Here is an 80,935-nt window from a genome sequence, read left to right as displayed (position 1 = left end):
ACTCCCCCCCCTGGTGGATGCCGCCACCCTGCGCGCCGCCGGCCGCCAGCCGCCAGCCCCCTTCCGTCTTGCCCTGGCCCCGGCCTCCGGCCCGCAGGCGAGCGAACTGTGGATGCAGCGTCTGCTGCGGGTGCTGCCGGGCAAGCGGATCGTCGGAGAAGCCCGCATCGCCGGCGGTGAACTGGACGGCCGCCGGGTGCTGGCCAAGGTTTTCGTGGATGCCGGCAGCGCCCGCCATTCGCAGCGAGAGCACGAGGGCATCGCCGCCCTCGCCGCCGCCGGCATTCCCACGCCGCCGGCCCTGGGCGCGCTTGCCCTGCCGGGCGGCGGCCACGCCCTGTTCATCGAATTCCTCGACGGCGCCGACACCCTGCTGGACGCCTGGCGCGCCCTGGCCGACGGCACGCCCGGCGCAGCGAAAGCGCTGGCCCTGCTGACGCCCGCCTTCGCCCTGCTCGGCCGGGTGCACGCCGCCGGCCTCAGCCACGACGACCTGCACTTCGGCAACTTCCTGCGCCATGAAGGCCAGCTCCACCTGATAGACGGCGATGCAGTGCGCCGCCACGCCAGCCCATTGGAGGAGAGCACCGCCGCGCGCGACCTCGCCATGCTGATCGCCCAGCTGCCGCGCACCTGGGATGAAGACCTGGCGCCGCTGCTGGCCGCCTACCGCGCCAGCAACGCCGCCGCGCCCGGCGAGCAGGCGCTTGCCAGCGCGCTGGTCGCCGAGCGCGCCTGGCGCCTGCGCGACTACCTCTCCAAGGCGGGCCGCGATTGCTCGCTGTTCAAGGTGGAGAAGCGCTTCCGCCGCTTCACCGCGGTGTGGCGCGCCGCCGCCGAGCAACTGGAACCCCTGCTCGCCGATCCGGACCGGCGCATGGAAGGCGGCCGCCTGCTCAAGCGCGGCAACACCTGCACCGTGGCCCAGGTGAACATCGACGGCCGGCCGGTGGTGGTGAAGCGCTACAACCTGAAGAGCCTGCGTCACGCCCTCTCCCGGCTGTGGCGGCCCAGCCGCGGCTGGCACTCCTGGCGCGAAGGCCACCGCCTGCGCCTGTTCGGCATTCCGACGCCGGCGCCGCTGGCGCTGGTCGAGGAACGGCATGGCCCCTTGCGCGGCCGCGCCTGGCTGGTCAACGAGTTCTGCGCCGGGGTGGACCTGCTGAGCCACCTGCGGCCCACCTCCGCCCCGCCGGCCGCCGAGGCCACCGCGCTGCGCACCCTGTTCGCCACCCTGCACCGGGAGCGCATCAGCCACGGCGACCTCAAGGCCACCAACCTGCTGTGGGACGGCCGCGACATCCAGCTCATCGATCTGGACGCCATGCGCCAGCACCGCAAGCCAGCGACCTATGCCCGCGCCTGGCGCCGCGACCGCCAGCGCCTGCTGCGCAACTGGCCGGCGGACAGCGAGTTGTACCGCTGGCTGGACACGAATCTGCCACCGGCGGCCTGAGCCGGCCCGCTGCCGGCGGCGGGCGAGTTCAAATCGGGAAATCCAGGTTCGAGGGTGAAACCTGGCGGACAGGATGCCCGCCGTTTCTGCCGCGCCCGGAAGCGCCAGCCTCGGCTCGCCGCTGACAACCTCCTGGCCTGTGAGCGACGTTGGCGCAGGCCGCAGCTCAGCCCGCCGCCGCGCCCTCTTCGTGGAACTGCATCGCGTGCAGTCGGGCGTAGGCGCCGCCAGCGGCCAGCAGCTCGGCGTGGGAGCCGCGCTCGACGATGCGGCCCTGGTCCATCACCAGGATGAGATCCGCCTTCTCGATGGTGGACAGGCGGTGGGCGATCACCAGCGTGGTCCGGCCGCTCATGGCGCGGTCCAGCGCCGCCTGGATGTGGCGCTCGGACTCGGTGTCCAGCGCCGAGGTGGCTTCGTCCAGGATCAGGATGGGCGCGTCCTTCAGCAGCGCGCGGGCGATCGCCAGGCGCTGGCGCTGGCCGCCGGAAAGCATCACGCCGTTCTCGCCGATCAAGGTGTCGAAGCCCTCCGGCAAACGGTCGATGAACTCCTTGGCATACGCCGCCTCCGCCGCCGCCACGATGGCCTCGCGCGGCGTGCCGGCCAGGTCGCCGTAGGCGATGTTGTTGGCCACCGTGTCGTTGAACAGATTCACCTGCTGGCTCACCAGCGCGATGTGGCGGCGCAGGTTGCGCAGGGTGTAGTCCTGCACCGGCACGCCATCGATCAGGATGTCGCCCTGGTCGTGCTGATAGAAGCGCGGCACCAGGCTGGCCAGCGTGGACTTGCCGCTGCCCGAGCGCCCCACCAGCGCCACCATCTGCCCCGGCTCCACCTCGAAGCTCACCTCGTCCAGCACCACCCGCTCGGTGCCGGGGTAGCGGAAGCTCAGCTTGCGCACCGTCAGCCGGCCGGCAACGCGCTCGCGTGTCACCGTGCCCTTGTCCTCCTCTGGCGCTTCGTCCAGCTGCTCGAAAATGCTCTCCGCGCCGGCCACGCCCTTCTGCACGGTGGAGCTGACCTCGGAGAGCTGGCGTATGGGCTTGGGCAGCAGGCCGGCCGCGGTGATGTAGGCCACCAGGTCGCCCACGGTGGAGTCGCCGCGCAGCCACAGCACGAGGAACAGCAGCACCGCCATCGCGGTGTAGGTCACCAGCTGCAGCATGGGCGTGTAGGTGGCGCCGGTCTTCACCATCTTCAGCTGCTTGCGGGTGTTGTCCTCGCTCGCGGCCTTGAAGCGCTCCGACTCGTACTGCTCGCCACCGAAGCTGCGCACCACCCGGTAGCCCTGGATGGTCTCGGAGGCGATGTGGGTCACGTCGCCCATCGCCACCTGGATCTTCTTGCTCTGCTTGCGGAACTTGCGGCTGGCGCTGTTCACCATCACCGCGATCAGCGGCAGGATGGCGACCATCACCAGCGTCAGCCTCCAGTTCATCCACAGCAGGTAGCCGAACAGGAAGACCACGGTGAGGCCTTCGCGTATCACCACCTTGATCGCATCCGTAGCCGCGCCGGTGACCATGGTGACGTTGAAGGTGATGCGGGAGATCAGGTGGCCGGAGTTGTGGTTGTCGAAGTAGCGGTTGGGCAGCAGCAGCAGGTTGTCGAACAAGGCCAGCCGCAGGTCATGCACCAGGCCGAGCGAGACCTTGGCGAGGAAGTAGTTGCCGAGGTAGGAGCCCACGCCCTGCCAGGCGGCGATGAGCACGATCAGCAGGGGCACCGCCTGCATCAGCGGCAGCCCTTCGAGCATGGGCAGGCCGGGAAGCACCGCCTCCGGATTGTTCAGCCCGTCGACGAAGTACTTGAGGATGCCCGCCAGCATGGGCTGGGACGAGGCGAAGACGATGAAGCCGGCAATGCTGATTGCAAACTGGCCGGCGTACGGACGCACGTAACCCAGCAGACGGAGATAGATCCTGAGGGTGGACGCGACGAACGCATCTGCGGAAGGCATGGAAGAAAGCCCGAACTGCGAAACGGCGGATGCTACCACGCCCCCGTTGGCGCCACCGCGGCGCCGCCGGGATAGAATCCCGCCCCATGAGAACACAGGCTGCACTGCATAGCCTCGGATACGAGGATTACCTGAAGCTGCGCGAAGGCGCCCTCGTCATCGAAGCCGACCGCTACGGCGACAAGGTGCTGCTCCTGCCGGACGGGAGCTACATCAAGCTGTTCCGGCGCAAGCGCCTGCTGAGCTCGGCAGCCTTCTATCCCTACGTCCGCCGCTTTGCCGACAACGTCCAGGCCTTGCATGCACGGGGCATTCCCTGCCCCGACATCATCGCCCTCTACCGCATTCCCCACATCGAGCGCGACGCGGTGCACTACCGCCCCTTGGTTGGGGAGACACTGCGGCGCCTGCTGAAGCAGACCCCGCCGCCTGAGGCGGAGGCCTGCCGGCTGCGGGAGCAGATCGGCAGCTTCGTCGCCCGCCTGCACCGGCTGGGTGTCTATTTCCGCTCGCTCCATCTGGGCAATATCGTGCTCACACCCAGTGGCGAGCTGGGCCTCATCGATGTCGCCGACATGACGACCCGCCAGCGCGCGCTGGGATATCTGCTGCGCAAGCGCAATCTCAAGCATCTGCTGCGTTACCCGGAAGAGACCGCCTGGCTGTGCGCCGATGGCAAGTTTCTCACCAGCTACAACCACGCCTCGGGCTTCAAACTCTCCGCCTGAATCACCTCGATGACCCAATCCCTGCTCTACATCGTCTATGGCGCGGACACTTACCACCGCGAAGCCCTGTTCAGCATCGCCAGCGCCTGTGCCCAGCTCGCCCGCGACAGCGGCGCGGGCGAGCGCATCGACATCCAGGTCTGGACCGACCGCCCCGAGCCCTACCAAGGACTGCCTGTCGCCGTACAGGCACTGTCGCCCGAGCAGCTGCAAGCCTGGCGCGGCCCGCATGGCTATCACTTCCGCGCCAAGCACGCCGTGCTGCGGGAGGCCCTGCGCGCGGCCGAACGGGCGATCCTGATCGACACCGATACCTTCTTCCACACCTCTCCCAGCGTCCTGTTCTCCTACCTCCAGCCGGGCGCGCTGCTCTGTAACCGCATCGGCCCTGCCTACGGCGAGCGGCGGGAGGAGACGCTGTACGTCGCCCTGGCCTCCCGGCTTCAACAACGGGGCCAGGCAGACGACGGCATGCCCATGCTCAACTCCGGCGTAATAGGCCTGTGCCGGGAGGACGCCTGTCTCCTGGACCACTCGCTGGCCTTGATGGACGAGCTCTTTCCACACGCCCAGGGGGCTTACACGCTCGAAGAGTTCGTCCTTGCCGTCGCCTGCAGGACCGCGGGCCTGACCTTGAAGGACTGTGCGGACGACATCCACCATTACTGGAGCCGGAAAGCGCTTTTCCGCGCCAAGATCGACGCCTGGCTGCAGAAGCACCGGGACCGCCTGCTGAGCCCCGATGCGCTGGCGGACACCTTCCGGATCAGCAGCGAACTCCCGCGGCCACCGTCGCCAACCCGCCTGCGCATGAAGCTGATCACCTGTCTGCTGCCCCGCGCCCAGCGGCAGTTCGCCCGGGAACTGCTGTACGGCTGCTATCCCTATCCCAACGAGTTCGACCGCGCCTGCGGTCCGGTGTGGTGGGAGAAGGCGGCGATCAATCTGCGGGAGCGGGACGCGAAAGCCGCCCCGGCCGCCTGGCTGCGGAATCCTCTGCTGCGCATGCTGCTAGGCAGCAATGCCGCCAGGATCACCGCGCACCTGAAGGCGCAGGGCCTGCTGGACGCGCCCCACTAGCAAATTGAAGCAAATGCCGGCTTGTTCCTAGCGGCGCAATGGCAAACACTCGATCCACCCACGCTCAAAACAATATCCATGGATGCCAGGCTTCCCTCCCGCGGCAAGGGAATCGCTCCGCCGCCTCACCCCTTCGGCGCCCGCTGGGCGGGATGGCTGCAGGAGTACGTGCTGCCCACCGGCCTGCTGGTACTGCTGACCGGCATGCTCTGGGCGGCGGAGCGGCCGGAGTACCACACGCTGTTCTACAGCCTGGTCGCCTTTCCGGCCTTCCTGCTTCTTTTCCACCAACGCGACGCTCTGACGGCCTTGCTGCGCTCGCCGATCTTCCTCGGCTTCCTCGCCTTCTCCGCTTACGTGATGCTCAGCATCGCCTGGTCGGACACGGACAAGTCGGTGGGCTCCATGCTGAAGCGCCCGCTCTACATTGCGCTGCTGTTCTTGGCGGCCACACAACTCGCCTTGAGCAATCCGCTCCGCCTGTCGAACGTCGTCCGGCTGGCCACGGCGGTAGCCAGCATCGGCGGGCTGCTAGCGCTGTTCTTGTTCTTTAATAGTGATGAGAGTCGCCTCGACGGCTACCGAGCACTATCCAACCCAATCCTCACCGCCCATGTATTCGGTTTCTTTCTCGCAATCACGATAAGCACCCTCATTATCGAGGGCGTCGGAAGACGGCCTTGGCGAGTCTTCGCCCTACTGGTATTCATCGCGGCGATCCTGGCGACGGGCTCCCGCGGCGGCTTAGCGGCGGGCTCCGCCGCCGTGGTAACAGCAAGCGCCCTCTGGCCCAATCGTCGAGGCGCCGTCGCGTGTGCCATCCTGGTGGTCGGAACCCTTGCTATCGTCCTTGTGGCACCCGAGGTGATAACTCAACGAGGCCTTTCGCTGCGCCCGCAGATCTGGGAGCAAGCCCTGAGCGAAATCCGGCAACGCCCCTGGCTAGGTTACGGCTATGACTCATATATCATGCTAACAGTGCCTGGAGTCACAGAGCGCTTTCCGGATACCCACAACATGCTGCTGGCCGTGCTGCGCCAGGAGGGCATCATCGGACTCGCCCTGTGGCTGGGCATGCACTTCGCCGCAGCCTGGAGCGCCTGGCGCTACCGGCGGCACCCGGCGGTGGTGGTCTGTGCGGTGGCCCTTGCGTCGGGCTTTACCGCCAGCCTGACGGAGGGGATTTCCTACCTTTCCCGCCCCAAGGAGCACTGGTTCCTCATCTGGATTCCCTTGTCCTTGCTTGCTGCGGCCTGCATCGAAGCCCGGCGGAACGAGCAGGCGGAAGGAGCGGAACCAGTTCGGCGAGGGTAAGGCCAGGCGTCAGGCGCCGCCGCGGCCCCTGGCCGTGGAAAGGCACGCCCGGGGGGACCGGCTCAGGGGGCCCGCGAGAACAGGTAGCGCACTACGCCGCGCACCGTCTTGAGCGTCCAGCCACGCAGCGGCAATTGCCCCAGCAGTTCGCGCGCAAGCGCCTTGTCCCTGCCGGCGGCCTTGAGGAACAGCGAGTTCAGCAGGCGGCTGCGTACCGCGTCGTAGGCCGGGTGGGCGGCATACTCGCCGTAGGTGCGCAACAAGCTGTCACTCATGAAACGCAGGTTCTTGTAGGTGTTGGTGGCGTGCTTGCGATATTGCGCCATCAGCACCGGAATACGGTCGATGTAATAGCCGGCGGCGGTCAGCTTGAGCCAGATATAGACATCCTCGAGTCGAATATCGGGGTTGAAGCCGCCGACCTTCTCCAGCGCCTCCTTGCGGAACATGAGGGTAGCAGTCGGCGGGATGGGCTTGCGCTGGAGAAAAACGTCGTCGAAATCAATGTGCTGGGGGCCGAGATCGCGCTGCTTCTGCTCTGCATCCGGGTAGGGGCTGCCATCGGCATGGATGAACTCGATGTTGCCTCCGCACAGCCCTACCTCCGGCTTGTCGGCCATGTAGGCGACCTGCACGGCGATGCGCGTGGGCAGCATGATGTCATCCGAACCGAAAGGCGCGACGTATATGCCCTGGGCACGCGCGATTGCGTCGTTCAGCGTGCGAGTGAGCCCTTGATTGCGCTGCTCACGGAAATCGAAGCCGTGCTTCGCCTGCAGGCCCCGGATGCGCGAGACGCTGTCGTCGGTGGAGCCATCGTCCACCACCAGCAGTTCGATCGGCGAGTAGGTCTGGTTAAGCACGCTCTCGATCGCGGCTTCGATGTAGGGTCCGTGGTTATACGAGGCGATGATCACCGTTACCAGCGGACCGGCCTTGTCCTGAACATTCATGTCACCACCCCAGCCTCAGTCTCAGGGCCTCCAGCCAGCCTGGCGGCTGGGCCGGACGCAATGCGGGTTGCAGCGCCTGGGCAACGCGCTCACCGATACGTTCGAAGCTGTAGTCCCGCTCCACCAGGGCCTGCCCAGCCGCAGCAATCCGCGAGGCCAGCGCCGGATCGTTTCGCAAGCGGGCGAGTTTCTCCCGGAGTTCCGCCACCGAGCGGTAAAGGACGAGGTTCTCCATGTCTGCGAAGCCCAGGGCGGCATTCTCCTCGTTCCCCTGATCGTAGGCGCACAGCACGCAACCGCAGGCCATGGCCTCGAAATTCTTGATCATGTATTCGCCCATGCCCACGTCCGCGCTGACGAAAAAACGGATGCGGTTCAGCATGGCCAGGTAATCGTCGCCCGAATTTGTCCTCACCGCCTGCAGCGGCTCGCAGCGGCCGATCTCCTCGAGCATGGCTTTGCGCTCCTTGTAGATCCCGCTCTTGGTGCTGCCGACGAAACCCAGCTCGATGTCGCGCTCGCCACCGAGGTTGCCTAACAACTCCTGGTCGTAGCCCTTGGGCACGAATACCGCATCCACCCCTTCCGCCTGCAGTTTCCGGCTCACCCCGAAGCCGGAGCAGATCACCCGGGCGGCCGGCAGCCGACGGTAATGACGGCTGAACTTGCCGCGGTACTTGCAGGGGAAGTAGTTCTGCCAGGCGTCATGCTCCAGGATCACCAGGTTCGGCACGCTCCGGATGAACGCGGCCTGTCGCATCTCCTTCTTGAAGCGGAGAAAGAACAGGATGCGCTGGTAGCGCGACGTCTCCACCTTTTCGGCGAAATACCGGCGCAGGTCGGCCTGCTCGTCGTCGTCGAGCCAGCGCAATTCGCAGTCACAGTGGGCGGCCACACTGTCGTACAGGCGGTCCAGAATGACGCGCTGCTCCTTTTGCAGCAGGAAGAGAACTCTCATCTTTGCTCAGATCGGGTCAAGCGGAGCGAAGCCACTGGTACTCACCTGCCAGGCGGGCAGGCTCGCCACTTGGGGATAAGCCGCGATGTCGGCCGCCGGAATGCGTTTCCATTCGTCCCCCTTCCACATCAGGAAATGGACGTAAGGGAAACGGCGTTCGCCATCGCGGTCATTGGTCAGCAGGCCCTCGCGCCAGAACCAGCGCTGCGGGTAATTGCGCGAGCCATCCACCCACGGCAACTTGGCGTTCGGCGTGCTGTAAGACTCAATGAACTCTGCGCGGCGGAACCACGGGTTCCACTGCGCGGCGATGCGGGCCAGCAGGCGCGGCCAGTTCTTGCGTCGGATGAATATCCGGCTGAAAGCGCCTTCGTCGAACCCCAGATGCTCAGGCGCACTCAGGCGCACCTGCCAATCGGGCACGCGGAAGAACAACTCGCGCATTTCCGGGGAATTGCGCACCAGGCAGCAATGGCCGGAAATGCGCCGTTCATGAGTGGAAAATAGGTCCTTGCGCGCCAGCCGCCCAGCGGTGAAGTACGCACGCAGATCCCCCAGGATCAGGTCGAGATCACCGAAGGCCCAGAAATCGTAGCCGGCCAGTTCCTCCCGATGGATGTAGCCGAGCGCGGGCTTGAGATCACACAGCTTGTAGGGGCTGGATGGCGCGAAGGGAATACCGAGGGCACCAGCCACCCGGGCGCAATAATCTGCGTAGCTGACGGAGACGACGCGCACATTGGGCGGCAGTGCATCCAGTTCGCCGCAGTCGGAGAACAGCAGCCAGTCCACCGTGGAGTTCGCCCGGCAGCTGGCCAGGAAGAACGGCATCCAGAACGGCCAGCGGCCAAAGTACGGGATGACGAAGCAAATCGACGGGTCGCGGGTACTCATGCGTGATTCGTATGGCCGAGCACCGCTCGCACCATCGGGAGAGCAAAGAAGCGGCTGCGGGCTGCCTCATCCGAAAAGGCAGTGCGCACCCGCGCCAGGGCGGCCTGTGTTGCAGCCCGGCGCTGTTCCGGCTGCCATGCAGCCTGCTGGAGCAATAGCGCGGCAAGGGCTGCATCGTCTCCCAGCGGAAACAGGGCACCGCACTCCCCGACGACTTCCGGCGCCCCGCCACAATGGGTGGCGATCACCGGCACCTCCGCCGCCATCGCCTCCAGCAGGACCATGCCGAAGGGCTCATGGTCGGAGCTCAGGGCGAACAGGTCGAACGCGGGGAAAGCTCTCCAGGCTTCCGGGACCTGGCCGAGGAAGCGGACCTGCTCTGCGATCCCCAGCTCGGCAGCCTGCGCCTTGAGCTTCTGTTCCAGCCGCCCCTTGCCGAGGATGGCCAGCAGCGCGCCGGCCGGGAGCGCACTCCGGGCGCGGGCGAAGGCGCGCAGCAGGGTCGCCTGGTCCTTGTCGGGGTGCAGGCGGCCTACGTTGCCGATCACGAGGGCCTCCTGCGGCAGGCCGAGGCGCGCTCGCGCCGCTGCGCGAGGCAGCAGCCCACCGCGCACCGCATCGACATCAATGCGGTTGTGCAGAGTCTCGATGCGGTCCGCCGGCCAGGCGGGCACGCCGCGGCGGATGTCATCGCGGATGGCGTCCGAGACGCCCAGCAGTCCCAGCCGTTTGTGGAACCAGCGGGCAAACAGCTTGTGCGTCAGGCGCTCGTAGTCGCCGAAGGCGTGATGCACACCTATGATCGGCAGCGAAGTGCCCCAACAGGCGATGTGGATGGGCTTGAAGCGATGGGCGAGGATCAGCCGCACGTCGCGCGCGGCGACGATCTCGCGCAGCCGGCGCATCGCGTCGAGCTTGAGGCCGCGCACGTCGCGGCCGTCGTAGTCCAGGAAGATCACCTCGTCCGAGGCGGACTGCGCCGCCACCGCCTCATCCGGCGGATCCGTCAGGTAGACGGTGGTGACCTTGTACGGCGTGTCGCGGAACAGCACCGCGTACTGCCGCGCCACATCGGCGAAAGGACCGTAGTGGCAGTGGCAGAACTGCAGGATGCGGGGACCAGCCAGATCGCTCACGCCAGGCCCAGTGCAACGTCGGCGCCGTCCTTGACCACCAGGATGTCTTCCATGATCAGGTACTGCAGGTCGGAGCCGAAGAACATGTTCAGCGCGTCCGTCGGCGAACAGATCATCGGCTCGCCGCGGCGGTTGAGCGAGGTGTTCAGCGCCACGCCGTTGCCGGTCAGCTTCTCGAGCTCGACCATCAGATCGTAGTAGCGGGGATTGAACTCGCGCCGCAGCACCTGGGCACGGGCGGTGCCGTCCTCGTGCACCACTTCCGGCACGCGGTTCTTCCACTCTTCGGCGACTTCGAAGGTGAAGGTCATGAAGGGCGAGGGATGTTCGGTCTGCAGCATCTGCGGCCCCACCGTATCCAGCATGCTGGGGCAGAAGGGCCGCCAGCGCTCGCGGAACTTGATCTGTTCGTTGATGCGGTCCGCCACGCCCGGCGCGCTCGGGCAGCCGAGGATCGAACGCCCGCCCAGCGCACGCGGGCCGAACTCCATCCGCCCCTGGAACCAGGCGACCGGCTGGCCGGCGGCGAGGATGCGGGCGATGCGCTCAGGCACCGCCTCTATCCTCTGCCACACCGGCCGCGCCGCATGCTTGGCGCAAGCGGCGATCACTTCCTCGTTGGTGTAGCTGGGGCCGAGATACACATGCTCCATCTTCTCGACCGGCACCCCGCGCCCATGGGACACATAGGAAGCCGCGCCGACCGCCGTCCCGGAGTCGCCGGAGGCTGGCTGCACGAACAGCTCCTTCACTTCCGGCCGGGCGATGATCTTCTGGTTGAGCTTGACGTTGAGCGCCCCGCCGCCGGCGAAGGCCAGCTTGCCGGTCTCGCGCAGGATGTCGCCGAGGTAGTAATCCATCATCTGCAGCGCGAGATCCTCGAACAGCTTCTGGATGCTGGCCGCGTAATGGATGTAGGGATCGTCGGCGATGTCGCCCTCGCGCTTGGGGCCCAGCCAGTCGATGAGCTTGGGTGAGAAATAGTAGCCCTTGCCGTTCTCCTTGTAGCGGCGGAAGCCGATCACGTTGGCGTAGTCGGTGTTGATCACCAACTCGCCGTTCTCGAACTTGGCCAGGCGGGAAAAATCGTATTTCTCCGCATCGCCGTAGGGCGCCATGCCCATCACCTTGTATTCGCCGTCGAGCATGTCGAAGCCGAGAAACTCGGTCAGCGCACCATACAGGCCACCGAGCGAATCCGGATCGTAGAACTCCTTGATCTTGTGGATCTTGCCGTTCTCGCCCCAGCCGAAAAAGGTGGTGGCGTACTCGCCCTTGCCGTCGATGCCCATGATCGCCGTCTTCTGCTTGAAAGCGGAGCAGTGGTAGGCACTGGAAGCGTGAGCAAGGTGGTGCTCGACCGGCACCAGTTCTACCTTCTTCAGATCGAAACCCAACTGCTGCAGGCACCACTGGATGCGTCTGCGATAGCGGTAGAAGCGGCGATTGCCCATCAGGATCGCATCCAGCCCCCGGTCCGGCGCGTACCAATAGCGCTTCGCGTAATGCCAGCGGGCCTTGTCGGCCAGACTGATCGGCGCAAAGGGGATCGCCACGATGTCGACGTCCTTGGGCTTGATTCCCGCGAAATCCAGGCAGAAGCGCGCCGACTCGTAGGGCATCCGGTTCTTCGCGTGCTTGTCGCGCACAAAGCGCTCCTCCTCCGCCGCGGCGACCAGCTTGCCGTCGATGTAGAGCGCTGCGGAAGGATCGTGGGTCAGGGCGCCGGAAAGGCCGAGAACGGTTAGGGACAAAGGCAAACCTCGTCAGGGGACAGCAGCCGTATAAGGCCGATAAATCAACAGGTGAAGCGGCGGATTATACCCCGCCCAGCGAAGCGTCTCCGTCAGCGGCGGGTGCTACAATCGCGCCGCTCTAGCAAATCGCCCCCCTTTCAAATGCCCCTCTCTCCGCGACGTACCACCCACCCTCAATTGGATGTGGACGCTGTACTTTGCATCAGCCTTCGCCACCGGGAAGACAGACGGGCGATGATCCTGGATGAGTTCCGCAAAAGCGGGCTGGAGATTGAATTCGTGCTGGTGGACAAGGACGAGGAAGACGCCCAGCGGGGCTGCTTCCACTCCCACCAGCGCTGCGCCCGCATCGTGGTCGAACGCAACTACAAAAACGCTCTGGTGCTGGAAGATGACGCCACGCTGGAGGCGTTTCCGCCCAAGACGATTTCCCGCCTCAACCGCTTCCTCCGCACGCGGCATCCCGAGTTACTGCACCTCGGCGTAATCCTCGGCAAGCTGTGGCTGACGTGGACACCGGGTATCGCACGCTGCCGCGCCGCTGGCGCCCATGCCTACATCATTTCCCGCGCTGCCAGCGAAAAGCTGCTGCATTACCGCTTCGAAGGCATAGGCATCGATACGCTATACCGACGCCAGTTCAAGCAGTACTGCGCCTTCCCCATGCTCTCCAGCCAGCAGCCCCGGCACATCGCAGGAAGCGACATCGAATCCGCGCGGGAGAAGGTCACGCTGGAGGAGAAAGGCGTCTCGCGCGAAGGTCCCGGCATGAACTGGCACGCCAACCGACGCAAACAGTACAGGCTGGCGGTAGCCAATCTGTGGAAGACAGCGCTCCGCCTGCAGCAGTAAGCGCGAAATGTCTCGGCCGGCAAAAAAGGCCTCGACCTCTGCCGATGGATCGCCTTTTCCCTAGGGCTTTCCATAGCGCCCTGCGCTCAGTACCGGGTGGCCAGAAAATGCCGAGCGGTGGCCTCCAGTTCCTCGTCAACAGTGCGTGGCGGCTTCCAACCGAGGATTCTGCGCGCCGCAGACGCGTCTACCTGCAAGGAATCCAGCAAGCGCCCCGCCACTTCCGCCTTTCCGATCGCTCGGAAGCAGCCCGCCAGAACAACCGGGGGCACGGGGAGAAGGCGCGCAGGACGCCCCAGAGCCCGCCCCAAACGCAGCAGCAACTCGGTAGTGGAGATATCTTCCCCATCCGCAGCGAGAAAGGTCCGCCCTTCTGCCGCAGGATGCGTGGCGCAAAGGCATAACAGGTCCGCCAGGTTCGTCAGCCCGACGAATGAGCGCCTGTTCTCAATACAGCCCAGTGGCAGCGGAACCCCTCGCGCCACCCAGTTCATCATGCGTTCGAAATTCGCCTTGACACCCGGGCCATAGACCAAGGGCGGCCTTACGACAGTCACGCTCATGCCGCTGCCGGCAGCCAGCGCCCGCACGCCCACCTCCGCCTCATGCTTGGAAATACTGTACGGCTCTTCCGGTGCCGCCGGGTCATCCTCGATGAATGGCCGCCCCGGCATGGATCTCTCACCATTAACCTTGATGGAACTGACGAGTACGAATTGCTTAACCCCTGCCTCCACCGCTTGCTGAGCCAAGCGCAGGGTTCCCTCCACGTTGACGGCACGAAACTCAGCGAGGGGGTCTGGACTGGCATCATTCATCACATGCACGCGGGCGGCAGCATGTATGACAGCATGCGCCCCACGGAGCGCCTCAGACCAATCCGCATCGGCAGTAAGGGCAGGTCCTCGCACAACACCGAGTTCGGGGCGATCACGGGTCGACAGTGCCAGGACCTCCCGCCCCCGCGCCCTCAATTGCGATGCAACCTCCCTCCCGATGAAACCACTTCCGCCGGTGAGAACAACACCACCAGGGATTTGCCAATGACCGTCGTTAATAAATCACCTCGGATGGCGTGTTTGCGAACCGCCCGGCTTCAAGCTCGAGACCCGGATCCCTTTTGGCCAACCGGCATCTCTCCCCACCCCCGAGCCACGACAGTCCAGCCCCTCAAACTCGGGTGACCTCAAGCACGAATCCGGTCACCGCGAGATCTAAAGCACCGGTAAAACATCGCGATACAACTGCGCGTATTCCCTGCCCAAAGCCTCGGCCGAAAAAAAGCGGAGATAACGCTCCCGGGCCGCCTCTCCCATGGATTTGGCCAAACCGGGATCCCTCAGTATCAGATTCATCGCTTCAGCCAATGCCCGTGGGCTCTCGGGCGGAACGACGACCCCGGTCTTGCCCCCCTCGTTGACAAATGAGGTGCCCGTACCGATATCGCAGGAAACAAGTGGCTTGCCATATATTGAAGCCTCTACGAGAACCATCCCGAAAGCTTCGGAACGCAAATGAGAGGGCAGGACAAGTGCGAGGCATCCATTGAGTAGGGCCACCTTCTCTTCATCCGTCACTTGCCCGACGAAACAAACGTTCTTTACTCCCCTCACTTCCGCCAGTTGGCGCAGTGCCTCCTCTTCAGGCCCTGAACCAGCAACGACGATCCGGGCATCAACCTCAGCCGCCGCCTCGATGAGGTAGTGCAAGCCCTTGTAATACCGCAATACCCCAATGAAAAGGAAGAACGGCCGACCATCATCAAGCCCCCGCCGGCGCATCAATGCGTCAGCAGAACCTGCGGGGTAATGGTTCTCCGATATTCCCAAAGGAATGACCCTTACCAGGGGCCTGATCATGGGATGAGTCAATACTTCACTGGTCCTGGCGTAAGACGGCGACGTTGCGACTATCGCTGACATGGACTTCAGCATGCGCATCATCAATGGCCGATACATCATGCCCAGCATCTTCTGGCGAACGACATCGGAGTGATAAGTCATCACTGCCGGCGTCGAGCAGCAACTCATCAAATGCAGGACGTCGCCGAATGGCCAAGGAAAATGAAAATGAACTACATCGGCACTTTCCGCCAAGACACGAAAGCGTATGAAGGCATCCCTTCCACCCAGATCGCAGGACGCCGGCGCAGCCCAAGACCGACAACGAACGATCAAGGCCTCTGGACTGCTTATCTCCCGAGGCGAAGGATGGGGGGAGAGCGCGAAAACGGTGCTCTCGCACCCCAAGGGTCTCACCGCCAGACAAATCTGGCGAATTGCCTCCTGCAGTCCCCCCTGCGGATCAGGGAAATATGTGCGATAGACATGAAGAACCGAGATCCGGCGTTTACTCATGAAAAAAGGACAACCTTCCACACTCGGCAGATAACTAACTACGAAGACAGGATCGGCTCAGGGAATACTCGGACTCAATTGCCCGGCAAAACCCGCAGAGTTCAATAACAGGCCCGACCATTCAACCGAACAAAGACTTGAACCATACGGAATAAGGCTGATATAGCCACCACTTCAGAGGGACCCGGCCGTAATACCTTGCCACGACTTCCATGGCTTCCGCGTAATGCTTCCGCCTGTTCCTTCTGGTCTTTGTCTCCCTATGCTCACGATTTACCGCCACATATGAGTCGACGAAGCCCAACGCACCAAAGCTCTTGTACAGACGCCACCAGAAATCGTAATCCATCGCCATATGCAGGCGGGCATCTACCCCGCCGATTGCCTCCCATGCCGAACGACGGATCAACGTAGCGGGCTGGGAGATGATGCAGCGCATTGCCAATCTTCTCTCGGAGAATCGTTCCACCCAGACGGGTGAGCGCTTTCCCGACTCCTCGACGACGTTCCATGCCCGGCCGTAAACCGCAGGGACATCCGGCCGGGACTGGATCTCCGCTAGCAACCGTTCAAGACCGCCGGGTACAAACCAATCATCACTATTCAGCCAGCAGACAAAAGGAGCTCTGCCCATCGCAATGGCTTCGTTGATGGCGGCCGCCTGCCCTTCATCCCGGCGGCTACGCCAGCCCTTGAGTCGCACCTCCCAATTCCGAATGACCTCGACCGAGCCGTCGGTCGACCCCCCATCCACGACAAACACCTCTACGGGAACGTTTTCCCGAAAGATCGAAGCCAGGGCCTCATCTAGAAAACGCCCCTGATTGTACGAAGGTACCGCAACGGTAATGAGTGGCTCGCACATCGTCTATCAAGCGCCAGAGTCGGCCAGGAAGTCGGCGTACGCCAGCCCCATTCCTTCACGTAACCCCGTTCTTGCCGACCACCCCAACGCTGTCAAACGCGAGACATCCAGAAGTTTGCGGGGAGTACCGTCCGGTTTGCTTGTGTCGAAGGTAATCTCCCCCTGAAATCCCACAACCTCCGCCACGACCACGGCCAGTTCGCGAATCGTCAGATCCTCTCCCATGCCGACATTAATCAGCGGCGGCATGAATACTCCCGTCTTCGACTCATCACTTCCGAGCAGGACGTCAAACCGATCATCCGGCAAGCCCATAAGATGAACACATGCGTCCGCCATGTCATCGCTATACAGGAATTCGCGCCTTGGAGTGCCCGAGCCCCAGACGGTGACCGAAGGTGATCCGGCAATCTTGGCCTCATGAAACTTGCGGATCAGCGCGGGAATGACGTGAGAATTCTGTGGGTGGTAATTGTCTCCCGGGCCATACAGATTCGTGGGCATCACAGCCACGAAGCGAGTGCCGTACTGACGGTTGTAACTCCAGCACATCTCGATGCCGGCAATCTTGGCCAAGGCATAAGGACGATTCGTCGGCTCCAGCGGAGCCGTCAGCAAATACTCTTCCCTCAAGGGCTGCGGCGCCAGCTTTGGATAAATGCAGGAAGAGCCCAGAAAAAGCAGACGCCTGACCTTCACTCTCCAGGCCGAATGAATGACATTCATCTGTATAGCGAGATTATCCCGAATGAACTGCCCCGGATAAGTATCGTTGGCCAAGATACCTCCAACCTTGGCGGCAGCCAGAATCACAAATTCCGGGCGCTCCTCCTGGAAAAAGGCCTCTACAGCGGCCTGATCCGTCAGGTCCAACTCCGCGTGCGTTCGCGTCAGCAGGTTGTGATAGCCCTTTTCCTGGAGATTCCGCATCAACGCCGTTCCGACCAGGCCCCGATGCCCTGCCAAATAGATTTTCGCGTCTGGCTTCATGAGATCACTTTTCAATTAAATATGAGCGAGCACCAAGCAATGGTTTATTCGTGATAATCCATTGCCTTGTAGCCATGACGCTTGACCAACTCATCCCGCTCGGCCGCCTTCAGATCTTCGCGCACCATCTCACTGACAAGTGATTCGAATGAAGTCCTTGGCGTCCAACCCAGTTTCTCTTTCGCTTTACTCGGATCACCGAGCAGAGTCTCGACCTCGGTCGGACGGAAATAGCGCGGATCCACCTGGACAATGCAACGCCCTTCCCTGTCATAGGCCTTCTCGTCAGCACCCAGCCCCTTCCAGCACACCGAAAGGCCTAGTTCCCGCGCTGCTGCATCAACGAAATCACGCACCGAATACTGCACACCGGTCGCAATTACAAAGTCCTCGGGCTTATCCTGCTGCAGCATTAGCCACTGCATTTCCACATAATCCCGGGCATGCCCCCAATCCCGCTTGGCATCGAGGTTGCCGAGATAAAGACAATCTTGCAGGCCCAATTTGATCCGCGCCAGTGCTCTCGTAATCTTGCGCGTCACAAAAGTCTCGCCCCGGATCGGCGATTCATGATTGAACAAGATGCCGTTGCACGCGTACATGCCGTAGGCTTCCCGATAATTGACGGTAATCCAGTATGCGTAGAGCTTGGCCACTGCATACGGGCTGCGAGGATAAAAAGGCGTAGTCTCGCGCTGGGGAGTTTCCTGTACCAATCCGTATAGCTCCGAGGTCGAGGCCTGATAGAAACGAGCGGTTTTCTCTAGGCCGAGAATCCGGATTGCCTCCAGAATGCGTAAAGCCCCCAATGCGTCAGAGTTGGCCGTGTACTCGGGCTCCTCGAAACTCACCGCCACGTGGCTCTGCGCCGCAAGATTGTAGATCTCGTCTGGTTGGACTTGCTGAATGATGCGAATCAGGCTCGATGAGTCGGTCAAATCGCCATGGTGCAGAATGAATCGCCGATCCTGCTCATGCGGATCCTGATAGAGGTGATCTATGCGGTCCGTGTTAAACAGGGAGGTGCGGCGTTTTATTCCATGCACCTCATACCCTTTGCCGAGAAGGAATTCGGCAAGATAAGCCCCATCCTGTCCGGTGACCCCAGTGATCAATGCCTTTCTCATTTCAGCTCAATCCTTTTCGATAAATTCTTTTCGAACTCAGCATCCGCAACCCGATGGGCCCACAGATAGCGCCCATGGCGCAACAATCGCCTCACCGGCCCAGCGGACAAGCCTCCGAACCGAAGGCGCAGAGCTGCCATTTCCCTTACACCGCGAGCCATAAAACTCGCCTGCGATTTCTGGTCTCCGTGCACTCTGAACACGCCGAGCAAGTCAGGGGTATGCCGAAACACAGCCCCTGCATCAAGGAAACGCAGGATCAACTCCCAATCCATCGCAAAATGCATCTGCTCATCGAACCGTGCTCCAGCCCGTTCCCAGACGCGGCGGCGCCAGAACATAGACTCCTGGGGCACATAATCTACGTAGCGCAGCAAGTCCCCGTCATGCCCGGGAAGTATCCAACGGCCAATCTCCCGCCCCTCGTCATCGACGATCAGCCGGTTGCCGTAAACCACATCCACTTCAGGGTGGTCCCGAAAATAGGCACCGACACGGTGGAGCATGCCGGGAAGGAGCAGATCATCTGAATTCAGATAGCCCATGACCTCACCAGAGGCCTTGGCGAATCCGCGGTTGAGCGCATCAGCTTGACCAGAATCGCGTTCGATACTTATCGTCACTCCGCGCCCGTCGTTGCCACGTATGACTTCGACGCTACCGTCGGTAGAACAGGCGTCTTGCACAAAATACTCCAGGTCCGGATAGCCCTGACCCAGCACGCTCTCCAAGGTCTTGCCCACAAACCGGACCTGATTGAAGGAAGGCGTAACCAGGGAAATGCGAGGCATCGGCCCACCTTCACCGGGAAGCGCGATCTCGGCAATCGACATAGGCTTCGGCGAATACTGGTGCAATCGCCCAAGGCGAATACCGAGGAACCGGCGGGCCGCGCCTCCAAGGCCCCAGGCCGACAATTGAGCCCTCACTGATGCAGTCCACCGGTCAGTTCGGAATATAGGGCGGCATAGCGCGCACTCATTACATCCAGACTGTATTCCGCCACTGCCTTCGCGCGGGCAGCATTGCGTAGTACCTCCGGCTGCGGATGTGACAATATCCAACGGATCCCGCGTGCCAGATCTTCCGGGTCGAAAGCCTTCGCCAACCAGCCGTCTACCTGATGCGTCACCATGTCCGGCAGCCCGTTTGCGTCAAACGCAACGCACGGAGTTCCACAGGCCATGGCCTCCGCAACTGTGTTTGGCAGATTGTCCTCTCGGGACGGGCACAGGAATACATCAGCAGCTGAGTACATCAGCGCCAAGCTGACGTCGTCACTCAAACTCCCCAATGAGCGAACGGCCAGATTAGGGTTCGTGGTGAGGGCAAGTTGGCCCTCACCGAAGGTCAGCAGCGTGCAAGGAAACTCGATCTTTGCCAGCGCGGCTGCAAGCAGGTCCCCACCTTTGCGACGATCGGTCAGCCACTGAGCCCCGAACAGCAGCACAGGATGCGCCGCATCTATGCCAAGGAAAGTTTTAGCGGCAGCCTTGTCCAATGGGCAAAACACATCAGTATCCAACCCGTTGGGAATGATCTCGATGCGCCGACCTGCAAACAAGCTGCTCCTGCGCGCGAGTTCAGCAAGCCAACGACTTGGCGCCACAACGGTAAGGTTAAGCTCCCCATATGCCTTTTGCTTGCGCAACCAGATCTCGCGCGAGAGATCATCGTCGCGCTCGCTGCCCAGCTGTGGACAGCGGCCACAACGCGACTGAAAGCCGCCGCAATCCCCGGTGTAATGACAGCCGCCGGTAAACGCCCAAGTATCGTGCAGTGTCCATACCACGGGGGCTCTTATTCGGCCCAGATCCTCGACGCGCAGCAGGCTCGACGCCAGCCAATGCAGGTGCACGAGGCGCGGGCGAAAACGGGACAACGGCACGCGCAGAGGGTTGATCCACTTGGCCGGCGTAAATGTTACCGGCAGGCGTTGTGGGTAACGCGCCATCGGGATGCGGTCGAGTGAAGCGAATCGCACGGCCAGCACCCCCTTCAACGACCAGTGATAACGCCCTACGACGTCAGCACGGAGATCATCCTTTACAAGGGTCAAATACCGAGCCCCCGGACGTCCGCGGCTGACCCCCAGGAAAGTTCGCCAAGCGGCGCGTGCAGCGCCCCCGCTTTTCTGCATCGTGTTGACGAGGAGGATGTCGACATCCTGCACAGGTCGAAATAGAAAACGCCGCACCCGAGCAGCAACGCGTGCCGCGATATGAAAGGAATGACGTACGAAACTACGCGATTTACGCAGAACAACTCGCGGCGTCAACGGCTCAGGCTCTGGAGGCGGAGGACAGAAGGCTTGATAGAACGCAGCGGCCAGTTCCGGCTCCACAGGATCAGCCCGACAGAAATCACTCGGGATGAAAGCCTCATCCAGACTATCGTGCTGCCGACGCGGATCAACACCACAATGTACCCCGCTGTTATCGAGGCCGATGTTACTCACCAGCGACTTCACCGGGTAAATGCAGCGCATGTCGTTGGCAAAATGCGCGTGGCAGAAGCGGATCGCCCAAGAGTCGATCCTTCCCTGATGCTGATGCATCAGCATCTGTGTCATGTCGGGACCACCCCGGTTGAAACGTGCCTGTTGCTCCCTATCAGCCATGAAGGCGTCGATATAGCCCATATCCCAATCGATACGTGCCCAGCGGTCCCGCCAAGTCGCCCAGCCCCAGGAGCAGCAGCGATACGAAGCATAGGTATCGTGACGATAACGCATGGGGATTGCCATCGTTCTCGCCGGAAACTGGTAGCCGCCGATGGAGAATGCCTTTGGATCATCGGCGTAGTAGTCCAGCGCGTCGTTCATGTACTGCAGGAAGTGCCGACTAGTGACCAGGTCATCCTCGAGAACGATGACCCTTCCGTGTGCATCGAGCAATTCGGTAACACCGGCAATCACCGACCTTGCCAGTCCCATGTTCCGCTCACGCTCGACCACGCGTACCGATGCGAAGCCCGTGACCCCTGCCAGCACCTCCCGCACCTCACGCACAGCCGAAGCGGCAGCGTCATCCTTTGGCGCATCGGAGAAGATAACGAGGTCGGACTGCGCAGCAAGCGTGTTACGCGCCAGCGCCTCCAGCGTTGCACGCGTATGACTCGGGCGGTTATATGCAAAAAGGACAATAGGTGCGGTCATTACTTTTACTGCAATTAATGATCTTGAGACGGATTCAAGAATATAAACAACCGGATTGACGTCCACCGATACGATTTCCAGCATCTCATACCGTCGAACTCAACCCGTACTCCCGAGAACAAACCTGCTGTCCCTCGGCCGGCCTTGGCAGCATTACCACCAACTCCTACAAGCAGGAATCACCCCGATATATAAGGGTTTCTCGGTAGATCAACGACATCCCAGCCCTCTGCAACGAAGCGCTGCGCCGTCCCCGCATCGAATCGATCCAGTAAGAATCCGGCCATGATGAGATTGGAGTCAGCCACTCCTCTACGGCACAATTCATCCTTACCGCGAATCACAGAAATTAATTCGCGAAACACTGCGGAGCGCACCTCGTCAGCCGGCTCGAACTCGCAACCTTTCACATAATGATCATTGAGCCCCTTCACCACGACCTGGGGCAGATTCAAGCCAAGCGCAATTTTCTCGACCTCGCGGCGGGAGATCGCGTACACGAAATTTCCACTACTCTCCCAGTCCGGCGGATTGTATTTAACCGTGGGCCGCCTATCGTCGCCAGTTCTCCTCCCAGCAACGCCGCTCTTCATCAACCTCAGACCGGCCATGATTCTTGCTCTGATCCCCAGCCGGGTCGCCTGCATTTCGGGAAATACAAAATCATATGTATCGTTAGGCTCAATAATGAAAACGCCCTTCCTCGCCACACGGAGCATCTCGTAAAGCGCAACATAGGGGCGTGGAAAGTGGTGCAGCGACTCCTTGCAGAAAACATAATCGAAGGATCGGTCCAGAAAGCTCAACTTCTCCGCGTTCTCTACTGCATAGGTGTCAATCAGGCCTTTTTCTTTTGCACGCCTCAGTAGTGCTTCGCTGATATCCGTCGCCAATACGGAGGTATATCCCTTCTTGCGCAGGCGGAAGGCATCAAGCCCCCAACGACCGTCGCCAACCGTTAGCCAAGTTGCCTCCAGACCGCTACCCGACAACAACTCCGCACATTCATACGCACGAGCATGCCTCCAGTAATCTGCCGTTGATTCGTCAAACCACGATTCAGAGATGCGAATGCGATCAGCATCGATAAGATCATTCTCGAAGTGCTTGGCATGGCGCGCGTAATGTTTCTCTACAAAGCTCTCGTCGCTCATGTCGACATCCCCCGACGCACCAAAGTCATATTGCTTCCCTCAACAGCGACACACCTCATTCCCGCATCGAGCAGCATTTGTACATGAGTACGAATACGTTCGCCGGCACCGTTATCCTGCGGACTGTGAGCCTCGTCGAACTCGATCAACAGCATTCGTGGGAGTAGGTCTGAAGCAGCAAGATCACGGATCACCGAGTATTCCGCGCCTTCGATATCCATCTTCAACAGATCCAGACAGTCATCACCCTGCTGGGCCATGACCGTGGCCAACCTGTGACACTGCGCGGTAAAAAAGTCCTCAGTCTTCTGCAGGTTGACGGTTGAGCAAGAAACATGCGTCGGATTCTTGGGCATGTAAAACTTCAACTCCACGTCCTTGTCCGCCAATCCAATAGGAAGGAAGGAAAAACGCTCCAGTTGTTCCGGCACGAGATCGTAGAAATCAGTCGCACTGTTGTTGACCGGGAAGCGACGTCCGGCATTCACCGCCTCGACAAGTTGGCCGAAATGTGCAATCGCACGCGGCGTCGGATCGACGATACGGACACGACATCCGAATTGTCGGACCAGCGCACAGTCAAAACTAATGTCCTCCCCTGCGCCGGCAAGGTAACAGATGCTGTTCCCGTCCAGACCGGCATCGGCGGGAATGATCCAGCCACCGTAAGCCGTCCCGAGTCGGAGCAGGGCCTCCGCCGCGAGCAGATCTTTATGATTGACATGCGCGAGCAAAGGCGAGCCGTCCGTCTGCATCACGGGGCGCGCAACGCGCCGCTGCAAGAACGCAGAGATTTTATTCAAGTAACTCTTCACGAATCCCTCATTTCAAGCAGTCATGTAGAAAGCCCTCGAGCCGCCCGGCAAGCTCGGTCAGGCTAAAATCGGAGCAGTAGCGGGAAAAGCATGCTTCAGGGACAGGCTTATCCATTACGCACGCAAGCCCAGCGAGCATTGCATGGGCGTCGTCTTCATCCACGCCAAGGCCGATACCGTAGCGGGTGACGCGCTCACCAAGCAGGTAGCGATCGCTCACCAGAACAGGCTTACGAAAATGGGCGGCCTTGCCCGGCATATTGCTACTGATGCTGAACCGACGATACACCGCAAAGACGACGTCGCAGGTACTGATGACTTCATTGAATACCCGCTCGTCCGGGAGATATTCGGCATGCAGCAGGAGGTTTTCCGGCGGCGCAGCCAGCGCCGCATCCAATGCCGCAACATCCTCGACCGTCAACGTCCCCCGGTGGATCTCGCCGACCTGGACGAAGAACCACCGGCCTGGATCGGCAAGCCGGATCAACTCGAACCAACGGGCCAGATTCTTCTGCCCACCGATCGACCCGCCGAGAAACACAATCTTGCGGCCCCTCGCCCTCCGGTGTATCTCCCGAACGAACACAGTGGAGTCCGTGGGTAAGGCCGTCTCGGTAATATCCGGTAGATATCCGAAGACTTTGTCCGGTAATTCATTCGAATAAGCCGCCCGCACTCGCTCATCAAGGATGCACATCCCCCGCCAGGACGGAAGCTGATACCAGGGCTCCTCAGGCATCGCAGGCGGCACGAAGCGGATGCCCGCCCAGCGCAGCGTATTGATCGCGGCAAATTCGTCCCATCGCGGCCGGCTGGTGCGATAGGTGTCCATGTACATGTTGAACACCAGTGCCGGCTTCGCCCTCGCTTTCCTAAGCGCCGCGTGAACTCGACGTGCCATGTCCACCGGGCACGCCATGTAGGATTCAGGATCCTCGACTGCCAGAGAATGGCTGGTCAAATACCGGCGCCGATAACGCGTATAGGCATAGTACGAGGCGCGAAACAGGAAGGGCACCACTGCCTGGCACATACGCCGTTTCCAGTACTCTCCGAACGACAGGCCTGAGGTCGTCTCGCTACCGGCACGGTGGTAGAAATATCGATCACCAAGGCGATCCCAACGCTGCCAGGCTCCGCGAAGATAGGTACGCATGCGCGGCTGGTGCGCATTCCAGTCAAGAAGCTGAAGCCCGGGGGAGTTTGCCAGCCCTTTCTGATCAAGGCGTTCCATCAATGCGCCCGTGTCCGGAGTCAGCGCCAGAACCTTCCAACCTTTCTCCAGCATCAAAGCGACGAACATCGCATTCCAGGAATCGAGATGCCCATGCCCCGATACCGGGTTGTAGATCAGCACAGCCTGTCGCTTGGTCAGCATGACAGGACAACCTTGCGATACCACATTTCAAGGAGAACTAGCTTGTAGGCGAAGAACAGACCCGGCCATCCTGCCTTCGACATGGTCGAAAGCGCGTATTCCACGCTGGCACCATTGACGATGCCCTCCCGAACCAGTTCGCCATCGCGCAATATATCGCCATAGGCGGCAATCACCCCCGCGAGCCACTCCTGCACCGGCGGCTGGAATCCGGCTTTTGGCCTGGCCAAGACCTCATCGGGCAGCACGCCCTTCAGCGCCGCACGCAACCAGGTTTTCTGTCCGAACTCGTGATCGGGCGTGTGCGCCCGCAGCGCCATGACCCGCTCGATCAGCGAGACGTCTAGAAAGGGCAGTCGCGCCTCCACGCCAACACCCATGCTCACGCGATCACCGAGAGCAACCGCGTTGGAGACCATCCAGGTGTCGAACAACATGCGGATGACCGCCGCCGGAATCGCGTCGTGGCTGCGCAACCCAATATCGGTCGGCCGGAAGGGATTATCCGGCGATAGGCTACGCATCGCTTCACCGTAGACGGTCTGCTTCAGACTGAAAGCCATCGGGAAATTGCTTTCCGCCATGTAAAAGCGCAGTTGCTCCTTCGGACTACGAGCATCGCCTAGGTCGCGCAGCAGGCTGGCCCAGCGGCGAAGAACGCCAGGTACGCGCGGATGTGTAGCGAATTGATGCAGACGATGCTGTGCATAGGGCAACCCGGCCCAACCCGCCAGCGTGCGCAAGGACGGCCGCTGGGCCAGCATCTGGTTGGTCGCCGCAGTCTGGGTTACCCAGTGATACCCCCAGAAAACCTCATCACCGCCAATGCCCGTAAGCAGTACCTTGATACCCTGTTCAGCCGCCGCCTTGGGCACCGAGTAGTGGCCGAAAGCGGCCGGATCGGCAATTGGCTCATCCATGACGCGTACCAGATCCGGAAAGAAGCCGACAAACCCCTCAACGGGTAGCTCTACCTCGTGAACGATCATGCCCAACGACTCGGCAAGCGCACGCGCCTGGTCGCGTTCATCATACGGGGGGCGTCCCGGGTAGCCGACACAAAACGCATGCATGGGCTCCGAGTAATGCCGCTGCGCCAGGGCGGCGATCGCCCCTGAGTCGATACCGCCCGACAACGCTACGGCCACCGGCACGTCGGCACGCAGCGTCATCTTGACCGCATCCTCCAGACCTTCCCGAATGCTTGCGAGGATACCCGGCGTATCCACGGGAAGCGACCCGCCGTACGACGTACTCTCGACATTCCAATAGCGCTGCGGCTCGGCATGCCAGTCCGCAGCGAACAATGTCAGCGTGTGCGCGGCAGGGAGTTTACGTACGCCCGCCAGCAAGGTAAACGGCTCAGGCACGTACTGATAGTGCAGGTACATGTCGACCACTGCAGGATCAAGTGTCGGTCGGCCACGAAGTAGCGGCACTAGCGCCTTTAGCTCGGATGCGAACGCCAGACGCTCTCCATCCCAGTGGTAGAACAAGGGCTTCTCGCCGCAGCGATCGCGGGCAAGGAAGAGCGCCTTTTTGACGTTGTCCCAGAGCGCAAATGCGAACATCCCTCTGAAGCGCGTGACACAATCGGCTCCCCACGCTTTGTAAGCAGCAAGAAGCACTTCAGTGTCCGAGTGCGTGACGAATCGCTCTCCTATCAGTTCAAGTTCGGTGCGCAACTCCGGATAGTTGTAGATTTCGCCATTGAAGGTTACGACGCAAGAACCGTCTGCACCTAACATGGGCTGCCGCCCGCCATCACTCAGGTCGATTATGGCCAAGCGCGTATGCCCGAACTGCACATGATCATTGCTGAAGGCGCCGCTACCATCCGGGCCGCGGTGCTCCAGATTGGCGAGATCGGTGGCGGTAAAAACAGGATACCGCCCGGGAGCACGATGAAAGACGCCGATAATGCCGCACATATCAAACGCCGTTCTCTTTAATACAGCCCCGCACGGTAATACGTGTTTCCAGATCGAAGCTTTCACATTGACCGGTAAGCGCGCAAATATGGAACATTGCGCGACCAGCAAAGTCAGGCAGAGACAGCTCAACCGTCACCTGCTCCGCCCAGGGAAAATCGATCTGGCAATAAAAGTCGCCCACAGTGGCATTGACAGACGTTCCGCTCACAGAAAACTTGTGTGGGCCGTGGAAATGAAAAGCCAGCCGCCCCGGGGCGAGCAATACACCTCTATCCCGGATATACCAAGTGGCATCGGCGCCGCCGTCAACAAGCGTTCTCACATAAGCAGACATATGATTACGCCATACATCCTGCCCCGGAATCTCCAGCAGCGCACTGCCGTCAGACGGAACCGTCGGCTCCTTCGCATCCGGCCCTGGCATAACTTGGTCAGCATAACGCCCGTCCGCCAACAGCGGTGTCAACGTATTGTGGGCGTAGCTACGACGCATCTCATGCACCAAAGATGCCTTCCAGTACTCAGCCATACCACGGTCAACAAAAAGTGGGGTTTCGTCGACTTCAAGCACGACGCCGCCGTGGTCAAGATGACCATGCGTAACGCCATATCGACTGGCCGTCGCCCAAAGCCGTGCAACATGCCCTGCCACTTCGCGCACGTGGCTCAATTTCCCGGTCTTGGGCAGCCAGGATGACGGTGCGGCCACCGAACTCGGCATTTTGACTTCATCAGGCCCATAAACCATCCCAACCATACCGCCGCTACCGCGCAATGTTCCCGTCACTTCATGAACCCAGCCATTTTCCAAACAGGGTTTCAGGATGCTGGCAAACGCAGAATCCGGAAACAGTGCAGCAAAGATAGGAATCGCGTCGCCGCTAAACCATTCAAGACGGCAATCTCCAGATGGAATACACTTGCCCGGCTCGCCTGCTGCCATCGCGGTGAGATAATTTTCGATATCTGGATATAACGACTGAACCTCGAGACGCCAATCCAGATGGCGAGCGCGACAATAGGCAATGATGGTCCACAGCGTCGCAGTGAGGGTCTGACAGAAATACCCCGGCCCTTCCGAAATACCGCCGTCCGACTGCACGTAAGATTGCAGCACCCTCCTCATCTGCATATAAGCGTCATCAGCAACCCCGGCCGCCCTCGGCCACCCCCGCTCCAGCGTCAAACCTCCCAGCACCAGCGCCCTGCAAAACACGGCCCCCTGATTCATCCGCTGCATGTAGTCGTGCTGGAACAAGTCTCGCTGAACATAAGACATACCGCGCGTCCAAAGCGCATGGCGAGCCAATGACTGAGCCTGCCCTGACAAAGCAAAACCCAACCAGTCGAGCAGGATAGCCACGCTCGTGGTCGTCATCTCCTCCATGAAAGCACGTTGGGTCCAAGTGCTGGATGGCACCCGTTGCTCCGACGAGTCTCCCCATTGAGGAGTATGGAGCATGCACATGAGATAGCGCAGCGCATGCTCGATGTAACGTTTTTCCTCTGTTACGAGACCGACAAAAGCCAATACCAAGGCATCCCAGTGGTATGCACGCACCGCCTCCGCCCGTACGCGGGTAAAACGCAAATCATGGTGTGGCAGATACTCGCCATAATCCTTCTCTGGAGTTAACTCCAGGCACTTCATCGCCTTTGATTCAAGAACAGCGAAATGCTCTCTCCATCCTGGCAAAAATCGTCGGCCGCGCACTTGAAACAACTCCTCCCGGCCGAAAAGCAAGCCATGCTGCGGCACCATTTCGCCTCGGTCGCGTTCCGTCAGCACCCAAGGCGACCAATCCATAGACGCTCCAGCACGAGAGCGGGTCAATTCCGCATGGGCTTTGCTGTTACGCAAGCCGAGCCATGTCAATACAAGGACACCCTCCGAAGCCTGCGGTGAAGAAATGCGCAGCGCCACACCTGCAAAAGACCTCTGACGAAGGCCTGCCGCAAGCAAAAGCGCACGCGGCGCCAAACCCTTGAGCAATAGCCCCGTAAGGCTGAGATCGATCTCCTGACGGATTCCGGTCCCTTGGAACGCCTTGCTCCAACCACCCAGAACCCGCCCTTTGCCATCCAGCAAGGCAAATGACACGCATGCAGTAGGAGATAAAGTAAACGCCGCGATCAGACGGTCATGAACCTCAGAGGCAAAAGGCGTCTGGCAGCGCACAGTCATTTCAGACTGCCGCGAATTGACGCCATTCCAGATCACCTTGGTAAAGCACCAATCGTTTTCCCGCTCCAGCGTAAAACCGCTCGGCGCCTCAAACTCCAAGGCCAGGCCAGGAGCATGCTCCGGATCAAAAAACGGCGCGAATACATATTCAGCCGCGCCCGCATCCAGCGGGAAAACATATCGACTCATGCTCTATCTCTTGGAAAGGTCCATTTGCGCAGGAAAGAAAACGACAGCGGACTCGTTGGAATAAAGAAAGCGGTCAGATGGGTGGCGAACTACGAAACTCGCAGCACCAAGCCAATAAAAAAGATGGACCCCTATGCCTCTTGAAACCACGCTGGTATTAATGGAATACATTCCGGGACGCAATGTTTGGCTTTTCAGGGTTACGCGCATCACGTACTCGCCGGGCTCAATACTCTCCCAGTCATAGCCCTGCTCATGGCTATCGATGGAGACAATGAACTTATAATGAACGGCATCAAAACTCGAACGAAAAATCGGATTCTCGATTTTCCTGTGCACAACGTATCGGTACTCCAACACGAAGGGCTCAGCGAAGGCGACATCTGTAACTTCGGCATCGCAAGCGGCCGACAATATGCGAATACTCAGGCATTGAACGTCACCACTTCCACCACGAGCATGCCCATACTCTGCCGGCAGACTCTCCTTTCCCTCGCTTTCCGAGGTTTGCGCAGCCTGCGGCTCATTTTCAATCGCGATACACGCATTTCGCGAGTTTTGATCTTCATAAGCCTTGCACACCTCCTCCACGTCCCCGACCAACAAAGGTTGCCCTTTACTCAGGAACAGCCCCTTATTGCATACCGCCCAGATGGCTCCGATCGCGTGCGACACCAGCAAGATGGTAGTGCCCTGTGCCTTCAGCGCCAGAATGCGTTCGAAACATTTCTTCTGGAACGCCAGATCGCCGACGGCCAATACCTCATCAACGAGCAAAACCTCCGGCGAGCCAATAACCGCGATGGCGAACCCTAGGCGCACCCCCATTCCGCTTGAATAATTTCGCACAGGCATGTCAATGAATTCGCCGAGTTCAGAGAATGCAACGATTTCATCGAATTTCCGCTTTATCTCTGCTGGCGTCATGCCAAGCAAAGTACCGCTGATGTATATATTCTCCCTTCCGCTCAGCATTGGCGAAAAACCCGCACCTGCTGCGATCAAGGCGCCCACTCTCCCCCGGAGCGTCACCCGTCCGCCATCCGGGCTATACGTCCCATTGAGGATTCTCAGCAGCGTCGTCTTGCCTGAGCCGTTGACCCCCATGATGCCTAGAGCATCACCCGGCTCGAGAGAGAAGGTCACATCCTGCAAAGCCCAGAACTCGCCAGCGCGCAAGCGGTGATCCATTTCCCGGCCCGTCATCCGGCGCATGCTGTCAATCAGACCGTACTTCAGCGCGCTCTTGAGCGAAAGCCCGAACTTCTTGCTAACCCCATCAACCTGGACATTCGACTTACTCATTACAGTCGCTCCGCCACGAGGTCTTCGAGTAGATAGAAAACCCGTAACCCGACGGTAACCAGGACAACCGCCCCAAGGGATACCCATAGATAGGTAACGACATTATCGGCACGCCCTAAGCAGATCAACGAGCGGGGCACGTCCACAAGATAGCTGACCGGGTTCCACGCAATAATCGATTTAACTACCGGATTTTGGATTGTGGAATCCAGATAGATAACAGGCGTCACGTACATGACGAGTGCAAGCGCCTGCGTAAAAAGCGGCGTCAAATCTCTCGCTATGGTACCCAGCACCGATAGAACCAAACCGAAAGCGGTTCCCAGCAGCACGATAGGCAGGACTAGAAGCGGATACGCCAGAAGCCACCATGTGGGGGCGACCCCGACGACTAACAGGACAACAGTCATCGTGATCATGCTGATCAAGATGCTGTAGCTAACGCCCGCCAGGGAACTGATCGCCAACGCCAACTTGGGAATACGCGTTCTCAAGATGAGGTCCGCCTGCCCCTGTAGCCCACTGCTTACGGCCCCCACAGCCCCCGGGAGACACCCCCAAACCGTACTGCCTATGAGCACGTAGACCACATAAGGAATTTCTCCCTCGCCAGGCCTCAATACCCCGACGAAGAAAAGGAACAGGAAGCTGACTATTCCTAATAGCGGCCCCAGCAGAGCCCACAAATAGCCGAGAATCTTCTGGCGAAACTGCGCAATAAAATCCCGCCAGAACAAGCGGACTATTACATGCCGGGAAGCGGCGATATCCTCGCTGGCCTGCCTCAACCCCCAGAGCAGCCCTCCCCTGCGCTCATTGGGCTGATAAATGGTGACCGGGATGCCATCTTCGTCTATGTAACGCATTGCTTTCCTGAAACAGGGAGGCTCGGACAGCATCGCAGACGATCAGACGGCGCACCTGCTGCACACTCCCATTAACTTGATCTAGATTTGAGCTACCAAGCCGTCCATAAACGACGCTCACCCTTGATGTGACGGCAGTTCAAACCAATCCTGTGAGGCCGGCGACGGCGAGGCTCACGCCCGCCCCGCCCGTGTCTGGCGCACCTCTGCAGTCCAGAATTAACACTCCGAGCAGAATAATTTCCTGCAGATGCAGGGACTCCGGAATCGAGGTTGCGGGGGCATTAATGCGCCTCGTCCCAATTACTACCCACTCCCACTTCCACCTGGAGAGGGACAGACAACGCAGCCACTTCGCCCATCAGTTTCGGCAGTTCTTCGCGAAGCACCTCCACCTCTTCTTCGGGCACCTCCAGCACCAATTCGTCGTGAACCTGCAGCACCAACCTTGACTTGAGCGTCGACCTTCCCAGCCAACCGCCAACACCAATCATCGCTCTCTTGATCAGGTCCGCCGCCGTACCCTGCATCGGTGCATTGATCGCGGCACGCTCGGCAGCCTGTCTGCGCCCTACTTGTTGGGCCCGAATATCCGGTAGATACAGGCGGCGACCAAACACCGTCTCGACATAGCCCTTGTCCTTTGCCTCGGCCTTCGTCCGCTCCATGTAGTCCGCCACGCCGGGATAGCGGGCAAAGTAGCGGTCTATCCAGGCCTGCGCGGCGCTGCGTTCGATGCCGAGGTTCTTTGCCAGGCCATGCGCACTCATGCCGTAGATGAGGCCGAAGTTGATCACTTTGGCGTAGCGGCGCTGTTCGCTGCTGACTTCGGCGGGTTCTACGCCAAAGACCTCGGCGGCGGTTGCCCGGTGAACATCCTCACCGCGGGCGAAGGCATCCAGCAGGCGGGCATCCTCGGAAAGGTGCGCCATGATGCGCAGTTCGACCTGCGAGTAGTCCGCGGAGACGATGACGTGATCGCGTGGCGCAATGAAGGCAGCACGGATGCGACGCCCCTCCGCGGTGCGGATGGGAATGTTCTGCAGGTTCGGGTCGGTGCTGGCGAGGCGGCCGGTCACCGCAGTAGCCTGCGAGAAGGTGGTATGCACCCGGCCGGTCCTGGGATTCACCATGCGCGGCAGCTTGTCGGTGTAGGTGCTCTTCAGCTTGGCGAGGCTGCGATGCTCCAACAGCAGCTTGGGCAGCGGATAGTCTTCGGCGAGCTGGGTAAGGACGTCTTCGTCGGTTGACGGCTGCCCGGTGGCGGTCTTCTTCACTACCGGCAGGCCGAGCTTGCCAAAGAGGATTTCGCCGAGTTGCTTGGGCGAGCCCAGGTTGAATGGCTGGCCGGCGAGCTCGTGCGCCTCGCGCTCGAGGTCCAGCAGGCGGCGGCCAAGTTCCTCGCTGTGCTGGGCCAGCAGGAAGGGATCGATCAATACGCCGGTGCGCTCCATGTCCAGCAGCACCGCCATGGTCGGCAGTTCGATCTCGCGATACAGCGGCGCCAGGCGGCCGGTCGCTTCAACCTGCGGCCAGAGCTTGTGGTGCAGCCGAAGCGTGATGTCCGCGTCCTCGGCGGCATACTCGGCGGCCTTGTCGATCGCCACTTCATCGAAGCAGATCTGTTTGGCGCCCTTGCCGCAGATGTCGGTGTAAGGAATGGTGGTCAGCCCCAGGTGGCGTTTGGCGAGCGAGTCCATGTCATGGGACTTGTCGCTTTCCAGTACATAGGACTGCAGCAGGGTGTCGTGCGCGATGCCGCCGAGCCGGATGCCGTGATTGAGCAGCACATGTGCGTCGTACTTGAGGTTCTGTCCCACCTTGAGATGGGCGTCCGACTCCAGCCAGGACTTAAGCGCCGCCAGCGTTGCGTCGAAGGGCAGTTGCGTGGGCTGTTCCGCCCCCCGGTGGGCCAGCGGCAGATAGGCGGCCTCGCCCTTGGCGACGGCGAAGGACATGCCGACCAGCCTGGCCTCCATCTGGTCCAGGCTGGTGGTTTCCGTGTCGAAGGCGGTAAGTTCGGCGGCATTCAGCTTGGCGAGCCAGGCGGAGAGGGTTTCCTGGTCGAGGATGGTCTGGTAGCCGCCCCGGTGACCAGCCGGGTCCGCGTCGTCGGCGACTTCGACCTCGGCCCGCGGCGGTTCGCCCGTGGTTCCTTCCGCCAGATCCTTCAGCCAGCCACGGAACTCGAAGCGCTCGTACAAGGCCTTGAGTGCAGCCTTGTCGTCCTCACGCGCCGGTAGGTCGGCGGCGTCGAAGGGCAGCTCGACATCGGTCACCACCGTTACCAGACGGCGCCCCAGCGGCAGGAAGTCCAGGTGCTTGCGCAGGTTCTCTCCAACCTTGCCGCCGACCTTGTCGGCATTGGCGACGAGATTGTCCAGCGTGCCATATTCGGTCAGCCACTTCACCGCAGTCTTGGGGCCGCACTTTTCGACGCCGGGCACGTTGTCCACCGTGTCTCCGACCAACGTCAGGTAATCGATGATGAGCTCCGGCGGCACGCCGAACTTGGCGGTCACGCCGGCCTCGTCCAGCACCTCTTCGCTCATCGTATTCACCCAGCGCACCCCGGGGCGCACCAACTGGGTCAGGTCCTTGTCGCCAGTGGAGATCACCACCTCCCAGCCCTGCTCCACCGCCTGCCGGGTGAGCGTACCGATGACGTCATCCGCTTCCACCCCTTCCACGCACAACAGCGGCCAGCCTTCGGCCTTCACCGCCTCGTGCAGGGGCTCGATCTGCACCCGCAGATCGTCCGGCATCGGAGGCCGGTGGGACTTGTACTCCGGGTACCAGTCGTCGCGGAAAGTCTTGCCCTTGGCGTCGAACACACAGGCCCGGTACTCCGCCTTGTAGTCCCCTTCCAGCCGACGTAGCATCGACAGCACCCCCCGGATTGCCCCCGTGGGTTCGCCCTTGGAGTTGCGCAGATCCGGCAGCGCATGGAAAGCGCGGTAGAGGTAACTGGAACCGTCAACGAGCAACAGGGTGGGCATCCGGGAGAATCCTTGCGGAGAAGCGTGGGGCTCCAGATGCAATGCATCCGGTTTATTTCAAGAAGAACAAACGAGTACAGCAGATGACCGCAAAAGAAAAATTGCCCGGCAGTCTCGCGGGCGCCGCTGCCCCGCGTTTCAGTGCACGCGAGTCCTGGCGGATCTTCGGGATTATGGCAGAGTTCGTGGAGGCCACAGAACGCCTGAATGCCATCCGGCCGGCCGTTTCCATTTTCGGCAGCGCGCGAATTCCGCCCGATCATCTCTATTACATGCAGGCGGAGAAGATCGCCCGCTTGCTGTCGGATGCCGGGTTTTCCGTGATTTCCGGCGGGGGGCCGGGGGTGATGGAGGCAGCCAACAAGGGCGCCTATTTCGGCAAGAGCCCCTCGGTCGGACTCAACATTCAGCTGCCGATGGAGCAGCAAGCGAATCCGTATCAGGATATTTCCCAGACCTTCCAGCACTTCTTCGCGCGCAAGTTCATGTTCGTGAAGTTCGCCTCGGCCTACGTCGTCATGCCCGGCGGCTTCGGCACGCTGGATGAACTGCTGGAGGCAATGACGCTGATACAGACCGGCAAGAGCCGGCGCATCCCCATCATCCTGGTGCATGGCGCGTTCTGGAACGGGCTGCTCGACTGGGTCCGCGACCGCCTCGTCACCGAGCGCATGATCAACCCGGCGGACCTCGACCTGGTGCAGGTCATCGACGAGCCGGAAGCGGTTGTCGAGGCCATCTTCAAGCACTACGAAACGCGCGGTTTCCTGCCGCTGCCCGAGGAACACGAATTGATGCTGAACCTTTGAGCCGGGCGGAAAGCCGCTGAACCCGCTCTGCTAGAATCGGCCGACATACAGGAGAACACCATGCGCCGCCTCTTCATCGCCGTGCTGGCTGCCGCAGCCTTCCCGGTCTGCGCTCAACAACCGCCCAACCTGGAACCCATCCCCGAACCGCCCCCGCCGCCGCCGGGCATGACCGACGGCGCCGACGAGCCCCAGGTCACCATCCTGAAGCAGGGCGAAGACACCGTCACCGAGTACCGCGTCCGCGGCAAGCTCTACATGGTCAAGGTCACGCCCCCTCACGGCGTGCCGTATTACCTGGTGGACAAGGAAGGCAACGGCCAGATGGTGCGCGACGACACCGCACCTACGCTGTCCGTGCCGATGTGGGTCATCAAGTCCTGGTAAGGCATTCCGCCGGCCTTCATCCCCGGGCCGGCGGATTCCGCCGCGCCGGCCCGCCTCATGTTCATCGTCAGCAGCTTCCCTCCGGTTTTCCGCGAAGATGCCCGCGTGCTCGTGCTCGGCAGCATGCCCGGCGTGGCCTCGCTGAGCGCCGGCCAGTATTACGCCCATCCGCGCAACGCCTTCTGGCCCATCATGGGTACGCTGCTGGGAGCCGGCCCGCAGCTTCCCTACGCTGACCGCCTGCACCGGCTGCAAGACGCCGGCGTCGCGCTATGGGACGTCATCGCCCACTGCGAGCGCCCCGGCAGCCTGGATAGCGCCATCACGCCCGCCAGCGTGATCGCCAACGACCTCCCCGGCCTGCTCGCCATCTGCAGCGGAATCCGCCACGTGTTCTTCAACGGCAGCGCGGCCGAGGCCGCGTTCCGCCGCCATGTGCAGCTGCCAGCAGGACTGGCTCCACTGCAGTTCATGCGCCTGCCTTCCACCAGCCCAGCCCATGCTGCGCGCAGCCTGACTGAAAAGATCGCCGCCTGGGGCGCCGTCGCCGCGGCGCTGGGGCGCCCCTTGCCTTAGCCCGCTCCCGGAACACGCCGATGTCCGTCTTCACCCCCCTTCCCGAATCGACCCTCGCTGCATGGCTGCGCGGCTATGCGATCGGCCGCCTGGTCGAGCTGAAGGGCATTGCCGCCGGCGTACAGAACAGCAACTTCTTCGTCACCACCACACTGGGCCGTTATGTGCTGACGCTGTTCGAAGCCATCCCGCGCGCCGAACTCCCCTACTACCTGCACCTGATGGCCCACCTCGCCCGCCACGGCCTGCCGGTACCGGCGCCCATCGCCGACAGGGACAACGAGTACCTGGGCACCCTGGAAGGCAAACCGGCGGTGCTGGTGATGCGCCTGGCAGGCCAATCCGTGATGGCGCCCGGCGAGCAGCACTGCGCCCGCGTGGGCGCCATGCTGGCCGGCCTGCACCTGGCGGGACAGTCCTATGGGCGTCGCCAGGACAACCCGCGCGGACCGGCGTGGCGCACTGCCACTGCCGCCGAGGTGCGCAGCTTCCTGCCCGCCGAGGAGCAAGCCCTACTGGATGCGGAGCTCGCCTTCCAGGCCCAAGTGGACAGCGCCGCGCTTCCGGCCGGCGCCATCCACGCCGACCTCTTCCGCGACAATGTGCTGTGGGACGGCGACCACATCGGCGGCGTCATCGACTTCTATTTCTCCGGCCACGACAGCCTGCTGTTCGACGTCGCCGTCACCGTTAACGACTGGTGCGCCACGCCCGGCGGCGAGCTCGATGCTGCCCGCTGCGCCGCCCTGCTCGCCGCCTACCATGCGGAGCGCCCCTTCACCGCCGCGGAGCGCCAGGCATGGCCAGCGATGCTGCGGGCGGCGGCGCTGCGCTTCTGGCTCTCCCGCGCCGCCGATCTCCATCTGCCGCGGCAGGGCGAAATGGTGCTGGTGAAGAATCCGGACGAGTACCGCGACATCCTGCGCCGTCGCATCGTCGCCCACCCCGCGCTACCCGAAGTTTGAACTCCCCCCTGCCATCGGCTAGCATCGGCCACCGTCGGCATACCCCGCCAGCGTGGCTGCATGCGCACGCAACCTCGGCCGACGATACCGAATCCTGCCGACATCCCCGATGAGCACCCCAGAACCTCCGCTCCACCCCCACCGCCACGTTCTGCCCGAGATATCGCCGGCCATGCCGGGCGACGCCCTGCGCTGGCTGACCACCGGCTGGAAGCTGTTCCTGCGCTCGCCCACGACCTGGCTGTTGCAGACCCTGGTGCTCATCCTCATCCTGCTGGCGCTGGGCGTGGTACCGGTGCTGGGCTGGGCGGCGGTGCCGGTCGCCTTTCCGCTGCTGGCGGCCGGCATGGTCGCCAGCGCCCGGCGGGTGGAAAGCGGTGAAGTGCTGCGGGTCGATCACCTGTTCGACGGCCTGCGCCGGCATGCCGGCAACCTGCTGCTGGTCGGCGCCTTCCACCTGCTGGGCGTGCTTTTCGCTGCGCTGATCGCTGCCGCCATTGGCGGCAGCGCCGTGCTCACCGGGGCCATCGTCGGTGCCTTCACCGGCGTGGGGCTGGCCACCGGCGGCGTGATGTTCGGCATGCTGGTATTCACCGTACTGTGGATCATGCTGATGATGGCGCTGTGGTTCGCCCCCGCTCTGGTCATGCTGCAGGACGTGGCTCCGCTCGATGCGATGAAGCTCTCTGCCCAGGCCTGTTTCGGCAGCCTGCTCACCTTCATCATCTTCGCCGTCATGCTCTATGTGCTGGTGTGGGTCGCGATGATCCCGGCCGGCCTGGGCATGTTCGTGCTCGTTCCCGTCATCGCCGGCGCCCAGCTCGCCGCCTGGCGCGACCTGTTCTCGCCACGCCCCGCCCTGCCCGCCGCTCAAACCGACTGAAGACCTTCCATGCAAGCGCAACAACTTCCCACCCACCGCGGCTGGTCCTGGCTGAAAGAAGGCTTCGCCTTGTGGCGGCGCAGCCCGGCGCTGCTCACCTTCCTCGCCTTTGGCTATCTGCTGGTGCTGGTACTGGTGAGCGTCGTGCCCTTCATCGGCCAGCCGGTGGCCTCGCTGATGATGCCCATTCTCTCCCTGGGCGTCCTGAACGGCTGTCGCGCGGTGGATAACGGCCGCAAGGTGGGACCGGACATCCTCTTCTCCGGCTTCAAGGGCAATGCGCAGGCCCTGCTCACCATCGGCGGCCTCTACCTCGGCGCCAGCCTGTTGGTGCTGATGCTCACCACGTTGATAGACGGCGGCATCCTGCTGAAGGTGATGACGGGCAACCGGGTAGAGGACAGCGCCTCCGCCGATCCACGCATCACCGGCGCCCTGCTGCTCGCCATCGCGCTGTCCACCCCGGTGATGATGGCTTACTGGTTCGCCCCCATCCTCGCCGGCTGGTGGAAACTGCCGCCGACCAAGGCGCTGTTCTTCAGCTTCTACGCCTGCCTGCGCAACTGGCGCCCCTTCCTCGCCTTCGGCATCGCGCTGATGGTGTTCGGGGCCTTGATCCCCGGCATCCTGCTGGGTGTGATCGGGCTGATCTCGCCCTCGCTGGCCGGCATGCTGTCCATCCCGCTGCCACTGATCATGATCCCCGTCGTGTTCGCCAGCTTCTACATCAACGCGCGGGACGTCTTCGGCCTGCCTCCCGATGTCCTCCCCCGCTGACACCGGACCGCTGGGACTGCTGGGCGGCACCTTCGACCCCATCCACCTCGGCCACCTGCGGCTGGCGGAAGAAGCGCGCGAAGCGCTGGGCCTGGAGAAGGTCCGGCTGATTCCCGCCGGCCAGCCGCCCCACCGCGGCAAGCCCGGCTCCACCGCCGAAGACAGGCTGGCGATGGCGCGCCTGGCCGCCGCCGGCAATCCCGCGCTGGAAGTGGACGACAGCGAAGTGCGCGAACCCCGTCCGAGCTATACCGTGCCCACGCTGGAACGGCTGCGGGCGGAACTCGGTCCCGACCGTCCCCTGGTGCTTATCCTCGGCGCCGACGCCTTTGCCGGCCTGCCAGGCTGGCATCGCTGGGAGGCACTGTTCGAACTCGCCCACATCGCCGTCGCCAACCGGCCGGGGCACTCGCCGCATGAGCGGCGCTGGCCCGCCGCCCTGTCCCCTGAACTGGACGAAGCCTGCCGCAACCGCATCACCCGTGCCCCGATGAAACTCGATATGCCGGCCGGCAAGGTGATCCCCTTCGACATGACGCCGCTGGCCATTTCCGCCTCTCTGGTGCGGGATTTGCTGCACGCCGGCGCCAGTGCCCGCTATTTGCTGCCCGATTCCGTTCTCGACTATATTGGGCTGCACCACCTCTACCGTTGAACCGCATGGATATCCCCCAACTGCAGCAAACCGTCGTGTCCGCCCTGGAAGACATCAAGGCACGCGACATCGAAGTCATCGACACCTCCAAGCTCACCGCGCTGTTCGACCGCATCGTCGTCGCCAGCGCCGATTCCGGGCGCCAGACCCGGGCGCTGTCGCGCAGCGTGCAGGACAAGGTCAAGGCCGCCGGCGGCGAAGTCGTGAGCGTCGAGGGCGAGGACAGCGGTGAATGGGTGCTGGTGGACCTGGGCGACATCGTCGTCCACATCATGCAGCCCGCCATCCGCAGCTACTACAACCTGGAAGAACTGTGGGCCAATGGCGCCCCCGGCCGCCGCAAGGCGGGAGAACCTACCCGCGCCCGCGGGGAGTAAGTTGAAACTACTGGTCGTGGCCGTCGGCAACCGCATGCCGGCATGGGTGGATGCCGGCTTCGAGGAGTTCGCCCGGCGCATGCCCCGCGAACTGCCCCTGCAACTCATCGAAGTGAAGGCGGAAGCCCGTACCACCGGCAAGACGGTGGAAGCCATGATGACCGCCGAAGCCAGCCGCATCGAGGCCGCGCTGCCAGCCCGCTGCCGGCGCGTCATCCTCGACGAGCGCGGCGGCGATCTCAGCACCCGCGAACTCGCCGGTCGCCTCGAAGGGTGGCAGAGCGGCGGCGAAGACGTCGCCTTCATCGTCGGCGGTCCGGACGGCCTCTCCCCTGAACTGAAACGCACCGCGGCGGAAACCCTGCGCCTCTCCAGCCTCACGCTGCCGCACGCCCTGGTCCGCCCGCTGCTGGCCGAAGCGCTCTACCGCGCCTGGACGGTGCTGCGCAACCACCCCTACCACCGCGAGTAGGCCATGATCCGCAGCATCCTCCGCATGGGTGATCCGCGCCTTTCCCGCATTGCCCGCCCCGTCACCACCTTCGGCACCGCCGAACTCCGCGAGCTACTCACCGACATGCTGGAAACCATGCACGCGGCCGGCGGCGTCGGCCTGGCGGCGCCGCAGATCGGCGTGGATCTGCGCCTGGTGATCTTCGGCTTCGAGCACAACGAGCGCTATCCGGACGCACCGGCGGTGCCGTTCACCATCCTGGCCAACCCGGTGCTGGAGCCCTTGTCGGAGGAACTGGTTGAAGGCTGGGAGGGTTGCCTGTCCGTGCCCGGCCTGCGCGGCTGGGTGCCCCGGCACCGCCGCCTGCGCTACCGCGGTTTCGACATCGAAGGCCAGGCCATCGCCCGCGAGGTGGAGGATTTCCATGCGCGGGTGGTTCAGCATGAGTGCGACCACCTCGACGGCATCCTTTACCCTGCCCGGATCAGGGATTTCAGCCGCTTCGGCTTCGCTGACGAACTCTCCGCCACGCCCCCCGACGACGAGGTCTGATCGCCGCGCCGGCGGGCGGATCGCGCCCAGCCATGCCGCGGAGTGATGCCCTGGGAAAGCGGCGCCGGCGCAGCTGCGGTTAGAATGCGTGACCATTCCCGCATTGCGCGCCGCCATGCCGTCCAGCCCGCCTCGCATCTATCTCGCCTCCACCAGCCCCCGACGCCGGGAACTGTTGCGCCAGATCGGCGTGCACTTCGAAGTCCTGACCTTTCGCGGCGGCGAGCGGGGCGACGACGCCGACGTCGATGAAACCCCGCTCCCCGACGAAGCCGTCGAGCACTACGTCGAACGCATCGCCCTGACCAAGGCGGAAGCCGGCTGGCGCCGTGTGCATTGGCGCAAACTGCCGCGCCGCCCGGTCCTCGCCGCCGACACCACGCTGGAACTGGACGGGGAGATCATCGGCAAGCCACGCGACATGGCGGAAGCCCGCGCCATCCTGGGCCGCCTCTCCGGCCGCAGCCACCGGGTGCTCACCGCCATCGCCATCAGCGACGGCACCCACATCCGCAGCAGCCTGTCGGTAAGCGATGTCCGCTTCCGCACCCTCAGCGCAGACGACATCCGCCACTACGTGCTCACCGGCGAGCCGATGGACAAGGCCGGCGCCTACGGCATCCAGGGCAAGGCGGCGATCTTCATCCAGGAGATACGCGGCAGCTATTCCTCCATCATGGGGCTGCCGCTGTTCGAAACCGCGCAACTGCTGGAGGAGGGTTTCGGCTACGCGCTCTAGCGCCGAGCCCCCGGCGCCGGGCATGGCGCCAGCCTTCCCTGCCGCCGGCTGCCGGCGATGAGCCATGCGCAATGGCTGACGTATTGCCTGTCATTGCGCATTTCCCATTACCAGCCACGCCATGAGCATCGAATTCCTGATCAATTTCACCCCGCAGGAGACGCGGGTCGCCATCATCGAACAGGGCGTCGTCCAGGAACTGCACGTCGAACGCACCGCCAACCGCGGCATCGTCGGCAACATCTACACTGGCCGGGTGGTGCGTGTGCTGCCCGGCATGCAGTCCGCCTTCATCGACGTCGGCCTGGAACGCACAGCCTTCCTTCATGTGGCCGACATCTGGAGCGACCGCCAGAACGGCGAGGCGGCACGGCCGATCGAGAAGATCCTCACCGAGGGCCAGACCCTGCTGGTGCAGGTGCTGAAGGACCCGATAGGCACCAAGGGCGCGCGGCTGTCCACCCAGATCAGCATCGCCGGCCGGCTACTGGTCTACCTGCCGCAGGAAAAGCACATCGGCATTTCCCAGCGCATCGAAGATGAAGCCGAGCGTGAAGCCCTGCGCGAGCGCCTGACCCGCCTGGTGCCGGAAGACGAGCCCGGCGGCTTCATCGTCCGCACCATGGCCGAATCCGCCTCCGACGAGGAACTCGCCGCCGACATCGGCTACCTGCGCAAGCTGTGGGGGGAAATCCGCAACCGGGCCACCGGCGCGGCGCCGCCCTGCCTCCTTCACGAGGATCTCGGGCTGGGCCACCGGGTGCTGCGCGACCTGGTGGACGAGGAGACCTCACGCATCGTCATCGACTCGCGGGAGAACTTCCAGAAGCTCAGTGCCTTCGCCGCGCTCTACAGCCCCAAGGTGCTTCCACTGCTGGAACACTACTCCGGCGAACGGCCGCTGTTCGACCTCTTCAACGTCGAGGACGAAATTCAGAAGGCACTTGCCCGCCGCGTGGAACTGAAGTCCGGCGGCTACCTGATCATCGACCAGACCGAGGCGATGACCACGGTGGATGTGAACACCGGCGGCTTCGTCGGCGCACGCAACTTCGACGACACCATATTCAAGACCAACCTGGAAGCCAGCCAGGCCATCGCCCGCCAGCTGCGGCTGCGCAACCTAGGCGGCATCATCATCATCGACTTCATCGACATGGAAACTCCCGAGCACCGGGACATGGTGCTGGAGGAGTTCCGCAAGGCGCTGGCACGCGACCACACCAAGATGAGCATCAACGGCTTCACCGCCCTCGGCCTGGTGGAGATGACACGCAAGCGCACCCGCGAGTCGCTGGCCCATCTGCTGTGCGAATCCTGCCCCACCTGCGGCGGCCGCGGCGAGGTCAAGACCGCGCGTACCGTGTGCTACGAGATCCTGCGCGAGCTGGTGCGGGAAGCACGGCAATTCAACGCCCGCGAGTTCCGGGTGCTGGCAGCCCCCAACGTGATCGACCTGTTTCTTGACGAAGAAAGCCAGTCGCTGGCGATGCTGTCCGACTTCATCGGCAAGAAGATCTCGCTGCATCCAGAGGCCAGTTATACCCAGGAGCAGTTCGACATCGTGCTGCTTTGACGCACCGGGGCTGACGCCGCGGACCGGCAAGCGGCGGCGTGCAGCGCCCTCCCCTCGGCTTCTTTCAGAAGGCCACGCGCCCGCCACCGCGGGCGCGTGGCTTTGGTACTCCCGGATCCGGACATGCCTCCAAGCCCACAGCCCGACGACACCCCACCCGCCCAGGACGGCCCACCGACCTTCACGCTGCCGCTGCGCCTCTCCAGCAGCCTGCTTGCCTGCCTGGTCGGCCTCGCTTCCGCGCTCGGCAGCCTGCACCGCCTCGACCCGGCTACCACGGCGCTGACCGTGGCGACGGTAGTGCTGGCCCATTTAGGGCTGGTCCACTTCGGCCCGAGCCGGCTCGATAGCGCCGGGAACAGCGGCCGGAACCAGCACATGGCAGCCGCCCTCGGGCACCGTCCGTTCGGCGTCTATGCGCCGCTTGCGCTGGCCTTGCTGCCGGCCTTCGGCTTGACCCTGCGCATCGGCTCCCTGCTGCCCGTGCTGGCCGCCGCCTGCGTCCTCGGCCTGGGCGCCTGGCGCGCGGCGTCCCCCAAGCTTCGCGGCGGCACGGAAGCGCTGGCAGCCGCCTGCTGGCTGCTGATCGCCTTCGCCACCGACTTCATGCAGCGCGGCACCTTCAGTCCGTTGGCGGCAGCCGCCGGCCTGTCCTACGCCCTGCTCGCGGCCAACCAGCAGCTGATCGCCGCCTTCGCCACCCATAGCCAGGACGTCGCCAGCCGTCGGCACACCTTAGTAACGATGCTGGGCACCGCCACCGCGAAGTGGGCCTACCTGCTGGTGGCGCTCTTCGCCTATGGCTGGCTGGTCGCTCTGGTTGCCCGCTACCAGCTGCCACAGCATGCGGCAGCCGCCGCGCTCACCCTGGTGTTCTCCTTCGCCGCCGGCCGCGAGCTGCTGGAACACGCGGACGAAGCGGCGTACCTCGGACCGGCGATACGGCGTACCATCCTGGCCGCCCATCTCCACGGCCTAATCCTGGCCGCCACCCTGGCCTTCGGCCGCTGGCCGGCCTGAACCCTCGAAGAGCGAACGATGATAGGACGCCTCACCGGCACCCTGCTGGAAAAGAACCCGCCCCAGATCCTCGTGGACGCCGGCGGCGTCGGCTACGAACTGGAAGTGCCGATGAGCACCTTCTACGGCTTGCCCGCCACCGGCAGCCGCGTCAGCCTCCACACCCATCTCGCCATCCGCGAGGACGGCCATTTCCTCTACGGCTTCGCCAGCGAGGAAGAACGCGGCGCTTTCCGCCAGTTGCTCAAGGTGTCCGGCATCGGCGCGCGCACCGCGCTGGCGGTGCTGTCCGGCCTGTCGGTGAATGACCTCGCCCAGGCGGTGGCGCTGCAGGAAGCCGGCCGGCTGGTGAAAATTCCCGGCATCGGCAAGAAGACCGCCGAGCGCTTGCTGCTGGAACTGCGCGACAAGCTCGGCAAGGCCCTGCCGCAAGTGGCTGGCGCCCGGTTGGCCGCCACTGCCGGCGGTGCCCTGGACGCAAAGAGCGACGTCCTCAACGCCCTGCTCGCCCTCGGCTACAACGAGAAGGAAGCGCTGGGCGCGATGAAGGGGCTGGCCGAGGATGTGGGCGTCTCCGACGGCATCCGCCAGGCGCTCAAGGTGCTGTCGAAAGCCTGAACAAATTGACAGTAATTCATACCGGGCAACACCGGAGCGGCTAAACTCCCGCCATGATCGAAACAGACAAGCTCCATGCCGCGGCCCCCGAGCGCCTGATCTCGCCCCAGCCCGCCGACCGCCAGGAAGACGCGGTTGAACGCGCGCTGCGCCCCAAGCGCCTGGCCGAATACGTCGGCCAGCAGAAGGTACGCGAGCAGTTGGAGATCTTCATCCAGGCCGCCAAGAAGCGCGGCGAGGCGCTGGACCATGTGCTGCTGTTCGGCCCGCCCGGCCTGGGCAAGACCACGCTGGCCCACATCGTCGCCGCCGAGATGGGGGTGAACCTGCGCCAGACCTCCGGCCCGGTGCTGGAACGCGCCGGCGACCTCGCCGCGCTGCTCACCAACCTGGAGCCGCACGACGTCCTCTTCATCGACGAGATCCACCGCCTGTCGCCGGTGGTGGAAGAAATCCTCTACCCGGCGCTGGAAGACTTCCAGATCGACATCATGATCGGCGAAGGCCCGGCCGCCCGCTCGGTGAAGCTGGACCTGCCGCCCTTCACCCTGGTCGGCGCCACCACCCGCGCCGGCATGCTCACCAACCCGCTGCGCGACCGCTTCGGCATCGTCTCCCGGCTGGAGTTCTATACGCCGGATGAGCTGGGTTTCATCGTCGGCCGCTCGGCGCGCCTGCTGAACGTCGAGATCGACGACGCCGGTGCGCTGGAAATCGCCCGCCGCGCCCGCGGCACGCCCCGCATCGCCAACCGCCTGCTGCGCCGGGTCCGCGACTACGCCGAGGTGAAGGCCGGCGGCGACATTTCCGCCAAGGTGGCGGACGCCGCGTTGACCATGCTGGACGTGGATGCGCTCGGGCTGGACCTGATGGACCGCAAGCTGCTCTCCGCCATGCTGGAGAAGTTCGGCGGCGGACCAGTCGGCCTGGACAACATCGCCGCCGCGATCGGCGAATCCACTGACACCATCGAGGACGTCATCGAGCCTTACCTGATCCAGCAAGGCTACCTGCAGCGCACGCCGCGCGGCCGCATGGCCACCCACTCCATCTGGCAGCACTTCGGCCTCATGCCGCCGCGCGCAGGCGGAGACCTGTTCGAGCGCTGAACCTGCATGCGCTCCATCCAGGTCCTGATGCTGAGCCTGTGCGTGCTGGGCGGCCTTTACCTGCTGACCCAGGCACCCAGCTTCTTCATGCCCGACCGCAGCAACCCGGCGCTGGGCCGGCTGTTCGACCCGCTGTCTTCACGCCTGCTGGGCGCCGGCCTGCTCGCCGCCGGCTGGGCCGGCGTGGGCTACATGGGGAATTTCTACTACCGCGGCGAGCGCCGCCTGCCCGGGCCGCGCGGGCAGCGGCAGCACTTCATCGCCATGGTGCTGGCGCTGGGGCTGATCGCCGCCGCATTCTCCAGCGCCGAGCCGGGCCCGGACCCGGACCGCCCGGCCGCGAGCCGGCCGCAGCGCTGAGCACATTCAGTCGATCTGAAGCGCCAGCCCCTTCAGGTACTCGCCCTCCGGCACCGACAGCCCGACGGGATGATCTGGCGCTGCCGACAGGCGCTGAATGATGCGGGCATCCACACCGGCATCCACCGCCGCGCCGGCAACGATCTTCTGGAACAGCTCCAGCCCGATGCCGCCGGAGCAGGAATAGGTCATCAGGATGCCGCCCGGCGCCAGCAGGCGGAACCCCAGCAGGTTGATGTCCTTGTAGGCACGGGAGGCGCGGTCTGCATGGGCGGCGGAAGGCGCGAACTTGGGCGGATCCAGCACGATCAGGCCGAACTTGCGCCCTTCGGCGCGTAACGCACGCAGCGCCTGGAACACGTCGTCCTCCCGCCATTCGGCGCGATCCGCCGGCAATTGCGGGTTGAGCACCAGATTACGCGCTGCGGTGGCCAGCGCCGGCCCGGAGGAGTCGATGGACAGCACGCTGCGCGCACCGCCGGCCAGCGCCTGCAGCGAGAAACCGCCGGTGTAGCAGAAACAGTTGAGCACCTCGCGGTCGCGCGCGAAGCGGCCGGTCAGCCAGCGGTTGTCGCGCTGATCGAGGTAGAAACCGGTTTTGTGTCCGCCCACCACGTCCACCGCCATCCGCACGCCGTGCTCGGTGATCTGCAGGTCTTCCGGCAACTCGCCGTACACGCAGCCCGCCCTGGGCTCCAGGCCTTCCAGCCCGCGCACGTCGGAGTCCGAGCGCTCATAGACCGTGCTGCAGCCGGTGGCCTGCACCAGACCGGCCACCAGCGCATCCCGCCACTTCTCGCCCCCGGCGCTGGTGAGTTGCAGGACCACGACCGGACCGTAGCGGTCGGCGATCACACCGGGCAATCCGTCGGACTCGCCGTGGATCAAACGCAGGCCATCATTGCCTTCGAGTTGGGGATGGCTGGCGCGCCGTGCCACCGAAGCCGCAACCCGGCGCTTGAAGAAGGCGTGATCGACGGTGGTGTCCGCATCGAAGGTCCACATGCGGGCGCGGATCTGGGACTCCGGCGACCATGCAGCCCGGCCAAGGAACTTGCCGTCATCGCTCAGCACTTCCACCGTGTCGCCCAGCCGCGCCCGGCCCTCCAGCCGGGCAACCGAACCGGCGAAGATCCAGGGGTGACGACGCATCACGGAGCGTTCCTTGCCGGGAAGCAGAATCAGGCGGGCCATGGGGGAAATCCACAAAAACGGCCGGCAAGTCTACCCGCTGTGCCCATGAGCGCCAATGCGGCACCCGGCGGAGCGGGTGGGTGAACGACTTGGGGCCTGCGCCGCATCACCCGGCGCAAGCCCCAAGGAAGGATTCTTCAATTACGCCAGCGGTAATCAGGAGCTACTTGTCCATCAGCCGCTTGGCCCGATCCGCAGTGGTCAGCAACTCGCTCAACTGCCGCGTGCCGAGGATGGAGCCGAAGTGATTGATCGCTTCAGCCGTCACATAAAGGTGGCCGTTGTGCCGCTTGCGTATCCAGCCCAGTTCGATAAGCCGCACGATCTTCCTGCGCACCGTCTCGCGCGGCAGACCGGTGGCAGCGGCGATTGAATAGGCGTTGCAAGGCTTGAGCGGACAAAGGTCGTCCGGATCGTCCAGCGTCTTGCGCGTGCCGGCACCGTTCTCGTAAGCGCCGATGTTATGCAGAGCGATCTCGCCCAACAGGATGGGGAGCAGGATGTCGCGGTCGAAATCGTCGAACCAGCGCCTCAGATTTCGTATCTCGTGCCGGGCAAGCAGCAAAGCCACTTCCCGCTGCACGCCTTGGCGCTCGAATGAAGCTGCGCCTGGAGTGAGGACGCCTCCCTCGACGGCGCCTCCTCCCCTGGGGGTAATTCCAGTTGTCATGGCTGCCCCGCTTTCGCCGCCCCGTTTGCCGGGGACGCGACACAGTCCGTTAGTAATTATTCTGCTTGCTGTCAGCATAGCCGAAGGCTTCTTTGGCCCCACATCCGTAAATACCCAAACTGGGGAAGGGACGAGCAACGGAAGGTCCGCCGCTTAACGCTTGCGCGCGCGCGGGTGAGCGGCGTCGTAGACCTGGGCGAGATGCTGGAAATCGAGGTGGGTGTAGACCTGGGTGCTGCGGATGCTGGCGTGACCGAGCAACTCCTGCACGGCGCGCAGATCACCGCTGGCCTGCAGCATGTGGCTGGCGAAGCTGTGGCGCAGCATGTGGGGATGGACGTGCACGCCCAGGCCGAGTTGCTCGGCGCGCCGGGCGAGGCGACTGCGAACGGCGGACGACGTCATGCGCTGGCCGGTGCGGGTGACGAACAGCGCCGGCTCGTTGCCCGCTGGCAGGGCGGAACGCTGCGCCAGCCAGGCCTGCAGCGCCTCCAGCGCCTTGCCCCCTACCGGCACCATGCGGGTCTTGCCGCGCTTGCCGGTGATGGTGACCATGCTTTCATCCATATCCACGCCCCGCCCGAGGTCAAGGCTGACGAGCTCCGTGACGCGCAGGCCGGAGGAGTAGAACAATTCGAACATGGCGAGGTCGCGGATTTCCAGCACGCTCTCGGCAGCGGGGTCCAGCAAGGCCTGGGTCTGCTCCACCGACAGCGCCCGCGGCAGCAGCGAAGGCGAGCGCGGCGCCCGGATGCCCTCCACCGGATTGCGCTCCAGGCCGCGATGGCGGGCGAACCATCGATACAGCCCACGCCAGGCGGACAGCGCGCGGGCAATCGAGCGCCCGCCCAGTCCTTCGCCATGCAGGCGGCCCACGAAGCGGCGGATGTCGTGGGAGGAAAGCGCCAGCGGCGACCGCCCGTCAGCGAGTTCGGCCAGTCGGAGCAAGTCGCGGCGATAGCCCTCCACGGTCAGCCGGGCGGCACGGCGCTGGGTTGCCAGGTAGGCGAGGTAGTCCTCCACCCAGATAGGCGGCGCGCCCGGCGTATCGGCTGGATTCAGCCCAGTTCGCACAGCAACGCGGCGGCGGCGAGTTCGGCGATGCGGCCGAGGTAGAGCGTGCCCATTTCCGGATAGAAGCGCTCCATCTCCTCGCTGCCCAGCACCAGCACGCCGAAGACCTGGGCCTGGCGACGCAGCGGCATCAGCGCCAGAGAGCGGATGTGCGGCGACGCCTCGCCGAACCAGCCCACCGCCTCGATATTGTCGGGCGCACCGCAGTAGGGACGGCGGAGGTCACCGACATAGAGCCGCACGCTTTCGCTCACTGGCGCGAACTCCGCCTCCTCACGGGCCAGCACGCTGTTCCAGATGCGCAGGGCGACGTGCGGAACGCTGAAGTCCTCCTGCAGGCTGGTGTAGAGCGCATGCCGCACCGCCTCGTAGTTCTCCGCCGCCAGCAGGGCAACCGACAGGCGGTGCACTTTTTCGCTGATGTCGTCGTTCTCTTCGCCGAAGCGGATCAGCTCCGCCAGCTTGCCCTCCAGCAGGCGGATCTTCTCGCGCAGGGCGTGGAGTTGGCGCTCCGCCAGGGAGATGGCCTGGCCGTCGTGCTGGGGATGCGGCACGGTGATCTGGGTGAAGAGTTCGCCGTGCTCCGAGAGGAAATCGGGATGTTCACGGAGGTAACGGGCGACGTCGTCGGCATTCATCGGGGGGCTCCAGTCCAGTCGGAGCGGCGCCGCCGCCCCGGTCAAAAACGTTCAGGCGAGTTCCATCTCGCCTTCGAATACGGTGACCGCGGGGCCGGTCATCAGCACCGGCGTTCCCGGGCCGCTCCAGGCGATTTCCAGTCCGCCACCGCGGGTTTCGACACGCACCGGCGATACCAGCAGGCCGCGCAGGATGCCGGCGACCACCGCGGCGCAGGCGCCGGTACCGCAGGCCAGCGTCTCTCCGGCGCCGCGCTCGAACACCCGCAGGCGCACGCAGCCTTCGTCCATCACCTGCATGAAGCCGGCGTTCACCCGCGCCGGAAAGCGCGGATGGCTTTCGATCAGCGCGCCCTGTGCCTGCACCGGCGCGGCCTCCACGTCGGCCACCACCTGCACCGCATGCGGGTTGCCCATGGAGACCGCGGTGATCGCCACCGTCTCGCCGGCGACGTCCAGCGGCTGCACCACTGCGTCCGAGTCGGAAACGAAGGGGATCTGTGCCGGCTGCAGCCGCGGTACGCCCATGTCCACCGTCACCAGGCCGTCCGGCCGCAGGCGCGGGGCGATGAGGCCGCTGCGGGTCTCGACGCGGATCTCATCCTTGTCGGTCAGCGCCTTCTCGTGCACGAAGCGGACGAAGCAGCGCGCGCCGTTGCCGCACTGCTCCACCTCGCCGCCATCGGCGTTGAAGATGCGGTAGCGGAAATCCACGCCCGGCTGCGTCGGCTGCTCCACCACCAGCAACTGGTCGCAGCCCACGCCGAAATGCCGGTCGGCGATGGCCCGCACCCGTTCGGGCGTCAGATCCACCGCCTCGCGGGTGGCATCGATGACGACGAAATCGTTGCCGAGACCGTGCATCTTGGTGAAACGCAAACGCATGAGGGAAAACTCCTCGAGGGATGGGGCAGAGAACAGCCGATTCTCGCCCAGCGGCCGGCTATCGTCCACCGCGGGCCAGGTGGGAGAATGCCGCGCCATGGACACCCGCCCCGCACTCATTCCCCTCTCCGCCTGGTTGCTCGGCATCCCCGGCCTGCTCTGCCTGCTGGCGGGATTCGCCCTGCTGGTCGGCGATTTCTCGGCTTCGCATCCCATACTCGCGGAAGCCGGCACCGCGCTGGCGTTGATCGTGTCGGCGGTGGCCCTGCTCGGCAGCGCCGCCTTTCCGGTCGTCCTCGCGCGCCTTGCGCGTGAGGACGAAAAGGGCAATTAGAGGCGCGCGCCGCCGGCCGCGCTGCGCGTTGAATTCAATAGAGCTTGGGCTCGCCCGGCGGACGCGTCTTGAAGCGGCGGTGCACCCAGTAATACTGCTCAGGCATGGATTTCACCGCGCCTTCAAGCCAGCGGTTCATGCGCAGGGTATCGGCCTCCACGTCCGCGGTCGGGAAATCCGCCCACGCCTCGCCGATTTCGACGTCGTAGCCGCTGCCGTCGCGCCGCACATGGGCGGTGCAGGGCATCACCACCGCGCCGGCGAGGCGGGCGAGACGCGACAGGCCAGTGATGGTCGCCGCCGGCACGCCGAAGAAAGGCACGAAGATAGCGTCCTTGCGGCCGTAATCCATGTCCGGCAGATAAAAGAAGGGGCGCCCGGCGCGCATCGCCTTGACCGTGCTGCGCACCCCGTCCTGGCGCGAAAGCAGCATCTGGTCGTTGAAGCGGCTGCGGCCGTGGTAGAGCCAGCGATCCAGCACCTTGTTCTTCTGGTGGGCATACATGCTGACGAAGTCGCCCTCCATCGCCAACCGGGTGCCGGCAATGTCCAGGCCGACGAAGTGGGGCGCCAGCAGGATCACCGCCTTGCCTTCGGCCTTGGCCGCCGTCACCCGCTCCAGCCCGGTGAGCCGGATCAACCGCCGCAGCCGGGCCTCGCTCGCCCACCAGCTCAGGCCGCGCTCCAGCAGGCTGCGGCCGAGCATGCGGAAATGCCGGCGCAGCAGGCGGTTGCGCGCATGGGCATCCATTTCCGGAAAGCACAGCCGCAGATTGGTCGCCGCCACCCGCCGACGCGGCAGCGCGAAGACATAGATGAGCAAGCCCAGCGCCTCGCCCACGCGGGCGAGAACCGGCAACGGCAACCAGTGGAGCAACCAGAACAGGGCAACACCCAGGCGGGTCATCATGCGCGCCCATCCTCCGCCGCTCGATCGGCAGGCTTGCCCGCCTTCGGCTTCTTGTAACGGTGATAGCCCCACAGGTACTGCTCCGGGCAGCGCAGGATGACGCGCTCGATGTCGCGGTTGATGGCCGCGCAGCGCGCCTCCAGGTCGCCCTCCATCGCCTCCTGCGGCGGCGCCACGTGCAGCGAGTAACCCTGGCCGCGCGGCAAGCGCTCGGCCCAGATGTAGAACATGCGCACGTTCTTCACCTCGGCCAGGCGGGCCGCCAGCGTCATCGTCCACGCCGGGCGGCCGAAGAACGGCGCCCAGATGCCTTCGCCCAGGGCCGGCACCTGGTCCGGCAGCATGCCCACCGCCTCGCTCGCCCGCAGCGTCTTCACCAGCTTGCGCACGCCGGAAAGGTCGGCCGGCGCCGTACGCATGTCGCCGCGGTTGCGGCCGTATTCCATCAGCGGCCGCAGCGCGGCCTTGCGCGGCGGCCGGTAGAGCACGGTGATGGGCGCATGGGCGGCGCAATAGAGCGCGGTGATCTCGAAACAGCCCAGGTGCGGCGTCATGAAGAGGATGCCGGCGCCTTCGCTGCGTGCCTTGTCGGCCAGCTCCCAGCCTTCGGCGCGGACGATCTTGCCCAGCACCTGATCCACCGGGCGCAGCCACAGCCAGGGCACCTCCAGCGCCTGCCGCCCCGCTTCCGCCACCGCGCGGCGGCGCAGCGCCGGATCGTCGCGGCCGATGGCCAGCGCCAGGTTTTCCTTCAGCCGCCGACGGTAGCCGCTGTCGAAGCAATAGATCAACCAGCCGGCCAGCCCGCCCAGGGCGTGCAGCCAGCTCAAGGGCAGGCGGGAAAGAAAACGGAACAACAAGGCAAGGAGCATGAAGAATGTCAGGCAGCCGCAGGACCGATGCGGGGCGCCTGATTTGACCGGTCGGGACGAAAGCCTATAATTATCCCTTAGCCGCCGAGTTAATTCGACAACTTGCAGGGCGGCCGTCGCTTTCCTCCCACAGGAACCGACCCAGAAATACTGCTAAAGCGTCGCCTGCTCGGCGAAATCCCCAGAGCTGGCCACGACGCCAACCACTGGGGATTTTTGTTTTGAGCAAGGAGCCGAACTTGGCCAAGGAATTCCTCTTCACCTCGGAATCCGTTTCCGAAGGACACCCGGACAAGGTCGCCGACCAGATTTCCGACGGCGTGCTGGACGCCATCCTCGCGGAAGACCCCCGCGCCCGCGTCGCCTGCGAAACCCTGGTTTCCACCGGCCTGGTGGTCATCTCCGGTGAAATCACCACCAACGCGCACCCGAACTATCGCGAAATCGCGCAGGACGTGGTCCGCCGCATCGGCTACGACAACTCCGACATCGGCTTCGACTACAAGAGCTGCGCCATCCTCACCGCGATCAACCGCCAGTCGGCCGACATCGCCCAGGGCGTGAATGAAGGGGAAGGCCTGGACCTCGACCAGGGCGCCGGCGACCAGGGCCTGATGTTCGGCTTTGCCACCGACGAAACCCCCAGCCTGATGCCCTTCCCCATCTACTACGCCCACCGCATCATGCAGCGCCAGGCGGAACTGCGTAAGGACGGCCGCCTGCCGTGGCTGCGCCCGGACGCCAAGAGCCAGCTCACCGTCAAGTACGTGGACGGCAAGCCGGTGGCGATCGACACCGTGGTGGTCTCCACCCAGCACGCGCCGGACATCTCCCACGCCCAGCTGTCCGAAGCGGTGATCGAGGAAGTGATCAAGCCGGTGCTGCCGAAGGAATTGCTGGCCGGCGAAGTGCGCTACCTGATCAACCCCACCGGCCGCTTCGTCATCGGCGGCCCGCACGGCGACTGCGGCCTCACCGGCCGCAAGATCATCGTCGACACCTACGGCGGCGCGGCCCACCACGGCGGCGGCGCCTTCTCCGGCAAGGACCCGTCCAAGGTGGACCGCTCCGCCGCCTACGCCGGCCGCTACGTGGCCAAGAACGTGGTCGCCGCCGGCCTGGCCTCCAAGTGCGAGGTGCAGGTGGCCTACGCCATCGGCGTCGCCAAGCCGGTGTCGCTGATGGTGAACACCTTCGGTACAGGCAAGATCGCCGACGAGAAAATCGTCGAATTGATCCGCGCCCACTTCGACCTGCGCCCCAAGGCCATCATCCAGACCCTGGACCTGCTGCGCCCGATCTACTCCAAGACCGCCGCCTACGGCCACTTCGGCCGCGACGAGCCGGAATTCACCTGGGAGCAGACCGACAAGGCCGCCGCCCTGAAGGCCGACGCCGGCCTGTAAGCCGCCCGCGCGTCCGGCGCCGCCGCAAGGCCGCGCCGGACGCGCGGTTTCAAACCGCAGGCCACGCACGGACCGAGCGCATGGACCGGACGGACAGCCAGCTCATCGACCGGATCTACGCCGCCGTCCAGGAACCCGGCCTGCTGCTGGACGCCTATCACGCGGTTGCGCGGCGCGGCGGCGGCTTCGCCGCCCACTACCTGCGCATGGACACCCGGCGGCGCATCGTCGTCGAGACCCAGGTCAGCGACGCCGGCCTGCGCGAGGCCGAGCAGGACTACGCCGCCTACTACGTCGGCGTCGACTGCCGCATCCCCTGGTACACCAGCGGCCGCCAGGGCCAATGGCGAGCCGACCAGCATCATTTCGACGAGAGCTACCTGCGCCGGGCGGAGATCTACACCGATTTCCTCAAGCCCTGGGGCGCGAAGCGCATGGCGGTCTGCCAGCTGAGCAGCGACGGCGCGGCCACCCAGGAAGTGCTCTCCATCGCCCGCGCGCATGACGCAGGCGATTTCAGCGCTGCCGAGCTGCGCCGGCTCGCCCTGCTTTCCCGCCATCTCGTCCGTGCCGCCACGCTACGCACCCAGCTCGACGCCCTGCAGATGCGCAGCCAGGCCGCCGAGCGTGCGATTGCGCCCTTGCCCTACCACGCCCTGTGGCTGGATGGCCGCGGCCGCGTCGTCTGGGCCAGCCCGTCTGCCCACGGCATGCTGGCCGCGGCCGATGACCTGCAGGCGCTGGGAAACATCCTGCGCTGCCCCGACCCACAGCTCGACAGCCGACTGCAGGCTGCCATCCTGCGCGCAAGCGCCGGCGACGCCCGCGAAGGCGACTGCTTCGCCATCCCCCGCCGCAACGGCGCCGCCCCCTGGCTGCTGTCGCTGATCCCCGGCCGCCTGCCGGCCGGCCTCGGGCAGCAGGAAAGTCCGCATGTGCTCGCCCTGATCCAGGACGGCGCCGGCCCCCGCCTGCCGCACCCTCGGCAGCTGCAGCAGCTCTATGGCTTCACGCCGGCGGAGACCCGCCTCGCCCTCGGCCTGCTGCGGCACGACACGCCCGGCAGCTACGCCGCAGACAATCGACTCAGCCTGGCCACGGTAAAGACCCATCTGCGCAGCCTGTTCGCCAAGACGGGCACCCACCGCCAGGCAGAGCTGCTGCGGCTGCTGTCGCGCCCGCTGCCTCATCCCCCGCCCGCTGGCTGAAGGCAAGGCGGACCTGCGCTCATTCCTCATCCGAACGGATGAGGCTGAAACGCCACCGCGCACCGTATAGTTCGGCAGCAACTGTGGGCCAGCTTGCCGCCGTTCAGGCTGCGGCAAGCCCGCCGCAGTGCCTCATCCAGAAATCATATGTCGCCGCCCGGACCCGCCATGATCAAGCCGCCCGCCCTGCGTCCCTTCATCCTCACGCTTGCCGCCCTGCTTGCGCTACCGGCCGCAGCCTCCGACAGCACCGCCGTGCTGCGCGGGCTGCAGCAGATCCAGAACATCATCGAGAAAAGCGAGCGCGACGCCGCGCGGGCACGCGAAGCCCAAGAGCGGCAGGAAGCGGCCGAAATGCAACGCCTGCAGGCTCAGCAAGCTCAGGAAGCAAAGCAGAAACAGGCCCGGGAGGCGGAGGCCCGGCGCACCCGCGATGCCGAACTGGCCGCGCTCACACCACCTGCGCCCTGGGGCGGCAACCTGGTTTTCCATCGCCGCCTGCTGGAAAACGCGCCCAACGAGCAGCAGGCCAGCCTGCGCATCGCTGGCGCCGACAGCGCCACCATCGCGGCGGACGGCAGCCACCTCGTCTATCTGGCGGAGGATCGCCGCCTGATCCTGCGCGAACTGCCCAGCGGCCGGGAGCGCGTCTTGCGCAGCAACCTGGACCGCAGCGGCTGGTACTCCCCCAACCTGCCCGCCGACGCCGGCACGCTGCTGCTGTCCGGCAGCAACGGCGCGGAGCTCATGAATCTGCAGGGCGGGCGCCTGCAGCAGTGGCAGGAAGCGGACATCTCCGCCTGGGCGTACAAACACAGCGTCATCGTCACCAAGCAGCAGTTCTATCCCGAGCGCTTCTGCCGCTGGGTTGGCCAATACGACGTGCGCACCGGCCAGGCGACCAGCCGGCTGACCCTAGATCCGCCAGCGGAGCGCTGCGTCTCCCGCATCAACACCGCCGGCCAGCTGGAGGTCCTCGCCATCGACGGCGACACCGTGCGCCACTACGTGGATGGCCAGCAGGGACAGCGCTTCAGGGGCGACAGCCGGCGCGGCAGCAGCGACACCCACCTCATCTACGGCTTCGTCGGCGAACTGCCCTACGTGGTGAGCTATCTCCACGCCAACCAACCCAACACCGAGCCCTTCCGCGTCTGGGATCTCGCTACCGGCAAGCTGCTGTGCGAACTTCCCCGCAGCAACCACGGCAGCCTGAGCGCCAGCGCCGAAGGCGATGCTTTCATCACCTCGCCGCCGGCGCTGGTCAGCCTGCCCTCCTGCGAGCGCAGGCCGCTGGCCAGCAGCGGCATGCTCAACGTCGAAGGCGGGTTTGCCTTCCAGTACCAGCCCGGTGAAGTGCTGGTGCGGACGCTGCCGGATCTGGCGCTGAAACACCGCCTGGCGGTCAGCTTCGCCGACCAGCGCGGCGGCGGCGTCGCCCTCAGGCGCCTTCCCGGCCAGCCCCGCTACCTCGCGGTCGGCCCCTGGGTGTGGAACGCGCAGGAAGGCGAAAGCACCGAGTTCTTCGATCTGGAAGACGGCCAGCGGCTGCTGACGCAGCCCGGCGGGCTGGCGCTCACCGGCCCCTATACCCAGCTCGGCAAACGCGGCTTCCGCAGCGGCGAGGAAACCAGCAGCCAGTTCTGGAAGGTGAACCTCGGCCAGCCCCGCGTCGACACCACCCAGACCTTCCTCGCTGCGCTGAAGAAGGACAAGTACGAGACCGCCGCCGAGTACCGCGCCCGCACCCGTGCGCTCAGCGCGCCCTTCGAAATGGACATCCAGGTCAAGGACTACGACGCCGAAGCCGGCCACTTCGTCGGCGAATGGCGCGGCGTGCCCATCGGCATCCCGCTCGCCGCCAGCCAGGCGCGCCGGCTGGACGGCATCAGCCCGCTCACGGTCAAGGGCCAGCTCGCGCCGGTGGACGAGGACTTCATCGAACTGCGCGACGCCAGCATCCTGCTGCCGGACGGCAGCAGCCAGCCGGTCGCCCGCAAGCCCCTGGCGCCGCGCGCGGCAATGCCGGCCGCAGCCGCCCCATCGCCGGCGCCGAAGGCAGCCGCTTCCGCCACTGCCAGCGCGAAGACCCAGGCCGGCTCCAGCTGCAGCGGAACGCTCGCCCACCTCGCGCCCAAGCTGCGCGCTTATTCCGATCCGCTGCTCGCCGAAGTGCGCCAGGCCATCCTCAGCGCCCCCGTCCACCGCGAAGCCGCCGCCGGCGCCCGCCAGCAGGCGGCCCTGGCGGAAGCGAGCGCAGCGGATGCCGCCCGCAGCGCGCAGCAGACCGACGGCGGCGTAAACAGCATCGCCCGCGCCGACGCCGGCACCCTGCCGCTGAACTGGCCTTGCGAAGGCATACATGCCAGCGCCGTCTGCATGTACATCGCCCACGGCTGGGAAGCCCTGGCCTACCGCGAGCTGGCCGCCAACAAGGCCTGCGCCCCAGGCTGAGGCCCAATCGCCGCGCGCCGGCCTTCCGCGGCGGAGCGTGGCGCATGACACGCCACCGGTCACGGCGCGAACACACGCAAGCCCGTGCGCCGGCGTATAATCCACGCCTCTTCCGAGGAGCGCTGCGAGGCCTCGACCGCATTCCCGCGGCCGACCCCAGGCTCGGAACCCGCCGCCCGGCGGGCGTTTCAACGGCGCTCACCCAGGTACTGCCCAGCAGTACTTCCCCTAAACCCTGCCGGGTTCGGGATGACGGGTGAGCCAGTGCGTCCCCCTTCCCCCCCGGCCATAGCACGGAGCTTCATATGAACGCTGTGGCTGACACCAAAGACTACGTCATTGCCGACCTCGCCCTCGCCGGCTGGGGCCGCAAGGAAATCCGCATCGCCGAAACCGAAATGCCCGGCCTGATGGCGATCCGCGAGGAATACGCCGCCCGCCAGCCGCTCAAGGGCGCGCGCATCACCGGTTCGCTGCACATGACCATCCAGACCGCGGTGCTGATCGAGACGCTGACCGCGCTGGGCGCCGAAGTGCGCTGGGCCTCGTGCAACATCTTCTCCACCCAGGACCATGCCGCCGCCGCCATCGCCGCCTCCGGCGTGCCGGTGTTCGCGGTCAAGGGCGAGTCGCTGGAAGACTACTGGGACTACACCCACCGCATCTTCGAATGGGCCGACGGCGGCTACTCGAACATGATCCTGGACGACGGCGGCGACGCCACCCTGCTGCTGCACCTGGGCGCCCGCGCCGAGAAGGACCTCTCGGTGCTGGACAAGCCGGACAGCGAAGAAGCCGTGGTGCTGTTCGCCTCCATCAAGGCCAAGCTGAAGACCGACCCGACCTGGTACTCCACCCGCCTGGCGCAGATCAAGGGCGTCACCGAAGAGACCACCACCGGGGTGCACCGCCTGTACCAGATGCACGCGCGCGGCGAACTCAAGTTCCCGGCGATCAACGTCAACGACTCGGTCACCAAATCCAAGTTCGACAACCTCTACGGCTGCCGCGAATCGCTGGTGGACGGCATCAAGCGTGCCACCGACGTGATGATCGCCGGCAAGATCGGCGTGGTGCTGGGCTACGGCGACGTGGGCAAGGGCTGCGCCCAGTCCCTGCGCGGCCTCGGCGCCACCGTGTGGGTCACCGAAATCGACCCGATCTGCGCGCTGCAGGCGGCGATGGAAGGCTTCCGCGTGGTCACCATGGAAGAAGCCGCGTCCATGGGCGACATCTTCGTCACCACCACCGGCAACGTCGGCGTGATCACCCACGACCACATGGCAGCGATGAAGAACAACGCCATCGTCTGCAACATCGGCCACTTCGACTCCGAGATCGAAGTCGCCAGCCTGCGCCAGTACGAGTGGGAGAACATCAAGCCGCAGGTCGACCACATCATCTTCCCGGACGGCAAGCGCATCATCCTGCTGGCCGAAGGCCGCCTGGTGAACCTGGGCTGCGCCACCGGCCACCCCAGCTTCGTCATGAGCAACTCCTTCGCCAACCAGACCCTGGCGCAGATCGAGCTGTTCACCAAGACCGCCGACTACCCGGTCGGCGTGTACGTGCTGCCCAAGCAACTGGACGAGATGGTTGCCCGCCTGCACCTGAAGAAGATCGGCGCCAAGCTCACCGTGCTGAGCCAGGGCCAGGCCGACTACATCGGCGTGCCGGTGGAAGGCCCGTACAAGCCCAACCACTACCGCTACTGATCGCGGCGGCGGGCGGCCCCGGGTCGCCCGCCATCTGCCGAGGGGCCACGCGCGATGAAATCCTTCCACCGCCGCAGCAGCCGTCCGGCCACCGAGAAAGCGCCCGCGCCGGCCGCCGCCGCGCGCGGCCTGCCGCGGGCGGATCAGTTGCTGGTGCTGCAGGGGCTGGCGTCCTCACGCACCGCGGCGCGGCTGCTGATCGAAGCCGGGCGCGTCAGCGCCGACGGCTTCCCGGTGGGCAAGCCGGCGCAGGAACTGCCGGAAAGCGTGCAATTGGCGGTGACGCCGGACGAGGCCGACCGCTACGTTTCCCGTGGCGGCCTGAAGCTGGCCGGCGCGCTGGCGGCCAGCGGCCTGGCGCCGGCCGGGCGCATCTGCCTGGACGTCGGCCAATCCACCGGCGGCTTCACCGATTGCCTGCTGCAGGCCGGCGCGGCGCGGGTGGTCGGCGTCGAGGTCGGCCACGGCCAGCTGCACCCCCGGCTGGCCGCGGAAGCACGCAACACCACGCTGGAAGGCATCAACGCGCGCCATCTGCAGCCGGCCGAACTGGGCGAACACTTCCCGGCCGGCGGCTTCGGCCTCGTCGTCTGCGACGCCAGCTTCATTTCGCTGACGCTGCTGCTGCCACAGTGGCCGGCGCTGCTGACAGCGGAGGGCGACATCCTCGCCCTGGTCAAGCCGCAGTTCGAGGTGGGCCCGCAGGGGCTCTCCAAGGGCGGCATCGTGCGCGATGCCTCGCGCTACGCCGAGGTAGAGCGCAAGCTGCGCTCAGCGGCCGCGGCCGCCGGGCTGGCGGTGCTCGGCTGGTACGACTCGCCGATCACCGGCACCGATGGCAACCGCGAATTCTTCATCTGGATGCGACATGCACAAGACTGAACTCTCGATCGAATTCTTCCCGCCGCAGACCGCCGAGGGCGCGGAAAAGCTGCGCGCGGTGCGCGCCAGGCTGGCCGAACTCAAGCCCGCCTTCTTCTCGGTGACCTACGGCGCCGGCGGCTCCACCCGCGAGCGCACATTCGCCACCGTGAAGGAAATCGCCGCCAGCGGCGCCGAGGCCGCGCCCCACCTGTCCTGCATCGGCTCCACCCGCGAGGGCATACGCGAGATCCTGCAGGAGTACGCGGACGCCGGCATCCGCCGCATCGTCGCGCTGCGCGGCGACCTGCCCTCCGGCGTCGGCGATCCGGGCGAATTCCGCTACGCCAACGAACTGGTGGAGTTCATCCGCGCCGAAACCGGCGACCGCTTCCACCTCGAAGTGGCCGCCTACCCGGAATGGCACCCGCAGGCGCGCACGCCGGCCGACGACCTCGCCGCCTTCAAGCGCAAGGCGGACGCCGGCGCCGACTCCGCCATCACCCAGTATTTCTACAACCTGGACGCCTACCTGCACTTCGTGGACGCGGTACGGGCGCAGGGCGTGACCATTCCCATCATCCCCGGCATCATGCCCATCGCCAGCTTCTCCAAGCTGGCGCGCTTCTCGGATGCCTGCGGCGCCGAGATTCCGCGCTGGATGCGCAAGAAGTTCGAGTCCTTCGGCGACGACGCCGAATCCATCCGCGCCTTCGGCCTGGACGTGGTCACCGGGCTGTGCGAGAAGCTGATCGCCGCCGGCGCGCCGGGGCTGCATTTCTACAGCATGAACCAGGCCGCACTCACCACCGAGATCTGCCAGCGCTTGAAGCTGGCTTGAGGTTGACCAGCCCCGGCGGGCTGGCCGGGCTGGCGCGCCATTGATCCCGCGCCGTGGCCCGGCCGCCCCACCCGGAAGCACGCAGCCCCCGCCTCTCCGGCTGGACTCTCAGCCTCCCTGCCCGCGCCCGATTCCGGGCGAGAACGCCTTCTCCGGGCCGCAGCGCCCCAGCCGCTCACCCCAGGCCCGCCGACGCCGCGCTCGGCCTGTGCATGCCGGCCAGCGTCGGCATGTGGGCCCGCACCACCTCGTTGAACACCTTGAGCTTGGCCGGATAGTGCCGGGCCGGCGGATACACCAGATACACCGGCAGCGGCGGCGCCTGCCATTCCGGCATCAGATGGGCCAGCCGCCCCTGGGCGATGTCCTCCGCCACCACCCAGGCCGAGGCCACGCAGGCACCCAGCCCCACCAGCGCGGCATTGCGCAGCGCGTAGAGGCTGTCGGTGTACATCCGCGGCTGGATGGCGAAGCGGCTGCGCGCGCCATCGGCCTTGCGCAGCAGCAGCACCTCGTCGCGGTAATAGGTCTGCAGGGCCAGCCAGGGCAAGGCCGCCAGCGCTTCCGGCGCGGCCGGCGGCGCGCCATCGCCCCACAGCCCCGGCGCGGCGACGACGATGCGCGGCACCTCCGCCAGGCGGATGGCGATCACCGAGGCATCCTCCACCTCGCCGACCTGGATCGCACAGTCGATGTCCTCGGCGAGGAAATCCGGCCGGCGGTCGTGCAACAGCCACTCCACCGACACGCCAGGGTGGCGCCGCAGGTACTCCGTCATCGGCCCGATCAGCTGATCCTGGCCGAACGCATGCGGCACCACCACCCGCAGCCGGCCGCGCGGCTCGTCGCGGGCGCCGCGCAGGTCGGCCTCTATCGCCTGCCAGCTCTCCAGCAGATCCTTGGCATGGGCATAACAGCGCTGGCCGTCCTCGGTCAGCTTCATGACATGGGTAGACCGTTGCAATAGCTTGAGACCGAAGGCACGCTCCAGCATCTGCAGCCGGCGGCTGACGGTGGGCTGGGTGGTACCCAGCTGCGCGGCGGCGGCGGACAGGCTGCCGGCCTCGACGATGCGGACGAAGGTCTGCATCAACTCGATGCGGTCGCCACCAGCCGCCAGCGGCAAGCCGGCTGCAGCTTCCGCGGGCGTTTGAGGCGCGGGGGGAGGCGCAGAGGAAGACGAGGGGGAAGTCGGCGCTTTCATACGCTCAGCGTATAGCAACTGTACGCCCCAGACCACTACAAGCCCGGCAGCAAAGGGCGAAGAATCCAGCCATCGCCAAAACAACACAGGTGTAAATCATGTCCGACATTCAAACCCTGCATGCAGAAACGCGGCCGAAGGGTGACATTTCCGGCTCGCTGGTGCTGCTGCTCGCCACCGGCGCCGGCCTCAGCGTCGCCTCGCTCTACTACAGCCAGCCGATGCTGGGCGTGCTGGGTGCCGACATGCAGGCCGACGCCCGCAGCGTGGGGATGGTGCCGACGCTGACCACCCTGGGCTACGCGCTCGGCATCCTGCTGCTGGCGCCGCTGGGCGACCGCTACGACCGCCGCATCATCATCGCCATCAAGGCCGCCATTCTCAGCGCGGCGCTGCTGCTCAGCGGCCTCGCCCCCGGCATCGGCCTGCTGCTGGTCGCCAGCCTGGCCGTCGGCCTCACCGCCACGCTGGCGCAGGACATCGTGCCCGCCGCCGCCACGCTGGCGCCGGAGGCCCAGCGCGGCAAGATCGTCGGCATGGTGATGACCGGGCTGCTGCTGGGCATCCTGCTGTCGCGGGTGGTCAGCGGCATCGTCGCCGAACAGTTCGGCTGGCGCACGATGTACCTGATCGCGGCCGTTTCCATCGCCGCCATCGGTATCGCCGCCTGGCGCGGCCTGCCGCACATCACGCCCACCACCCGCGCCAGCTACGGCGCGCTGCTGGGCTCGATGCGGGCGCTGTGGAGCAAGTACCCGGCGCTGCGCTACGCCGCACTGGCCCAGGGCCTGATCTCGGTCGGCTTCAGCGCCTTCTGGTCCACCCTGGCGGTAATGCTGCACGACAGCTTCCAGCTCGGCAGCGCCGCTGCCGGCGCCTTCGGCCTCGCCGGTGCCGCCGGCGCGCTGGCCGCACCGCTGGCCGGCCGCCTCGCCGACAAGCGCGGCCCGCAGCTGGTCACCCGCCTGGGCAGCGGCCTGGCGATGCTGTCCTTCGCCGCGATGGGCCTGTCCTTCCTGCTGCCGCCGCAAGCCCAGCTGGGCCTCATCATCGCCAGCGCGATCGGCTTCGATCTCGGCATGCAAGCCACGCTGGTGGCGCACCAGACCATCGTCTACGGCCTGGATCCGGCAGCTCGCAGCCGCCTCAACGCCCTGCTCTTCACCTGCATGTTCATCGGCATGGCGACCGGCGCGGCGCTGGGCAGCCTGGCGCTGGCGCAGTGGGGCTGGATGGGCGTGGTGGCGCTGGCCACCCTCAGCTCGGCGGCGGCACTCGGGGTGCGCCTGCAGGCGGGCCGCCGGGCCGGCTGACGCGCCCGCGGGGGCAGACGTCCCGAACGGGGACGGGCGCGAGCCCGTTCCCGTTTTTTCCGCCTGGCCGCAGGACCCGGACGCGCTTGAAGCCCGGCACGGCGGAGGGAGCAGGCCACGCCAACCTGCCGCAGCGCAGGGTTTAGTTGACGGCTAAACTTTCCGTAACTAAAGTTTTCTCGCCGTTTCACAAAACCGTCACCCGACAGGCAGCACCGGAGCAAAGGCGGACCCGCACCGACACGCGGCGGGAGGAGGCAACTGTTCGGCCGCCCGCGCCCCGCGGGCCAGACCCGCACCCCATCGAGGCCCGCCATGGATGCTCGCCCCTTTCCCGCGTTCCGCACGCAGGAAACCCGCCACGACTCCTGGCGGGAGGCGGTGGCATCGCTGTTCCTGCCGCTGGATTTCGAGGTTTCCCGCAGCACGCCCTTCCACGGCCGCGCGCTGTGGGCCCGGCTGGAGCACGCCCGCGCCGCCGAGGTGCGCATGTGCGAACACCGCGTCACCCGGCGGCCACACCATTCCGCCACCTCCGACGTCGCGGCGGTGAAGATGCTGTGGCTACTGCACGGCCAGGGCCGCTTCCAGCAAGGCAGCGAAGACCGCAGCCTGGTGGCCGATGGCTGGACCTTCTACGACGCCAGCCGCCCCTACTCCCTGCACCTGTCCGAAGACGCGCGCTTCTTCTCCCTGCTCTACACCGGCGAGAACGCCGAGAGCTGGATGCGGCTGGCGCGCGACCTCGGCCCCGCCTGCCGACCCAACGCCGGGCCGGCGCGCATTGCCTTGCTGGCCCTGCGCGGCGCCATGCGCGAGCAGGAAGGGCTGACGCCGCTGGCCCAGCGCGCGCTGCTGGAGTCGGTGCTGGCGCTTACCGAGAGCGCGCTGCGCCAGGAGGCCGACCAGCGCCAGGGCGGCGACCGCCGCGACACCCTGCGCCTGGCCGAAGCGCGCCGCTTCGTGCTGCAGCACCTGGCGGAGCCGGCGCTGGGGCCGGACGACATCGCCCGCGCGCTGCACATGTCGCGCCGCAGCCTGTATAACCTCTTCGCCGCCGCCGAACTGCGGCCGCGCGCCTTCATCCAGAACCTGCGGCTGGAGCGCGCCTGCGAGGCCTTGATCGCCGGCGGTCCTGGCGAAGGCAGCATCACCCGCATCGCGCTGGAGCACGGCTTCGCCGACGGCGCCCACTTCAGCCGCAGCTTCCGCGAGCGCTTCGGCGTCAGCCCCAGCGCCTACCGCAGCGACCGCCGCCCGCCGGGCTGAGCGCACCACGACGTTCCACGCCACCCCGGCTCACCACCTCATTTGCGCGCAGTGCACGCGCAGACATGTTCCCTGCACGGACAAGCAAGCCGGCTTGCCCCCTGGCTCCGTAAGGTATTCCCAGCGGCCCACAACGCATGAGCCGCAGCCGCCCCCCGACCCCAGCCTCGCCCGGAGAGCCTTACGATGCCCGCAAAACCACAAGCCGGCGCTCAGCCCGGCAGTACCCGCAACACGCCCAGCCAGCTCGCCACCCTCGCGGCCACGCTCGCCGCCGCATGCAGCCTGGCGGCACCCGCTGTCGCCAGCGAACTGCCGGCGGTGAACCTCGGCCTCACCACCTTCATCGACGGCGCGCCGCCGGCCGGCCCCGGCTGGTACGTATCCGAGTACCTGCAGTACTACAGCGCCGACAAGTTGCGCGACAAGGACGGCAAGGCCGCGCCGCTGCCCAAGCAGGACATCGAAGTCACCTCGCTGGTGTCGCAGGCCATCTGGATGTCGGCCGACACCCTGTGGGGCGCCCACTACGGCGTCACCCTGCTGCTGCCGGCGGTGCTGGACGCCCGCACCAACGATGGCCTGAACAACGCCGCGCTGCCCAAGGGCAACACCGGCGTCGGCGACCTCATCGTCGGCCCCTTCCTGCAGTGGATGCCCATCATGGGCGAGAACGGCCCCATCTTCGCCCACCGCTTCGAGATCGACGTCTCCTTCCCCACCGGCGAGTACGACAACAAGCGCAGCGTCAATCCCGGCGCCAACCACTGGACCATCAACCCCTACTGGTCCGGCACCTACTGGGTGACGCCCGACTGGACGGTGTCCACCCGCCTCTGGTACCTGTGGAGCGGCAAGAACACCGACCCCAACCCCAACGGCTATGCTGGCTACGGCGTCGCCAACGCCCGCGACATGCGCCCCGGCGAAGCCTTCCACATGAACTTCGCCACCGAGTACGCGGTGACGCCGCAACTGCGCCTCGGCATCAACGGCTACTGGCTGAAGCAGATCACCGAGACCGAGGTGAACGGCCATGCGGTGTCCGGCAGCAAGGAACAGGTCTTCGGCATCGGCCCCGGCGTGCTCTACAGCTTCTCCCAGCAGGACCACCTGTTCTTCAACGCCTACAAGGAAAGCCACGTGCGCAACCGGCCGGAAGGCGAGCGCTACGTGGTCCGCTACGTCCATCACTTCAAGTAAGACGCTCGCCTGCGCGCCGCCCGCCGGCGCGCGGGCCGGCCGCCGTTAACCGCCAAGCAATCCCACGACGAGGAAATCGCGATGTCCGCACCCACCTCCTACCCCAGCCGCAACTTCATCGCCGGCGAGTGGCGCGCCGCCGCCACCAAAGCCACCTTCCCCAAGCTCGCCCCCGCCTCCGGCGCGGTGCTGGCCGAGGTCGCCAACTCCGGCGCCGCCGACGTGGATGCGGCGGTAGCCGCCGCCCGCGCCCAGTTCGACGGCGGCGAATGGTCGCGCCTGCCGGGCGCCGAACGCGGCCGCCTGCTCAACAAGCTGGCCGACCTGCTGGCGCGCGACGCCGAGCGCTTCGCCCATATCCTGGCGATGGAACAGGGCCGGCCGCTGATGGAAATGCGCATGCTGGATCTGCCGATGTCCATCGACACCCTGCGCTACTTCGCCGGCTGGGCGGACAAGCTGGAAGGCCGCCAGATTCCCACCGCCGGCTTCATGGGCCGGCCGACGCTCAACTACACCATCCGCGAGGCCATCGGCGTGGCGGCGCTGATCGTGCCGTGGAACGCGCCGCTGATGATAGGCATCTGGAAGCTGGCGCCGGCGCTGGCGGCCGGCTGCACCGTGGTGCTCAAGCCTTCTGAAGACGCGCCGCTGGCACTCACCGCGCTGGCCGAGCTGGCCGCCGAGGCCGGCTTCCCGGCCGGCGTGTTCAACCTGGTGAACGGCATGGGGCCGGAAGCCGGCGCCAGGCTGGTGAAGCACCCTGGCGTAGACAAGATCAGCTTCACCGGCAGCACCGAAGTGGGCCGCATCATCGCCCGCGAGGCGGCGCCGCTGTTCAAGCGCCTGACGCTGGAGCTGGGCGGCAAGGCGCCGCAGATCATCTGCCAGGACGCCGACCTCAACATCGCCATCATGGGCGTGGCCATGGGCCTGTTCGTGAACCAGGGCCAGACCTGCGCCGCCGGCACCCGCATCCTGGTGCATCGCAGCCGCTACGACGACGTCGTCGGCGCGCTCGCCGGCGCGGCCAAGTCGGTCACCCTGGGCGACCCGCTGGACGCCAACACCCGCATGGGCGCGCTGATCAACGCCCGCCACCGCGACCGCGTCGCCAGCCTGATCCAGAGCGGCATCGCCGAAGGCGCCTCGCTGGTGGCCGGCGGCGAGGCGCTGCCGGACAGCGGCTTCTTCGTCCGCCCCACGGTGTTCGCTGGCGGCACGCCGGAGATGCGCATCATGCGCGAGGAAATCTTCGGCCCGGTTGGCGTGGTGGTGCCGTTCGACAGCGACGAGGAAGCGGTGAGGCTGGCCAACGACACCCCCTTCGGCCTCTCCGCCTCGCTGTGGACGCAGGACGTCGTCCGCGCCCACACGCTGGCGCCGAAGCTGCGCGTCGGCGCCGTTGCCATCAACGGCTGGAGCCCGCTGGACGCCCGCCTGCCCTGGGGCGGCTACAAGGACTCCGGCGTCGGCCGCGACCTCTCCCGCCTGGCGCTGGATGCCTACACCGAAGAAAAGGTGGTGTCTCTGGTGATGTAAACCCGGCGGCACCCGCGCCCCGCTCCCGCCGGCCCAGCGCCGGCGCCCCCAACGGAAAAACAAGACCATGACACGCACGCTCAAACCCCGCTCCCTCCCGCGCGCCCGCCTGCGCCACACCCTCGCCACCCTCGTCCTCGCCGGCCTCGCCGGCGGCGCCCTCGCCGGCCCGGCGAACGTGGACGGCAAGCGCATCGAGAAAGTCGCCAAAGGCGGCGAAGCCGGCAACTGGCTGTCCCACGGCCGCGGCTACGACGAGAAGCGCTACTCGCCGCTGAAGCAGATCAACGACGGCAACGTGGACAGGCTGGGCCTGGCCTGGACCCACAAGCTGGACATCGACATGGGGGTGGAAGCCACGCCCATCGTCGTCGATGGCGTCATGTACACCACCGGCCCCTTCAGCGTGGTCTATGCGCTGGAAGCCGCCACCGGCAAGCTGCTGTGGAAGTACGACCCGGAAGTGCCGCGCCCCATGGCCGGCGAAGGCTGCTGCGGGCCGGTGAACCGTGGCGTGGCGGTGTGGAAGGGCAAGGTCTACGTCGGCACCTTCGACGGTCGCCTGGTCGCCCTCGACGCCGCCAAGGGCACGCCGGTGTGGACGGTGGATACCGTGCTCGACCACGCCAAGAGCTACACCATCACCGGCGCGCCGCGCATCGTCAAAGGCAAGGTGCTGATCGGCAACGGCGGCGCCGAATTCGGCGTGCGCGGCTACGTCACCGCCTATGACGCCGAAACCGGCAAGCAGGCCTGGCGCTTCTTCACCGTGCCGGGCGACCCCAAGCTGCCGCCGGAAGACGACGCCATGGCGATGGCGCTCAAGACCTGGTTCGGCGATGGCTGGATCAAGTGGGGCGGCGGCGGCACGGTGTGGGACTCCATGTCCTACGACCCGGAGCTGAACCAGCTCTACATCGGCGTCGGCAACGGCTCGCCCTTCAACTACCAGTTCCGCAGCGAGGGCAAGGGCGACAACCTGTTCCTGTCGTCGGTGGTGGCGCTCAACCCCGACACCGGCAAGTACATCTGGCACTACCAGACCACGCCCGCCGACCGCTGGGACTTCACCGCCGCCCAGCAGATGACGCTGGCCGACATCAAGATCGACGGCAAGCTGCGCAAGGTGCTGATGCAAGCGCCGAAGAACGGCTTCTTCTACGTGCTCGACCGGACCAACGGCAAGCTCATCTCGGCGAAGAACTTCGTGCCGGTGAACTGGGCCAGCCACATCGACCTCGCCACCGGCCGGCCGGTGATGCTGCCGGACGCCGACTACGCCAAGGAAGCCAAGCTGATTTCGCCCGCCATCATCGGCGGCCACAACTGGCACCCGATGTCCTTCAGCCCGGATACCGGCCTGGTCTACCTGCCGGCGCAGGAAACCGCCGCCGGCCTCGAAGCGCAGAAAGAGCCGCTGTTCCTGCCCAGCAAGGCGGTGGTGAACATCGGCCTCAACGTGCCCGACCTGCCGGAAGACCCGGCCGTCGTCGAGCAGATCAGCCAGTCCTGGCGCGGCCGCCTGCTGGCCTGGGACCCGGTGAAGCAGGAAGTGCGCTGGAGCCAGGACTACCGCACCATTTACAACGGCGGCACGCTCGCCACTGCCGGCAACCTGGTGTTCCAGGGCACCGCCGACGGCCGGGTGGTGGCCTACGCCGCGGACAGCGGCAAGCTGCTGTGGCAGTCGCCGGCCAACACCGGCGTGATGGCCGGGCCGGTGACCTTCGAGGTGAAGGGCGAGCAGTACGTCACCTTCATGGCCGGCTGGGGCGGCACCTTCCCGCGCATCCTCGGCCCGCTGTCGCTGGCGGCCAAGGTGAAGCCGGAATCGCGCATCCTCACCTACAAGATCGGCGGCAAGGCCACGCTGCCGCCGGCCAAGTTCGACACCCTGCCGCTGCCCCCGCCGCCGCCGGTGACACTGGAGGCGGACAAGATGCCGATGGCGCGCATGCTGTTCAACGGCTACTGCGCCAACTGCCACGGCCTCAACGCGGTGAGCGGCGGCGTGGTGCCCGACCTGCGCTACCTCAGCGCCGACACCCATGCGCAATTCAACGCCATCGTCGCCGGCGCCCGCGCCGACAAGGGCATGCCGCCCTTCGCCAACGCCATGCTGCCGGAGCACATGGAGATGATTCACCAGTACGTGATCAAGCGCGCCCACGACCTCAAGGCCGAGCTGGACAAGGCCAAGGCCGAAGGCAGCCAGCCGGCGGCCAAGTAAGCCGCGGAGAAACCAGCCGCTGCGGCCGCGCAGAAAGGAAACGGGACGCCACGGCGTCCCGTTTTTCCTTGCCGCGCTCTCCCTTCTCTATGGCCGGATAAGAAATTTCAAAGCCGCCGCGGCGGAATCGCACCAGCCCGGCAACGTAGAATTCCTCCCGCAGCACTGCTCCCTCTCCTCCGGTGCTGCAGCGTTCTCACCGTAGTGCCCTCACGCAGTCCAGCAGCGCAGTCCAAAAAACAGCCTTGCCCTAAGAACTGGCCGCCGGCGTCCCTCGCCAGGCGGCTTTTTTCTCCCCCCGACGCCCCAATGCCTCTGCCTCTGCTCGCCCTCGCCGCCGCCTCCTTCGGCATCGGCACCACCGAATTCGTCATCATGGGCTTGCTGCCCGAGGTCGCCGCCGACCTCGGCGTCACCATTCCCGCCGCCGGCCTGCTGGTGTCCGGCTACGCCCTGGGCGTGGTCATCGGCGCCCCCATCCTGGCGGTGATGATCTCCCGCGCCGACCGCCGCCGCGCCCTGCTCGCGCTGGTAGGCATGTTCATCGTCGGCAACCTGTTGTGCGCGCTGGCGCCGGGCTATGGCTGGCTGATGGCGGCGCGGGTGCTCACCGCCTTCTGCCACGGCGCCTTCTTCGGCCTGGGCGCGGTGGTGGCCGCCGGCCTGGTGGCGCCCAACCGGCGGGCGCAGGCCATCGCGATGATGTTCACCGGGCTGACGCTGGCCAATGTGCTGGGCGTGCCGCTGGGCACCCTGCTGGGCCAGCACGCCGGCTGGCGCGCCACCTTCTGGGCGGTCACCGCCATCGGCTGTGCCGCCGCGGTGGCGCTGTACGCCTGGCTGCCGCGCAACCTGGGCGCCGGCAGCAGCCGCGGCCTGCTCGGCGAGATGCGCGAGCTACGCCGGCCGCAGGTGCTGCTGGCGATGGTGATCAGCGTGCTCTCCTCCGCCAGCCTGTTCTCGGTGTTCACCTACATCGCCCCGCTGCTGCGCGAGGTGAGCGGCTTCTCCGCGCAGGATGTGACCCTGGTGCTGCTGGTGTTCGGCGGCGGCCTCACCATCGGCAACCTGCTCGGCGGCAAGCTGGCCGACTGGCGGCTGATGCCGGCGGTGATCGGCACCTTCGTCGCCGTCATCGCGGTGCTGTGCCTGCTGTCCTGGGGCAGCCATGTGCCCTGGCTGGCGGTGGCGCTGGTGTTCGCCTGGGGCATGGCCGACTTCGCGCTCATCTCGCCGCTGCAGATGCGGGTGGTGAACGAGGCCGCCGGCGCGCCCAACCTCGCCTCCACGGTGAACCAGGGCGCGTTCAACCTCGGCAACGCCATCGGCGCCTGGCTGGGCGGGCTGGCGATCACCCACGGCCTGGGCTACGACGATATTCCCTGGGTGGGCGCGGTGCTGGCGCTGGCCGGCCTGATGTTCAGCATTTACGCCTACCGGCTGGAGCGCCGCGATCTGGCCGCCGGCGGCGCCCTCAGGCCAGCGCCGGGCGCGGCTGGCGCGCCATGATGAGCACGCCGGCGATCACCATCGCGGTGCCGGCGAGCTGAACCAGGCCGATGCGCTCGTCCAGCATCAGCCAGCCGAGCAGGATGGTGACCGCCGGCCCCAGCGTGCCGGTGAGCGACACCGGCCCGGCGCCCAGCCGGCGTATTGCCTCCGACACCATCCACACCGGCGCCACCGTGCTGAACACCGCCATCGCCAGCGACAGCGCATACACCTGCCAGGCCTGGGCGAACAGCAGGTCCAGCGGTCGCAGCACCAGGAACTGCGCCAGGCTGAAGAGGCAGGCGAAGCCGGAAGCACAGGCGGTGACGCGGGCCGAGCCCAGCCGGCCGACCACCTCGCCGTTGCCCATCAGGTAAAGCGCGTAGCTCAGCGCGCTGCCGAACACCAGCAGGCAGCCCAGCGTCACCTCGTGCGCATCGCCGGCCACCTTGAGGTCGTGCCCCACTGCCAGCGCGATGCCGAGGTAGCACACCAGCAAAGCCCACAGCATGCGCGCGCTCGGCCGCTTGCCGAGGAAGAGCGCCGACAGCAGGATCACCAGCGTCGGGTAGAGGAAGAGGATGAGCCGCTCCAGCGCGGCGGAAATGTAGTCCAGCCCGAGGAAATCCAGGTAGCTGGCGAGGTAGTAGCCGAACAGGCCGAGTGCCGCCATCCAGCCCCAGTCGCGGCCGCTCAGCGGATGCGCCGCGCGCCGCCCGGCGAGCACGCCCATGGCGATGAAGAAAGGCAGCGAGAACGCCATGCGCAGCGCCAGCAGCGTCTCCGCATCCACGCCGTGGCGGTAGGAGAGCTTGACCAAAATGGCCTTGAAGGAGAAGCCGACCGCGCCGAGCACCGCGTAGGTCAGCCCCAGCGCCGCTCCCGAGTTGCCAACGGCCGGCTTGCCCTGCTGCGATCCCATTCCCTTCCCTGCCCTGCCATGCGATGGCGGATTAAGCCACCGCCGGCCCCGCCGGCACAAGCCAGCCGGGCGCCGCCGCGCATGCCGCCTACTTCAGCGTGCGCTGCGCCACCGCCAGCGCGGCGATCAGCACGCAGGCGCCGGCAAGCCAGGCCAGCATGTCGCCGGCGGCCAGCGTCACCGCGGTGTGCTGCAGCAAGCCCTCGGCCACGCCGCCGCTGGCCGCGCTCAGCTCCAGCTTCACCGCCGCGGTGGCGTGGTGCAACTGCAGCACGGCGAGGCCGGTGCCCAGCGCATTGACGATCTCGCGCACGATGCTCTTGAAAGCGTAGGCGTGGGCGAAATCCTCGGTGGGCATGTCGACGAAGGTCATCAGCGCCACCTGCAGCAGCGCCAGGGCCGGCATCGCCCCCTGCAGCAGGATGGCCGGCAGCACCGCCAGCGGCCCGGCGCCCGGCTGCGCCGCCAGCGCCATCAGCAGGAAGGCCGAACCCAGGCCGATGTAGCCCAGCGCGATGTAGCGGCGCTTGCGCATGATCTTCGGCAGCGCCAGATGGAAGACGATGACCGCCAGCACCGACACCAGCCCGCCCAGCGACAGCAGGCCGCCCACCGTCTGCAGGCCGAAGCCCAGGCCTTCGGAGAGGAAGGCCGGCACGAGGAAATTCCAGCTGCCGCTGACGAGGTAGAACAGCGCGTAGAAGGCCAGCCCCACCAGGTAACGCCGGCTGGCCAGCCGGCGCGGATCCAGCCAGGGGTCCGGGTGGCGGTGGAAGCGCCGCATCACCACCATCAGCAGCACCGCACCGGCGCAGAAGTAGGCCGCCAGCACCGGCAGCTCGGCCAGGGACAGATAGCGCAAATGCTCCAGCGCATGCACCAACAGCAGCGCGCCGACGGCGAAGGCGAACACGCCCGCCCAATCGAGCTTGCCGATGGGCGCATGCGGCCGTGCCTCCACCTTGGGATACAGCCAGGCCACCAGCGGCAGCAGCGGCAGTGCCAGCCCGGCCTGCAGCAAGAACATGGTGTGCCAACCGTGGGCCGCCATCAGCACGCCGGCCAGCCAGGGCGTGATCGCCACCAGGGCGAAGTTGGCCAGGCCGAAGCCCCAGAACAGCGAGATGCGCTCCTGCGGCCGCGAGGCGTACTGCGCCAGGATGCGCGAGGCGGCGAACAGCCCGCCGCCCCCCAGGCCCTGCACCGTGCGCGCCGCCGCCAGCGCCGGCAGCGAATCCGCCGCCGCGCAGCCCAGCGCACCGGCGATGAACAACAGCAGCGCGATCAGGGTGAAGCGGCGATAGCTCAGGTGGCCGGCCACCCGCACCAGCACCAGGTTGGCCATCACCGCGGCGGCGGCGTAGGCGGTCAGCGCCCAGAGGAAATCCTGCGGCGCAACGCCCAGGCCCTGCTGCACTTGCACGCCGGCCATGGCGATCAGGATGGTGGCGACGAAGTCCAGCCCGGCCACCAGACCGAGGGTGGCGCCGAAGGCATACACCCGCAGCGGCCGGAAATCCGGGTGGGCAGAGAGCAATACCGCCCGGGCGGGCGGCAGCGGGACGGAGAGGGCATCGTTGGAAGGGGGCATGTGGCGCAATTTACATTGTGCGTATCATTGGATAAATATCCTTGCATGGACACTTCGTTCATTTATGCGAACAAACGACTGGAACGATTGGTATGCCTTCGCCGCCGTCGCCCAACTGGGCAGCTTCACCCGCGCCGCCGAGCAGCTGGGCCTGCCCAAGTCTTCTGTGAGCTATGCGGTGGCGCGGCTGGAACGCCGCCTCGGCCAGCGCCTGCTGGAGCGCAGCACCCGGCGGCTGGCACTGACCGAACAAGGCGAACGATTGCGCGAGCAGGTGGCGCCGCTGTTCGAGCGCCTGGACGGCGTTGCCGCCGAAGCGGGTGACGCCCGCGACGAGGCCCGCGGCGTGCTGCGCATTTCCACCCCCTACGAGTTCGGCGTGTTGCAGCTGGGCGAAGTGGTGAACGAGGTGCTGGGCCAGCACCCAGGGCTGGAGATAGAGCTGGATGTGCGGGTGGGCACGCTGGATGCGCCTGGCCCGCAGTACGACCTCGCCTTCGTCGCCACCGGCGACAGCCTGCCGGATTCGCCGCGCATCGCCCGCCGCGTCTACACCGTCGCCCGCGGCCTCTACGCCACGCCGGAGCTGGTGCGCCGCTACGGAGCGCCGGGGAAGGTGGCCGACCTCGCCCATTGGCCCTGCATCAGCATGCTGGGCGAAACCCGCTGGCTGTTCCGCGACGGTGCCGGCCGCGAGCACGCGATACAGCCGCGCGGCCCGCTGCGCACCACCAATGCCGCGCTACGCCTGCAGGCCGCACTCGCCGGCCGCGGCGCCACCCTGCTCGCCGCCGCCTTCTGCCGCGGCGAGCTGGCCACCGGCCAGTTGGTGCCGCTGCTGCCGGCATACACGCCCAACCCGCTGCGGATCTACGCTTTCCTGCCCGCCCGCGGCCTGGTGCCGGCGCGAACCCGGGTGTTCATGGAGGCGATAGAGCGCCTGCTGCTGCCGGCGTGAAAACGCCAGGCTGCTTGCGCCCTCACCCGCCCTGACTGCGGCAATGCATCAGCCTTCTGCCGCCTCCTGCTCACGTTGCTCCCACCGCGCCCTGATCTCCTCCACCTCCGGCATGATGCCGAGGAAGATGGACACCATGCGCGCATCCAGGTGGCTGCCGCTGAGTTCGCGCAGCGTCTGGATCACCTTGTCCATCGGCCAGGCCTCCTTGTAGGGGCGCTTCATCGTCAGCGCGTCGAACACATCCGCCACCGCGACGATGCGGGCCGACTCCGGGATGGCCTCACCCGCCAGCCCCTCCGGGTAACCACTGCCGTCCCAGCGCTCGTGGTGGTACAGCGCAACCTCCGCGGCCAGACGGAACAGGGGCGCCTTGCTCTTGCTGAGGATCTGGTGGCCGATGACTGGGTGAGTCTTCATGACCAGCCATTCATCCGCATCCAGCGGCCCTGGCTTTTTCAGGATGGAGTCGGGAATACCGATCTTGCCGGTATCGTGCATGGGCGCGGCCAGCTCCAGCAGGGCGGCATCGCCCTCCAGCCATCCCAGCGCCTGCGCCAGGCTGCGGCTGAATGCGGCCATGCGCCAGATATGCACGCCGGTGTCGCTGTCGTTGTAGTGCCCCGCCTCACCCAGCATGGCAATGGCATCACGATAGCTGACCTCCAGTTCGGCGGCCCGCACCAGCGACACATGGGTACGCACCCGGGCGACGAGCAGCCGGGGGTTGAACGGCTTGCCGATGTAATCCACGCCACCCACGGCAAAGCCGGCCTCCTCGTCACAAGGCGCGTTGCGGGAAGTGACGAAGATGATGGGGATCTCCTTGGTGGCTGGGTCCGCCTTCAGCCGGCCCGCGACCTGGTAGCCATCCATGCCGGGCATTTCGACATCCAGCAGGATCAGCGCCGGACGGTGCTTCGCCGCGGCAGCGAGGGCAGCCTCGCCGCCGTTGGCACAGACCAGGCGGTTGTCCTTGCCCAGGACGGCCCGCATCAGGTCCAGGTTGGCGGGCTCATCGTCCACGCACAGAATCGGTCTGCGGTACATTCTCTTCGTCTCCTCTCCCTGGCGGATCGGCTTCTTCCGCACCGCCCGCCCAGCGCTTCAGACAGCGCTCCGCTTCTCTGAAATCGTAGGCCAGCACCGCGGCACGTAAAAGCCGCAGCAAGGGGCCGGGCAGGCGAGTCTGGACATGGTCGAGCATGCTCTCGATCTTCTCCGGATCATCGCTGTCCAGTTCCCGCAGCAAGGCCGCCACGATTTCCGGCGAGACGGAGTCCGGCGCCGCGGCGGTGCTGCTGCCCACCGAGCCACCCAGGTATGCGGCCACCGCAAGGGATGTGCTTGCGAAACACGCTCGCAAGCTCTCCGCCTCATCGCCTTGCGCATCGTCCTGTCTGAAAGTGGTTTCCGTTGCTTCCGCCAGTTGTGCCAGCGCCCAGAGAGAGAGCGCACCCGCGGCACCACGAAGCCGGTGAGCGATGGCGGCGGCTTCCAGGTTCCGGCCCGCGGCAGCGGCTGCCGCCAGGGCCTGGGCATCGCCACCATGTCTATCCAGGAACAGGGCCAGGCTGCGGTGGAAGGCGTCGATATCCCGCCAGCGGCGGAGGCCCTCGGCCACATCCAGCAGCGGCACTTCGCCGGCCTTGCGTGCCGGTGCGCCGGGCGGCGTGCCCGCCGGCAAGCCCTCGCAGCCCGGCAACAGGAGGTAGCGGCGGATGACTTCCAGCAGATGGGGCACGTGGAAGGGCTTGGCGACGAAGGCATCCATGCCCGCCGCCAGCGCGGCTGCCCGCTCGGCCTCGAACACCCCGGCCGACAGCGCGATCACCGGAAGGTGCTCCAGCCCCGGCGTTTCGCGGATGTGGCGGGTGGCGGTATAGCCATCCATGGTAGGCATCTGCACATCCATCAGCACCAACTCGACCGGGGGCTGGGCTTCTCCCAGGATGCGCAGCGCTTCCGAACCATTGGCGGCGAGCAGGATGTCCGCCCCTTCGGCACCGAGTATCTGCCGGGCCACTTCCCGGTTGATCTCGCTGTCGTCCACCACCAGGATGCGCACGCCTTGCAGACCCTGGGTGGCAGGGGCCTCGGGCAGGACAAGCATTGCCTGCGGCCCGGCGAGCTCCAGCATGAGGTTGTACAGCGCGGAACCGCTGACCGGCTTGGTCAGGACGGCCTCGGCGATCTTGCTCAACCTGTCCGCGGGAAAGTCCTCCCGCTCCTGTGCAGTGACCATCAGGGCGATAGGCGGACAGGCTTCCGGCGCGAGCCGGCGCAGCGCCCTCGCCGTCTCGGCGCCACTCATGCCGGGCATGGTGAGATCGATCAGGCAGAGATCGTATTTGCGCATGCCCTGCTCCACCACCCTGCGCACCGCCTCATTGCCACTGGCGACGACGTCGGCCTGCCAGCCCTGGTACTCGGCGATCTCGCTCAGCATGGAGCGGGCGCCGGCATGATCATCGACCACCAGGATCGACCACTGGCGCCGGTCCGGTGCAGGCAGCGCGGCGTTCTCCGGCAGGCGGAAGGGAAGGGTGAAGGCGAACTCGCTGCCCCGGCCAGGCTCGCTGACGACTTCGAGCCTGCCACCCATCAGTTCGACCAGCCGGCGGCTGATGCTCAGCCCCAGGCCGGTGCCGCCATAGCGCCGGGTGGTGGAGCTGTCGGCCTGGGAGAAAGCGGCGAAGATCAACTCCAGTTGCTCGGGCGCGATGCCGATACCGGTGTCCCGCACCGAGAAGCGCAGGCGCAACTGGCGCTCGCTCTCACTGCGCTGCACTTCCTTTACCCGGACAACGACTTCGCCGGACTCGGTGAACTTGATCGCATTCCCCGCCAGATTGATCAGCACCTGGCCCAGCCGCAGCGGATCGCCGACCAGCCGCTCGGCATCCGGCGGAACACCACCGATCAGCACCTCCAGGGTCTTGTGGCCCACCGCGGCGGTCATGATGCCGGCCAGGCCATCCAGCACTTCGGACAGGGAGAACTCCACCTGCTCCACGTTCATCCTGCCGGCCTCGATCTTCGAGAAGTCCAGGATATCGTTGATGATGCCCAACAGATTCCTGCCAGCCTGGTCCAGTTTGGCCAGCATGCCCTTCGCCTCCGGCGGCAGGATCTGCTGCTGCAACAGATAGGCGAAGCCGAGGATGGCGTTCATCGGCGTGCGGATTTCGTGGCTCATGTTGGCCAGGAATTCGGACTTCGCCCGGTTGGCATGTTCAGCCGCGGCCAAAGCGTTATTGAGCTCGCCGGTGCGCTCCAGCACCTGCGCCTCCAGTTCGGTGTTCAGCTCCCGCATCCGCAGCACGGCGATGCGTTCGCCGGTCACGTCGCGATTGAAGCCCACGCAGTGCACCGGCTGCCCCGAGGCATCCCGCTCAAGCAGGCCGGCTGCGTCGATGAAGCGGACGCTCCCATCGGGCAGCACTACCCGGAACGAAGAGACATAGCCCTCCGTTTCGCCGTGGATATGGCGCATCAACTCGGCCTCGGCGCGCGCGACGTCGTCCGGATGCACCCGGGTACGCCACAGCGCCAGGTGCTGGCCGGCCGCCTCGTCCTCCGAGGTCTCGTACAGTTCGAGCATGCGTTCGTCCCAGGTGGTGCGTCCGCTGGCGAGATCCCATTCCCAGATGCCGAGGGCGGCCGACTCCACCGCGATGCGCATGCGCGCCAGCGAGCGCTCCAGCTGGGATTCGAGCCGGCTGCGCTCGCCGATGTCGGTGAGCACCATTGCCGCGCCCAGGATGCTGTCGCCCTCGCCCCGTATCGGCGACACCGAGAGCAGCACCTCGACGAGGGTACCGTCGCGCCGCCGCCGCTGCGTGCGGCAATGCGGCACCCGCTCGCCGGCGCCCACCAGGGCCATCTGCCGAGCCGCTTCCGCCTGGCGATCCGCGGGCAGGATGAGCTCGTCCAGCGGCGTGTTGATCACCTCGCTCGCGTCGTAGCCGAACATCGTCCGCGCGGCATCGTTCCAGGAGGTGACCCGGCCTTCCAGGTCGGTACCGACGATGGCGTCGCTGGCGCTGCGCACGATGGCGGCGAGCCGGCCCTGCTCCATCGCCGCGCGCCGCTTTCCCCGCCTGCTCGCCAGCAGGGTGTAGGCCAGCACCGCCAGCACCGCGCCGCCGCCTATCACCCCGCCCCTCAGCTCCGCCGGATCGCTCAGGTTGAGGGATTCGATGAAGGCGGGCGTGGCTCTCACCTCCACCATCCACTGCCGGCCGAACACGCTGGTCTGCGTGCGGCTTTCCAGCCCTTCCACCACCTCCTCCCGCGCCCCGTAGGCGTAGAAGCGCTGCGGCGGCTCGGCATAGTCGAGGTCGTAGAGGGCAAAGGTGAAGCCGGAAAACAGGTCCTCGAACTCGCCCATGACTTCGTGAACGCTCAGCGGCGCATAGGCCCACCCCTCCAGGTACTGCCAGCGCTCTTCCGGCGTGGCGAGGGAGGGCGCGTTGCTGCGGTAAACCGGCAGCAGCAGCAGGAAGCCCCCTTGCCGCTCGCCCTGGGCCTGCACCAGCTCTATGGGGTGGGTCAGCACCGGCGCGTTCTGCAGCACGGCCGTCAGCGCCGCTTGCCGGCGGTTCAGCTCCGAGGCGATGTCCAGGCCGATCGCCTGCCAGTTGTCGCGTTCCGGCTCGAGGAACTCGATGACGAAGCGATCCCCTACGTGCGGCGCGAACTGGCTGATAGTGAAGTTGGGTCGATGATTCGCGCGAACACGCGCCACGTAGGCCGCCTCTTCGGCCCGCGGCACCCGTCGGATGAAGCCATAGCCGCGGGCGCCGGGGAACTCCCTGGGTAGGTCACGGGATTCGATGTAGGCGTGGAAGCGCTGACTGGTGATGGCCTCCGGCCCGGCGGCGATCAGCGCCCCGCGCGCGCCGCGCAAGCCGTACTCGTAGCGGGTGAAGCGCTCCGCGATCTCGCGGATCACCCAGTCCCTCACCACGTCGAAGCGCGCCTGCTCGTGCTCGCGGTTGCTGCGGGCAAGATGCTCCCCCGCCCCCAGGCCGATGAGCAGGAAGAGAACGAACACGACGGCGGCGGCCTGCGCGGGGCGACGATCCTGCGGCATCCTCAGCTCCAGGAGCGGGGGCTGGGCTTAGCCACCCGGTCTGCATAGACACGCTCATTCAAGCAAAGCCGGTGCATGCCATGCAACATCGTTCGTCGGTGCCGCGCGAAACAGCTCACGCCGCGCGGAGCATCGTCGCCACCGGCTCGCGGCCGGCGCCCGGGCGCGGCACAATGCAGGCCTCGCCTGCCATAGAACATCGATGAGCCAAGCCGCCGGTAATACCCTCTCCGCCCGCCTCGTTGCCGAATTCCGGGCAGGCCTGCTTGAGACCCTCAGCGAATTCGCCAAGGACGTCGGCCACGGCCGGCCGGTGGAACTGGCCGCCATCACCGAGGCAGCCGGCGCCTGCCACGACGAGCTGGCCGGCTTCCGCGACCGCCAGAGCTTTTCCGCCGCCCACGGCCTCACCGCCTCCCGCATCAGCCTGGTGCACGAGGACGACCTCGAGTTCACCATCGAGCTCACCGACCTCGCCCGCCGCCTGCGTGACCGCTGCAGCAGCGAGCTGACGCCCCTGCACGCAGCCTATCTCGTGCTGCTGGAGCAGACGGATGCGGCGGAAGAACAGATCCCGGTCGGCCCGGAGACCGCCTGCCGCGGCCTGCGCGCGCTGTGCGACAGCATCGACCTGAGCGGCGAGAAGCGCTCCGCCTTCCTCTCCACCGCCCTGGAGCCGCTGGGCCGCCGCCTGCGCACTTTCTACCGCGAGCTGAACGATCGCCTGCTGGAAAGCGGCCTGGACCTGCCCGCGGTCGGCCGTGGCCACCAGAGCGGCAC

69 protein-coding genes and 1 riboswitch are annotated in these 80,935 nt (G+C 65.5%); of the genes, 36 read left to right on the top strand and 33 right to left on the bottom strand.

Annotated elements, in window-relative coordinates; translation table 11 throughout:
* The coding region (locus tag GRF61_RS05455) for a lipopolysaccharide kinase InaA family protein (protein ID WP_348982349.1) at window positions 1–1,456 on the top strand (1,456 nt) is incomplete at its 5' end.
* 166 nt (window positions 1,457–1,622) lie between these two features.
* On the opposite strand, the gene msbA is transcribed toward GRF61_RS05455, so the two are convergent.
* Window positions 1,623–3,419 carry a lipid A export permease/ATP-binding protein MsbA gene (msbA, locus tag GRF61_RS05450; RefSeq protein WP_169149688.1) on the bottom strand — a complete coding sequence of 599 codons (1,797 nt, stop codon included), beginning with the start codon at window positions 3,417–3,419 and terminating at the stop codon, window positions 1,623–1,625.
* A gap of 86 nt (window positions 3,420–3,505) precedes the next feature.
* On the opposite strand from msbA, the gene GRF61_RS05445 reads away from it, so the two are divergent.
* The 3 genes from GRF61_RS05445 (at window position 3,506) to GRF61_RS05435 (ending at window position 6,541) form a co-directional block, all read left to right on the top strand.
* Window positions 3,506–4,147 carry a lipopolysaccharide kinase InaA family protein gene (locus tag GRF61_RS05445; RefSeq protein ID WP_169149687.1) on the top strand — a complete coding sequence of 214 codons (642 nt, stop codon included), beginning with the start codon at window positions 3,506–3,508 and terminating at the stop codon, window positions 4,145–4,147.
* 9 nt (window positions 4,148–4,156) lie between these two features.
* The gene (locus GRF61_RS05440; RefSeq protein ID WP_211165759.1) at window positions 4,157–5,227 is read left to right on the top strand and encodes a hypothetical protein; all 1,071 of its coding nucleotides are present in this window, start codon (window positions 4,157–4,159) and stop codon (window positions 5,225–5,227) included.
* A gap of 78 nt (window positions 5,228–5,305) precedes the next feature.
* Window positions 5,306–6,541 (top strand): O-antigen ligase family protein, encoded by a 1,236-nt coding sequence (locus GRF61_RS05435; protein ID WP_169149686.1) that lies wholly within the window; start codon window positions 5,306–5,308, stop codon window positions 6,539–6,541.
* 62 nt (window positions 6,542–6,603) lie between these two features.
* Here the strand turns inward: GRF61_RS05435 and GRF61_RS05430 are convergent, their stop codons facing one another.
* The 5 genes from GRF61_RS05430 to GRF61_RS05410 are packed head-to-tail and all read right to left on the bottom strand — an operon-like array spanning window position 6,604 to window position 12,236.
* Window positions 6,604–7,494, bottom strand: a complete 891-nt coding sequence (locus GRF61_RS05430) for a glycosyltransferase (protein WP_133590631.1) — start codon at window positions 7,492–7,494, stop codon at window positions 6,604–6,606.
* Between the two features lies 1 nt (window position 7,495).
* On the bottom strand, window positions 7,496–8,452 hold the full coding sequence (locus GRF61_RS05425) for a glycosyltransferase (protein WP_169149685.1): 957 nt from the start codon (window positions 8,450–8,452) through the stop codon (window positions 7,496–7,498).
* A gap of 6 nt (window positions 8,453–8,458) precedes the next feature.
* On the bottom strand, window positions 8,459–9,346 hold the full coding sequence (locus GRF61_RS05420; protein ID WP_169149684.1) for a DUF6625 family protein: 888 nt from the start codon (window positions 9,344–9,346) through the stop codon (window positions 8,459–8,461).
* Entirely contained in the window at window positions 9,343–10,482 is a 1,140-nt protein-coding gene (locus GRF61_RS05415; protein ID WP_169149683.1) for a glycosyltransferase, read from the bottom strand. The genes GRF61_RS05420 and GRF61_RS05415 overlap by 4 nt, the downstream gene beginning before the upstream one ends.
* Window positions 10,479–12,236 carry a carbamoyltransferase gene (locus GRF61_RS05410; protein WP_169149682.1) on the bottom strand — a complete coding sequence of 586 codons (1,758 nt, stop codon included), beginning with the start codon at window positions 12,234–12,236 and terminating at the stop codon, window positions 10,479–10,481. Before GRF61_RS05410 ends, GRF61_RS05415 begins: the two co-directional genes overlap by 4 nt.
* A 237-nt stretch (window positions 12,237–12,473) precedes the next feature.
* Here GRF61_RS05410 and GRF61_RS05405 point away from each other — a divergent pair, with 237 nt between their 5' ends.
* Entirely contained in the window at window positions 12,474–13,091 is a 618-nt protein-coding gene (locus tag GRF61_RS05405) for a glycosyltransferase family 25 protein (RefSeq protein WP_162851706.1), read from the top strand.
* An 86-nt stretch (window positions 13,092–13,177) separates the two neighbouring features.
* Here the strand turns inward: GRF61_RS05405 and GRF61_RS05400 are convergent, their stop codons facing one another.
* The 15 genes from GRF61_RS05400 to polA form a co-directional block, all read right to left on the bottom strand.
* Window positions 13,178–14,128 (bottom strand): NAD-dependent epimerase/dehydratase family protein, encoded by a 951-nt coding sequence (locus GRF61_RS05400; protein WP_169149694.1) that lies wholly within the window; start codon window positions 14,126–14,128, stop codon window positions 13,178–13,180.
* 177 nt (window positions 14,129–14,305) lie between these two features.
* Window positions 14,306–15,448 carry a glycosyltransferase gene (locus GRF61_RS05395; RefSeq protein WP_169149681.1) on the bottom strand — a complete coding sequence of 381 codons (1,143 nt, stop codon included), beginning with the start codon at window positions 15,446–15,448 and terminating at the stop codon, window positions 14,306–14,308.
* Between the two features lie 121 nt (window positions 15,449–15,569).
* A complete protein-coding gene (locus GRF61_RS05390; protein WP_169149680.1) occupies window positions 15,570–16,313 on the bottom strand; it encodes a glycosyltransferase family 2 protein in 744 nt (247 codons plus the stop codon).
* 6 nt (window positions 16,314–16,319) lie between these two features.
* Window positions 16,320–17,303, bottom strand: a complete 984-nt coding sequence (locus tag GRF61_RS05385) for a GDP-L-fucose synthase (protein WP_169149679.1) — start codon at window positions 17,301–17,303, stop codon at window positions 16,320–16,322.
* 44 nt (window positions 17,304–17,347) lie between these two features.
* A complete protein-coding gene (gene gmd, locus GRF61_RS05380) occupies window positions 17,348–18,430 on the bottom strand; it encodes a GDP-mannose 4,6-dehydratase (RefSeq protein ID WP_169149678.1) in 1,083 nt (360 codons plus the stop codon).
* Window positions 18,427–19,263 (bottom strand): glycosyltransferase family 2 protein, encoded by an 837-nt coding sequence (locus GRF61_RS05375; protein WP_211165758.1) that lies wholly within the window; start codon window positions 19,261–19,263, stop codon window positions 18,427–18,429. The genes gmd and GRF61_RS05375 overlap by 4 nt, the downstream gene beginning before the upstream one ends.
* 92 nt (window positions 19,264–19,355) lie before the next feature.
* A complete protein-coding gene (locus tag GRF61_RS05370; RefSeq protein WP_169149676.1) occupies window positions 19,356–21,671 on the bottom strand; it encodes a glycosyltransferase in 2,316 nt (771 codons plus the stop codon).
* Between the two features lie 95 nt (window positions 21,672–21,766).
* Window positions 21,767–22,741, bottom strand: a complete 975-nt coding sequence (locus GRF61_RS05365) for a class I SAM-dependent methyltransferase (RefSeq protein WP_169149675.1) — start codon at window positions 22,739–22,741, stop codon at window positions 21,767–21,769.
* Window positions 22,738–23,556 carry an FkbM family methyltransferase gene (locus tag GRF61_RS25165; protein ID WP_169149674.1) on the bottom strand — a complete coding sequence of 273 codons (819 nt, stop codon included), beginning with the start codon at window positions 23,554–23,556 and terminating at the stop codon, window positions 22,738–22,740. Before GRF61_RS25165 ends, GRF61_RS05365 begins: the two co-directional genes overlap by 4 nt.
* A gap of 7 nt (window positions 23,557–23,563) precedes the next feature.
* On the bottom strand, window positions 23,564–24,937 hold the full coding sequence (locus tag GRF61_RS05355) for a hypothetical protein (protein ID WP_169149673.1): 1,374 nt from the start codon (window positions 24,935–24,937) through the stop codon (window positions 23,564–23,566).
* Window positions 24,931–26,868, bottom strand: coding sequence for an asparagine synthase (glutamine-hydrolyzing) (gene asnB, locus GRF61_RS05350; RefSeq protein ID WP_169149672.1), 1,938 nt, complete (start codon window positions 26,866–26,868; stop codon window positions 24,931–24,933). The genes GRF61_RS05355 and asnB overlap by 7 nt, the downstream gene beginning before the upstream one ends.
* A gap of 1 nt (window position 26,869) precedes the next feature.
* Window positions 26,870–29,245, bottom strand: a complete 2,376-nt coding sequence (locus GRF61_RS05345; protein ID WP_169149671.1) for a heparinase II/III family protein — start codon at window positions 29,243–29,245, stop codon at window positions 26,870–26,872.
* Window positions 29,246–29,248: 3 nt separating this feature from the next.
* A complete protein-coding gene (locus tag GRF61_RS05340; protein ID WP_169149670.1) occupies window positions 29,249–30,550 on the bottom strand; it encodes an ABC transporter ATP-binding protein in 1,302 nt (433 codons plus the stop codon).
* Complete coding sequence (locus GRF61_RS05335; RefSeq protein WP_169149669.1) at window positions 30,550–31,416, bottom strand: ABC transporter permease; 867 nt, start codon at window positions 31,414–31,416, stop codon at window positions 30,550–30,552. The genes GRF61_RS05340 and GRF61_RS05335 overlap by 1 nt, the downstream gene beginning before the upstream one ends.
* 284 nt (window positions 31,417–31,700) lie before the next feature.
* Window positions 31,701–34,415: a DNA polymerase I gene (polA, locus tag GRF61_RS05330; RefSeq protein WP_169149668.1), complete on the bottom strand. Its 2,715-nt coding sequence runs from the start codon at window positions 34,413–34,415 to the stop codon at window positions 31,701–31,703.
* A gap of 83 nt (window positions 34,416–34,498) precedes the next feature.
* Here polA and GRF61_RS05325 point away from each other — a divergent pair, with 83 nt between their 5' ends.
* From GRF61_RS05325 to GRF61_RS05250, 16 genes are all read left to right on the top strand, one after another.
* Window positions 34,499–35,224, top strand: a complete 726-nt coding sequence (locus GRF61_RS05325) for a TIGR00730 family Rossman fold protein (protein WP_169149667.1) — start codon at window positions 34,499–34,501, stop codon at window positions 35,222–35,224.
* A 60-nt stretch (window positions 35,225–35,284) separates the two neighbouring features.
* The gene (locus tag GRF61_RS05320; RefSeq protein WP_169149666.1) at window positions 35,285–35,611 is read left to right on the top strand and encodes a DUF2782 domain-containing protein; all 327 of its coding nucleotides are present in this window, start codon (window positions 35,285–35,287) and stop codon (window positions 35,609–35,611) included.
* A 57-nt stretch (window positions 35,612–35,668) separates the two neighbouring features.
* Window positions 35,669–36,187 (top strand): DNA-deoxyinosine glycosylase, encoded by a 519-nt coding sequence (locus GRF61_RS05315; protein WP_169149665.1) that lies wholly within the window; start codon window positions 35,669–35,671, stop codon window positions 36,185–36,187.
* A gap of 20 nt (window positions 36,188–36,207) precedes the next feature.
* A complete protein-coding gene (locus GRF61_RS05310) occupies window positions 36,208–37,152 on the top strand; it encodes a homoserine kinase (RefSeq protein ID WP_169149664.1) in 945 nt (314 codons plus the stop codon).
* Window positions 37,153–37,261: 109 nt separating this feature from the next.
* On the top strand, window positions 37,262–38,035 hold the full coding sequence (locus tag GRF61_RS05305) for a BPSS1780 family membrane protein (RefSeq protein ID WP_348982348.1): 774 nt from the start codon (window positions 37,262–37,264) through the stop codon (window positions 38,033–38,035).
* 9 nt (window positions 38,036–38,044) lie between these two features.
* The gene (locus tag GRF61_RS05300) at window positions 38,045–38,812 is read left to right on the top strand and encodes a BPSS1780 family membrane protein (RefSeq protein ID WP_169149663.1); all 768 of its coding nucleotides are present in this window, start codon (window positions 38,045–38,047) and stop codon (window positions 38,810–38,812) included.
* Window positions 38,796–39,467, top strand: coding sequence for a nicotinate-nucleotide adenylyltransferase (gene nadD / locus GRF61_RS05295; protein WP_169149662.1), 672 nt, complete (start codon window positions 38,796–38,798; stop codon window positions 39,465–39,467). The genes GRF61_RS05300 and nadD overlap by 17 nt, the downstream gene beginning before the upstream one ends.
* A 5-nt stretch (window positions 39,468–39,472) precedes the next feature.
* Window positions 39,473–39,844 carry a ribosome silencing factor gene (gene rsfS, locus GRF61_RS05290; RefSeq protein ID WP_169149661.1) on the top strand — a complete coding sequence of 124 codons (372 nt, stop codon included), beginning with the start codon at window positions 39,473–39,475 and terminating at the stop codon, window positions 39,842–39,844.
* A gap of 1 nt (window position 39,845) precedes the next feature.
* Window positions 39,846–40,316 (top strand): 23S rRNA (pseudouridine(1915)-N(3))-methyltransferase RlmH, encoded by a 471-nt coding sequence (gene rlmH / locus GRF61_RS05285; protein WP_169149660.1) that lies wholly within the window; start codon window positions 39,846–39,848, stop codon window positions 40,314–40,316.
* Between the two features lie 3 nt (window positions 40,317–40,319).
* Complete coding sequence (def, locus tag GRF61_RS05280) at window positions 40,320–40,850, top strand: peptide deformylase (RefSeq protein WP_169149659.1); 531 nt, start codon at window positions 40,320–40,322, stop codon at window positions 40,848–40,850.
* Between the two features lie 115 nt (window positions 40,851–40,965).
* On the top strand, window positions 40,966–41,589 hold the full coding sequence (locus GRF61_RS05275) for a Maf family protein (protein ID WP_169149692.1): 624 nt from the start codon (window positions 40,966–40,968) through the stop codon (window positions 41,587–41,589).
* Between the two features lie 121 nt (window positions 41,590–41,710).
* Window positions 41,711–43,165 (top strand): ribonuclease G, encoded by a 1,455-nt coding sequence (gene rng / locus GRF61_RS05270; RefSeq protein WP_169149658.1) that lies wholly within the window; start codon window positions 41,711–41,713, stop codon window positions 43,163–43,165.
* Window positions 43,166–43,288: 123 nt separating this feature from the next.
* Window positions 43,289–44,185, top strand: coding sequence for a prenyltransferase (locus GRF61_RS05265; RefSeq protein WP_169149657.1), 897 nt, complete (start codon window positions 43,289–43,291; stop codon window positions 44,183–44,185).
* 18 nt (window positions 44,186–44,203) lie between these two features.
* A complete protein-coding gene (ruvA, locus tag GRF61_RS05260) occupies window positions 44,204–44,803 on the top strand; it encodes a Holliday junction branch migration protein RuvA (protein WP_169149656.1) in 600 nt (199 codons plus the stop codon).
* Window positions 44,804–44,856: 53 nt separating this feature from the next.
* Complete coding sequence (gene ruvB, locus GRF61_RS05255; RefSeq protein WP_169149655.1) at window positions 44,857–45,912, top strand: Holliday junction branch migration DNA helicase RuvB; 1,056 nt, start codon at window positions 44,857–44,859, stop codon at window positions 45,910–45,912.
* Window positions 45,913–45,918: 6 nt separating this feature from the next.
* A complete protein-coding gene (locus GRF61_RS05250; RefSeq protein ID WP_169149654.1) occupies window positions 45,919–46,272 on the top strand; it encodes a hypothetical protein in 354 nt (117 codons plus the stop codon).
* Between the two features lie 6 nt (window positions 46,273–46,278).
* Here GRF61_RS05250 and GRF61_RS05245 read toward each other — a convergent pair whose 3' ends face one another.
* From GRF61_RS05245 to dapF, 5 genes are all read right to left on the bottom strand, one after another.
* Window positions 46,279–47,466 carry a class I SAM-dependent methyltransferase gene (locus tag GRF61_RS05245; RefSeq protein WP_169149653.1) on the bottom strand — a complete coding sequence of 396 codons (1,188 nt, stop codon included), beginning with the start codon at window positions 47,464–47,466 and terminating at the stop codon, window positions 46,279–46,281.
* Window positions 47,467–47,629: 163 nt separating this feature from the next.
* The gene (locus GRF61_RS05240) at window positions 47,630–48,037 is read right to left on the bottom strand and encodes a hypothetical protein (RefSeq protein WP_348982347.1); all 408 of its coding nucleotides are present in this window, start codon (window positions 48,035–48,037) and stop codon (window positions 47,630–47,632) included.
* 252 nt (window positions 48,038–48,289) lie between these two features.
* Entirely contained in the window at window positions 48,290–49,210 is a 921-nt protein-coding gene (gene xerC / locus GRF61_RS05235) for a tyrosine recombinase XerC (protein ID WP_348982346.1), read from the bottom strand.
* On the bottom strand, window positions 49,195–49,848 hold the full coding sequence (locus GRF61_RS05230; protein ID WP_169149651.1) for a DUF484 family protein: 654 nt from the start codon (window positions 49,846–49,848) through the stop codon (window positions 49,195–49,197). Before GRF61_RS05230 ends, xerC begins: the two co-directional genes overlap by 16 nt.
* A gap of 51 nt (window positions 49,849–49,899) precedes the next feature.
* Window positions 49,900–50,733, bottom strand: a complete 834-nt coding sequence (gene dapF, locus GRF61_RS05225; protein WP_169149650.1) for a diaminopimelate epimerase — start codon at window positions 50,731–50,733, stop codon at window positions 49,900–49,902.
* A gap of 97 nt (window positions 50,734–50,830) precedes the next feature.
* Here dapF and GRF61_RS05220 point away from each other — a divergent pair, with 97 nt between their 5' ends.
* Window positions 50,831–51,067 (top strand): hypothetical protein, encoded by a 237-nt coding sequence (locus GRF61_RS05220; RefSeq protein WP_169149649.1) that lies wholly within the window; start codon window positions 50,831–50,833, stop codon window positions 51,065–51,067.
* Window positions 51,068–51,101: 34 nt separating this feature from the next.
* On the opposite strand, the gene GRF61_RS05215 is transcribed toward GRF61_RS05220, so the two are convergent.
* Together GRF61_RS05215 and GRF61_RS05210 are read right to left on the bottom strand one after the other, a co-directional pair.
* Window positions 51,102–51,974: a lipid A biosynthesis acyltransferase gene (locus GRF61_RS05215; protein WP_169149690.1), complete on the bottom strand. Its 873-nt coding sequence runs from the start codon at window positions 51,972–51,974 to the stop codon at window positions 51,102–51,104.
* The gene (locus GRF61_RS05210) at window positions 51,974–52,849 is read right to left on the bottom strand and encodes a lysophospholipid acyltransferase family protein (protein ID WP_169149648.1); all 876 of its coding nucleotides are present in this window, start codon (window positions 52,847–52,849) and stop codon (window positions 51,974–51,976) included. Before GRF61_RS05210 ends, GRF61_RS05215 begins: the two co-directional genes overlap by 1 nt.
* A 239-nt stretch (window positions 52,850–53,088) precedes the next feature.
* Between GRF61_RS05210 and metK the strand changes: the two genes are divergently transcribed.
* The 6 genes from metK to metF all read left to right on the top strand — a co-directional run bounded on the left by metK (window position 53,089) and on the right by metF (window position 61,334).
* Window positions 53,089–54,255 carry a methionine adenosyltransferase gene (gene metK, locus GRF61_RS05205; protein WP_169149647.1) on the top strand — a complete coding sequence of 389 codons (1,167 nt, stop codon included), beginning with the start codon at window positions 53,089–53,091 and terminating at the stop codon, window positions 54,253–54,255.
* 80 nt (window positions 54,256–54,335) lie between these two features.
* Window positions 54,336–55,463 (top strand): helix-turn-helix transcriptional regulator, encoded by a 1,128-nt coding sequence (locus GRF61_RS05200; protein WP_169149646.1) that lies wholly within the window; start codon window positions 54,336–54,338, stop codon window positions 55,461–55,463.
* 168 nt (window positions 55,464–55,631) lie between these two features.
* The gene (locus tag GRF61_RS05195; RefSeq protein WP_169149645.1) at window positions 55,632–57,917 is read left to right on the top strand and encodes a hypothetical protein; all 2,286 of its coding nucleotides are present in this window, start codon (window positions 55,632–55,634) and stop codon (window positions 57,915–57,917) included.
* Window positions 57,918–58,025: 108 nt separating this feature from the next.
* Window positions 58,026–58,124, top strand: a riboswitch (S-adenosyl-L-homocysteine riboswitch).
* A 98-nt stretch (window positions 58,125–58,222) separates the two neighbouring features.
* The gene (ahcY, locus tag GRF61_RS05190) at window positions 58,223–59,632 is read left to right on the top strand and encodes an adenosylhomocysteinase (protein WP_169149644.1); all 1,410 of its coding nucleotides are present in this window, start codon (window positions 58,223–58,225) and stop codon (window positions 59,630–59,632) included.
* A 54-nt stretch (window positions 59,633–59,686) separates the two neighbouring features.
* Window positions 59,687–60,514, top strand: coding sequence for a TlyA family RNA methyltransferase (locus GRF61_RS05185; RefSeq protein WP_169149643.1), 828 nt, complete (start codon window positions 59,687–59,689; stop codon window positions 60,512–60,514).
* Window positions 60,501–61,334, top strand: a complete 834-nt coding sequence (metF, locus tag GRF61_RS05180; RefSeq protein WP_169149642.1) for a methylenetetrahydrofolate reductase [NAD(P)H] — start codon at window positions 60,501–60,503, stop codon at window positions 61,332–61,334. The genes GRF61_RS05185 and metF overlap by 14 nt, the downstream gene beginning before the upstream one ends.
* Window positions 61,335–61,509: 175 nt before the next feature.
* Here metF and GRF61_RS05175 read toward each other — a convergent pair whose 3' ends face one another.
* Window positions 61,510–62,460, bottom strand: a complete 951-nt coding sequence (locus GRF61_RS05175) for a LysR family transcriptional regulator (protein ID WP_248281118.1) — start codon at window positions 62,458–62,460, stop codon at window positions 61,510–61,512.
* Between the two features lie 176 nt (window positions 62,461–62,636).
* On the opposite strand from GRF61_RS05175, the gene GRF61_RS05170 reads away from it, so the two are divergent.
* The 6 genes from GRF61_RS05170 to GRF61_RS05145 all read left to right on the top strand — a co-directional run bounded on the left by GRF61_RS05170 (window position 62,637) and on the right by GRF61_RS05145 (window position 71,604).
* Window positions 62,637–63,851, top strand: a complete 1,215-nt coding sequence (locus GRF61_RS05170) for an MFS transporter (protein WP_169149640.1) — start codon at window positions 62,637–62,639, stop codon at window positions 63,849–63,851.
* Window positions 63,852–64,166: 315 nt separating this feature from the next.
* Window positions 64,167–65,120 carry a helix-turn-helix domain-containing protein gene (locus GRF61_RS05165; RefSeq protein WP_169149639.1) on the top strand — a complete coding sequence of 318 codons (954 nt, stop codon included), beginning with the start codon at window positions 64,167–64,169 and terminating at the stop codon, window positions 65,118–65,120.
* A gap of 186 nt (window positions 65,121–65,306) precedes the next feature.
* Window positions 65,307–66,323: a transporter gene (locus GRF61_RS05160; RefSeq protein ID WP_248281117.1), complete on the top strand. Its 1,017-nt coding sequence runs from the start codon at window positions 65,307–65,309 to the stop codon at window positions 66,321–66,323.
* An 81-nt stretch (window positions 66,324–66,404) separates the two neighbouring features.
* The gene (locus tag GRF61_RS05155; RefSeq protein WP_169149638.1) at window positions 66,405–67,865 is read left to right on the top strand and encodes an aldehyde dehydrogenase family protein; all 1,461 of its coding nucleotides are present in this window, start codon (window positions 66,405–66,407) and stop codon (window positions 67,863–67,865) included.
* A 67-nt stretch (window positions 67,866–67,932) separates the two neighbouring features.
* Window positions 67,933–70,095, top strand: a complete 2,163-nt coding sequence (locus tag GRF61_RS05150) for a PQQ-dependent dehydrogenase, methanol/ethanol family (RefSeq protein WP_169149637.1) — start codon at window positions 67,933–67,935, stop codon at window positions 70,093–70,095.
* A 309-nt stretch (window positions 70,096–70,404) separates the two neighbouring features.
* Window positions 70,405–71,604 (top strand): MFS transporter, encoded by a 1,200-nt coding sequence (locus GRF61_RS05145; protein WP_169149636.1) that lies wholly within the window; start codon window positions 70,405–70,407, stop codon window positions 71,602–71,604.
* Here the strand turns inward: GRF61_RS05145 and GRF61_RS05140 are convergent.
* Both GRF61_RS05140 and GRF61_RS05135 read right to left on the bottom strand, forming a co-directional pair.
* The gene (locus GRF61_RS05140; protein ID WP_169149635.1) at window positions 71,570–72,508 is read right to left on the bottom strand and encodes a DMT family transporter; all 939 of its coding nucleotides are present in this window, start codon (window positions 72,506–72,508) and stop codon (window positions 71,570–71,572) included. The genes GRF61_RS05145 and GRF61_RS05140 overlap by 35 nt on opposite strands.
* 88 nt (window positions 72,509–72,596) lie before the next feature.
* Complete coding sequence (locus GRF61_RS05135; protein ID WP_169149634.1) at window positions 72,597–74,099, bottom strand: MFS transporter; 1,503 nt, start codon at window positions 74,097–74,099, stop codon at window positions 72,597–72,599.
* 64 nt (window positions 74,100–74,163) lie between these two features.
* Here GRF61_RS05135 and GRF61_RS05130 point away from each other — a divergent pair, with 64 nt between their 5' ends.
* Window positions 74,164–75,057 carry a LysR family transcriptional regulator gene (locus GRF61_RS05130; protein ID WP_169149633.1) on the top strand — a complete coding sequence of 298 codons (894 nt, stop codon included), beginning with the start codon at window positions 74,164–74,166 and terminating at the stop codon, window positions 75,055–75,057.
* Between the two features lie 48 nt (window positions 75,058–75,105).
* Here GRF61_RS05130 and GRF61_RS05125 read toward each other — a convergent pair whose 3' ends face one another.
* A complete protein-coding gene (locus GRF61_RS05125) occupies window positions 75,106–76,107 on the bottom strand; it encodes an HD domain-containing phosphohydrolase (RefSeq protein WP_169149632.1) in 1,002 nt (333 codons plus the stop codon).
* The gene (locus GRF61_RS05120) at window positions 76,073–80,155 is read right to left on the bottom strand and encodes a CHASE domain-containing protein (protein WP_169149631.1); all 4,083 of its coding nucleotides are present in this window, start codon (window positions 80,153–80,155) and stop codon (window positions 76,073–76,075) included. The genes GRF61_RS05125 and GRF61_RS05120 overlap by 35 nt, the downstream gene beginning before the upstream one ends.
* A 202-nt stretch (window positions 80,156–80,357) precedes the next feature.
* On the opposite strand from GRF61_RS05120, the gene GRF61_RS05115 reads away from it, so the two are divergent.
* On the top strand, window positions 80,358–80,935 hold a 578-nt coding region (locus GRF61_RS05115), incomplete at its 3' end, for a DUF1631 family protein (protein ID WP_169149630.1).

This window comes from Azoarcus sp. TTM-91, from assembly GCF_012911025.1.
In the GTDB taxonomy this organism is placed as follows: Bacteria; Pseudomonadota; Gammaproteobacteria; order Burkholderiales; family Rhodocyclaceae; genus Azoarcus.
This window is presented reverse-complemented; position numbering and strand designations above follow the sequence as displayed.

Bases quoted from the DNA above. Each gene is read 5' to 3' on its own strand.
- rng (WP_169149658.1), top strand. From the start codon at position 41,711: ATGAGCATCGAATTCCTGATCAATTTCACCCCGCAGGAGACGCGGGTC.
- GRF61_RS05145 (WP_169149636.1), top strand. From the start codon at position 70,405: ATGCCTCTGCCTCTGCTCGCCCTCGCCGCCGCCTCCTTCGGCATCGGC.
- polA (WP_169149668.1), bottom strand. From the start codon at position 34,415: ATGCCCACCCTGTTGCTCGTTGACGGTTCCAGTTACCTCTACCGCGCT.
- GRF61_RS05250 (WP_169149654.1), top strand. From the start codon at position 45,919: ATGCGCTCCATCCAGGTCCTGATGCTGAGCCTGTGCGTGCTGGGCGGC.
- GRF61_RS05300 (WP_169149663.1), top strand. From the start codon at position 38,045: ATGCAAGCGCAACAACTTCCCACCCACCGCGGCTGGTCCTGGCTGAAA.
- GRF61_RS05165 (WP_169149639.1), top strand. From the start codon at position 64,167: ATGGATGCTCGCCCCTTTCCCGCGTTCCGCACGCAGGAAACCCGCCAC.
- GRF61_RS05160 (WP_248281117.1), top strand. From the start codon at position 65,307: ATGCCCGCAAAACCACAAGCCGGCGCTCAGCCCGGCAGTACCCGCAAC.
- rsfS (WP_169149661.1), top strand. From the start codon at position 39,473: ATGGATATCCCCCAACTGCAGCAAACCGTCGTGTCCGCCCTGGAAGAC.
- GRF61_RS05425 (WP_169149685.1), bottom strand. From the start codon at position 8,452: ATGAGAGTTCTCTTCCTGCTGCAAAAGGAGCAGCGCGTCATTCTGGAC.
- GRF61_RS05130 (WP_169149633.1), top strand. From the start codon at position 74,164: ATGCGAACAAACGACTGGAACGATTGGTATGCCTTCGCCGCCGTCGCC.
- GRF61_RS05325 (WP_169149667.1), top strand. From the start codon at position 34,499: ATGACCGCAAAAGAAAAATTGCCCGGCAGTCTCGCGGGCGCCGCTGCC.
- GRF61_RS05315 (WP_169149665.1), top strand. From the start codon at position 35,669: ATGTTCATCGTCAGCAGCTTCCCTCCGGTTTTCCGCGAAGATGCCCGC.
- GRF61_RS05195 (WP_169149645.1), top strand. From the start codon at position 55,632: ATGATCAAGCCGCCCGCCCTGCGTCCCTTCATCCTCACGCTTGCCGCC.
- GRF61_RS05170 (WP_169149640.1), top strand. From the start codon at position 62,637: ATGTCCGACATTCAAACCCTGCATGCAGAAACGCGGCCGAAGGGTGAC.
- GRF61_RS05245 (WP_169149653.1), bottom strand. From the start codon at position 47,466: ATGGCCCGCCTGATTCTGCTTCCCGGCAAGGAACGCTCCGTGATGCGT.
- GRF61_RS05200 (WP_169149646.1), top strand. From the start codon at position 54,336: ATGGACCGGACGGACAGCCAGCTCATCGACCGGATCTACGCCGCCGTC.
- GRF61_RS05230 (WP_169149651.1), bottom strand. From the start codon at position 49,848: ATGAATGCCGACGACGTCGCCCGTTACCTCCGTGAACATCCCGATTTC.
- GRF61_RS05275 (WP_169149692.1), top strand. From the start codon at position 40,966: ATGCCGTCCAGCCCGCCTCGCATCTATCTCGCCTCCACCAGCCCCCGA.
- dapF (WP_169149650.1), bottom strand. From the start codon at position 50,733: ATGCGTTTGCGTTTCACCAAGATGCACGGTCTCGGCAACGATTTCGTC.
- GRF61_RS05395 (WP_169149681.1), bottom strand. From the start codon at position 15,448: ATGAGTAAACGCCGGATCTCGGTTCTTCATGTCTATCGCACATATTTC.
- GRF61_RS05305 (WP_348982348.1), top strand. From the start codon at position 37,262: ATGAGCACCCCAGAACCTCCGCTCCACCCCCACCGCCACGTTCTGCCC.
- def (WP_169149659.1), top strand. From the start codon at position 40,320: ATGATCCGCAGCATCCTCCGCATGGGTGATCCGCGCCTTTCCCGCATT.
- GRF61_RS05445 (WP_169149687.1), top strand. From the start codon at position 3,506: ATGAGAACACAGGCTGCACTGCATAGCCTCGGATACGAGGATTACCTG.
- GRF61_RS05375 (WP_211165758.1), bottom strand. From the start codon at position 19,263: ATGTCGATTGCCGAGATCGCGCTTCCCGGTGAAGGTGGGCCGATGCCT.
- GRF61_RS05215 (WP_169149690.1), bottom strand. From the start codon at position 51,974: ATGACCCGCCTGGGTGTTGCCCTGTTCTGGTTGCTCCACTGGTTGCCG.
- GRF61_RS05390 (WP_169149680.1), bottom strand. From the start codon at position 16,313: ATGTGCGAGCCACTCATTACCGTTGCGGTACCTTCGTACAATCAGGGG.
- GRF61_RS05220 (WP_169149649.1), top strand. From the start codon at position 50,831: ATGGACACCCGCCCCGCACTCATTCCCCTCTCCGCCTGGTTGCTCGGC.
- GRF61_RS05340 (WP_169149670.1), bottom strand. From the start codon at position 30,550: ATGAGTAAGTCGAATGTCCAGGTTGATGGGGTTAGCAAGAAGTTCGGG.
- ahcY (WP_169149644.1), top strand. From the start codon at position 58,223: ATGAACGCTGTGGCTGACACCAAAGACTACGTCATTGCCGACCTCGCC.
- GRF61_RS05310 (WP_169149664.1), top strand. From the start codon at position 36,208: ATGTCCGTCTTCACCCCCCTTCCCGAATCGACCCTCGCTGCATGGCTG.
- GRF61_RS05430 (WP_133590631.1), bottom strand. From the start codon at position 7,494: ATGAATGTTCAGGACAAGGCCGGTCCGCTGGTAACGGTGATCATCGCC.
- GRF61_RS05365 (WP_169149675.1), bottom strand. From the start codon at position 22,741: ATGAGCGACGAGAGCTTTGTAGAGAAACATTACGCGCGCCATGCCAAG.
- GRF61_RS05265 (WP_169149657.1), top strand. From the start codon at position 43,289: ATGCCTCCAAGCCCACAGCCCGACGACACCCCACCCGCCCAGGACGGC.
- GRF61_RS05335 (WP_169149669.1), bottom strand. From the start codon at position 31,416: ATGCGTTACATAGACGAAGATGGCATCCCGGTCACCATTTATCAGCCC.
- ruvB (WP_169149655.1), top strand. From the start codon at position 44,857: ATGATCGAAACAGACAAGCTCCATGCCGCGGCCCCCGAGCGCCTGATC.
- ruvA (WP_169149656.1), top strand. From the start codon at position 44,204: ATGATAGGACGCCTCACCGGCACCCTGCTGGAAAAGAACCCGCCCCAG.
- GRF61_RS05210 (WP_169149648.1), bottom strand. From the start codon at position 52,849: ATGCTCCTTGCCTTGTTGTTCCGTTTTCTTTCCCGCCTGCCCTTGAGC.
- GRF61_RS05405 (WP_162851706.1), top strand. From the start codon at position 12,474: ATGATCCTGGATGAGTTCCGCAAAAGCGGGCTGGAGATTGAATTCGTG.
- msbA (WP_169149688.1), bottom strand. From the start codon at position 3,419: ATGCCTTCCGCAGATGCGTTCGTCGCGTCCACCCTCAGGATCTATCTC.
- GRF61_RS05370 (WP_169149676.1), bottom strand. From the start codon at position 21,671: ATGCTGGAAATCGTATCGGTGGACGTCAATCCGGTTGTTTATATTCTT.
- GRF61_RS05345 (WP_169149671.1), bottom strand. From the start codon at position 29,245: ATGAGTCGATATGTTTTCCCGCTGGATGCGGGCGCGGCTGAATATGTA.
- GRF61_RS05355 (WP_169149673.1), bottom strand. From the start codon at position 24,937: ATGCTGACCAAGCGACAGGCTGTGCTGATCTACAACCCGGTATCGGGG.
- gmd (WP_169149678.1), bottom strand. From the start codon at position 18,430: ATGAGAAAGGCATTGATCACTGGGGTCACCGGACAGGATGGGGCTTAT.
- GRF61_RS05385 (WP_169149679.1), bottom strand. From the start codon at position 17,303: ATGAAGCCAGACGCGAAAATCTATTTGGCAGGGCATCGGGGCCTGGTC.
- GRF61_RS05135 (WP_169149634.1), bottom strand. From the start codon at position 74,099: ATGCCCCCTTCCAACGATGCCCTCTCCGTCCCGCTGCCGCCCGCCCGG.
- nadD (WP_169149662.1), top strand. From the start codon at position 38,796: ATGTCCTCCCCCGCTGACACCGGACCGCTGGGACTGCTGGGCGGCACC.
- GRF61_RS05125 (WP_169149632.1), bottom strand. From the start codon at position 76,107: ATGTACCGCAGACCGATTCTGTGCGTGGACGATGAGCCCGCCAACCTG.
- asnB (WP_169149672.1), bottom strand. From the start codon at position 26,868: ATGTGCGGCATTATCGGCGTCTTTCATCGTGCTCCCGGGCGGTATCCT.
- GRF61_RS05320 (WP_169149666.1), top strand. From the start codon at position 35,285: ATGCGCCGCCTCTTCATCGCCGTGCTGGCTGCCGCAGCCTTCCCGGTC.
- metF (WP_169149642.1), top strand. From the start codon at position 60,501: ATGCACAAGACTGAACTCTCGATCGAATTCTTCCCGCCGCAGACCGCC.
- GRF61_RS05435 (WP_169149686.1), top strand. From the start codon at position 5,306: ATGGATGCCAGGCTTCCCTCCCGCGGCAAGGGAATCGCTCCGCCGCCT.
- GRF61_RS05140 (WP_169149635.1), bottom strand. From the start codon at position 72,508: ATGGGATCGCAGCAGGGCAAGCCGGCCGTTGGCAACTCGGGAGCGGCG.
- GRF61_RS05185 (WP_169149643.1), top strand. From the start codon at position 59,687: ATGAAATCCTTCCACCGCCGCAGCAGCCGTCCGGCCACCGAGAAAGCG.
- GRF61_RS05120 (WP_169149631.1), bottom strand. From the start codon at position 80,155: ATGCCGCAGGATCGTCGCCCCGCGCAGGCCGCCGCCGTCGTGTTCGTT.
- GRF61_RS05420 (WP_169149684.1), bottom strand. From the start codon at position 9,346: ATGAGTACCCGCGACCCGTCGATTTGCTTCGTCATCCCGTACTTTGGC.
- GRF61_RS05155 (WP_169149638.1), top strand. From the start codon at position 66,405: ATGTCCGCACCCACCTCCTACCCCAGCCGCAACTTCATCGCCGGCGAG.
- GRF61_RS05440 (WP_211165759.1), top strand. From the start codon at position 4,157: ATGACCCAATCCCTGCTCTACATCGTCTATGGCGCGGACACTTACCAC.
- GRF61_RS05150 (WP_169149637.1), top strand. From the start codon at position 67,933: ATGACACGCACGCTCAAACCCCGCTCCCTCCCGCGCGCCCGCCTGCGC.